Raw genomic sequence first — 110,960 nt, forward strand, 5'->3', positions numbered from 1 at the left:
CGAAGGCGGCCGCACCGTCGGCGCCGGCGTTGTGTCGAAAATCATCGAGTAAGGCGCTTAAGCCAATACTCAAAGAAAGGGCGTCCCTTGGGGCGCCCTTTTTATGTTTGGACATCGGTTCCAAGGCACGCAAAATTGTGCTGCTTGTGTAAGATAGCTCCACAAGCAATATTTGAACCTATATGGAAAACTATCTTTTTCTATCTTTCATTCTTCTCGGGACGGGCATTGCTATTGTTCCGGTCGCCGTATGGCTTGGCCTTGGGTCGGTTCTGGGTTTCCTGATTGCCGGAATGCTGCTTGGCCCTGTCTTGTCGGCGCTGAGTGTTGATGTCGGCAGTCTTGAGCGGTTTGCCGAATTTGGCGTTGTCATGATGCTGTTTCTGATCGGTCTGGAACTGGCGCCAAAGAAACTTTGGGATTTGCGTAAAAGGCTTTTGGGGTTGGGTGGTTTGCAACTGGTTTGTACCTCTCTTGCCGTAATGGGGTTGGCGATGGCGCTTGGGCAGCCGTGGCAGTCGGCCTTGACCATCGGGTTGATTTTTTCACTGTCGTCCACGGCTATTGTGTTGCAAACACTGCATGAAAAAGGGCTACTGATGGGAGCCGGAGGGCAATCCAGCTTTTCGGTTCTGTTGATGCAGGACATTGTGGTGATCCCAATTCTGGCGCTTCTGCCGCTACTGGCTCTGCCGGAGCTTGCCGCGATAGGGGGCGGGGCCGTCAGTCACGGGCCCACGACAAGCACCGGACTTTCACTGAATCTTGTGCAAGGCATGCCAGGATGGTTGAGGGCGCTTGTCACGCTTGGCTCGATCATTCTGGTGATTGTTGGCGGTGCTTATCTGACCGGGCCAGTGTTCCGATATGTTGAGTCTGCTAATCTGCCTGAACTGTTTACGGCCATGGCTCTGACCCTTGTGGTCGGTGTGGCCGTGTTGATGATGGCCGTTGGTCTGACACCGGCTCTGGGGGCGTTCATTGCCGGGGTGGTGTTGGCCAACAGCGAATATCGCAATGCGCTGGAAAAAGAGATCACTCCGTTCAAGGGGCTGTTTCTGGGGTTGTTTTTTGTCAGCGTCGGAGCCTCGGTGAATTTCCGATTGATGGTCGATAATGTAGGCCTGGTCGTCTCGCTGACCTTTGGGGTGATGGCTATAAAGGCGGTGATCCTCTTTGCTCTGGGCCGATTGTTCGGCGTGTCCGGTGCTAATAATTGGCTGTTTGCGCTGGGGATGGCACAGGCCGGAGAGTTCGGGTTTGTGCTGCTGTCCTTCTCGGTCGCAACGCATGTGCTGAGTGCCGATCTGGCGAACACATTGATCATCGTCGTGGCGCTGTCGATGGTGCTGACGCCGTTGCTGTTTTTGATTTACGAACGGGTTGTTGCGCCCCGGTACGCACAGGCTCAACCGTCGGAGAGTTAGGGACCAATAGCAGGGACGAAGTTTTGGAACTTTATGGCTGTTGAAATTCTCTCAAAGATTGTGGATGGTTCGCGCGCACAATCTTGAGGGTGCATAGACTATGTTTTTGAAGCTTCTCACATTTCTCGGCTTTGGATTGGCAAGTGTTTCAGCGCTGCATGCAGAAGAAGAAATTGTCGTTCAGTTGAATACACGCACATTCTATGCAGGTGAGGACTTTTCGGGGCGGGACTCTGACGCGAAATTTCTTCCGATCAATAGGCTTGATTGGATGAACGAAATGTTGAAGGAAATCCCACTTCTGGACAATACTGTCATCCACATTAAGCAATTAAACCCGGGGTCCGATTCCCTTTGGTCGCCAACAGGCCCCGGTGGAGGGTACCCATACCCTGAGCCAGTACCTAATCACCTGAGGTTGCCGGGCTACACTGTGCATTCTAGTGGGCAAGATGGTTTCAGGTTGTTGTATCTGACCCCCAAATCTTCGCAGAAACAGTACGCAATTGGCTGCACCGCAGAAAGGGATTCCAATACTTACGAGTGGTGTGGGCTACGCGCTCGATATTCACTCGACCCGCTGGTAATGGTACTGACTCGTATCTATAATCCGCCGCCGATGGATCAAATGGACGAGTTTTTTCAAGAGGTCGCCGAGATTACCGTTGGTATTGCGCTGTGTTTGGATGTTACGGGTCATCTGGAAAACGACGCAAAACAATCGGTGGATGAGTACCTAGCCAAAGGTTCAGAAAGCTTCTGTGCCGATGGGTTATCATCCTAGACTTAAGCGCTTTGCCAATCTTCGCATCAAAGTACTAAGGTTTGGCCAAAGGCGCCGATATTGTTCTGACTCATTTCCCCTTGCCAAACCCCATCAACCCCTGTAGATCGCGCGAGTTCTCAATAAGAACATCGAGGCGGGGTGATTCCCGCCTTTTGGGTTCGATGAGGGTTGGCGATGCGCGTCTGTCCTCCTCTCAACCTCAACGCCTGATAAAAGGCTGTTATTATGCAAAGCCAAAATATCCGTATTCGGCTGAAGGCATTTGACTATCGCGTTCTGGATGCCAGCACGCAAGAGATCGTCAACACTGCCAAGCGGACCGGCGCGAACGTGCGTGGCCCGATCCCGCTGCCGAACAAGATTGAGAAGTTCACGGTTCTCCGTGGCCCTCACGTCGACAAGAAATCCCGCGACCAGTTCGAGATCCGTACGCACAAGCGTCTGCTCGACATCGTTGATCCGACCCCCCAGACCGTTGACGCGCTGATGAAGCTCGACCTCGCTGCTGGTGTGGACGTCGAGATCAAGCTGCAGTCGTAAGATCGGAGGGTATAGATTATGCGCTCTGGTATTATCGCAAAAAAAGTTGGCATGACCCGCCTGTTCATGGAAGACGGCAAGCAGATCCCTGTGACCGTTCTTCACCTGGACAACCTGCAGGTCGTTGCACAGCGTACCGCTGACAAAGACGGCTACACCGCCGTTCAGCTGGGTGCCGGTGCTGCCAAGGCAAAACGCACCTCGAAGGCCATGCGCGGTCACTACGCCGCTGCCAAGGTCGAGCCCAAGCGTAAGCTGGCCGAGTTCCGCGTCTCCGAAGATGGCCTGATCGAAGTGGGCGCCGAGATTTCGGCAGAACACTTCCTGGAAGGTCAGAAAGTTGACGTTTCGGGTACCTCGATCGGTAAAGGCTTTGCCGGTGCAATGAAGCGCCACAACTTCGGTGGTCTGCGCGCCTCGCACGGTGTTTCGATCAGCCACCGTTCGCACGGTTCGACCGGTCAGTGTCAGGACCCGGGCAAGGTGTTCAAAGGCAAGAAGATGGCCGGTCACATGGGTGCTGCCCGTGTTACCACCCAGAACCTGGAAGTCGTCAAAACCGACGCCGACCGTGGTCTGGTCTTCATCAAAGGCGCCGTTCCCGGACCGAAATCGGGCTGGGTCACCGTCAAGGACGCCGTCAAGAAGAAAGCACCGGAAGGCCTGCCTTTCCCGGCTGCTGTTAAATCGGCTGCAACCGAAGCACCTGCGGAAGAAGCACCCGCGGAAGGTGGTGAAGCATGAAACTTGATGTAATCAATCTGGACGGCGGCAAAGCCGGCAACATCGAGCTGGATGCAGACCTGTTCGGCCTGGAGCCGCGCGCGGACATCCTGCACCGTGTGGTCCGTTGGCAGCGCAACAACGCGCAGGCCGGCACCCACAAGGTGAAGACCCGCTCGGAAACCAGCTACTCGACCAAGAAGATCTATCGCCAGAAGGGCACCGGTGGCGCTCGTCACGGTGACCGCAACGCGCCGATCTTCCGCAAGGGTGGTATCTACAAAGGCCCGACCCCTCGTTCGCACGGCCACGACCTGCCGAAGAAGTTCCGCAAGCTTGGCCTGCGCCACGCTCTGTCGGCCAAAGCCAAAGCAGGTGAACTGGTTGTGATCGAGAACGCCGAAGCCGAAGGCAAGACCGCCGCTCTGGCCAAACAGGTTGCAAACCTGGGCTGGAAACGCGCTCTGGTCATCGACGGCGCGACCGTGAACGAAGGTTTCCTGAAGGCGTCGCGCAACATCGAAGGTCTGGATATCCTGCCGTCGATGGGTGCAAACGTTTATGACATCCTCAAGCGTGACACCCTGGTGCTCACCAAAGCGGCTGTCGAAGCACTGGAGGCTCGTCTGAAATGAGCGCGAAGGCAGAACACTACGACGTGATCCGCAAGCCGATCATCACCGAAAAGTCGACCATGGCGTCCGAGAACGGCGCGATTGTCTTTGAAGTGGCGATCGACAGCAACAAACCGCAGATCAAAGAAGCGGTTGAATCGCTGTTTGGTGTCAAGGTGAAGGCGGTGAACACCACCATCACCAAAGGCAAGGTCAAGCGGTTCCGTGGCCAGTTGGGCAAGCGGAAAGACGTCAAAAAAGCATATGTAACCCTGGAAGAGGGTAACACCATCGACGTGTCGACCGGTCTCTGATCCGGTTACACCAAACGGTGAGAACATGATCAGGCTTCGCCCCCGAATGGTGGGCGGAGCCTTTTTACGTTTGGGTCAGGAAGCTGCCATGTCCAGGGCAGGAACGGGTGTCTCACGGCAAGCCGTTAGCGTTTTGTTACCGGCGTTCTTTCGCCGCTAACCCGTGACAGGGGAGCGGACAGCGTTATCTTCAGTAGTGAACGGGGCAAAAGGTTGAAGATCATTCTGTTGATTGGGCGGTGACTATGGGGTGGTACGCCCAAGCGTTCTGACTGATGGCCGAATACTTCGGAAATTATAGGTACGGTCAAATGAACAAACGTGGAGGAAACAAATCAATCTCTGTAAATTCGGACCGTTTTGCGCGCAGGCAGGGGTCCGTTACCCAGCGCTTGCTGGGGCTTTTTATGGGGTCAGTGGACCCTGCCGATGACGCGGTTTCAGGGTCCCAAACCGAAGCCAAACGCAATCAGTTACTGGGGCAGATGCGGGCTTTCAGCGCCGAGCCATACTTTCAGATCGCTGATGAAAATCTCGGGCTTTTGTCCGTATTCGATGATCTGAAATATGACAGGGCGGATGTCGACATGGTTTCTCCGGCGATGCGGAGACATGTTTTCGGCAAGCTTGGGCCGCTGGGGTTTCGTCAGATCTCGGGCACGGTACTAGAACATCCGCAGGCTGATATGCGCGTGTACATCCCCAAGTTCCACGCCCTTGGGGCGTCGCCCTTCGATATCATCCGCTATACCGACAAACGGCCGCAGGATTTTTGCCTGCTAACGCCGACCCAGGTGGCCTGTCAGTTCATCGACCATTACGAGTTGGATGACGCAGTGCAGAGGGTCGAAGCGCTGATTGTGAAGCATCCGATCAACCTGCTCAAGCTGGCGGATTATCTTGAGGGGAAACCCAGGCACCGCGCTTTTCGCGAGGTGTTGGGCCATATCAAACTAAAGCAGCGCATTGCGGTTGAATCTGAACCGCTGTGTCGCAGGCGGTCATTGGGGTGATCGTCGATCTGGGTCTTTGATGTTTCGTTTAATCCGCCTGACGTCCTGCGGACGCAAGGAACGCCTGCCAACCCTCGGCACCGCCAAGTGCGCGCATCTTTTCATGCAGCAGCGGTCCGTAGATTTTCCACATACGTTTACGCAGCTCTTTGCCCTTGTCTGTAATCTGCAGCATTTTACCGCGCCTGTCTCCGGCATAAGATACGAATTCGATTAGCCCCTCAGAAACCATCCGTCTGCTGAGATGAGACAGGTTCGACTGCTCAAAAATGGTGTCTTGAGCAAGTTCAAAAGGGCGCAGCTTTCCTCCGTGCCGCTCAAGCGACCATAGCAAGTCATACCATTTCAGAGGCGGCAGGCCCGCATCTTTCAAGGCTGCACTGATTTCTGATTGGATAAGCCGGGTTGTCCGGTTCATGGCCACCCAGATGTCTGTTTCCAATGGGGTTGGCAGATCGTTCTTCACAACTTTGTGTTAGCTCCAAATCTTATTGCTGTTGGCTGCAAATTCAACTAGATGAAAATTCATCTAAAAACCAGCCCCATTGCAGATGAAAGGAACATCACGATGACTTTCAAATCTATGATCGCAGCCGTTACCGTAGCTGTCGCCGTCACCCCGGCCTTTGCGCAGACTTACAAAACCGACCAGGGGCATACCGAGGTGCGCTTTGGCTGGAGCCATGCAGGCGTGTCCAACCAGCATGCCGAGTTCACCAAGGCCGAAGGCGTGCTGGACCTGAACGCGGATGATGTCGAGGCATCGACCCTGAACGTGACAATTGACACAAACAGCCTGTCGTCGGGCTTTGGCCCGCTGGACGACCACCTGAAGTCGGCGGATTTCTTTGAGGTCGAAACCTACCCCGAGATCACCTTTGTCAGCACCGGGATCACGCGGACCGGAGACACCACGGCGGATGTGACCGGTGACCTGACCATCCACGGCGTGACCAAACCCCTGACCTTGAAGGCGACGCTGACCCATCAGGGCGAGCACCCGCTGGGCAGCGCCATCGAATATTACGCGGGCGATTGGGTGGCCTTTACGGCAGAGGGCGAGATTGACCACATGGAGTTCGGTGTGGGGCCCTTCTCGACCGGGCCGATCAGCATCATAATTGCTACCGAGATGAAGGCGGACGGCTAATATTACGGTCGACCGAGCTGTCGGGCTGGCGTCTAAAAACACATATGTACGTGGAACGGATGACGCCATCGGCGATTTCACCTGTCTAGATCTGACCCGACATCGGACAATCGAACAAGGCCTCCGTGACTTCGGAGGCCTTTTTTGAGCGGCAGCACCATAAATTGAACGCCAAACGTCGCGATTGGTCCAGAATCAGGTTGCTATGTCGGTGTGGTCGTCTATCCGGTGTGCTGAAAGAAAATGATTTGGCAGGCACATGACGGAAACCAATCTATCGACGACGGCAAAGCGGGATGTGACCGCCGCGCGTGACTGGGTGACGACGCTTGCCAAATATCGCGAACCGAACCAGTTGCGCAGTTGGTTCGAGCTTGGCGTCAGCATCATCCCATTCATCGCATTGTGGGCAGTGTCGTGGATGTTCCTGTCCGTCAGCTATTGGCTTGCTTTTGCAGTTTCGGTCCTCAACGCGGCTTTCCTGTTGCGCCTGTTTGCCATTCAGCACGATTGCGGGCACGGGGCTTTCTTCACGAACCGAACGGTCAGTGACTGGGTCGGGCGGGTGATCGGAGTGCTGACTCTGACGCCCTATGATGTCTGGCGCCGTACGCATTCCACGCACCACAACTCTTCGGGCAATCTGGACAAGCGGGGGATGGGTGACATCCACACGCTGACGGTGGCCGAATACCGTTCGATGACGTCGATGAACCGCTTTTGGTATCGGGTGTATCGGCACCCGATTACCCTGTTTGGCTTTGGTCCCGGGTATCTGTTCCTGTTTCAGAACCGACTGCCGCTTGGCCTAACGGGTATTCCGAAATTCTGGGTCAGCGCAATGGTCACAAATCTTGCCATTATGATCGTGCTAGGAGGCATCTACTATTTTGGTGGCGTGATGCCGATGTTGCTGATTTTCCTGCCCTCGACCCTGATTGCCGCGGCGGCCGGCGTCTGGTTGTTCTACGTCCAGCACCAATTCGAAGAGACGCAATGGGATCCCGATAAGGATTGGCAACTGCACGAGGCCGCCCTGCATGGAAGCTCGCATTACATCCTGCCATCCGTATTGCAGTGGTTCAGCGCCAATATCGGCATCCACCACGTGCACCACTTGTACAGCCGCATTCCGTTCTACCGCCTGACCGAAGTGCTGCGCGATCATGATGAGCTTGCCAACAGCAACCAGATGACCATCCGAGAGAGCCTCGCCAATGCGCGGCTGCATCTGTGGGACGAGAAAAGCCGCCGTCTGCTGTCCTTCGCCGAAGCACGCGCGCTATATGGGTGAAGGCACTGCCCATTACTGATCGGACCCACCCGTGCGGAGCGATGAGCAGCGCCAGCGACTGCCCGTGGGATGGCGCTGCTACGTCTGATCAATGTGCTTTATGGTGCCAGATACATCCGAATTCCTAGCGAGGCGTAAACGTCCCCAAAGCGCCAGCCCGCCGGGACGGGCAGTCGCTGGTGCGGCGGCCTTCGGCCTTGTCCCGCGCCGCTGGTAGTCTTTACGTACAGTCGCCCGCAGACCCCAAAAGCCTCATCTGGCTAATGAGCTAAGACGGTTGGATGTTCGCTGCATGCCGCTAATTGAGTGTTTCCGTTTTGCCTGGCTTAGAAAAACCGATGCTATGGTCATAAGATGGAGTACCTAAAGTGACCGGGAGCAGGCGTTGGCATCGGCTGCCTGTTGCTCTGTAATTCCATTCGTGACTACATAGAAATAGGTCGTGCGACCACCTGACTTCGATTGAAACAATTGAAACGGCTGCTTAATGCCAGCGTCCAAACCGCATTGAATCGCAAGGTCCTTATTAGAAGGTTTCCTAGGTTCTGGAGTGCCTGAGGTGCTGCAGGCTGATACGAGTGTAAGAATGCAAATTGTTGTGGTAAACCAAGCTAGATTTCTTCTCATTTCTTTTTTCTCGTTGTTTGGTTCTGAGGGCTCAATCAACCGACTTGCTTGGGCCAGCAACCATTAAGAAACGATAACAAGTTTTAAGTTGCGAAAATGTAACTTGGAGCGGTTCTTTTGTTGGCCGTTTAGCTGATGTGATGAATGCTTGTTGAGAAGTGTGCGCTGTGGATGGAGGCGGCATCAATAAGAATGAAGCTGGTATCTTTTTTTGTACTCAAGCGGCCAACTTCTAGTGCATAACCCTAAACAGAATTTAAACAGACTACCTATAGACACCCACCCCCAACACTGCTACACGCACCCAATCTTACGGCCTCGGATTCGTTCCGGGGCCTCTGATATTTGTAACCGGGGACCTTCGGGGCCCTATACCCTTGGCACCTACGGGGGCCTATCACATAGCGGGGAAACCCCCTGCACTTGCTAAACGGAAGACAGAAAGCATGGCACTTAAGTCGTACAAGCCGACGACGCCGGGCCAGCGCGGGCTGGTGCTGATCGACCGTTCGGAGCTTTGGAAAGGACGTCCGGTCAAGTCTCTCACTGAGGGTTTGACCAAATCGGGCGGCCGGAACAACACCGGACGGATCACTTCACGCCGCCGCGGCGGTGGCGCAAAGCGTCTCTACCGGATCGTTGACTTCAAACGGAATAAATTTGATGTCGCGGCAACCGTCGAACGGATCGAATATGACCCGAACCGGACCGCATTCATCGCACTGGTAAAATACGAAGACGGTGAGCAGGCATATATCCTGGCTCCGCAGCGTCTGGCTGTTGGTGATAAAGTCGTGGCATCCGCCAAGGCCGACATCAAGCCGGGCAACGCAATGCCGTTCTCGGGCATGCCCATCGGTACCATCGTCCACAACATCGAGATGAAGCCTGGCAAAGGCGGTCAGATCGCACGCGCGGCCGGTACTTACGCTCAGTTCGTTGGCCGCGATGGTGGCTACGCTCAGATCCGTCTGAGCTCGGGCGAGCTGCGCATGGTCCGTCAGGAATGCATGGCCACCGTTGGTGCCGTGTCCAACCCTGACAACTCGAACCAAAACCTCGGTAAAGCCGGTCGTATGCGCCACAAGGGCGTTCGTCCGTCGGTTCGTGGTGTTGCAATGAACCCGATCGATCACCCGCACGGTGGTGGTGAAGGTCGTACCTCGGGTGGCCGTACACCGGTTACACCGTGGGGTAAGGACACCAAGGGTAAGCGTACCCGCAACAAGAACAAAGCGTCCCAGAAGCTGATCATCCGCTCGCGGCACGCCAAGAAGAAGGGACGTTAATCTATGTCTCGCTCTGTTTGGAAGGGTCCTTTCGTCGATGCTTACGTGCTGAAAAAAGCCGAAGCAGCACGCGAGTCGGGCCGCAACGAAGTCATCAAAATCTGGTCGCGTCGTTCCACCATTCTGCCCCAGTTCGTGGGTCTGACCTTTGGTGTGTACAACGGCCAGAAGCATATCCCGGTAAACGTCTCGGAAGACATGATCGGTCAGAAGTTCGGTGAATACTCGCCGACTCGTACCTATTACGGTCACGCCGCAGACAAAAAAGCGAAGCGGAAGTAAGTCATGGGCAAGGAAAAGAACCCCCGCCGCGTGGCTGAAAACGAAGCAATGGCGAAAACGCGCATGCTTCGCACCAGCCCGCAGAAACTGAACTTGGTTGCGCAAATGATCCGCGGCAAGAAAGTTGAGAAGGCTCTGACCGACCTGACTTTCTCGAACAAGCGTGTCGCGCAGGACGTCAAGAAGTGCCTGCAGTCCGCAATCGCGAATGCCGAAAACAACCACAACCTGGACGTTGACGAGCTGATCGTCGCCGAAGCATGGGTTGGCAAGAACCTGGTCATGAAGCGTGGTCGCCCGCGTGCCCGTGGCCGTTTCGGCAAGATCATGAAGCCGTTCTCGGAGATCACCATCAAGGTGCGTCAAGTTGAGGAGCAAGCCTAATGGGTCATAAAGTAAATCCGATCGGCATGCGCCTGCAGGTCAACCGCACCTGGGACAGCCGCTGGTACGCCGACACCAAGGACTACGGTGATCTTCTGCTGGAAGACCTCAAGATCCGTGAGTTCATCAACAAAGAGTGCAAGCAGGCCGGTGTTGCCCGTGTGATCATCGAACGTCCGCACAAGAAGTGCCGCGTGACGATCCACACTGCACGTCCCGGTGTCATCATCGGCAAGAAAGGTGCAGACATCGAAGTTCTGCGCAAAAAGCTTGCTCGTATGACCGACAGCGAACTGCACCTGAACATCGTCGAAGTGCGCAAGCCCGAGCTTGACGCGCAGCTGGTTGCCGAGTCCATCGCTCAGCAGCTGGAGCGCCGCGTCTCGTTCCGCCGCGCGATGAAGCGGTCGGTTCAGAACGCCATGCGCATGGGCGCTCTGGGTATCCGGGTGAACGTCGCGGGTCGTCTGGGCGGCGCCGAAATCGCACGGACCGAGTGGTACCGCGAAGGCCGAGTGCCTCTGCACACCCTGCGTGCCGACATCGATTACGCACATGCCGAAGCGATGACCCCCTACGGGATCATCGGGATCAAGGTCTGGATCTTCAAAGGTGAGATCATGGAGCACGATCCGCAGGCACGTGACCGTAAAGCACAGGAACTCCAGGACGGCCCTGCACCTCGTGGTGCTGGTGGCGGTCGTCGCTAAGGAGGGAAAGATATGCTTCAACCAAAGCGTACTAAATTCCGCAAGATGCACAAAGGCCGGATCAAGGGTCTCGCCAAGGGCGGCTCTGATCTGAACTTTGGCACCTACGGCCTGAAAGCTCTTGAGCCTGAGCGTGTAACTGCACGCCAGATCGAAGCTGCACGTCGTGCCATGACGCGTCACATGAAGCGTCAGGGTCGTGTCTGGATCCGCATCTTCCCCGACACTCCGGTCACTGCAAAGCCGATCGAAGTTCGTATGGGTAAAGGTAAAGGTTCGGTCGACCGCTGGGCATGCAAAGTCAAGCCTGGCCGTGTGATGTTCGAGATCGACGGCGTCAATGACGACATCGCCCGCGAGGCCCTGCGCCTGGCCGCGATGAAGCTGCCGATCAAGACTCGCGTCGTGGTTCGCGAAGACTGGTAAGCGATTGGGGGGCTACCCCGTTCGCTAAAAGATTGACCCCCGTCGGGATACCGGCGGGGGTTTTGCGTTCTCGGTGTCAGACGCAGGTTATGGGGCTTAAACCGTCAATGGCCACATGCCGGTTTACAGACTCGTGACTGGCAATCGGCAGACAGGCGTGGCTAAATTCGGGCGAACCCTCTCTGCCATCGAGTATGATACTGATGCCAAGTTTTAGTCTCCGCCATTTAGTACTGTTGTTTCTGATGACCGTTGGTACCGTGGTCGCCCCAGCAAAAACCTGGGCCGCGTCGCCCGAGGTGAACCTAGGGTATTTCAACAAGCTTGCGATGAACGGATATGACGTCATGACTTATTGGCAAGGCGGTGATCCGCAAAAGGGCGATCCTGAGATCACGGCTCAGCACAATGGCGCTACCTGGGTGTTTCTGAGTGAAGAAAACCGTCAGGCTTTTCTGTCTGACCCGACGAAGTATGCTCCTCAATATGGCGGATATTGCGCCTATGCGGCCAGCCAGAATGCGGTGGCCGATGTCGACCCGTTCGCATGGCGCATCTGGGATGAAAAACTGTATCTAAATTACAGCCCGCAGGTGCGGCGCATCTGGGCCAGCGAGATTGATGCCAATATTGAAAAAGCAAACGAGTTCTGGCCCGATTTGCTGAAGAAATAGGGCGTGTCTGGATCCGCATCTTCCAAGATACTCCGGTCACTGCAAAGCCGGTCAAAGTACGTCTGGGTAGAGTTTCAGTTGATCGCTGGGCATGCGAGCTCAAGTCGGATCACTATAAAGCTGCCGATCAAGACCTGTGTTTAGGTTCCCTAAGACTGGTAAGCGACTGGGGACCACTCGTTCGTGACAAGATTGACCCCTGTCAGGACGCCGGCAGGGGGTATTGTGTTAGTCTTTTGCGATCCATCCCACTGATGAGTGAAAAAAGTCGACCTTTGCCCATAGCCCCCATAATCTGCCCAGAGTGAATGGGAGGGTTGTATGTTTCAGCTACGCAAGAAGGTTTTTGTCAAAGAGGTCATAACCACCGACCAGTTTGGGCAACCATGCGCTCCGGTCTGCCGAGTTGCAGCTTTGGCTGTCATACAAAACCCGCTGGCCGGTAAATTCTCGGAAGACTTGTCCGAGCTTTTTGAAATTGGAGGAATGCTTGGGGCAGACCTAGCGTCCGAGGCTGTTTCTCAACTCGACCGAGCGCCGATTTCCTACGGTAAAGCAGCGATTGTGGGTGCGAATGGCGATCTCGAACAAGGTGGCGCATTGATCCATCCGAAACTCGGCGCTCCAATGCGCGCATCAGCAAGTGGAGGTGAAGCCGTCATCCCGTCGAATGCCAAACTTGGGGCACCGGGATGTGCGATTGATCTGCCCCTCGGACACAAGGACAATCCGTGGTCCTTTGACCATTTCGATACCATGACGCTGAGCATTCCCGACGCGCCGAAACCGGATGAGATTGTCATGTGTCTGGCCTACGCGGATGGCGGGCGTCCGATCCCGCGCTGCGGCTCGGGGCCAATCAAAAACTAAGGGTTGACTGGGGCTGGCCTTGGATCAGAGCTTGGGCTATGCCCAGCCTATGGCCCAGATTGAATCACTCTTCGTTACCCGTCTTTATTGCGCAGCTTTGTCCGAGTTTGGTCCCAAGATCGACCCAGAAGAGCTGGAAAACTCTTGCCTTGTCATTGCCGAGGATGATGAGGCCGGGCAGGAATGGTGTGAGGAGAACGGCTATCCTGGTTACACCAGCTATGCCTCGCTGACCGATTTGCCGTGGCGGTTCCCGATTTTCGCCGATCTGGTTGCAGCTTTGGATCAACACGTCGCGGCCTTTGCCAAGGATTTGGAGTTTGATCTGGGCGAAGGTGAGTTGAAGCTCGAGGACCTGTGGATCAACATCCTCCCCGAGGGTGGAATGCATTCCAGCCACCTGCACCCGCACAGTGTGATCTCGGGTACGACCTATGTGGCGATGCCCGAGGGGGCCAGCGCGTTGAAGCTGGAAGATCCCCGATCGGGCCGCATGATGGCCGCGCCGACACGGCTGAAGGGCGGGCGGCGGGACTTACAACCGTTCATCTATATGAAGCCGCAAGTGGGCGATGTCCTGCTGTGGGAAAGCTGGCTGCGGCATGAAGTGCCTATGAACATGGCCGAAGAAGAACGCATTAGCGTCAGCTTTAACTATAAGTGGGAGTGAGCCCCGGTTCCCTGCACGTAAGGTGTTCAGGCAGAGGGGGCGCAGGGTGAATGGGTGGCGCGCCTGCCAATCACGTTTCACCTCGAGTTGCCGAAAAACCTTGCAATATGCTCCGCCATGACCCATGTGAGGCACGCTTACGTTTTTCTTTTTCGACCACTGTCTCCTGAATTTTGGCGTTCAGTCTCTCGATCCAGACCGACCACGCCGCGCTGTCGCAATCCCGCGGACAGCAATTTAATAGGAGAATACGGATATGGCCAATGGCACCGTAAAATGGTTCAACGCAACTAAAGGTTTTGGCTTCATCGCACCGGAGACCGGTGGCAAAGACGTGTTTGTGCACATCTCGGCTGTTGAGCGCTCGGGTCTGACTGGCCTGGCCGACGACCAGAAAGTAACATTCGACATCGAGCCCGGCCGTGACGGTCGTGAGGCAGCTGTGAACATCGCTCTGGCGTAAGTCACTCAGACTTAGACAGTTGAAGACGCGGTCTCGTGCAAACGAGGCCGCGTTTTGCGTTTGTGGAACAATTTGAAAGACTAATGTAGTCGCTGGCTGCGCCACGAGGTGCTGATGAGCATGGCGGAGGAAAATCGGATCGGGATCAGCTATAATTTTAAGTGGGAGTAGCCGGACGGTTTTGAGCGGAATTCGAACCGAGTTCTAGAGTGTCCTTTTCTATTTGGAATTTGTTTTCAGCTCTCATTGTGATATTTTGAATTGCACTTTTTTAGTCCTGATTAGGAGAAGTGCAATGAGCTATTTTAAGCCTCTAGTTTCAATTAAAATAAACGCGGACCTGAAGACATACGACGTCGAAGCTATCGTTGTTGTCCCAACCGGTTGTTATGCAAGTTTGGGGGGAGAACTCGGAGTGCCGGATGGCTATGTTACGTCTCCAGAAGCTGAACCGATCACACTGAATATCAAGTCAACGGACGGGCCATGCGTTCAAGGGCCACAGGTGCTGAAATTCAAATTGCGCTGGCTGCCAATTACCATTGGCAAGACCTCAGTCGTGGCATTTGTCACCGTGGACGGCAAAGTCAGGGGGGTTGGATCAGCGACGATACCTAGCATTTCTGTCGAAGCAACAACAGTACCAACGCCCAGTTCGGGCGTCGATGTCACGTCAGTTTCTGCTTGGATAAACGCGCAACCGCCTGGAAAGCCGACACTCGTTGCGAATGTTGGTGTTTGGGCACCTTGCGCTAACTACAGGTACGATTTCTTCGACAAGGGGCCTTTTGGCATTACAGGCCGAACACGTCTTGTGGAACTTAAGGCATCGCTTCGGGATGTATGCCTGCGTGCAGTGTTCGTAGGTCCGCTACGGTATGAACTAGAACTCGAGTCGGCGGATGATTTCGACTCGTTGGCAATAGAGTTTGAAGGGGAACTTTTTCTCGATAAGCTAGAGGTCGTAGTCTGATTTGCGCAGGAGCCACTGGTCCTAACTGCCAGTGGCTTCCGTTTTACCAAACTTTCCCTTGCCACCCACCCCTGAACCCCCTATAGAGCGGCATCTTGCGTTCCCCCGGCTGAGTCGGGGGATTCGTATGTCTATCATTCATCCACCAGGTCAAAGGTGACCCTGATAAGGGGCCTTCTGGTGTTTTGAGCAAAGGAAAAAGGCGATGAACGCCCAAGAACTGCGTGACAAGACCCCGGACCAGCTCCGCGAGGAACTGGCCAACCTGAAGAAAGAGAGCTTTAACCTGCGCTTTCAACAGGCAACCGGTCAGCTGGAAAACACTGCCGGCATCAAAGCGGCCCGCCGCAATGCTGCCCGCGTCAAAACCATTCTGAACGAAAAGGCCGCTGCCGCGGCATCGGAGGAGTAATCCTATGCCCAAGCGTATCCTGTCCGGCACCGTAACCAGCGACGCCAACGAACAGACCGTAACCGTTTCCGTCGAGCGCCGCTTTACGCATCCGGTTCTGAAGAAAACCATCCGTAAGTCCAAGAAATACCGGGCTCACGATGAAAAGAACGCCTTCAAGGTCGGCGACTCTGTACGCATCATCGAATGCGCGCCGAAATCGAAGACGAAACGTTGGGAAGTTCTGGAGGCGTAAGCTTCCGGGATTTTTCCATTTGTCGAAACCCTGGGGGATCTAACGAGACCAGCCCCCACAGGTCGGGAGAAACCACATGATCCAGATGCAGACCAATCTGGATGTCGCTGACAACTCCGGCGCACGCCGAGTTCAGTGCATCAAGGTCCTGGGTGGTTCCAAGCGTAAATACGCCTCCGTCGGCGACATCATTGTCGTCTCGGTGAAGGAAGCCATCCCACGCGGCCGCGTAAAGAAAGGTGACGTCCGTAAGGCCGTCGTCGTACGCACCGCTAAAGAAGTCCGTCGCGAAGACGGCACCGCGATCCGTTTCGATCGCAACGCCGCTGTCATCCTGAACAACAACAACGAGCCCGTAGGTACCCGTATCTTTGGCCCCGTTGTTCGCGAACTGCGTGGCAAAAACTTCATGAAAATCATCTCGCTGGCTCCGGAGGTGCTGTAATCATGGCTGCTAAACTCCGCAAAGGCGACAAGGTCGTCGTGCTGGCCGGCAAGGACAAGGGCAAAGAGGGAACGATTACCTCGGTTGACCCGAAAGCCGGTAAAGCTGTTGTCGACGGCATCAACATCGCCATCCGCCACACCCGCCAGACCCAGAACAGCCAAGGCGGCCGTTTGCCCCAGGCAAACCCGATCGAGCTGTCTAACCTGGCACTGCTGGACGCAAACGGCAAAGCCACCCGCGTTGGCTTCCGTATGGAAGGTGACAAGAAGGTTCGCTTCGCCAAGACCACAGGGGACGTGATCGATGCTTGATAACGCAACCTATACTCCGCGCCTGAAGGCTCAGTACGCTGAAACCATCCGCCCCGCTCTGAAAGAAGAGTTCGGTTACAAGAACGACATGCAGCTGCCCAAGCTGGAAAAAATCGTTCTGAACATCGGCTGTGGTGCAGAAGCTGTCAAAGATTCCAAGAAGGCCAAAGCGGCTGTCGAGGATCTGACTGCGATTGCCGGTCAGCAGGCCGTTGCAACCAAGGCGAAAAAGTCGATCGCGGGTTTCCGCGTCCGTGAAGACATGCCGCTGGGTGCGAAAGTGACCCTGCGCGGTGACCGGATGTACGAATTCCTGGATCGTCTGATCACCATCGCGATGCCGCGCGTTCGTGACTTCCGCGGTGTTAAGCCGTCTTTCGATGGTCAGGGCAACTTTGCCATGGGCATGAAAGAGCACATCGTGTTCCCCGAAATCGACTTCGACAAAGTCGACGAAGTCTGGGGCATGGACATCGTAATTGCCACCACAGCGAAAACCGACGCTGAAGCAAAGGCACTGTTGAAAGCATTCAACATGCCCTTCAACGCATAAGCGCCGGGAGGATTAAGACATGGCTAAAAAAGCAATGATCGAACGCGAGAAGAAGCGCGAACGCCTGGTGGCCAAATATGCCGCAAAGCGTGCCGAGCTGAAAGAAATCGCGAATGACGAGAGCAAGCCGATGGAAGAGCGTTTCAAAGCGCGTCTGAAACTGGCGAAACTGCCGCGCAACAGCTCGGCTACTCGTTTGCACAACCGCTGTCAGCTGACCGGTCGTCCTCATGCTTACTACCGTAAGCTGAAGGTCAGCCGTATTGCGCTGCGCGAGCTGGGTTCTGCTGGTCAGATCCCCGGCATGGTGAAATCGAGCTGGTAAGGGAGACATAGATATGAATGATCCTATCGGCGATATGCTCACCCGCATCCGCAACGCGCAAATGCGCGGCAAGTCCACCGTTTCCACCCCGGCTTCCAAGCTGCGCGGTTGGGTTCTGGACGTGCTGGCGGACGAAGGTTATATCCGTGGCTACGAAGCGACGACCGGTGAAAACGGTCATCCGGCCATCGAAATCAGCCTGAAATACTACGAAGGCACCCCTGTTATTCGCGAGCTGAAGCGGGTCTCGAAGCCCGGTCGCCGTGTATACATGGGCGTTAATGACATCCCACAGGTCCGTCAGGGTCTGGGCGTGTCGATTGTCAGCACTCCGAAAGGTGTGATGTCGGACGCAAACGCTCGCTCCAACAATGTTGGCGGCGAAGTGCTCTGCACCGTCTTCTAAGGAGGTCTGTCAATGTCTCGTATTGGTAAAAAACCGGTCGAGCTGCCCAGCGGCGTTACCGCCACTGTGTCCGGCCAGACCATCGAAGTGAAAGGTCCGAAAGGCACCCGCAGCTTCACCGCAACCGATGACGTAACGCTGTCGGTCGAAGACAATGTTGTGCAAATCAACCCCCGTGGCATGTCCAAGCGTGCCCGCCAGCAGTGGGGCATGAGCCGCACCATGGTTGCCAACCTGGTAACCGGTGTGACCCAGGGCTTCAAAAAAGAGCTGGAGATCCAGGGTGTTGGTTACCGGGCTCAGATGCAGGGCAACACCCTGAAGCTGAACCTGGGCTACAGCCACGACGTTGATTTCACCGCTCCGGAAGGTGTCACCATCACCGCGCCGAAGCAGACCGAGATCGTTGTGGAAGGTATCGACCAGCAGCAGGTGGGCGAAGTCGCGGCCAAAATCCGCGAATGGCGCCGTCCCGAGCCGTACAAAGGCAAGGGCATCCGCTATAAGGGCGAGTTCATCTTCCGCAAAGAAGGCAAGAAGAAGTAAGGACGCAAACCATGGCAAACAGCAAAAGAACCCTGTTTCTGAAGCGCCGCCTGCGCGTTCGGAACAAACTTCGCAAGGTCAACGCGGGTCGTCCGCGTCTGTCCGTACACCGTTCGAACAAGAACATCTCTGTTCAGCTGATCGACGACGTGCGTGGCGTGACCCTGGCCTCGGCCTCGACCCTGGAAAAAGATCTGGGTGTCGTTGGCAAGAACAACGTCGAAGCGGCCACCAAAGTGGGCGCGGCCATCGCCGAGCGTGCCAAGAAGGCAGGCGTCGAAGAGGCCTATTTCGATCGTGGCGGCTTCCTGTTCCACGGCAAAGTGAAGGCTCTAGCCGACGCTGCGCGTGAAGGCGGCCTGAAGATCTAAGACTTGCGGGCAGCTTTGCGGCTGCCCCGATGATCCGGGGGCCTCGGCAACAGTCGGGGCTCACTTGGATTGAACAAACGGCGCCGATTGCGCCATGTGAGAGAAGGGATGCCAAAATGGCAGAACGTGAAAACCGCCGGGGCCGTGGTCGTGACCGCGACGAAGCACCGGAATTCGCCGATCGTCTGGTTGCGATCAACCGTGTGTCGAAAACCGTAAAAGGTGGTAAGCGCTTTGGCTTCGCCGCTCTGGTGGTTGTCGGCGATCAGAAAGGCCGCGTCGGCTTTGGCAAAGGTAAAGCGAAAGAAGTACCTGAAGCCATCCGTAAGGCGACCGAGCAAGCCAAGCGTCAGATGATCCGCGTGCAACTGCGCGAAGGTCGGACCCTGCACCACGACATCGAAGGCCGTCACGGCGCCGGTAAAGTGGTAATGCGCACCGCACCTGAAGGTACTGGTATCATCGCCGGTGGTCCGATGCGTGCCGTGTTCGAAATGCTGGGCGTCAAGGACGTTGTGTCCAAGTCGCTGGGCTCGCAGAACCCGTACAACATGATCCGCGCCACCATCAACGGCCTGCAGAAAGAGCAGAGCCCGCGTTCGGTTGCGCAGCGTCGTGGCAAAAAAGTTGCTGACATCCTGCCCAAGCGGGACGAAGCACCGGCAGCTGCTGAAGCAGAAGCATAAGGAGAGCGACCCATGGCAAAAACCATCGTCGTAAAGCAGATCGGTTCCCCGATCCGCCGCCCCGCTGAACAGCGCGCGACCCTGATCGGTCTGGGCCTGAACAAGATGCACAAAACCCGTGAGCTGGAGGATACTCCTTCGGTCCGCGGCATGGTCAACAAGATCCCGCATCTGGTTGAGATCATCGAAGAACGCGGCTAAGCGCGACATCTTCGAAAAAGTTAGAAACGCCTCCGATATTTCGGGGGCGTTTTATCATTTAAGGGTTATGACGGTCTCTTAGTTTAATCGATATGGTGTCAGTTCAATCTGAACGCATTTTTTCTATTATACGGCGCATATAGTCCATGAAGCGTGCCTGTTCAGTTTCACTTAACACCTGTAGGGCTTCGGCATTTACGCTTTGAGCAGACTCATAGGCGCTGTTTCGAATTGCTGTGGCCTTCTCAGTTAACCAAATCAGTTGGGCTCTGGCGTCAGCGGGGTTCTTTGTTCTTTTGATCAAGCCGTCGCGTTCCATTCGGTTGAGCGTGTTCGCCAGGGTCGCTTGTTCGACATCTATTTTGCCCAGCAATTCTTTTTGCGTCACGCCGTCTTTGAGCCAAAGCTGCAGTAAAATTGGAAATTGCCCAACAACGATCCCCAAGGGCGCAATGCGCTGCTGCAATTCCTTCGCAAACAACCGCGCCATGTGATTGACCAGGTATCCGGCCGAGTTTTCTTTTTCAAAGTTCATGTTCAAGATTTACACTTGCATAGCAAGCTATGCAATATTATATAGCTTGCTATGGAAAAGAATTGAGAGGAATCGAAATGGCTCGTATTAAAGAGTTGGACAATATCGTCACGCTGGCAGATCAGATGCAGACCGAAGAAGGTCCGGTAGTGCTGATCAACCTGTTCACAGTGGACGCCAAAGACAAAGAGGCGCTGCTGAAGGCCTGGGCGCATGATGCAGATTTCATGAAATCTCAGCCAGGATATATTTCTACACAACTCCATCAGGGCATCGCTGGCAGTTCGACCTTTGTGAACTACGCGATCTGGCAGGACGTCCAAAGTTTCCGCGACGCATTTACCAATCCCGAATTTCAGCGACGGATCGCGGACTATCCAGATAGTGCTGTGGCGCGGCCACATCTTGTTCGAAAGCTCGCAGTTGAAAACCACTGCGTCGCCTGATGCGATAACCGGAGTAGCAACATGTTAAGAACCATCCACCCCATCGCCGGAGTATTAGGTTTTCTTACAATCCTCGTTTTCTGGACATCCACCTTGTACAGCGAGTTATTTGCAACCCTTGCGACCGTCGCCGCGGTAAAATCCATGATCGTCAGCGGACTGTTTATTCTGGTGCCAGCAATGGTGATTGTCGGTGCATCCGGCATGTCTCTTGGGCGTCGCCGCAAAGATGTCCAGGCGCTTGCCAAGAAGAAACGGATGCCGGTCATAGCGATGAACGGACTTCTTATCCTTGTTCCCGCCGCCATCTACCTTAGCGCAAAAGCAAACGCAGGATCATTCGACACCAGCTTTTATATTGTGCAAGTCGTTGAACTGATCGCTGGCGCCACCAATCTGACGTTGATGGGGCTTAGTATTCGGGATGGCCGGGCGATGACCGCCCGCAGAAGAAGTGCGCGAAAGCAGAGAAGCCAGTAAAGGTCCCAATTAAGCACGGCGCCCCGCATAGCTATTCAATGCACGCATAGCGGCTAGACCGAAATCTTCGTTGTTAGCGATACCGAACACTCCTATCTGAACCCTGTCCAAACAAGGAACACACAAGAAAACATCGGGGAATACGCCCCGATCAGGAAAGGAATTCAGATATGGCTTATACAGCAACAACCACTCACGGCATCACTCTGTTCGCTCGCATCGCCGACTTTGCAGCAAAGGTGAAAGAGGCCTACGTCCTGCGCGCCGAGTACAACCGGACCTATTCGGAACTGCAGGGTCTGACCGATCGCGAACTAAATGATATCGGCGTGCGCCGCTGCGATATCAAAGACATCGCGCATGATCACGTTTACTGCTCGTAAACTCACAGTTTGAACCACTCACCCAGAGGCGCTTTTTGGCGCCTCTTTTGGTTTGGGATGTGCAACGACGGCACATTTCGCGGGAATTCCCCGTGTCCTGGTTGAAAGAGTTGGCGTTATCGGTCAAGGGATGAGTGGCTTGCCACTGATGTTTCAAGAAAGGGCGTGTTAGGTGCGGGAATACCAAATCGGGATGCTTTGGATCGACGGCGCGCTGAGCTTTCTCGAACAACTGTGTATCAAATCCTTTCTGGATGTGGGGCAGCACGTACGTTTGTATACATATGGCCCGGTTGCAAATATCCCCGACGGCGTAGAAAGGCGTGATGCGCGTGAAATTCTGCCGGACAATGAAATTATCCTGCATCAGCGAACGGGCAGCCCGGCCTTACATTCGGATAAATTTCGTGTGCGGATGCTGGCGCAGGAGGATGACATTATCTGGGCGGATACCGATGCGTATTGTGTCAAACCGTTCACAACCGATCAGGGGCATCTTCACGGCTGGCTGGCGCCGCATGAAATCAACGGTGGGGTATTGGCATTGCCAAAAGACAGCCCTACCCTCTATGACCTGATCGAGTATACCAACGACCCGTACCGCCTTCCGCATTGGTTGCCGCCGAAACATCGTGCGGTGCTGGTCCAAAGCGCGCTGGCCGGTGACCGAAAGCACGCCAGCGAGATGCCTTGGGGAATCTGGGGGCCGCGTGCTTTGACGTGGCTGTTACAGCAGAACAAGGAAGCCCGGTTTTCCAAGCCGCAAGAGGTTTTATATCCCGTTGGGTATAAAGATCGCCGAACCATGATGCGGGCATCAGGCGGCGCAGAACGTTTCATCACGGATAACACCATGTCGATCCATTTCTATGGGCGGCGTATGCGTGCGTTCATCCGCACCAGATTTGGTGGTATTCCACATCCCAATAGCCTGGTAGGTATACTGGCAGAGAAGCACGGTATCGACCCTCATGCGGCGCCGCTCGTCCCTAGGGTCGTTTCCGAAGAAAATATGCCCCAGGACGACGCATGATCCAAGACCCAGGCGTGGGCTTGCCAAGAGAGGTCAACGGGCCTATACGCCTGCGGTGGCCTTGCGCCATACGAATCAAAACCAAGAAATGCCGTGGTTGGCCCATCACGCTTCGGGGGTCACATCCGGCTAAGGAGAAGCGATATGAAACTGCACGAATTGCGCGACAATCCTGGCGCTACACCGAAACGCACCCGCGTTGGCCGTGGTCCCGGTTCCGGCAAAGGTAAAATGGGTGGCCGTGGTATCAAAGGCCAGAAATCCCGTTCGGGTGTGGCCATCAATGGCTATGAAGGCGGCCAGATGCCGTTGTACCAGCGCCTGCCCAAGCGTGGCTTCAACAAGCCGAACCGCAAGGAATTCGCCGTTATCAACCTGGGTTTGATCCAGAAATTCGTCGACGCCGGCAAGCTGGACGCCAAAGCTGCGATTACCGAAGACGCTCTGGTTGCGTCGGGTCTGGTGCGTCGCAAGCTGGATGGGATCCGCGTTCTGGCCAAGGGCGAAATCAGCGCCAAGCTGAACTTGGAAGTCACCGGTGCTTCGAAAGCTGCCGTTGAGGCAGTCGAAAAAGCGGGCGGTTCACTGACGGTCACAAAAGCTGCTGCGGCAGAGTAAGCGCTTGTGAGCGGGCAAAGACCCGCTTACATAGTCCTCAGAGTTTTCCCAGACGCCGCCCGAGCCGGAAAACGGTTCCGGGCGGTGTTTTCATAAGAGAGACCGATTTATGGTATCAGCAGCAGAACAAATGGCAGCCAACACAAGCTGGTCTGCCCTTGGCAAAGCCACCGATCTGCGCAACCGCATCCTGTTTACGCTGGGTTTGTTGATCGTTTATCGCCTGGGCACCTTTATTCCGGTGCCGGGGATCGACGGGCAGGCCCTGCGCGAATTCATGGAGCAGGCGGGGCAGGGCATCGGCGGCATGGTTTCGATGTTTACTGGCGGGGCGCTGGGGCGGATGGGTATCTTTGCCCTCGGCATCATGCCCTACATTTCAGCCTCGATCATTGTGCAACTGCTGACATCTATGGTTCCCGCGCTCGAACAACTCAAGAAAGAGGGCGAGCAGGGACGCAAGAAAATCAACCAGTATACCCGTTTCGGAACCGTGGCTCTGGCCACCGTTCAGGCCTATGGTCTGGCCGTATCGCTGGAATCGGGTGATCTGGCGACCGACCCGGGCATGTTCTTCCGTATGTCGACCATGATTACGCTGGTTGGCGGCACCATGTTCCTGATGTGGCTGGGTGAGCAGATTACCGCACGTGGCATCGGTAACGGTATATCTCTGATCATCTTCGTCGGCATCATTGCCGAGGTTCCGGCCGCATTGGCGCAGTTCTTTGCCAGCGGACGCAGCGGTGCGATTAGCCCTGCAGTGATCGTGGGTGTGATCGTGATGGTTATCGCCGTGATCACCTTTGTGGTGTTCATGGAGCGGGCCTTGCGCAAGATCCACATCCAATATCCGCGCCGTCAGGCCGGTATGAAGATCTATGAAGGTGGTTCCAGCCACCTGCCGGTCAAAGTGAACCCGGCGGGCGTTATCCCGGCGATCTTTGCAAGCTCGCTGCTTCTGTTGCCGGTGACGATCTCGACCTTCTCGTCGGGTGCGACCAACGGGCCGGTGATGTCGTGGCTGCTGGCCAACTTTGGCCCCGGACAGCCGTTGTACCTGCTGTTCTTCGCCTCGATGATCGTGTTCTTTGCCTATTTCTATACGTTCAACGTGTCGTTCAAACCGGACGATGTGGCGGACAACCTGAAAAAGCAGAACGGTTTTGTGCCGGGTATCCGTCCGGGCAAGAAAACCGCCGAGTATCTGGAATACGTGGTCAACCGCGTGCTCGTTCTGGGTTCGGCCTATCTGGCGGCGGTCTGTCTGCTACCTGAAATCCTTCGGGGCCAGTTTGCCATCCCGTTCTATTTCGGAGGCACCTCGGTTCTGATTATCGTCTCTGTGACCATGGACACGATCCAACAGGTTCAGAGCCACCTGCTTGCGCACCAATACGAAGGGCTGATTGAAAAGTCCCAACTGCGCGGCAAAGGTAAGAAACGCGGCAGGAAGGGACCCTCTCGTCGATGAACATCATTCTTCTTGGGCCCCCGGGGGCCGGTAAAGGGACGCAGGCGCGCCACCTGGTTGAAACACGCGGCATGGTTCAGTTAAGCACTGGCGATATGCTGCGCGAGGCCAAGACCTCGGGCACCGAGATGGGGCAGAAGGTTGCGGCGATCATGGATGCGGGCAAGCTGGTCACCGATGAGATCGTGATCGGTCTGATCGAAGAGAAGCTGACCACCGAAACAGGCGCCGGTTTCATCTTTGACGGCTTCCCCCGTACGCTGGCGCAGGCCGATGCACTGGCGGCGTTGCTGACCAAGCTGGGTCAGTCGTTGCACACAGTGATCGAAATGCGCGTCGATGATGATGCGTTGGTGGGCCGTATTACGGCGCGTTCGACCTGTGGCGGGTGTGGTGAGGTTTATAACGACATCACCAAACCGATTCCGGCAGACGGCAAGTGCACCAATTGCGGTAAGGAAAATGACTTCCAGCGTCGTGCAGATGACAACGAAGACAGCCTGCGTACGCGTCTGATGGAATATTACAAGAAGACCTCGCCGCTGATCGGCTATTACTACGCCAAGGGCGATCTGCGCCCCGTGAACGGACTGGCGGATATCAAGGAAGTCACCGCGTCGATTGAGGCGATCCTTGGCTGATATCAATATGGGCTTGACGGCGTTGCCAAAAGCCCATATCGACCCCCATCCCTAAAGGGAATCAAGACCGCATGCGGGATTCGTCCCAATTGCCCCGACCACCTCGAATAATGCTGAACCCTCTGGCCTCACTGCCACGGTAAAGCGTTGTGAAAAAAGGTTCTGGAGTTACGGAACCGCAACGAAAAGGAAAGTGACACGTGGCACGTATTGCCGGCGTAAACATCCCGACTGCAAAGCGGGTACCTATCGCCCTCACATATATCACCGGTATCGGAAACACCTCGGCCAAAGCGATCTGCGAAGCCGTAGGTATCGACGCGACCCGTCGCGTTAACGAACTGTCCGACGCCGAAGTTCTGGCCATCCGCGAGCACATCGACGCCAACTTCACCGTCGAAGGTGACCTGCGTCGTGAAGTTCAGATGAACGTCAAACGATTGATGGACCTGGGCTGCTATCGCGGTCTGCGTCACCGCCGCAACCTGCCGGTTCGCGGTCAGCGTACCCACACCAATGCTCGTACCCGCAAAGGCCCCGCAAAGGCCATCGCTGGTAAGAAGAAATAAGGGAGGGTCTGACTGATGGCACGTGATAAGACTCGCGTTAAGCGCAAAGAGCGTAAGAACATCGCATCGGGCGTCGCCCATGTGAATTCGACCTTCAACAACACCAAGATCCTGATCTCGGACGTACAGGGCAACGCCATCTCGTGGTCGTCTGCCGGTACAATGGGCTTCAAGGGATCGCGGAAATCGACACCCTACGCCGCTCAGATGGCTGCAGAAGATGCAGGCAAAAAGGCGCAGGAACATGGCGTCAAGACGCTGGAAGTCGAAGTTCAGGGCCCCGGTTCGGGTCGTGAATCGGCTCTGCGCGCGCTGGCTGCTGTGGGCTTCAACATCACGTCGATCCGTGACGTGACTCCGATCGCTCACAACGGCTGCCGTCCGCCGAAGCGTCGTCGCGTCTAAGCGATTTTGAATTGAGCTGGGGCTGTGTTTTTTGCACGGCCCCAGCACGTCATTTTGAACCTCGGGCGTCTGCACCTTGTTGGTCATGGGGCGCGGACAGGAATGGAGGGATTACATGATCCATAAGAATTGGGCTGAATTGATCAAGCCGACCCAGCTGGAAGGCAAGCCGGGCAACGATCCTGCACGTCAGGCGACCTTGGTTGCCGAACCGCTGGAGCGTGGCTTTGGTCTGACTTTGGGCAACGCGCTACGCCGCGTTCTGATGAGCTCGCTGCAAGGCGCGGCCATCACCAGCGTCCAGATCGACAACGTCCTGCACGAGTTCTCCTCGGTCGCAGGCGTTCGTGAAGACGTCACCGACATCATCCTGAACCTCAAGCAGGTTGCCCTGCGCATGGAAGTCGAAGGCCCCAAGCGTCTGTCGATTAATGCGAAAGGCCCCGCCGTTGTCACCGCTGGCGACATCAGCGAGAGCGCCGGCATTGAGGTTCTGAACCGCGATCACGTCATCTGCCACCTGGACGATGGCGCTGACCTGTTCATGGAACTGACCGTCAACACCGGCAAAGGCTACGTCTCGGCTGAAAAGAACAAGCCAGAAGACGCACCTATCGGCCTGATCCCGATCGATGCGATCTATTCGCCGGTCAAAAAGGTCGCTTATGACGTTCAGCCGACCCGTGAAGGTCAGGTTCTGGACTATGACAAGCTGACCCTGAAGATCGAAACAGATGGCTCGATCACACCGGAAGACGCGCTGGCCTTTGCCGCTCGTATCCTGCAGGACCAGCTGTCGATCTTCGTCAACTTCGACGAGCCGGAATCGGCTGGCCGCCAGGACGAGGACGATGGTCTGGAGTTCAACCCGCTGCTGCTGAAGAAAGTGGACGAGCTGGAACTGTCTGTCCGTTCGGCAAACTGCCTGAAGAACGACAACATCGTTTACATCGGCGACCTGATCCAGAAGACCGAAGCCGAGATGCTGCGCACCCCGAACTTCGGCCGCAAGTCGCTGAACGAGATCAAAGAAGTGCTGTCCGGCATGGGTCTGCACCTCGGCATGGATGTCGAGGACTGGCCGCCCGACAACATCGAAGATCTGGCGAAGAAATTCGAAGACGCGTTCTAAGCGCGTCTTCTCCAATGCCCGGCCCGAAAATGTGTTGCCGGGGACAACAAGGGCACTTCCGCCCCAAGGAGAGCCGGTGACACGCATCGCCGGCCAGACAAAGCAAAACGCGAAAGAAGGAACTAGAAAATGCGTCACGCACGTGGTTACCGCCGCCTGAACCGTACACATGAGCACCGTAAGGCGCTGTTTGCGAACATGGCTGGCTCGCTCATCGAGCATGAGCAAATCAAAACGACTCTGCCGAAGGCAAAAGAACTGCGCCCGATCGTTGAAAAACTGATCACCCTGGGCAAGCGCGGAGACCTGCACGCCCGCCGCCAGGCCGCATCGCAGCTGAAAGAAGACCAATACGTCGCAAAGCTGTTCGAAGTTCTGGGCCCCCGCTATGCCGAGCGTCAGGGCGGTTACGTCCGCATCCTGAAAGCTGGCTTCCGCTATGGCGACATGGCCCCGATGGCGATCATCGAATTCGTAGATCGCGACGTTGACGCCAAAGGCGCGGCCGACAAAGCCCGCGTTGCCGCCGAAGAGGCTGCAGACGAAGAATAAGAAAGCCCGGCTTTCTGAATTCTGACCCCCGTGTTTCCGGACGCGGGGGTTTTTTGGTTCCGCGGACCAAGCGGCCAACTGGTCCTCCTGTTGCCAGAATCGCAATCTTGGGTGATCCTTTAAGAAATTAAAGGATCGCAATATGTTTAGGTATCTGATTTTTGTGCTCGGTATTGGCGCATCAACCGCGCTTTATGCTCAGGAAACACCCAATGATCCCGCGGCCGAAGAAACGTCAACTGATCAATCCGATCTGTTGACAGATGCCGAACTGCAAACATTGGTTGCACCGGTCGCTCTTTATCCAGACACGTTGCTTATCCAGATATTTGTCGCCGCTACCCAGCCGTTGGAAATTGTAAAGGCCGAGCGTTTCTTGCTGGACAACGCCGACCGTGACCCCGCTGAGTTGGAGCCGGAAATCGATGCCATGGGCTGGGATCCTTCGGTCAGTGTTCTTGCAACGGCGTTTCCCGAAGTTGTCGGGCAGATGGCCACTCATATTGACTGGACCGAAACCATGGGCACCGCGATGCTGGCCCAGTCCGACGATGTGATGGACGCTGTTCAGGTGATGCGGGACCAGGCGATCGACAGTGGCGCATTAGTTTCAGGCCCTGAACAAACAGTTGAAGTGGCCGAAGACGAAACAGTAGTCATCACGCCCACAAACACCGAGACGGTATATGTGCCGCAATACAACCCCGAAACAGTTTATACCGGTCCATCGACAGGGGATGTGGTTGGTGCGGCGTTACTGACCTTTGGCACGGTCGCACTAATTGACGAAATTTTTGACGACGATGATGATTGGTACGACTATTGGGGCTGTCGGAATTGTGGCGGATGGAATGGTCAACCCATCATCAGGAACCCCGATATCGACATTGATGTCGACCGTAACGTCAATATCGACAGGGACATTGATCTTGGGGACCGGACGGACATCGGATGGCAACCCGATCCTGACCGCAAAAAAAAGGCACAGGATAAAATCTCGAACCACAAAAGGCCCGAAAGTGGCCGTGGCGATCTGCCAGTGAACCGTCCCGAAGGACGCACAGATGAGTTGCGCGCGAAACTGAGCCGCGAATCTGGTGCTGCCGATATCAGTCGGGATGGCGCTTCGCGCGAGCGGGCAGCAGCGGTTGCCGCCGGGGCGGGCGCAGGAGCCGTCGCTGGCGGTGCGCTTGCCAACCGGGACGGTGGAAAGAAAGACCTGCCACAGGTGAACCGAGGCAATGTCGACCGAGATAAGGCCGCAGCCAAGCAGCAAGCCGTCGAGCGTACCAAGCAAAGACCGGAGACTGCGAAAAAGCCTGTCCAACAAAGACCCCAAGCTGCCAAGAAGCCTCAGGCCAAGAAAGCGGCTCAGCGCAAGCCACAGGCCTCCAAGGGGCAGGCGATGAAGAAAAAGGCGTCAGGGAAAAGAACCCACAGCGCGTCCAATCGCGGCCATGCCGCCAAAGGCAAGCGGAGACGGTAAGATGCGTAATTCGGTGTTTTCCATTTTTTTTCTTGCCGCAACTGCGGGTGCGGCACTTTCAGATGGGGCTCGGTTCGACACGCCGCAAACTGCCCTTGATGCCTTTGTTGATGCCCTGAGGGCGGATGACCAAGGCAAGTTGCTGGAGATTTTTGGGCCCGAGGCGGAAGACCTGATCGGGACAGGTGATCCTGTCGAGGATCAGGAAAGGCGGCAGGAAGTACTTGCCATGTACGCCGAGGGTTACCGATTTCAACCCGACGAGGACGGCGTCGTTCTTTTGTTGGGCGAAGACAGCTGGCCATTCCCGATCCCCATTTCACGAGGCGAAGACGGCTGGCAATTCGATCTCGAAGCCGGCATCGAGGAACTTTCGGCGCGCGAGATTGGCTTGAACGAACTGGACGTGATCGAACTGCTTGAGGCTTACGTCGATCTTCAGGCTGCGTTCAGGCTGGTCGATCACAATGGTGATGGCGTTATGGAATTTGCTCAGACGATTATTGCGGATCCAGGTGTCAGAAACGGGTTGTTCTGGCCCGAAGAAGACAGCTTTGTCGGTGCAGCACTGGCCCGCGCTGCCGCTTCGGGTTGGAGTGATGGCGAGGTTGATTACGAGGCCGAGCCCTTCCTAGGGTATTACTATACTATCCTACAAGAGCAGGGTCCAAATGCACCGGGTGGCGCTTATTCCTATTTTGTCGGTGATAGGTTTGTCGCCGGGCACGCCCTGTTGGCAGTTCCAGCCGAATATGGTGAAACCGGTATCCATTCATTCCTTGTGGGCGAGAACGGAATTGTTTTCGAGGCGGATTTTGGCCCGGAAACACTGGAAATAACTGCGGATTTTACGTCCTACGATCCCGGTCAGGATTGGTCGCCGATTGAATGATGCGTGCGCCACCTGTTTGCAGGCGGACAGTACAGGTCTATCGTCTAACTAACGTCATTTCCGCCGATTTACGGCAATGTAATACCATCTTTCCCGCGTTATCCTGAAAAATATGTGTGGAGTACAGATGATGACGGAAATATCCGAGATCCCCAGTGAATTCACAGGACCTTCCGCTTGGACCGGACAACAGATGAGCGCTCGCGAGCATGAATGGATTGTCGACCTGTCGCCCGAGGACATCGCCGATCTTGAACAAGCCGCCCGTCACTATCTGAGCTTGGGGCGCGACATCGGGGAAATTTCAAAAGCGGATTTTCCGTTACAACGGTTTGACGGCCATCTGCAACATCTGCGCGACAAATTGACCAACGGGATCGGATTTGAGGTAATCCGGGGCCTTCCGGTACAATCGTACACGCAAGAGATGGCAGCGGCGATTTTCTGCGGGGTGGGGGCCCATCTGGGGTCTGCCCGCTCACAGAACGCTCAGGGCCACATTCTAGGGCATGTCCGTGACATCGGCGCGGATGCCAATGACCCGAACACGCGGATTTACCAGACCCACGAGCGGCAGACCTTTCACACGGACAGCGCCGATATCGTCGGGCTGCTATGTTTGCGTGACGCCAAAGAGGGCGGGGATTCACTGTTGGTCAGTGCCGAAGCCATCTATAATCGAATGCGTGCCGAGTGCCCCGACCTGCTGCAACGTTTGTTCGACCCCATCGCGACCGATCGCCGTGGCGAAGTGCCGGAAGGCATGCAACCATTCATGACGATCCCTCCATTTTGCTGGCACGACGGCAAGCTCACCGTGTTCTACCAGCGCCAGTATATCGATAGCGCGCAAAGGTTTCCTGATGCCATGCGCCTGACACCCGACCACGTCGCGGCATTGGACAGGTTTGATGCGTTAGCAAATGATCCAGAAATGTACCTGACCATGCGGCTGCAACCCGGAGACATGCAGTTCGTCTATAATCATTCCCAGCTGCACGACCGGACAGGGTTCACCGACTGGCCGAACCCGGACGAGCGGCGTCATCTGTTCCGGCTTTGGTTATCCCCCGAGGGAGACCGCGAATTGCCTGAGGTGTTCAAGCAGCGCTACGGAACCATTGATGTTGGCAATCGCGGCGGGATCATTACCAAGGGTACGCGGTTGAACGCTCCTCTTAACTGACTGTCACCGGAAGCTTGCATTACGTTTCGCGCGGGCGCATATCCAACGCAACTCTGCAAGTTGAGGTCTATATGTTCCGCGCGACACTTATCGCTCTTTCCTTCGCATGCGCCTCGGTTGCCACTGCGGACACCCGTGTGCCGCAATCACAAGCCGAGATATCGTTGGGTTTCGCCCCGGTGGTCAAAGAGGCCTCACCGGCGGTCGTCAACATCTATGCTAAGATCGTGCGGCAGGGGCGGGCCAACCCGTTTTTCTCGGACCCGTTCTTTCGGGATTTCTTTGGCGGCGGCTCGGCCGAGCCGCGCCCGCGAGTGCAGAACTCGCTGGGGTCCGGCGTAATCCTTTCGCAGGATGGTTACGTCGTTTCGAACTACCATGTGGTTGGTACTGCCACGGAAATTCGCGTGGTGACGACGGATCGGCGAGAGTATTCGGCCCAGGTGGTACTGGGTGACAAGGAAAGCGATATCGCCATTTTGCGCCTGCAAGAGGCTGACGATCTGCCGTTCCTGGAACTGCGCGATTCCGATCAAGTCGCGGTGGGGGAACTGGCGCTGGCCATCGGCAACCCGTTCGGGGTGGGACAGACCGTGTCGTCGGGCATCATCTCAGGGCTGGCCCGGACCGGGGCTGCGACCGGCAACGCGCGCGGTTATTTCATCCAGACGGATGCGGCGATCAATCCTGGAAACTCGGGTGGGGCGCTGATTGACGTAAACGGGGATCTGATCGGGATAAATACGGCCATTCTGACCCGCTCGGGCGGATCAAACGGCATTGGATTTGCGATCCCGGCCAATTTGGTGGCCGAGTTCCTGCGGCAAGCGCAGGAGGGTAATGACCATTTCGTCAGCCCTTGGGCGGGAATGGCAGGTCAGCATATGAGCGCTGATATCGCCGAGTCGCTGGGTCTGGTGATCCCGTTGGGCGTGGTAATCTCAGACCTGCACCCCCTTAGCCCGCTTGCCGATGCAGGTCTGCGTGTCGGTGACGTGGTAACCCACGTAGACGGGGATGAAGTGAACTCTCCGGCCGAGATGAAGTTCCGCATGTCGGTGGCGGGCGTCGGCGGCACCTCGATCTTGACCCGGCTGCGCGGCGAAGAAAGCTCGGATCTGGAAGTAGCTCTTGTCCGAGCGCCCGAGACCCCGCCAGCCGACGAGACCACGCTGGATGACCAGACGGTCATGCCTGGGTTGACGGTCTCACGCGTTAATCCGGCGGTCATCACGCGGCTGGGGCTGGTGCTGTCGCAAACCGGCGTTGTTGTGGTGGACGCAGACCGATACGGAGGGCGGTCTGGGCTGCGTGTGGGTGATGTGGTTAATGGCATCAACGGCGCGCAGATCGACCACCCGCAAGACATAGTCGATGCGCTGACCGATCCGGGGCGCAGGTTGAATTTTGACATCCTGCGCGGTGGCCGTTCGGTTTCCCTGCGGTTCCGGTTGTAACGCGTGAGCGATCTTTTCGACACCGGGGCCGCCGCGCCCGCACCGCCTGCGCATCGGCCGCTGGCGGATCGGTTGCGCCCGCAAACACTTGCTGAGGTGATTGGGCAGGAACAGGTTCTGGGCCCAGATGCGCCGCTGGGGGTCATGCTAGCCTCGGGCAGCTTATCCAGTCTGGTGTTCTGGGGGCCGCCGGGGGTGGGAAAAACAACCATCGCGCGGCTGCTGGCGCAGGAAACCGATCTGCATTTCGTTCAGATCAGCGCAATTTTCACTGGCGTGCCGGACCTCAAGAAAGTGTTCGAAGCCGCCAAGATCCGCCGCCAGAACGGGCAGGGCACGCTGCTGTTCGTGGATGAGATTCACCGTTTCAACAAAGCCCAGCAGGACGGGTTCCTGCCCCATATGGAGGATGGGACGATCCTGCTGGTTGGGGCCACGACCGAAAACCCGTCCTTTGAGCTGAACGCTGCTGTGCTCAGCCGGGCGCAGGTGCTGGTTCTAGAACGGCTCAGCCTGACTGACCTCGAACGGTTGACCCAAAGGGCCGAGAAGGAACTGGATCGCGCATTGCCTCTGACCGGACCCGCCCGTGAGGCGTTGCAGGAAATGGCCGATGGTGACGGGCGAGCGCTGTTGAATCTGATCGAACAGATCGCGGCGTGGAAGGTCGATGCGCCGCTGGACCCGGATGCGCTGTCGACCCGGTTGATGCGGCGTGCAGCAAAATACGACAAATCGGGGGATGAGCATTACAACCTGATCTCAGCCTTGCACAAATCGGTCCGCGGGTCAGATCCGGACGCTGCCCTTTATTGGTTTGCGCGGATGCTGACGGGGGGCGAAGACCCGCGATACTTGGCGCGGCGGATCACCCGGATGGCGGTTGAGGATATCGGTCTGGCCGACCCGCAGGCACAGGCGATCTGCGTGCAGTCATGGCAGACCTATGAACGGCTGGGCAGCCCCGAGGGGGAACTGGCCTTGGCACAGGCGCTGGTCTACCTGGCCCTGGCCCCCAAATCGAACGGCGCTTACGTCGGTTACAAGGCGGCGATGCGGCTGGCCAAGCAATCGGGCAGCGAACCACCTCCCAAGCATATCCTGAATGCGCCGACCTCGTTGATGAAGGACCAGGGATATGGCGCGGGCTATGCCTATGACCACGATGCCGAGGATGGGTTTTCGGGTCAGAACTATTTCCCTGACGGTATGGACCGGCCTGAACTGTATCAACCGGTCGAACGTGGGTTCGAACGCGAGTTGAAAAAGCGGCTGGATTATTTTGCCAAGCTGCGGGCCCAGCGCAACGGGTAAGGTCGGCTTGACTCTTGCGGTGCAGCAGGCCACAGACGCGCATGTTTTCTAGGACACGTACAGACAGGCTTAGCGCGCGAACACGTCGCGCGACGCAGGGGATATCGGCATGAGCGGCGTACAGATGATCACCGTGGCAGAAGGTGATGGCGACCAGCGGTTGGACCGGTGGCTGCGCCGCCTGTTTCCCCATGTCAGCCAGGGGCGCATCGAAAAGATGTGCCGCAAGGGCGAGCTGCGGGTTGAAGGCGGGCGGGTGAAAGCCTCGACCCGGCTTGAGGCCGGTCAGGTCGTTCGTGTACCGCCTTTGCCCGATGCCGATCACAAACCTGCCGAGGTCAAACATCGTATTTCGGACGCCGACGCCAAGATGATCCAGTCCTGCGTCATCTATCGCGATGATGACGTTCTGGCGCTGAACAAACCCCAAGGCCTGCCGGTGCAGGGCGGCAGTGGCCAGACGCGCCACGTTGACAGCCTGTCCGAGGCGCTGCGGTTTGGATATGACGAGAGCCCCCGCCTTGTGCATCGGCTGGACAAAGACACCTCGGGCGTATTGCTGATGGCGCGCACGCGCGAGGCGGCCAAAGGGCTGACTACCGCCTTCCGTCACCGCGATACGCGCAAGATTTATTGGGCGCTGGTCGCCGGGGTGCCGACGCCCTATCTGGGTGAGATCAAGACCGGGTTGGTCAAAGCCGCAGGCCACGGCAAGCACGGTGAGGGTGAAAAGATGATCCCCGTGCATCTGAACGAAATCAATGACACGCCGGGCGCGAAAAGGGCGCACACGCTCTATGCCACGCTTTACCGGGTGGCTGGGCGCGCTGCATGGGTGGCGATGGAGCCGATCACGGGCCGCACGCATCAGCTGCGCGCGCATATGGCCGCAATTGGGCATCCCATCATCGGCGATGGCAAATACGGCGGCTCAGGTCAGGAAAACCTTGGTGACGGGTGGGGCGCGCAACTGGGCGGTATCATCAGCAAGAAATTGCATCTGCACGCACGGCAGGCTTCGTTCCAGCATCCCACCACGCGCAAGACCATCACCATTACTGCGCCGTTGCCGGATCACATGAAACACAGCTGGGACACCTTTGGTTGGACCGAGGATCTGGCCGCCGATGATCCCTTCGAGGAACTGCAATGAGCGCACCGCTGCGTTTGGTGCTGTTCGATGTGGATGGCACCCTTGTCGATAGCCAGGGCAGCATCGTCGCGGCGATGACCGCCAGTTTTCGGGCGCTGTCCCTGCCGGTGCCTGACCGCAACGCAATTCTGTCCATTGTTGGTCTGTCCCTGCCCAACGCGATGGCACAACTGGCGCCAGAACATTCGGACAGTGATCAGCAGTGCCTGGTCGAGGGGTATAAACAAGCCTATCACGCGCACCGTCTTGAAAAGGGCGCTGCAAGCTCTCCTCTCTATCCTGGCGCGCGGGATGCCATTGAGACGCTGCACGCAGTGCCTGAAGTATTGTTGGGCGTGGCCACCGGTAAATCCCAGCGCGGGCTGGACGCACTGATCGAGGCGCATGGGCTGGAGCGGTATTTCGTGACCCGTCAGGTTGCGGATCACCACCCGTCGAAACCGCACCCTTCGATGATCGACACCGCGCGCAGTGAAACCGGGGTGGACGCGGCCAACACGGTCATGATTGGCGACACAAGATTCGACATGGACATGGCCCGCGCCGCCGGGGTGACGGGCATCGGTGTCAGTTGGGGCTATCACGACCGGTCCGCTCTGGACGGTGCGACCCGTGTAATTGAAACCTTTAACCAGCTGCCGCAAGCGCTGGACGATATCTGGACCTGACAACATGAGCGATTGGAAACCCAAGCGATTTTGGACCGAAAGTGCCGTGGTCGATGCCGAGGGGGGATTCACCGTCGAATTGGACGGCCGCCGCGTGAAAACTCCAGCCAAGGCGGCCTTGGTCCTGCCCACACAGGCCATGGCCGAACAGGTGGCTGCGGAATGGGATGCGCAGGAAAAAGAGATCGACCCGCGAGTCATGCCATTCACACGGTCGGCCAACGCTGCCATCGACAAGGTCCACCACCAACACGCCGAGGTTGCGGACATGTTGGCCGACTATGGGGATTCGGATTTGCTGTGCTACCGCGCGGCACACCCGCAAGAGTTGCAAAAACGTCAGGCCGAGCATTGGGATCCGGCCCTGGACTGGGCGGCCGAGGTGCTATCTGCGCGGCTGTTGCCCGTGGCTGGTGTGCTACATCAGCCGCAATCGGAAAAGGCTTTGAACACACTAAAGCGGCGTGTTCATCAGCTTAACGATTTTCAATTGGCCGCATTCCATGATCTTGTCAGCTTGTCAGGCTCGCTTGTCCTTGGTTTTGCGACTGCTCTGAACTGGCGCAATGTTGAAGAAATCTGGCAAATGTCCAGGCTGGATGAAATTTGGCAAATTGAGCAATGGGGTCACGACGATGAGGCATTTGACGTAGCGGAAACCAAAAAGGCGGCCTTTTTGCACGCAAAAAGATTTTTTGACCTCTCGATTTGATCCCTTACAGCCTGATTTTCCAACGTCGAACGAGTCATCTTTGAATTGACTCATCGTTTTCCCTGATCCGGGCCTTGACGTTTGTTTATGAATACGCCCAAACTCGTGCCCACTAAAGGGGAGACACCTTTGGGGAAACCTTTCTGGTGCCAAAGGTGCCGGACAGAGCCGTCTCTGGATAGGGACGGGAAATCAGGAAGAGGTAAAAATGAAAAAATCCGTAATCTTGGGCGTGGCAACCATCGCCGGCCTGGCTGCTGGTGCGGCTGCGGCGGGGACTGCTGATGATGTCAAGGCGCGCGGCAAACTGAACTGTGGCGTGGCGACCGGTGTTCCCGGCTTTGCCAGCCCGGACGCCAATGGCGAATGGCAGGGCTTTGACGTGGCCGTGTGCCGCGCCGTTGCAGCCGCCGTTCTGGACGATCCGACCGCTGTAGAGTTCATTCCGACCACCGGTAAGACACGCTTTACCGCGCTGGCTTCGGGCGAGATCGACATGCTGGCCCGCAACACCACTTGGACCTTCAGCCGCGACGTCGACCTGAAGTTCGAATTCGTCGGCATCAACTATTATGATGGTCAGGGTTTCATGGTTCCCAAGGCTCTGGGCGTCAGCTCGGCCAAGGAACTGGACGGCGCGACGGTCTGCATCCAGACCGGCACTACGACCGAGCTCAACCTGGCGGATTTCTTCCGCATAAACAACATGAGCTATGAGCCGGTTCCGATCGAAACCAACGCCGAAGCGCAGCAGCAGTATCTGGCTGGTGCCTGTGACGTCTATACCACCGACGCATCTGGCCTGGCGGCAACTCGTGCCACCTTTGAAAACGCTGGTGATCACGTGATCCTGCCCGAAATCATCTCGAAAGAGCCGCTGGGCCCGCTGGTCCGTCATGGCGATCACGAATGGGGCGATGTGGTCCGCTGGACCCTCAACGCACTGATCGCGGCGGAAGAGCTGGGTGTAACCTCGGCGAACATCGACGAGATGTCCAGCGGTGCCACCGACAACCCAGAGGTAAACCGCCTGTTGGGTACCGAAGGTACGCTGGGTGAGATGCTGGGTCTGGACGCGAACTGGGCACAGCGCGCGATCAAAGTCGGCGGCAACTATGGCGAAGTGTTTGCCAAGAACATCGGTGAAGAAACTCCGATCGGTCTGGCACGCGGCCTGAACGCACAGTGGACCGATGGCGGCCTGCTGTACGCACCGCCGTTCCGCTAAAAGCCACGGAAAAGGGCGCAGGGCAACCTGCGCCCTTTTTCCTTCCATAAGAAACACGCCCGGAAAGTTAGGAGCAGAGAAAAACTCTGCCGGCTAAACCGGGATTGACGGGGAAATACATAGGTCATGACGACACTCACTGACCCGCCGAAGGAGCACTTCCGGCTGTCCATGCTCCTTTATGATACGCGGTACCGATCTGCGACCATTCAGGTCATAGCGATGATCGGTTTCATGCTTCTGGCAGCCTGGATTATTAACAACACTATTCAGAACCTCGAAACGCTTGGCAGAACGGTCGGGTTCGACTTTTTTGCCGAACCGGCCAGCTATGACATCAACCAACGCCTGCTGGAATACGACTCGCGCGATACCCATCTACGTGCGGCGTTTATAGGCCTGCTAAACACGCTGGTTGTTGCAGTTCTGGGCTGTATCACGGCAACGATCATCGGCGTTATGGTCGGTGTTTTGCGTCTGTCGAATAACTGGCTGATCGCGCGGATCATGACGGTTTATGTCGAAATGTTCCGCAACGTGCCAGTGCTGCTTTGGATCGTGTTCGCCATGGCGATCCTGATCGAAAGCCTGCCGGCACCGCGCGCCTTCCGGGGTGAAAACCCAGAAGCCACTATGGATCTGTTCGGCACAGTCGCTGTGACCAATCGCGGGGTCTATATCCCCGAATTCCTGTTTTCGCGTGGTTTGGGTGACATCCACCTGTTCGGCACGTCGAGCCTGCGGTTCGATGTTTCGCTGGACCTCATCGCCTTCCTGATCGTGCTTGGCGGCAGCATCTTCGCAATGCGCAAAGTGTCGGCCTGGGCCAATGCGACGCAGGAAAAGACGGGTGACCGTCCGACCATCTGGCACATCCAGCTGGGTTTGCTGTTCGTTCCGTCGATCATTCTGCTGACAGTGCTAGGCTTTCATCTAGGCTACCCTGAGTTGAAAGGTTTTAACTTCACCGGTGGCACCCATATGCGGAACTCGTTGATCGCGTTGTGGCTTGCCCTGTCGCTGTACACTGCGGCTTTCATCGCCGAGATCGTTCGCGCCGGTATTCTGGCAATCTCGAAGGGTCAGACCGAGGCCGCATCCGCACTGGGTCTGCGTCCTGGCCGGACCATGCGTCTTGTGATCCTGCCGCAGGCGTTGCGGGTGATCATCCCGCCGATGATCTCGAACTATCTGAACCTGACCAAGAACTCGTCGTTGGCGATCGCGGTCGGATATATGGACATCACGGGTACTTTGGGTGGCATCACCATGAACCAGACCGGCCGCGAGCTGGAATGCGTTCTGCTGCTGATGCTGGTCTATCTGTCCATCTCGCTGAGCATTTCGGCGGTGATGAACTGGTACAACAACCGTGTCAAACTGGTGGAGCGGTAATATGAGTGATGTTTCATTTGTCCGCACGGAAATGTTGCCGGAACAGGCACCACCCGCATCCGAGGTCGGTGTGCTGGGATGGATCAGGCATAACCTGTTCTCAAGCTGGCTCAACGCCATCCTGACCTTAATCTCGCTGTATTTCATCTACTATGTGCTCTCCAACATTCTGTCCTGGACGTTCGAATCCGTTTGGAACGCTAATTCGCTGTCGGAATGTCGCGAGATCATGATGGCGACATGGGGTGATACTCATGGCCATGCCTGCTGGGGTGTTATCAAGGACCGGTGGCTGCAATTGCTGTACGGGTTCTATCCGCCTTATCCGGCGCATCCGGACGCGACGTGGTCCAACCCACCTGAATCGGGCGGCTGGCCGGCCTATTTCCGGCCGAACCTGACCTTCATCCTGTTGCTGGTTGCTATTGCGCCGGTGTTGTTCACCAAAGTGCCGCGTAAGCTGTTGTTCGTAACGGCGGCCTATCCGTTCCTGCTGCCTTGGCTAATGTGGGGCGGCAGCATCTGGGGACCGCTGATGGTCGCTGCCGGGTTTGCCATCGGATATATCGCCTACAAAGTCGTGCTTCCTATGGCAGGGTCCCTGACGGCATTGATCCTTGCAATTGCGCTGCCCATTCTGTGGTGGTTGTTTGCAGCGGGCTCAGTTGCTGACGCAATCAACTCTGTCATTCCGATTGGCATCGCGACAGTCGAAAGCCGCGACTTCGGTGGCTTTATGCTGGCGATCTTGTTGGGTGTTGTGGCCATTGGTGTCTCGCTGCCAATTGGCATCGTTCTGGCGCTGGGTCGGCAGTCCGATCTGATGATCGTCAAATACCTGTGCGTAGGCTTTATCGAGTTCATTCGCGGCGTGCCGCTGATCACCTTGCTGTTCGTGGCCTCGCTGCTGTTGAACCTGTTCCTGCCGCCGGGAACCAATTTTGACATCATCCTGCGAGTGATGATCATGATGACCCTATTCTCGGCCGCCTATATGGCCGAGGTGATCCGGGGTGGTCTGGCAGCCTTGCCGCGCGGTCAGTACGAAGGGGCCGACAGTCTGGGCCTTAACTACTGGCAGGCCCAACGGCTGATCATCATGCCGCAAGCGCTGAAAATCTCGATCCCGGGCATCGTGAGCACCTTTATCGGCATTTTCAAGGATACCACGCTGGTCTCGATCATCGGTCTTTTCGACGTGATTGGCCTGACCAACGGCATCCGCGCCGATACCGCCTGGAACGGCGTCTACTGGGAGCTGTTCGCCTTTATCGGCGTGCTGTTCTTCGTCGTCTGCTTCTCCATGTCCCGTTATTCCATGTATCTGGAGCGCAAGCTTCAGACTGGCCACCGCTAAGGAGTTCAACACATGTCTGAACTTGCAATTGAACGCGAAATCGACCGCTCGAAGATGCAGGTGAGCGACGAGGTCGCCATCGAAATCACCAACATGAACAAGTGGTACGGGGCCTTCCACGTGCTGCGCGACATCAATCTGACCGTCAACCAGGGCGAGCGGATCGTGATCGCGGGGCCATCGGGGTCGGGCAAGTCCACTCTGATCCGCTGCCTGAACGCGCTGGAGGAACACCAGCAGGGCAGGATCGTTGTGGACGGGACCGAGCTGTCGAATGACCTCAAGAACATCGACAAGATCCGGTCCGAGGTTGGCATGGTGTTTCAGCACTTCAACCTGTTCCCGCACCTGACTATCCTGGAAAACTGCACGCTGGCTCCGATCTGGGTGCGCAAGACGCCCAAGAAAGAGGCCGAAGAGCGTGCGATGCATTTCCTGGAAAAGGTGAAAATCCCTGAACAGGCCGACAAATACCCCGGTCAGCTTTCGGGCGGTCAGCAGCAGCGTGTGGCGATTGCCCGCTCGCTCTGCATGATGCCGCGGATCATGTTGTTCGATGAACCGACATCGGCGCTGGACCCTGAGATGATCAAAGAGGTGCTCGACACCATGATCGAGCTGGCCGAGGAAGGCATGACCATGCTGTGCGTGACGCACGAGATGGGCTTTGCCCGTCAGGTCGCCAACCGTGTGATCTTTATGGATGCCGGTCAGATTGTGGAACAGAACGAACCGGAAGAGTTCTTCAACAACCCACAAAGCGAACGGACCAAGCTGTTCCTCAGCCAGATTCTGGGCCACTGATCCCAGAGAACCGGACGAAAAGGCGGGGTTTTGCTCCGCCTTTTTTCATTCCAGCAGCTCCCGTGGAATGACAAACCCCTGCACGGTGCCGCTGTGCCATCGGACATGCGCCCAGTCGTCGATATCAAACCGGATCACGGTGGTGGCGCAGGTCGGGTAGTCGTGGAACCGGGCGTGGTCTGGTGCCTCCCGGACAATGCGGCTGGCAAAGACGCCGATCCCGGGGTTGTGGCCCAGCATCAGCACTGTGGGTTCTGTCGCCCCTGACAATTCGGTCAGAATGTCTTCGGACTCCGCGTGAAAAAGCGCACGGTGAAACGTGATCTTGTCCGCCTGCAGCCCCATACGGTCCCAGGTTTCACGGGTGCGGGTCGATGTTGAACTTAGCACCTCATCTGGCAGCCAGCCGTTTGCGCGCAGCCAACCGGCTATCGCCGGGGCGGATTTGCGTCCGCGTTTGTTCAAAGGGCGATCATGATCCGAAAGATTCAAGTCATTCCAACTGGATTTCGCGTGGCGAGTCAGGATCAGGGTGCGGCTCATGACGGGTGAAAGGCCTTCATGTGATGGGCAGATTGCTCAGCTTCGCGCCCTGCACCCTCGCTGAGGGGGCAGGACAGCCGCGCCAGACACCCACCTGTCATGCAGGTCTGCCCTGCCGCGGTGGACAGATGAGCGTGACAGGCCCCGACATCGTAGAAATTCTGACTGTTCAGCGCGCCGACGGGGCAGGTTTGGGTACAGGGGGCCGGGCAGTTGATGCAGGGAGAGGTGCCGGGAACCTCGGGGATAATGAACTCTTCGGTAAAATGCAGCGCCCCACGGTATGAGATCATCATGCCGACCGTATCATGCACCAGGGCGCCCACCGGACTGCTGAAGGTACGCCCGGATTTCAGGGCCCAGTCGATGAAGGGTGCGTAGGGCGGGCCGCCGAAGGGAAAATGTGCCTCGGCCCCCAGATCGCGGGCCAACTGCCCAACCACGCGCGTTGACCACCGATCAACCGGGTGGTCACCTGGCCATTCGGGCGCGGACTTCAGCGTGGGCCAGAATGATTTTCCCGCGCCCAACAGGATCAGCGTGCCGCGATCCAATTGTTTGGCGTCGACCCGGTGTGGGTGCAGGGCGCCCATCACGATCAGACCCGCTTGCAGCACCGCATGTTCCACGCGGTCGTAGAAGGTTGTCGAGGAGGTCGGGGGACGTCCGGTCATGTCTCCTCCGTTGGGTAATTAGTCCGGCCGGATAAGCGAGCCTGCGCCGTGTTCGGTGAACAGCTCCAACAACACCGCATTGGGCGCACGCCCATCCAGAATGACCACGGCCCGTACGCCGCTGTGCAAGGCATCCAGAGCCGTTTCGGTCTTGGGGATCATCCCGCCCGCAATGGTGCCGTCCATGGTCATTTCGCGGATCTGACCGGCTTTCAGCTCGGTCACAACCTCGCCGCCCGCGTTCTTAACGCCCGAAACATCCGTCAGCAGCAACAGCCGGTCCGCCTTGAGCGCCGAAGCAATGGCCCCGGCAGCAGTGTCGCCATTGATGTTGAAGGTCTCGCCGTTCTTACCTGCGCCCAGAGGCGCGATCACGGGGATCACATCATGCGCGAACAGGTTATGCAAAATCGCCGGATCCATCTGCGACGGAGAGCCGACAAACCCAAGTGACGGATCGGCCTGATCGCAGATCATCAGGTTGGCATCCTTGCCCGACAGGCCCACCGCCTTGCCGCCCTGACCATTGATTGCCTGCACGATGCGTTTGTTTACCAGGCCGGACAGCACCATCTCGACCACTTCGACGGTGGCTTTGTCGGTCACACGTTTGCCGTTCATGAACTCCGACTGGATGTTCAGCTGATCCAGCATCGCGTTGATCATCGGCCCGCCGCCATGCACGACCACCGGGTTGACCCCGACCTGACGCATCAGAACGACGTCGCGGGCAAAGCTTTCCATCGCTTCGTCGCTGCCCATGGCGTGGCCGCCCAGCTTGATGACGACGATTGCACCGTCATAGCGTTGCAGATACGGCAATGCGCTGTTCAAAGTGGCGGCGGTGGCGATCCAGTCCCGGTTCATGTCTCGTGTCTTCATATCTTGGTCCTCTTCCTCACGTGTTAGGCGTTTTGGCGGCATAAGCCAAGATCGCTGTTGTGAGTGCAGTCGCCACTGTTAGTGTGCCTGCATGCCCTGAAACAGGAGACACATCCAATGGAGCAAAAAACTCTTATTCTGACGGGTGCTAGCCGGGGCATTGGGTTCGCAACGGTTCGTCGGTTCCATGCCGAAGGTTGGCGGGTTATCACGTGCTCGCGCTCTGCTGTGCCGGATGATTGTCCGTGGGAAGGAAAAGAAAATCATTTGCAGCTGGATCTGAGCGATCCTGCCGAAACGATCAATTCAGTTGGTGTCCTGCAAGAAATGGTCGGAGGCAAGCTACACGCCCTCGTCAACAACGCGGGGGTGTCGCCGAAGGGCCCAGAAGGAGAGCGTTTGAATACGCTGGACACCGACCTCATGACTTGGGGGCAGGTGTTCCACGTCAATTTCTTTGCTTCCGTAGTTCTGGCGCGCGGGTTGAAAGAGGAATTGGCCGCAGCCCGTGGATCAGTCGTTAACGTGACATCCATTGCAGGGTCGCGCGTACATCCGTTTGCAGGCGCGGCCTACGCTACATCCAAGGCGGCGCTGGCAGCGCTGACGCGGGAAATGGCACATGACTTCGGCCCAATGGGCGTGCGGGTGAACGCAATCGCACCTGGTGAGGTTGAAACCGGAATCCTCAGCCCCGGTACCAATAAAATAGTGGAAAAGCTGCCACTTGGACGGTTAGGGCAGCCCGAAGAAGTCGCAGCAGCGATCTATTACTTGTGTTCTCAGGAAAGCTCATACATCTCGGGGGCGGAAATCGAGGTGAATGGGGCACAGCACGTTTAGGACATTGGCGGACGCTGCCAAACCCAGACAGCGGAAACATCAGGATCGATCGGGCCGCATCGATGCGATGCGGCCCGGATTAGTCAGCTCAGGGCTTTTTTCATCACCGGGATATTGCTGACCAGCAGAAGGTCAAAGACCAGCACCGCCAGCAATGTCAGCCCCACCAGCGGGAAGGCCATCGCGGTGAACAGACCGATCACAACAGCCCCTTTCCACAGCGGCAATTCCGCAGGCATTGGCGGCGCGGCCAGTCGCCCCGTACCTTGTGGCCGCCGTTTCAGCCACATCACCACGCCCGAGACGCAGACAAAGATAATCGACAGGCAGAACACGACGTTCAGGATAAAATTCCACGTCCCCATCAGCCCCATGTGAAACGGAATGCCAACAGCCATGGACTTCCCCATCAGCGAATAATCCTGATACCGCACATCGGCCAAGATCTTGCCGGTATACTGATCCACATGAACGGTGCGGTCGTTTGCCGGATCGGTCGAGTCGCTGCTCATGCTGTCGCGGTTCAGGGTCCAGACGCCCTCCTCGCCGTTGGGATACGCGACGCGGAAGCGTCCTGACATGTCCAGCGCCACCCCCAACGCCACCAAGGCATCGATATCCACCGGCGTGCCTTGCGGTACGCCATCAATCCCGGCCTCAGAACCCGAGGCGGGCATCGGCGTTTGCTCTAGCGCCCAGGGAACGTCGTTTTGGTGCCCGTGGTTCATGCTGGCGTGGATATCGTCCGAGAGGGGCACGTTGTCCCATTTCTCGGCGGGGAAGCTGCTCCAGGGTTGTACGATCATTCCACCCCAGACACCGGCCCAGGAGAGGCCCGAGATCAGAAAGACAACCAGCAGCCCGGACATCCAGAACCCGATCACGGCATGTAGGGATTTCCACAAAGCACGGCCTCGCGTGCGCAGGTTGGGGACAAATGCAGCCATGGCGTTGCCGCGTGGCCACCACATGTAAAGACCGGTGAAGACCATCAGCAGGCTCAGACCGGCAGCGATTTCAATGATGCGATCCCCGGTTGTCCCGATCAGCAGGGTCGAGTGAATATTGTCCGCCAGATCGTACCAGCCCGCGCGACGATCCCAGATTTGCAGGACCTCTCCGGCATAGGGGTCGACGGCAACAAGGCGTTGGCTTGCCTCGGTTTTGATACGAAACACGGTGGCCAGATCGGCGGCTTTCGGGCCAATCCATTCGACGACTGTGCCGGGGAGTTCGGTTAGCGCGACCTCGGCCTGTTGCGATATTGGCAGGGCGGTTCCCTGAACTTCGACCGCAATTTTTTCGCCATCGCGACCGTCATATTGGGTGATGAGCATCATCATCAACCCGGTGACGGCCAGAATGATCAGGAAGGGGATAACGAAAATCCCCGCATAGAAATGCCACCGCCAGGCGGCGAAGTAGAACTTTTGCGCAGCAATGTTTTGCGCCGGGGTGTCCCCCAGGGTTTGGCTATCAAATGCCATAGTGTTCTCCGGATTCGAAAATTGCCCCGCGCAGCGTATGCGCGGGCTCTCAGATGTTGAGGTGAATCAGGAGAAGACGGGAGGCGCCCGCGCGTCATAACGGGCATAGAACCCGGCGCTGCGATGGGTAAAGTCGTGATGGACCCAGCGCGGCTGGATCGTTGCCTCGAAAGGCATGGTGTCCCCGACGGTGGTCAGGGTGACATCAGCGGTCAGCCCCGCGAAGGGGCACATCGCGCGCTCGTCAGTGTCGTCGTGTATGGGATCGTTCGGGTTCAGATCGACCCATTGCTCGACCGTGCCTTCGCCGGTGCAGAGAACCAGCAACACCTTGCCGTCATTGCCCATTGTGGGCATCCAGCCCTGCGGAATCACACCGGTCAGCAACAGCGCCAGTGTGGTCAACACGGCAAAGAGACGAAGCGGCAGAGTCATTCCAGCTGCGCGATGATCGAGCGCAAGGTCGGAATGCCATCGGCTTTTTCGGACGAGGTCAGCACGATTTCAGGAAAGGCCGCAGGATGTTTCGACAATGCGCCGCGCACTTGTTCCAGCACCTTTTCGCGTTCTTTGGCTTTGACTTTGTCTGCCTTGGTCAGAACGCATTGAAAAGTCACAGCGCTGGTGTCCAGCAGCTTCATGATCTCGGCATCCACCGGCTTTACCCCATGGCGCGCGTCGATCAGGACAAAGGCCCGGCGCAAGGTCTGACGTCCGCTCAGGTACTGTTTCAGCAACCGCTGCCACTTTTCCACCACCTTCACCGGCGCATTGGCGTAGCCATAACCGGGCAGGTCGACCAGATATAGTTCGGGGCCTTGAGTGAAGAAGTTGATCTCTTGCGTGCGGCCCGGAGTGTTCGAAGCGCGCGCCAGTCCCTTGGTGCCCGTTAGCGCGTTGATCAGGCTGGATTTGCCCACATTGGAACGGCCGGCAAAGCAAACCTCAAGCCGATCCGGCGCAGGTAGGCCATCCATGGCGACCACGCCCTTGACGAATTCAGACTCGCCCGCAAACAATTTGCGTCCGCGCTCCAACGCGAATTCATCGGGGTTTTCGGCTAAAGGAAAGGGGAGGGGGCTCATAACAATTCTACCTTATCGCCAACCGAGATTGCGCCGCCTTCAAGAACTTCGGCATAGACGCCGAAATCCTGGTGACCCCAGGTTCCAAGTGCGCCCAATGTATCGGTATCGCGTACACCTGTGTCAGGGTTGGCTGTGGTTGCCAAACAGCGGGTGATGCGCTCGCGTACGCGAAGCACGGCGTCGCCGATCTGAACCTCACGACCCAGCCAGTCGAATTCTTCCCACAAGGGCAGGCCGTCGAACCAGATGTTGCCTCGCCAGCGGCGCACCGACAAATCTTGGCCCAGCTTTTGTCCGACCGCACGATGCGATGCCAGGTTGCACAGGCTGATTGAAGGGAAATCACTGTCGGTCATCCCGCGCCCTGGAACCCGAATGATCCGTGCCGAGGCCGCGCGGTTTGCGGGCATTAGGGGCCGGACCCAATCCAGAAACGCCTGTTGCTCACTATCTGGGGCAAAGGTCAGGTCCGGGCGATCCGGGTGGGACAACGTCAGTGTGTCGCCGTTTGATTGCGTTGAAATCGCCATCAACTGTGGTGCTTTTGCGCCGCGACTGAAGTTGGCGCAAGGGACCCATTTTGAACCATCCGCTTTGGATGACTCATGCGCAACCGCCCAAACGCGATCCCCGGGCATGGTCTGCCCGGGGGTCACATTTACGGTTTCGACGGCTTCGCGACCATGGCTTTTGATCGGATGCCGCCAAAGCTGGGTCACTTCAGCTGTCATTTATCATCCGTTTTCGGCGTACGCTTGAAGCTGGACTTAATGTTGCCGAACACGTCCGGCTTAAAGCCTTGGCTGCGCATGATCAGGTACTGCTGGGTGAACGTGATCGTGTTGTTCGCGATCCAGTAGACAACCAGACCACTCGCAAAGCTGCCCAGCATGAACATGAAGACCCACGGCATCCAGGCAAAGATCATCGCCTGCGTCGGATCGGTTGGCGCCGGGTTCAGCTTTTGCTGCAGCCACATCGAGATACCCAGCAACAGCGGCAGGATACCAATAAAGATCAGCGCCATGATCGTGTCGGGCTGCGGACCGGCAAACGGCAGCAGTCCAAACAGGTTCATGATCGAGGTCGGGTCCGGCGCGCTGAGATCCCGGAACGGGCCAAACCACGGCGCTTGACGCAGTTCAATGGTGACGAAGATCACTTTGTACAGCGAGAAGAAGATCGGGATTTGCATCAGGATCGGCAGACAGCCTGCGGCGGGGTTCACCTTTTCCTTCTTGTACAGCTCCATCATGCCTTGCTGCATCTTCTGACGATCATCGCCTGCTGCCTCTTTCAGGGCTTCCATCTGCGGCTGAAGCTCTTTCATCTTTGCCATCGAGACGTAGGATTTATACGCCAACGGGAACAGGATCGCCTTGATGATCAGGGTCAGGCCGATGATCGACCACCCCATATTGCCGATCAACGCGTTGATATTGTGCAGCAGCCAAAAGATCGGCTTAGTCAGGAAAAAGAACCAGCCCCAGTCGATGCTGTCGATGAATTTCTGTACGCCTTCCGACTGATATTCGCGGATGGTTTCCCATTCCTTAGCACCTGCGAACAGCTGTGTGGTGACCTCTTCGGTAGCGCCGGGGGCGACCGTCAGGGTCGGCAGCACTGTTTCGGTTTGGTATATCTTGCGGCGTTCGTCGTATTTTGCTGCGGCCTTGAACGGTGTTCCCGGTTCCGGGATCAGTGTGGTCATCCAATAGTGATCGGTAAATCCGATCCAACCATCTTCTTTGACCTGATAGACCTCGGCTTGCGCGCGCTCGTTCGGGTCGATATCAAAATCGCGGACATCGCCATAGTCAATCTCGGCCAACGTGCCGTCGGCCATGCCGATCACGCCTTCATGCAGGATGAAAAAGTTCTTCAGACCGGGCAGATCGCCATCCTCGCCAATGCCGTGGCGGGCCAGGATGCCATAGGGGGCCATGCCAACCTCGGCCTGGGTATTGTTTTCGACCGACTGGGTGACCGTAAACATATAGTTTTCGTCCACCGAGATCATGCGGCGGAAAGTCAGACCTTTGTCGTTTTCCCATTTCAGTGTGACCGGAGCGTCGACGTCCAGCGTTTCGCCGCTTTCGACCGTCCACAACGTGTTCGGGCCGGGCACATCCGCGCCCGCCACACCGGTTCCCGGCGCCCAGCCATAGAGGGCATAATAGGCCGAGTCCGAGCCAACCGGAGACAGCAATTCGACAATTGGCGCCCCTTCTTCAATCGAGACCTTGTAGTCCTTCAGGAACAGCTCATCGATCCGTCCGCCCGACAGCGACAGACTGCCCTTCAGCCGGGGGGTGTCGATTTCAACCCGTGGGGCTTGTTCCTCGGGCAGGGTTTCTTCTGCGGCCGCCGTCGCCTCACCCACAGTACCTGCGGCGCTGGGCGTCTGAACCTCATTACCCTCGGCGGTTGCAATCTCAACCTCGTCTGGTGTGAGTGTCTGCTCCGGCGGGGGAAACAGCACGAACCAAACAAGGATCACGATAAAGCTGAGCACGGTTGCAAGGATGAGATTCTTGTTCTGATCGTCCATCGGGGACAGCCACCTTAAGCAGTGAAACACACCCGGTGGGTTCAACAGAGTGCAAGCCCAAAGGTCAAGCGGATTCGCCCGTCATTTCCTTTTGGATCGCGTTTCTGTGGCGTAAATCAGCGATTACGGTCCTGTCTTGCGCCCGATCTTCGGCATTCCGTTGACCTTGTTCTGATGTGCCGCGATCCAATTCAGCGTCTTTTCAAAGGGCATTGGCTTGCCAATTCCGAACCCTTGAACATGATCGCACCCCAATTGCGCCATCAAGGCATGTTCGCCTTGGGTCTCAACCCCTTCGGCCAGCGTTTCGACATTCAGCCGCTCGGCCATCGTCAGTATTGCGCTGACCAGTTGTTGCAGGCTGGCGTCACGATCTGCCTTGGCGACGAAAGAGCGGTCAATTTTGATCCGCGAAACATCAAAGCGCTTGATCGAAGCAATAGATGCGTGGCCGGTGCCGAAATCGTCTAGATCGATGCAGCACCCCAACTTGGCCATGCTGGTCACGTTGCGGGTAATCACATCGTCGGGGCGGCGCGAGAACACGGTTTCCAGAACTTCCACCGCCAACCTGTCCGGTGTCAAATCATTCTGGTCCAACTCCCATTTCAGGCGGTCGATCAACGCTGGATCGCGCAGTTCATCAGATGAGAAATTCACGCCGATCCGGGGAACCACGACCGAGGCGCGATCCCAATCGCGCATCGCGGCGAAAGCATGGTGCCGCATCGCCTGACCGAATTTCTCCATCAACTCGGCCTGCTCAGCGAACGGCAAGAATACCTGTGGGCTTAACACACCCTTTTGCGGGTGTTCCCAGCGGGCCAGAGCCTCGAAACCCGTAACGCGACCTGTGTCGGTTGAGATTTGTGGCTGGAACCAAGGGCGTATCTCACCATTGTCGAGCGCGTCTTCAAACTCTTTGCGAAGATTGGCGCGAATGCGTGAGCGACGCTGTGTTTCGCTGGAAAACGCGCGAATGGTCGACGGTCCGTTCCGCTGCGCCTCGTCCAAGGCGGCTTTTGCGGCGTCGACCCAATCCTCGTACTGATCCTTAGGGACGCTGCTCAGCGGGCTGAATCCGATTGAACAGGAAACGTAGACACCAGCACCATTGAGTGTAAAGGGTTCTTCAACGACGGCCTGAATGCGCCCCGCCATCTGAATGCAGGCCTCCAGATCCAATTGGTGGGATGGATGCAGGCCGATTGCGATTTTGTTAGGTTCCAGGCGGGTCGCGATATCCTGTGTTCGGATAACAGAAAGAATACGGCTGCCGAATTGGTCGGTCAGGTGATTTGCCGCCGAATTGCCGTGAAGATCGAGAAAGTCGGAATAATCATCCAGGGCGATTAGAAGGCAAGCCGAATCCGCACCATCGGTTACTGCCTTTTTGAACATGCCTCCAAGCTCGTTGTAAAAGCTGTCTATTGCCATCATGCCACCAGGCGGGTTGCGCCGCTGAAGCTGCCTGTTGGCGCGGGCGTCAAAGGTGGCCGCGCCTGCGAATATCAAGGGTAAAACGAGGGCGGCAACCACCAACGCCCGTTCCCCGCCGATCCAGAACGCCGCCAAACTGATGGCGGGCACAAAGGCCAGCGCAGCAGGACCGCTCAGAACAGAAGCGAGAGCATCAAGAACGCGTTCGAATTTGATATGTTTCCACATCGGTTTTCTGGGCCTCTACGTTTGGCAAAGCACGTATTGGGCAACCGTAGAAAACCAATCTGAGTCAGACGTTAACGCAGCTGAGGAATTTCGTCCGAATTTTCGTCTTTTTTGCCGGGGTTTAGCGCAAGGTTGGCGAAATCGAACAGTTTTGGGTCCAGCAGATGCGACGGTCGCGCGTTGGTCAGTGCCCGAAACATCACTTGGCGTCGACCGGGGCTGTTTCTTTCCCACTGATCCAGAATCTGTTTCACCTGCTGACGCTGCAAGCCGTCCTGGCTGCCACATAAATCGCAGGGGATGATCGGATAGTTCATCGAGGTGGCGAATTTCTCGCAATCGGTCTCGGCCACGTGGGCCAGCGGGCGGAACACGAACAGATCGCCTTCTTCGTTCACAAGTTTCGGTGGCATCGTGGCCAGACGCCCGCCGTGGAAGAGGTTCATGAAGAACGTTTCCAGAATGTCGTCCCGATGATGGCCCAGAACCACGGCTGAGCAACCTTCTTCGCGGGCGATCCGGTACAGGTTGCCTCGGCGCAGGCGTGAGCACAGGGCGCAAAATGTGCGGCCCTGAGGAACCTTGTCCACAACGATGGAATAGGTGTCTTGGTATTCAATGCGGTGAGGCACGCCCATGCGTTCCAGAAACTCGGGCAGGACCGTGGCGGGAAAACCAGGCTGACCCTGATCCAGATTACAGGCCAACAGATCGACCGGCAGCAACCCGCGCCACTTTAGTTCATAGAGAACCGCAAGCAGGGTATAGCTGTCCTTGCCGCCCGACAGGCAGACCAGCCAACGGGGCGGTTTGCCGTCTTTGTCATGGGCGGACGGGTCCACCATTCCGTAATGCTCAATGGCTTCACGGGTCTGGCGTACGATGCGTTTGCGGAGCTTCTTGAACTCGGTGGTCGAGGGTGCGCCAGCAAAGAGCGGGTGGATATCGTCAGTTTCGTCAAACATGCGCCGTGGTTACAGTCGATATGGCAAGCGGGCAAGCGCGATAAGCCGGATTGTAGATTTTGGGGCATTGTTGACCTGTGATAAAAGGGCGGCATTTATCGAGGAGATTATTATGGACTATGCCTTTGTTGCCCGCGGCAAAAGCGGAAACGGCTTTTCTAACGAGCCTGCAGCCAGCCATTTTCTGGAAATTCCGGAAAGCGCGGATGATATGATGCTGTCGCACAAGATCACAAAGCGAGAATGGCGCGACAAGGTCATATTGGCCGCTCAGGGCGGTACGACGAACCCTTATACCGAGGGTGACATCGTGTTCTACGTGCATGGGTTCAATAACTCTCAGGCGGAAGTTCTTGTGCGGCACCGCAAAATCAAAGAAGGGCTAAAAGAACACGGCTTCAAAGGCGTTGTTGTGAGCTTTGACTGGCCCAGTGCGGATTCGGCCTTGAATTACTTGGAGGACCGGATGGATGCCAAGCAATCGGCCTTCCGGCTGGTGAGGGACGGCGTCGCGATGTTTTCTGAGATGCAACGACCAGAGTGTCGGATCGACTTGCACGTACTGGCACATTCGATGGGCAGCTATGTGGTGCGCGAGGCATTTGATGATGCCGATGACCGAGCCCGAATTGCCAGCAAAAGCTGGTCAGTCAGCCAGGTTATGTTGGTGGCTGGAGATCTGTCTGTCAAATCGCTTGATCCGGAGAGCTCCAAGTCTTCATCGCTTTATCGTCACTGCGTACGACTGACGAATTACTACAATACAATGGATGACGTACTGTCGATATCTGCGGTCAAACGGATCGGGGTTGCACCAAGGGTTGGGCGGAATGGTATGAACAGGCCGCTGCATAGCAAGGCCGCCAATGTGTATTGCGCGGCGCGCTTTAAACAAGGCGGTTTTGACGGCGGTATCAATTCCGGACACACGTTTTATTTTGATGACCCGGTATTTCTTGAAGACGTGTTCCACACCATTTCTGGCAAGTTGGACCGCGAGGAAATCCCGACCCGTACACACACGACGCAGGGCAACCTTGCTTTAAGGCCGAGTTGAGACCGCTATTCTTTGATACACGTCTGCTCTAGTCTTTTGGTTTCTGCTCTGGAACCGGGTCATACCCGTCACCACCCCAAGGATGGCAGCGCCCGATCCGCCGGGCGGTCAGCCACGCGCCTTTGATGGCGCCGTGCTTTTCCAATGCTTCCAGCGCATAGGCCGAGCAAGTGGGTTGATAGCGACAATTGAAGCCAACCCAGGGGCTGAACACCAGCCGATAGGCCCGAACGGGTAGGGCAAAGATATGAGACAGCAGAGTCATTTCCGCGCGCTGTGAATTTTGCGCAGGGCATAGCGCAGATCATCCAACAAAGCTTCATACGGGCGCGCGGCAGTGACCTCGGCGCGGCCGATCAGCACGTAGTCCCAACCATTCTGACCCTGTGCGGGCAGAACCGCGCGGGCAGCTTCGCGCAGGCGCCGCTTGGCGCGGTTGCGCGCCACCGCATTCCCAACCTTCTTGGAACAGGTGAACCCGACGCGAATCCCCGTAGCTTCATCCGCAGCACGTTTGCGCGCCTGCACCATCATGGACGAGGTGCCCTGCCTGCGCGCGCGGGCGGCTTTCAGGAAATCGGATCGTTTCTTGAGAACAGTCAATGTCTCAGGCACGCAAACGGACGCCGCCGGGGGCTTGACCCTCGGCTGGTTCTTACCATCCTCAGGGGCCTCCGGCGGCGTCATGTTCATAACCTGATCGGTGAGCGGTTTATGCGCTCAGCGATTTGCGGCCGCGTGCGCGACGTGCGTTCAGGATCTTGCGGCCGGCCTTGGTGGCCATGCGCGCGCGGAAACCGTGGCGGCGTTTGCGAACCAGGTTCGAAGGCTGATAGGTGCGTTTCATCGCTCCGTCTCCAATCTATGCGGTGGGGTGCGGCGCGGATTCGCCTGGCCCTAGTGTTCGAAGCCCGTCCTCTACTGGGTAGCGGTGGGTAAGTCAAACCCCTAGGTGGGGGTTTTGACGCCTTTTGCAACAATTCTGGTACGGCGTCACGCAAAAGGTTTCAAAATAGCGGTTTTATGGCCTCAAACCCTCACATTACCCGTCATTTGCATCAACGCCGCGTGAGGTCCCTGTTGCATGGGTCCCGCGCGGCGCATGTTGGGGGCAGAATGAAACGCACCAAACCGGACAGCTTGATGAGCGAAACCACCCAGACCCCGCGCAGAGGGCTTGCGCGACACGTACCTTTGCTGGTGATTCTCGCCGTGGCTGCGGTGGGGTTCTTTACGTTGGGCGATTATCTGACGTTCGAGACGTTGCGTGACAACCGCGAAGCCCTTTTGGCGTGGCGGGATGCGAATTATTGGTCCATGGCGGGTGCATTTGTGGCGATCTACATCGTCATCGTCGCCTTTTCGCTGCCCGGCGCGGCTGTGGCGTCCATGACCGGAGGGTTTCTGTTCGGCCTTTTTGCCGGAACCGTTCTTAACGTCTTTGCAGCTACCATCGGTGCATCGGCGATCTTTCTGGCCGCGCGTTGGGGGCTGGGTGAATCCCTGACCGCACGGCTGGAGGCTTCGGAAGGCACCGTGAAAAAGCTCAAGGACGGCCTGCGCGAGAACGAAATCTCGGTGCTGTTCCTGCTGCGTCTTGTGCCGGTTGTGCCGTTTTTCGTCGCCAATCTGGTGCCGGCACTGGTGGGGGTGAAATTCCGCAACTTCTTGATCACCACAGCGCTGGGCATCATTCCGGGCGGCATCGTGTACACCTGGATCGGTGTTGGTTTGGGTGGCGTGTTTGACCGCGGTGAGACGCCGGATGCCTCGTTGCTGTGGGAACCCTTCGTAATCGGCCCCATCCTGGGCTTGTGTGTGCTGGCCGCGTTGCCGATAGTTATCAAAGCCCTGCGCGGCAAAAAGGACACCTGAACTCATGCAAGAACTGAAGACGGATATCCTGGTGATCGGGGCCGGGTCGGGTGGCTTGTCCGTTGCTGCCGGGGCAAGTCAGATGGGGGCCGACGTCATCTTGCTGGAAGGTCACAAGATGGGTGGTGACTGCCTGAATTTTGGCTGTGTACCTTCCAAGGCGCTGATCGCCAGCGGCAAGACAGCTTATGGGCAGGCCCATGCCGCAGCCATGGGTGTGGCAGACGTGATGCCGCAAGTGGATTATGCGGCTGCCAAGGATCACGTCCGTGACGTGATATCCCAGATCGAACCGATGGACAGCCAGAAACGCTTTGAAGGCTTCGGAGTCAAAGTGATACGCGAATTCGGCAGCTTTGTTTCCCCCACGCAGGTGCAGGCGGGCTATCACTTGATCACTGCGCGACGGGTGGTGATTGCCACCGGCTCGTCCCCTTTGGTGCCGCCGATCCCGGGTTTGGATCAGGTGCCATATTACACCAACGAAACCATATTCGAGCTGCGCGAAAAACCCGAGCATCTGCTGATCATTGGTGGTGGCCCTATCGGGCTTGAGATGGCACAGGCCCATATCCGTCTTGGTTGCGAGGTGACCGTAATCGAAGGCATGCAGGCGCTGGGCAAGGATGACCCTGACGCGGCGGCTGTTGTGTTGGACACTTTGCGCGCCGAAGGTGTAGCCCTGCATGAACAGGCGATGGTTGCCCAAATCAGGGACAATAACGGGCTGGTCGATGTCGTGACCGAGAATGGCGATATCTACACCGGCTCGCATCTGCTGATCGCCGCCGGGCGCAAGGCCAATACCGACCGCCTTAATCTGGAAGCCGCCGGGATCGAACCAACCCGTACCGGGATTAAGGTGGACGCCTCGCTGCGCACCACGAACCGCAAGGTCTATGCCATCGGCGACGTGGCGGGCGGGCTGCAATTCACCCATGTGGCCGGGTATCATGCCGGGATCATCATCCGCTCGGCTTTGTTTGGCCTGCCATCCAAGGCAAAAACGACACATATCCCCTGGGCCACCTATACGGACCCGGAGCTGGCGCAGGTCGGCCTGACCGAGGCGCAAGCCCGCGACCAGCATGGCGACAGGGTCGAGATCGCGCGCTTTGACTATCACCATAACGATCGCGCCATAACCGAACGCAAGACGAAAGGCTTCATTAAGGTCATGGTCGTAAAAGGCCGTCCCGTGGGCGCCACAATCGTGGGTCATCAGGCGGGCGAATTGATCAACTTGTGGTCGCTGGCGCTCGCCAATAATCTGAAGATGGGGCAGATCGCTGCGATGATTTCGCCCTATCCGACGATCGGAGAGCTTAACAAACGCGTGGCAGGTGCCTATTTCACGCCAAGGCTGTTTGAGAATCAAATGGTTAAACGAGTGGTCGGGTTCGTCCAACGCTGGATACCCTAACCGGAAAAGGAGCGTATAGTGAACTCGCTGTCGGGCCGATTTCTGATCCTGACGACGGTCTTCGTAATGTTGGCCGAGATTTTGATTTTTGTCCCCTCGATTGCCCGGTTTCGCGAAGACTTCCTGTTGAACCGGTTAGAGCGCGCGCAGATCGCTTCGCTGGCCTTGTTGGCCGATGACATGCTGGCCGAGGATCTTGAGGCCGAATTGTTGGTAAACGCGGGCGTGTATAATGTGGTGCTGCGGCGCGATGAAATTCGACAGCTGATGCTGTCCTCGCCCATTCCCGAACAGATCGCCAATACCTATGATCTGCGCGATGCCGGTCCGTGGATATTAATCCGGGACGCCATGTCGCGCCTGTTCACACCTGAAAACGAAGTCATTCGCGTGATTGGTGAGCCGGTCAAAGATGCAGGTCTTCTGATCGAGGTCACGACAGACAGCAAGCCTCTGCGGATGGCGATGACCGATTATGGCCTGCGTATTCTGGGCCTGTCCTTTGTCATTTCAATTATCACCGCGTTTTTCCTGTTCCTTGCCGTGCGCGTTGTTCTGGTGAAGCCGATCAAGGGCGTCGTGGGGTATATGCAGCGCTATGCAAGCGCCCCCGAAGATGCCCGTGGGATCATCTCGCCCAATTCCAAAGTGACTGAGTTGCGCGAAGCTGAAGAGGCGCTGCAGCAGTTACAGACCGAACTGACGCAAGCTTTGAAACAGCGCGAACGACTGGCGCAGCTGGGTGGTGCTGTGGCTAAGGTCAGCCATGACCTGCGTAACATCCTGACGTCGGCGCAGCTGTTCACTGATCGGATCGAGGCCAGCGATGATCCGCTGGTGCGGCGCATGGCGCCGAAGCTGGTCAACTCGATCACGCGGGCTGTGTCATTGTGTGAAAACACGCTGGCGTTTGGTCGGGCGGAAGAGCCGGCACCGACATTGACAATGGTGCCTTTGCGCGACGTGGCCGAGGATGTTGTGGCAAGTGAAAAGCTCGCCATTGCTGATGCCTGTGTCGAGATTGTGAACGAGGTTCCGAAAGACCTCGTGGCGCGCGCAGATCCCGAACAGATTTTCCGCGTGATGATGAACCTGGTGCGCAACGCGCGTCAGGCGTTGGTGGCGTCCGGAAAGCCGGGCCGAATCACGATTGCCGGCTGCGTACACGACAATGACTGGTGCGTAGAGATCAGGGATAACGGCCCTGGTTTACCCCCGCGAGCGCGCGAAAACCTGTTCACTCCGTTTCAAGGTGGGGTGCGTAAAGGAGGCTCGGGCCTTGGGCTTGCCATCTCGCAAGAATTGGTGCGTGGACATGGTGGCGACTTGGTTCTGACCCAGACCGGACCGGAGGGAACCACCTTTGAAATCAGGCTGCCGCAGGGCGACGTGACTTTTTAAAAGTTTTTTGAAGAATCGGCTTGCACGTCCTCTGACGTGGGTCTACATACCGCCTCACCAACGCGGACCGATAGCTCAGCTGGATAGAGTACTTGACTACGAATCAAGGGGTCGGGGGTTCGAATCCTCCTCGGTCCGCCACTGGTTTCCTGTTGTACGTCAGACGAATTTGACCTTTGCGTCATAAACTGACCCAACACCCCCCTTTTTGTGATCCCATAGATTGTTTCGTTTGATCTGACTTCCCCTCCGGAAAATCAGGGCTGATTTGCAGATCAGACGGCGAAGCCGCCTGTTCCTGCTGATCTGCCACGTGGCGAACGCGGGAGGGGGCGAGGCAATGCTTTTCGACAGGGGTGGTGCGGCCCGCAGGCGCAGCCGAGGACACGGCCCTGTCTAATAGGTTTGCCCGAGGGGGAGGGTAGCGCCCTCACCCTGACGGCCAGGGGCGTTTGGCTTGCCCAAATCCCACTGGCCCACAAAAAGTCGATGGCCGATAGCGTCACCACAACTAGTAAGTACGGCCTATAAGAGACATTGGACGTGCATTTGTATTGCTGTAGTCGTAGCCCGCTTACCGGACATTCGCCGCGAGTGCGAAATTTGACACAGGTCGAACTCACAGATCGCGGGACAAACTTGCCGTTCGCTTCCTGAGCCACGAGGTCCGCTTTAGAATGAATACGGTCCCTCGGTAGCGTCTAGCGAAACAGCGCTCCATATACCGCTCTTTCCGGTCTCGAGAACTGCGCAACCCGTAGGTCCAGAAAAAAACCCAACCGGAGCCACCGGGCGTCGGTCCAGTGCAAAACCGCTGCAAAGGCCCGGCGCTGTCATGGCAACGTGACCGCCAACGCGACCAATGTGAACGCCGTGGACATGCCCTGCCAACACCGTGATATCTCCGGAGTGCACTGCAAGGATTTCTGCCAGATCGGAATGGTTCTCCAATCCGATAACATCCATGAAGTCAATTCCGGTGCCAAATGGCGGATGATGCAACATAACGACAACCGGCCCGTCAGACCCAAAAAGCTCCCGCTCCAAAAAATTAAGACTTTCCACGCGCAGCCTGCCACCGCCCTGTCCTTCAACCAGCGTGTCAAGCCCGATGACACGGGTATCGCCCACCGTGTCCGCCCAATCAATAAGCCCGTCCACCGGCATGATGTCCAAACCTGAAAAGGCCTTTTGCATTGGCTTGCGCGCATCATGATTTCCAGGAACAACATAAATCGGCAATTCAAACCGCTCCAGTTGTGCGCGTGCGAAATCGTAACTGTCCGGGCTGCCATCTTCGCTGACGTCACCAGTGACTAGAACCGCGTCGAGCGGGCCAAGAGCTTCGCCTCTTTCGATCAATCGGTCGATGACCCCAATCAGGATCGCGCGGGTATCAAGCACGCCTGAACACAAATCGCCGCGCGATACCGCGTGCAAGTCACTTAGATGAAGAAATGTCGCCACGACTATTTGATCCCCGCGCGCAGGAAGGCTTGAACGAATTGACGCTGGAACACGAGGAACGCGATCAACAAGGGTGCAACGGACATCATCGTTGCCGCCGAAATGACGCTTATATCCACACCATTTTCCGGTGCGCCAAAGATCGACAGGCCGACCGTCAGCGGTCGTGTGTCGGGCGAGTTGGTCACGATGAGCGGCCAGAGGAAGTTGTTCCAGTGGGTCGATACCGACACCAACGCATAAGCAAGATATGTCGGGCGCGCCAAGGGCACATAGACTCGCCAAAGAATTCCGAACCAGCCGCAGCCTTCGACGCGCGCTGCCTCATGCAGTTCTATAGGAACGCCCTTAAACGCCTGCCGCATTAGGAAAATGCCAAAGGCAGAGGCCATATAGGGCATTCCGACGCCAAGAATGGTGTCAAACAATCCGAGGCGCGACACCATTGCATAGTTTTCCACAATTAACACTTCGGGCAGGATGAAAAGTTGCATCAGCACGAGGATGAACACGAAATCCCGACCCGGAAACTGGACCTGGGCAAAGGCAAATCCTGCAAGCGTCGTGACAAAGAACTGACCAATCAGGATCACCGTTACTAATAGGAAGGTGTTTAGGAAATAGCGCAGCCATGGCGCGCCTTCCCAAGCGGTGCGGAAATTGTCGAGTGTCCATGGCGAAGTGATGTTAAAGTTGACCGCGTCAGAGGTGCTGTGGAAAGCCGCCCAAAAGGCAAAGACCAGCGGGGAAATCCAGATCACGGCCAACAACAGTGCACCAAAGGATTCGATATGCCTGGAAAATCCGCTCATTGGTAATGGGTCCGTTTGTCGAGAATGGTGAATTTGACGCCTGCAACCACGCCGAGCACGACAAGCACCAGGATGGTCATTGCCGCTGCGTGGGGCGCATCAAAGAAGGCAAAGGCCATTTCCCAGATGTAATAAAGGATAAGCTTGGAGGCGTCGTTGGGTCCGCCTTTGGTCAGGATGAACAAATGATCGATCAATTTCACAGAGTTGATCAGCGCATTGACCATGATAAATAGCGTCGTCGGCATCAACAACGGCAGCACGATCCTGCGTGTATAGGTCCAGCGGCTGGCGCCTTCAATGTCGGCAGCTTCCTTGAGGTCCTCAGGGATCGTCTGTAAGGCCGCCAGATAGAAGATCATGAAAAACCCTGCCTCTTTCCAGATCGTCACGATAATTACAGCCCACAGCGCAGTTTCAGGCTGTCCCAGCCAGTTGATTGAGGGAAGGCCAAACAGACCGCCGATCTGGTCGAGCACACCCAATCCGGGAGTATAAAAAAACAGCCAAAGGTTAGCCGCTGCGATCATTGGCAGGACCGTAGGCGTGAAATAGGCGGTGCGTACAAACCCGCGCGCCGGGATCTTGGAGTTCGCCCAAAGCGCCATCGAAAGCGCAATTGCAATAGAAATAGGGATGGTCGCGCCCGCATAGATCAAGTTGTTCACGACAACTTTCCAAAAGGTTGGATCGGCAAACAGGTCGGCATAGTTCTCGCCGCCGACAAATTCGCTGGGGCGTCTTCTGGTTTCTCGGCTGAACAAGCTCGACCACAAGGTCGCAAGCGAAGGATAAAACGCAAAGGTCGTCAGCAGAATTGCCGCTGGAGACAACAGTATCCAACCGTAGATGGCCTGTCGACGACGCTCGATGTTCACATGCTCTGCCATATAGCGACCCTCAAGGTTGGGTGCGTCGGGCATCCCTGCCCGACGCCAGGGAGTTGAGGTTACTGATAATCACGCAGCAGGCGCACAGCCGATGTCTGGGCTTCCCCTAGCGCATCTTCAGCCGATTTTGTGCCGGTCAAAGCCGCCTGAATTGCGTTGTTCAGACCCTCACGCACGCGTGCGGTTTCAAAGGTCGAGAACTCGGCAACAGCGTTTTCCAGCTGATTTCGGGCAACGAGAGCGGGTGGGAACTCTTCTGTATAGGATTTAAGCGCCTCGGTTTCATACGCTGCCGGAGACACGCCCATATAGCCAGTCGCGATAGACCACGCTGCCGCTTGCTCGGGCGAGGTCATGAATTCGATCAGCTTCATGGCCGCCGCGCGCTCTTCCTCCGATGTCTCCTTGAAAACATAGAAGTTGCCGCCGCCGGTAGGCGAACCCAGTCGCACATTGGCCGGAAGCTCGGCGACGCCAAAGTCAAAACTGGCGTTGTTCTTCACAGCCGTAAGGTTACCGGTCGAATGCCACATCATCGAGGTCTGACCTTCGAGGAACGCCTGCCGCAGGGTACCCCATTCAACGGTGCCAGTGGGCATGATGCCATGCTCCTGCGACAGCGACTGCCAGAATTCCAACGTATCGACAACGGTTTCGTCATCGAAATAGGTGGTCAGGCCGTCATCGGACATCACCTCCTTGCCGTTCTGGATCGCCAACGCCTGGAACATCCAATAGGGATAGCCTGTCGATGGGATCATCAGGCCATAGGTGTCGTCGTTGGTCAGTGCCTTGCCCATGCTGATCAGCTCGTCCCAGGTCTTGGGCGGTGCCTCAGGGTCAAGACCCGCCTCACGAAACTGGTCCTTGTTGTAATAGGCAACGATAGTTGAACGCTGGAACGGAATGCCCCAAGTTTTGCCCTCGATCAGGCCATTGGCCATCAACGCCGGATAAAAGCTGTCTAGCCAGTCCGGGTTAACCCCGTCGATATCTTCGTAGGCCACGATCAGATCCTGCTCGATCAGATCATAGGCATCGATTGAGAACATCACAGCCAACTGAGCCGGTTCACCCGATGCAAGTGCGGACAAGGCACGCACACGCGTGTCGTCATAGTTGCCTGAATAGATCGCGTTGACCTTGATGTCAGGGTTGGCAGCTTCAAAATCGGCAACGATGCCATCTACTACCTCGGTCAGCGCGCCGCCAACCGCGATAGGATAATACATGGTTAGTTCCGTCTCTGCCGCCGCGGCTGAAGCCAGCGCGGTGGCCGAGACGGCAGCCAAACTTATCTTTCTAATAACGTTCATTTTTTCCTCCCAGTGATGACAGTTATTCTTGTCTTTCCAAAGTTCAGTTGCTTGACCTACCCGGCCAGTCGCTTGCCCATGTCGTCAAAGAAATGCAGGTCTTCATCGGAAAAGCTGATCTCCAGATATTCTCCTGCCGGAATATGTTTCAGTCCGGGCATGGACACGGTCAGACCATTGGCAGCAGGATGTGACAGGCCAATGAATGTCTCGGACCCCAGGAATTCGCACTCCGATACTTTACAAGTCAGCCTGCCCTTGCCCGATTCCACCACCTTCACCGCTTCGGCGCGAAGGCCAATTGTCGTGGCGCGCTCAAATCCCGGCACGCCTTCAGACTTGATCAGCGCCATTGGCGGGGCACCGACAAACTCGGCGACAAAGGTGTTAGCAGGCTTGTAGTAAAGCTCTTCCGGTGAACCTGTCTGCTGGATATGGCCGTCTTTCATCAGCACGACCATGTCGGCCATGCTCATCGCTTCAGTTTGGTCATGCGTGACGTAAACCACGGTGATGCCCAAATCGACCTGAAGTTTTTTGATGTCCTTGCGCACCGAGGCGCGCAGCTTGGCATCAAGGTTCGAAAGCGGCTCATCCATCAGGCACAGCGGCTGGTTTGCCACGATCGCACGGGCAAGCGCCACACGCTGGCGCTGACCCCCCGACAATTCCCCCGGCTTACGCTGCTCATAGCCCAGCAAGCCAGTGATCTCGAGTGCCCGGGTCAGTTTCTCGCGCCGATCCGCCGCGCCGACTTTTCGCACCTTGAGGCCAAAGACGACATTTTCTGCAACACTCAGATGCGGGAACAAAGCATAAGACTGGAACACCATCGACAGATTGCGTTCTGCAGGGGCAGAAGTTGTGATGTCACGCCCGTCAATGACGATCCGTCCCTCATCCGGCAATTCTAGCCCCGACAGCAATCTCAGCGTCGTTGACTTGCCGCAGCCCGAAGGGCCGAGCAGCGCTACGAACGAACCACGCGGGATCGAAAGATTGATATTCTCGACGCCAAGCTGCCCATTCCAGCGCTTGGCAATATTGTCGACGTGAACAAACGGTTCGGCCATATTCAGCGCTCTCCTTGTGAGTAAGTAATGGCCTCGCCCAAACTGTCTGCGAGATCGGAAAATTCAGGGGCCGGAGGGCGGTCGCACACGACAACGTCGACATCTGAGATGTTGCCGCCCAATGCCGGCGCAATGCGACCAAATTTACTGCTGTCTATTACGAGAATCGATTTGGCCGCGTGCTGCTGCATTTTCATTCTCACCCGAACCTCCGCTGGATGAAATTCCAACAACCCCCCATCATGCGTCACACCGGCGACGCCAAATATTGCGAACTCGGCACGAAACCTGTCAAAGAAATCGGTTGCTTCTTCGCCGATAAAATCACGATCAGGCAGGCGCAGCTCGCCTCCCGGCAAAAGGATACGGTTTGAGATTTCATTACTCAGTGCCATCGCGGCACTCAGGTTGTTCGTGATGACCGTTAACTCCTGGTGGCCGGACAGCGCCTTGGCCACTTCGAGCGGAGTCGATCCGATTGAAAGGAACACGTTTGCCCCGTTGGGGATCATGCTCGCAACAAGTTCGGAAACCGACCGTTTGCCACGTAAGTTCGTTCCGGCTCTCTGATCAAACGGGGTATTCAAACGGCTTTCAGCCAGCTCGATCCGCCCGTGCGCGCGCCGCAGGTTTTCACCGTCGCACAAAATGTCCAGATCACGGCGGATGGTTTGCGTCGAGACCCCTAGCATTTCCGCTAAGGCCCCCACACTGATACCGCCACGCTCTTGCACGACCTGCTGGATTAAATCCCTCCGCCTGATCTTCTTTGACGCCATTTATCCCCCTCAAGTTGCCAAAACCATATCACCAAAAAACAACAAAACAACATTTTTCAACCAAAGCCACACAAGTCTCTGAAGGGTGTTTTGGCTGTCAGCGCCGAAAAGATAAAATTTATCAATGCTCTGATCGCGAAAATTCGAGGCTCCCCAACAACGATTTACTAAAAATGTTGTTTTTTCTTCCAATTTATTTTGTTGATGTTACATTCTGGATTGCGTCAAACCTGTCGGCGGCGCGCCATCGAAAAGGACATTTGGACACATGCTTGACGCCAACTCGATATTTTCGCGTTATCAGTCCATTCGTCCCAGACTCCCAAAAGCAACATTCAACGCGGCCACTCTGGATATTGAGTCACTTCTGGATGTTGGCAACGAAGTAGACGCCTTTGTTTTTGATGCTTTTGGCGTTCTAAATGTTGGGGAAACTCCGATTCCCGGCGCAGCAGCTCGTTTGACAGAGCTCAGGGAGGGCGGACACCAGATTCGCATTCTTTCCAATGCTGCCAGCTATAATCACCAGGGCGCGACTGCCAAATTTCAAAAGCTCGGAATGCAGGTTGATGCAGATGAGATTGTAACCAGCCGCGACGCAGCCTTGACTAACTTGAGCGACGGTCTTTGGGGCTGCATCGCCTCGCCGTCTGACGACCTGACGGACATCTTATCCGAGACGATCAGGCTTGAGGCAAATCAGGCAGATTTTGACCGGGCTGACGGTTTCTTGTTTCTCTCGACCGAAATCTGGCAACAATCTCAACAATCCATGCTTTGCGACAGCTTGTTAGCCAACCCGCGCCCAGTGGTGATCGCAAATGCTGATCTGGCAGCGCCACGAGACTTCGGGTTCTCATTGGAGCCTGGTCACTACGGGCATTTGCTGGCAGATGAGGGCCTTCAAGACATCAGATTCTTTGGCAAGCCATTTCCGGAAGTATTTGAAATGGTCGAAGCCACGCTTCCAGGAATTCCGCCCGAACGCATCGCGATGTGCGGTGACACTCTTCACACAGATATCCTCGGTGCAGCAGCACGTGGCTGGCGTACAGTCCTTGTCGCGCAAGATGGAGTGTTTTCGGGGCTGGATACTCGCACTTTTTGCGAGCAATCCAGCTTGACACCGAGCTGGCGCCTACTTCGCATATAGAATCCATCGTGATGCTCCCACTTTTGGCGAATTGTCAGACCGAAAACTAGCCTTGGTTCGAACGGTGACTAAGAGCCTATTCTCACGATTTCGCAAAGTTCGTTTCCTACGCTTCGCTGGCATCTATGCCTGGCGCAGCATCGTTCACTTCGGGCTCGAAACAGACGTTCTCCGCGCGCAGGATCAATGACTGCTGTCCGACAGATTGAAGTGATGGTTCGTTTTGTCCGCAGAGGAGCTCACCACTCACCCGGAGATCGCTTCACATAACACCCGTTTAGCGACGTTTGCGGTTTGTTATCGAAGTATCACACATCAATGGTTGCCAAATCTGGCGCTCGTTATGTCGCTCTCCGTCTACCGCGAAGCGGACAAAGATGACCTTTTCAGCGCTTACTTCGGTGCGAGGTTTCGGAAACTGAATACGAGACGCAACAATGTCCGGGCCTTATACTCTACCAATCTGGAAAACGTGTCGTGAAATAACTAGAGAGCCGGACTGTAAACAGCCGCTGCAGCATGGATCTCAAGGAAATGCCCAATGTTATTTTCGCGGGGTTTCCATCCTTTGGAGAATAGCCAATCGCTTGTCGTGTTTCGGTGATATCCCAGCGCATCCCCGGGTTATCTGACATTAGGTTTAGGGCTGCGAAGGAAATATCCTTGGCATCTATTGCGGCGCGCATTCCGCTTAGAAAATCCCGATCACTCAACCACATTTCCTGACCCCACCGGCCCATCGCCATGTGTGTGCCGGGTTGGTTGCCGTGAGTCCATTGCGTCCAGCCGATGCGCAAGCAGATGACCGACAGTCCGTGATGCTCGGCGAAATAGGCCCCTGTCCGTTCACAGAATAGCTTTGACATTCCGTAGGCGTTTACTGGCCCTGGTGGTGTCGTGCTGTTGAGCACCTCTTGCGTGAACCTTTTGTCGCCGTGAACCCAGTTGGAGCTGGCAAGAACCACGCGGCTGACGCCTATGGCTGCCGCATGGTGATAGAGAGAAAGCGTTGCATCCATATTGTGTTTGATCGCGGAGGCCCAGGTGGCGGAGGGCTCTCGGTCTCCGGCAAGATGCACGATAACGTCCACTCCCTTTAGCAAACTGACCCAACTGCTGTCGTCGGACAGGTCTGCTGTGTGAATGTCGGGATGATCAACGGGACGGATGTCGATGCCAGAGACGGTGTAATCGGGGTCGCTTTCTAGCGCGTTGAAGAGTTTGCGGCCGAGATGCCCACCAGCGCCTGTAATCAAGACATGCATGACAGGAACTCCTTGTTGTTTGTGAGTCCCAACGGCATTTGGGCTGCATCTTCATCCGTCAAGACGCGGAACGTTTGCCGAAAACTCAGCGTTTCATTCGGCGCGAGGTTGCGTGCCGGGGAGTGCCACTCCGTTTCGCAATAGGCGTAATCGCCCGAGTTAAAGACCTCAAACGGATAGTCGTGTGCAAATTGATCGCCCTTTTGAGGTTCTGGTACCGAGCACATTAGCAACGGGGCATAAGCGCCGCACCGCATCAGTGTACGACCGTTGGGGTTCGGTAACCCGACTTTGAATTCCTGCTGTCTGTTGCAATCCACGACAATGCCATTGCCGTGCGTAGCAATCATCCCTTCGGCAGAGCCAAAAACAGGATAAAATGCAGGGTCTTCCAATTCGACACCGACCTTGGTGGGGGTGTTAAGCATCATGACTGACCAAATGCCGGTCAGGCGCGACGAGGTCCCATGGTTAACCACGATGTGTTCTATTTCCCAGCTTTCCGCCGAGGTCAGCGTGATGCGGCGCGACACTGACAAGTGCGAGGTCGGGCACATTGCGCTGGTCATGTCGATCCGAGTGCTGCTTCTTGAAGTGATCTGGTAAGCGCCGCTATCCAACACGGGAAACGGAGCGCCGTTTACCCAGGATGCATCCGGGGCGATCCAAGTCTTCTCGCCGCCCCAGAGCGGAAAACCAAATTGTGGCGAGCGTGTGGGCAGATCAGTAAGCCGTGTGTCATCGACCTCCAACCCGTCGAGATCTGCGTTTTGAAACAGGAGGGAGCGCCCTTGGAAGTTCACATCCCATAAACGGCCCCCGATGCCGGGCAGGAGTGTCAGTTGCAGATCGTTTTGCTGCAGGTGAAGAACGCTCCATCTGTCCGACATGTACCCCCTCCTATCGGGTTCCCGGCGCGATCGAATGCGCCGGGACAATCGCTTAGGTGTGTTTGAACTGGACGACGTTTTCGGCCGTAATCGGCATAACCCCGGTCTCAACGCGCTCCGGCAAAGGGTTGATGCCAGCCGCCTTCCAATCGGGCAAGACCTTCAGCGCGTCTGTGTTCTGCCAATGCATCATGTGGAAGGCTAGAAAGATCTCAAGATAGGATTTCTGAGCCACAGCGCCGTGAATTGTGCCGTCTTCGATATAGGGAAGCATATCATCATTTCGGTCCATCGCGACGATCTTGATGTCCTTGCGTCCCGCCTCATTGACGGCAATTGCAGCGCCTTTGCCGCTGTCGCCGTCCGTGCCGCCAATTCCAACAATATCCGGGTTCGCCTGAATTGCCTGAAGGTAGGCTGTCGGCGCATAGGACGGGTCGGCCTTATCGTTGACGACGTCGACCACTTCGATATCCGGGTATTTCTCAGCAAAGATTTGTTTGTACCCCTCGACCCGCTCCAATGTGGAGGGGGCAGGGAAAGTGCCGAGGATAACCTTGCCTTTCCCGCCAATCGCTTGCGCGAGCATTTCGCCGCCAACACGTCCTGCCTGAACGCCGTTGATACCAAGGAAGGTGGATCGGGGACTGTCGGGAATATCGCCAATACAACATGTGACTGGAATGCCAGCCTCGACCGCACGTTCGACGCCAGGGGCCAGAGTGGCTGGATCACCGGGGAAGATAAGGATGCCCGCGGGACGTCTTGCGATCAGTTCATCCAGTTGGCGTGCTTGTGCGGCCGTGTCGAAATCCAACGGGCCCGTGAATGTGGCCTTGATGCCCATCAGTTCCTCAAGGTCTTCCATCGCATTTCGATAGTCCACCCAGAACGGCACCTGCGTGACGATGGACAGGAAAACATACTCCTTGTCGGCCGCTTGTGCCATGGCTTCTTTGGACAGCATGGGCAGTCCGAACGCTGCGGCCAGTCCAGCGGTGGTGCCCGCTGTCAGCAGCCTGCGCCGATTCACATTCAATTCAGTCATCGTAGTCTCCCTGTTTTGGATCTTTGGTTGTTGTTGAGTTTTGGAAAGCTTGCGGATTAGCCCCGTTTGCTTCGGATCAGCATGTCCAAGGCGACCGCTGTAACGAGCACACCGCCGATGACGATCATCTGCCAGTAGATCGATACAGCCAGCATCGTCATAGTGTTGTTGATCAACGCAACGAAAACGACGCCGAGGAAAGCACCAAGAATAGTACCTTCGCCGCCGCGTAGAGATGCGCCACCGATAACAGCCGCTGCCAGAACCTGAAGTTCGATGCCGTTTCCTGCCGTGGGCGTGCCGCTCATCAGGCGGGAGGCCAGCAATACACCCGCCAATGCAGCCAGAATACCGGTCAGTGCATACAGAATGATACGCACGCGTGTGACATGGATGCCTGACAACATCGCGGCCTTTTCATTGGCGCCGATGAAATAGACCTGACGGAAAAAGCGTGTATGGCGGACGGCCAGGTCAAACAGGACGACGAGCAGAACGGTGAACAAGACGATTACCGGAAAGCCGCCTATGTCAGCTTTGCCGATCCAGGCAAATGATGCCGGCAGGCTTGAGACAGAAAAACCTTCGGTCAGAACAAGAGCGATGCCTCGCGCGATCGACATCGTGCCGAGGGTCGCGATAAGCGGATTGATCCCGAGGCCGGTCACCAGCAAACCGTTTACTACCCCGACAATTCCACCCAACACTAATCCGCATACCACAGCGAGCGGAATTGGCATGCCAGTCAAAAGCAGCATGGCTACGACGGTAGAAGACAAAGCCATAACCGATCCAACGGAAAGATCGAACCCGCCGGATGCAAGTAGGATCGCCATACCGATCACGATAATCGCGGTGGGGGCCATGCCCACGGCCACGGCTCGAAAGTTCGAGAAGCTGAGGAAATAGGGATTAACGTTGGACATCACGATGATGATGGCGGCGATCAGAACGATCAGAGTCAGTTCACGAATATCGACAAAAGCTTGCAAAACACGGCGCAGCAGCGGACGCTTCATGGGCAAGTTGGCTTGAGCGGTCATGGTCACGTCGCGACTCCTGATTGATTGGTTTGGGGTGCGTCCACAATTGGAACGGAATTTCCGGCGGCCATTTGAAGAAGCGTGGTTTCGGTTGCCTCAGCGGCTGCGATGTCTCCCATGAGGCGACCGTCGTGGACGACAAGGATGCGGGTTGAAAGAGAAACAAGTTCGGGAAAATCGGATGACACGACGAGGATGGCCATTCCCTCGGCTGCTCGACGCAAAAGTTCCGTGTGGATTTGGAATTTGGCTCCGACATCGACTCCTTTTGTGGGCTCCTCGATGATCAGAAGAGCTGGCGCGCGTTTGAGCCACTTGGCCAACATGATCTTTTGTTGATTGCCCCCTGAGAGATCACCAACAAGTTCGTTAATCCCGCTGGTTTTGACACTGAAGGCGTCAATGGCTGCTTGGCTGGCTGCTTTGATCGAGCCCGAACGCATGAGCCCAGCAGACGTATGATCGGAAAGACTAGCCGCGATCAGGTTGTCGCTGAGTGATTGCTCCAGAAAGAGGCCTTCAGTCTTGCGTTCCTCGGGAACAAACCCAACTCCAGCACGCATCGCCTGCCGCAAGGACGCAAAGTTAACAGGCTTGCCGTGAAGTCTGATCTCCCCGGTCGCGCCATACATCAGCCCGACAATCGATCGAACAATCTCGCTGCGGCGAGCGCCCATCAACCCTGCCATCCCTACAATCTCTCCGGCTTTAATGGAGAAAGAAACGTCTTCGAATTCACCTAGATGGGTTAGGTCTTGGACATGCAAAACCTCTTCGCCGTTAACCTTACCTGACCGCGTGACATCACCGGGGTGAGCGCCGCCGATCATCTCGGCAATGACTTGTTCCTGAGAAGTTTCCGAAACCGGTAAAGTGCTGATGTGGCGCCCATCTCGCAAAACGGTAATGCGATCCGAGATCTGGAAAATCTCGGCCATATGGTGGCTGACATAGACGATGCCAATCCCTTTCTTTGTCAGGGACTTTAGGACTTCGAATAGTGCGTCTACTTCGTCGGGTGCCAATGCCGATGTCGGTTCATCCAGCAAAAGGACGCGGGAATTCAACGACAGCGCCTTGGCGATTTCAACAATCTGGCGGGAGCTGATCGGTAAGTTTTCTACGGGTATTGAGACGTCGATATCCAGACCGAATTCCGCCAGTAACGCCTCCGCACGGCGGCGCAGTTCAGGCCAGTCAACTACGCCAAACCGGCTGGGCACGCGGCCCGCGTAGATGTTTTCCGCAACAGAGAGCGCGCCAGCGAGGCTGAGCTCTTGGAAAACACAGCCGATGCCCAGGGATTGCGCATGCGACGGGCTTTCGACCCGCTGTTCCTTGCCGTCGCACAGGATACGCCCAGCAGAAGGTTGGTGAAGTCCATAAAACAGGCCGAGACAGGTGGATTTTCCGGCGCCGTTTTCCCCGCATAGCGCGTGAACTTCGCCAGGTCTCAATTCAAAGTCGACGCCATCCAAAACAATGTTCGTGCCGAAGCTTTTGCCAACCCGATCCAGTTGGATCAGTGGCTGTAGCCCCGGTGAGTCAGGTTTCATTGCTGGCGTCATATAAGCTTCCTCCCGCTTTCTGATTGGCATCTGATATCTCAGATGTCAACGGAAAAAGAAAAGACAGTGAGGTGCCCAAAAGAAAGGGGCGGCGCCGTTCTGGCCCGCCCCCGTCACAACGAAGCTACGTTTTTGCTAGGATGCGGTCGCTCCTTCGAGGACGATGGCGGCGCTTTTGTAGGCTTGTCTGGTGCGGTCAATATGCGCTGTGAGAAGAGATTTGATTTTGGCCATGTCACCTTCGCGAACGGCAATAGCGATTTTAGAATGCTCGTCGAAGGAGAGCTCAGTATGCTGTGGCAGCTTCGCCAAATGGGTTCGCAATGCGGCAATCTTACCGATGTAGCGTGTATAGCTGGCCGTCAGATAATCGTTACCGGCATGTTCAAAAATCAACTGATGAAATGTGGTATCCAGTGAAAGGTAGCCCTTTTCATTACCTCGCCTGCGTTCCTTCTCCATGTCCTTCACGACACGCTGCATGTCGTCGGCAAGACCTTCCGGGTTCCGCAACAACGCAAGTTCAAAGGCGGCAGTTTCGATAGCCTGTCTGAAATCGCAGATCTGAGTCACTTCCGGCTCAGACAGCGAAAAAACGCGTGCACCTTTTTGAGGCTCGATACTGACCAACCCTTCGTCACGTAGTTGAGCGAGTGCTTCGCGGACTGGCGATTTCGATACGCCCAGCTCTTCGGAGATTTTTCGCTCCGACAAAACCTGACCCATTTTCAGGGAGCCATCGATAATACTATTCCGCAAATGTTCCAGTGCGAGTTCACGCAAAGACTTGGGTCTCTCAAGCGCCATCTGAGGATATCTCCAAAAAAAGGTGTTGCCAGATGCAAGATATCTGATACACCAGATTAGGCAAGCTGGTATATCAGATATCAGAATGTACTTAGGAGAAAAAAAGTGCGCGCAGAGTTGGTCGTCGATTGTAAGAACCAGCACGGGGAAGGGATTTTCTGGAATCCCGCCGATGGCCTTATCTGGTGGACCGACATTGAGGGCTGCGCGCTTTGGTCATTTGATCCTGCAACGTCAGAATCCGCTTCTCATGAGATGCCGGAGCGCGTGTGTTGCTTCGCGCCGCGCGCGTCTGGCGGTCTGATAGTTGCTTATGCTGATCGAGTTGTCTTGTTCGATTCGCCCAATAGCGAGGAAACCCTCGTGACGCGATTCGAGCCGAACAATCCGGAGACACGGCTTAACGACGGGCGAACCGATCGCCAGGGGCGATTGATTGTTGGAGGCATGAATGAAGTTTCTGGTAAGGCCGATTCGTCAGTCATCTGCGTCGATAAGGATTTGAGTGTACGGGCGATTATCGAAGGAGTGTCTTGCGCCAATTCGACTTGCTTTACGTCCGACGGTGAGACGATGTACTTCGCGGATACCCCGGATCGGGAAATCGTCGCATTTGATTACGACACCCGCAGTGGAACCGTTTCGAACCGTCGGCGGCACGCTTCTTTCAATGATGAGCCTGGCTTGCCTGATGGGTCCTGTGTCGATGCCGAAGGGGGCGTCTGGAACGCCGAATGGGAAGGCCATCGCGTTGTTCGCGTCGCACCTGACGGCACGATAGATCACGTGATCGAGGTGCCGGTCTGGAAGCCCACCTGTTGCGCTTTCGGTGGCCCTGATCTCGACACGCTGTTCATCACGACCTCAAGGCTGATGAGTGACGACGCAGCTTTAACAAAAGAACCGGAATCCGGCGGCCTCTTTGCTGCGAAACCCGGCGTTCGTGGCGTGATCGACGCGCCATTCAAAGGATAACCGACGAATTTCTGGAGGAGAAAACTATGTTGAAAACGCTTATGACCACTACGCTTGTCGCGGGGTTCGCCACGCTGGCAACGGTCGCTCTGGCGGAAAATTATCCAACACCGGTTCCACTTGAGGACGGGGCACAAGCGCCAATCGATGCGATAGAACCTAAGAACGATACGTTCCGGATCGCGTATATGCCGCCGGCGACCGAGTTCAACTATTACATCGCCATCGGTGAAGGCATCAAAGCGGTTGCTGCTGAGGCCGGGGTCGAAGTCTTCATGCTTGCGCCCCAGTCCGGTGCGGACATCAACGGCCAAATGGGAATGATCCAGGATGTGCTGACGCAGGATGTGGATGCAATCATCTTTGGTACCCACGATGAATTTGCTGCCGCACCACTGCTGAAGCAGGCCGTCGACAAGGGCATGGCAGTTTTGATGATCAACTCAGACATCCCGAACTTCCCGACACCAATTCATGGCGTTGTCGGGTACTCTCAGCGTAACGGCACGCATGCTATCGCTGATTGGGCCATTGAAACTTATGGTGATCAACCGCTGAAGGTCGGCATTATCGAAGGGCAGCCTGGCTATCACTCGACCGAACGTGTGGGCGGCTTCCTCGACGGTATCGAGGGCAATGATAACTTCGACGTTGTGGTATCCATTGATGGTAAATGGAACGTTGAAGGCGGCAACACTGCTGGTATGGATATCCTGCAGTCGAACCCCGATCTCGACATGATCTTTGCGGCGAACGATTACATGATCATTGGGGCATCATTTGCTGCAAAAGCACTTGGCCGCAATGATATCGTCCTTTTGGGCAATGATGGTGACACTTCTGGCCTTGAAGAAATCGCGGCTGGCAACATCACGGCAACCGTCAACACCTCGCCATTCTTAATGGGTAAAGCGGCCATGCACGCAACCATTGATGCGCTCAACGGGTCCTATCCCGGCGGCTGGATCGAAACGCCCACATCAATTGAAGACAAAGATGGTGCGATCAGCGTGCTGCAAGAGCCAGAAAAGCTCTTCCCGCAGCCGTCCAAAGAGTACTGAGCTTTCTCCCCGCTTCCCGGTGGCGCGTGCGCGTGCTGCCGGGTCGCAACTCAACCGAGTTTCACTTTTGTCGAGGCAATCGCAATGACACCCGCAACGCCACTTTGGGAGTTTGTCGATATCACCAAGGCCTATCCTGGGGTTTTGGCGAATGACAAGGTTTGCATCCGGCTTATGCCCGGTTCCATTCATGGGCTGCTGGGTGAAAATGGCTGTGGCAAGTCGACTATGATCAAGACTCTGTCCGGCGTGCAGCAACCCGATAGCGGTCAAATCCTGCACAATGGCAAGCCGGTCACGATCAGCGACCCGCAGGCGGCACGTGAATTGGGCGTCGCAACAGTTTTTCAGGAATTCTCGATCGTGCCCACCTTGTCGGTTGGCGAAAACATCTTCCTTGGCAATATGCCTCGGTCCCGCTTTGGCGTGATCGATTGGGCCAAGGTCCACAACGAAGCTGTTCGCGTTTTGGCGGAAATGGATGTCGATGTTTCACCCGAGACCATAACCGGCTCGCTATCGGTAGGCGAGCAACAACTGGTCGAGATCGCGAAGGCAGTCGCGATGGACGCTCGCATGATCATCCTGGATGAGCCGACGGCGGCATTGGGTGAAGATGAAATTGAGCGCCTGCACCAGCTACTGCGCAATATGCGTGAGCGCGGTACCGCTATTCTCTATGTGTCGCACAGGCTGGATGAGGTTGAACGGATCGTTGATGAAGTGACGATCTTGCGCAACGGCTGTGTTGTGCGAGCAAGTGGCGAAACCAAAATCAACGTCTCTGAGATTGTCAGCGCAATGGTCGGTGAGGACATTGGTGAGCATTATCCAAAGGAGCAGAACGCGACCAAGGATATTGTGCTAGAGGCGGCGGGTCTGGCCACCAATTCGGGCGTGAAAGATGTATCGTTTTCGTTGCATCGGGGCGAAGTTCTGGGCTTGGGTGGCGTATTGGGCAGTGGCCGCACAGAGATCGCTCGCGCCCTGTTCGGGACAGACGAGCTGACGGGCGGACAGATAACACTGCATGGCAAACCAGTACGCTTCCGCCGGGAAATCGATGCGATCCGTGCTGGATTGGCCCTTGTTCCGGAGAACCGTAAGTTTGACGGGTTGTTCTTCAATTTCCGCGCAAGCGGGAACGTCACCGCAGCGTCCCTTGGCGGGTTAAGCCGGTTCGGTGTCTTGAATCTCAAGGCGGAAGAGCAAGCCACCCATGACCTGATCCGCGATCTGGAAATCTCGACCCAGGCCGAGGAAAAGACGGTCAACTTCTTGTCTGGTGGTAATCAGCAGAAGATCGTGATTGCACGCTGGCTGTTCTCAGCCTCTGACATCCTGATCCTTGATGAGCCGACGCAGGGGATCGATATCGGCGCGAAGATTGCTGTTTACAAGCTGATTAACAGGCTCACTCGGGCGGGAAAATCGATCATTCTGATCAGTTCAGACCATGATGAGTTGCTTGCGATGAGCGATCGGATTGCCGTCGTGCAGCACGGAACGATAGTGCGCACGGTCGATGCATCCGACCTTACTCATGACGATCTTGTGCGCGCGTCCGCCGACACCCCCCAATCCAAGCCTAAGGAGGCTTTCGCATGAAGCGGATCTTTGACACCCAGTTGATCGGGCCATTTGCAGCAATGGTGATCGTCGCACTGATCGTGGCCCTTACGACCGAACGCTTCCTGAACCCGGGCAACCTTTCAAACCTGTCGCTACAGGTAAGCATCGTGGCCTTGATCGCAATCGGGTCTACTATCGTGATCTTCGCTGCGGGCATCGATCTGAGTTCCGGGTCTATGGTGGCATTGCTGACCATGATCCTTGCGCAAATGTTGAAATTTGTCGGCATTCCACTGGTTCTGGCGTTGCCACTCATTCTCCTCATGGGCGGATTGCTTGGTCTATTCATTGGGCTGATAACAGCCTATGGGCGTATCCCATCTTTCATCACAACATTGGCGGCATTGATTGCCTTCAGGGGCCTTGCGCTGACCTTCAACAATGGATCGCCGATTTTTTCGCTGGATCCGGCGCTGGAGCCAATCTTTTACGGCAAGCTGTTCGGCGTTCCGATGCCTTTCTTCTACCTCGTGTTCTTCTACGTCCTTGCCGCGTTCACCATGAACTTCACGAAACTCGGCCGTGAGATCTATGCCGTGGGTGGTAACCCAGCCGCTGCCGTTCTGACAGGTATCAACGTACGAAAAGTTCAGACGACGACATTTGTCATCGCGGGTTTCATGACTGCGGTTGGTGCGATCCTGATGTCAGCGCGCCTCAACTCTGGTTCGCCCAACTATGGCCAGACGCTGGAACTTCAGGCCATTGCCGCCGCTGTTGTCGGCGGAGCCAGCCTTGCAGGTGGCCGCGGCAACATCCTCGCCACGCTGATGGGGGCGATGACAATCGTTATCGTCCAGAATGGTTTGAACCTAAACGCTGCGCCATCTTCGGTTCAGAATATCGTGCTGGGCCTGATCATTCTGTTGGCCGTCGGCATAGACATGTGGCGCGCGGAGATTTCGGCCTTGATGGGTCGAATGTTCGGCCGCCCTTCATCGCAGCAGTCATCTAACGTTAAGAAGGAGGCCTGAGATGGATCTGGGGCTCAAAAATAAACTGGTCCTGGTGACTGGTTCAGGTTCCGGCATCGGCAAAGCCACTGCCCGGATCTACCTGGAAGAGGGCGCGCGGGTTATCGTGCATGGTCTGACCGCAGCGGAAGTGTCCGACTGCGTCGACGACCTGTCATCTCTGGGCGACGTCGAAGGCATTGCGGCCGACCTAACCAAGACGTCTGATGCGGAAACTCTGGCGGAGTTTGCCCGCGCACGCGGTGCGGTGGATGTTCTTGTGAATAATGTCGGCATCTTTTCGGTTAAGCCGTTCGAGGATCTCACGGATGACGACTGGATGCACTATTTCAACATCAATGTCCTGTCTGCCGTTCGGATGAGCCGAATTTTCCTGCCAGACATGCTTGGCCGGGATAAGGGATCTATCATCAACATGGCCAGCGAAGCGGCAGTGAAACCACTACCTCAGATGGTGCATTATTCTGTCACTAAAACTGCCATGTTAGGTCTGACACGTGGCATGGCAGAATTGACAAAGGGTACAAAAGTCCGGGTTAACTCGATCCTGCCTGGTCCGACCTGGACAGAAGGTGTCGAGGCCTATTTTGACGGCCTCGCCGATCAGAAGGGTGAGCCGCTCGACACCATCGTCGACAATTATTTTAAATCAGATGAGCCCACATCGCTCATACAGCGCTTTGTCCAACCAGACGAAGTCGCCCGCATGATCGTCACGATCTCAGCAAGCACAGCCTCCAATGGTTCTGCGCACCGGATCGAAGGCGGCATCGTTCGCAACATTCTTTAACTTCTAACTGGAGGAGCCCTACATGGCCGCTCTCACTTTCTCTCACATCGGCATCACAGTTCCCGACCTGGAAAAAGCCGTGGAGTTCTATTCCAAGGCATTCGGCCTTTACGTGCTGATGGAACCAACTGAAATCCTGCATGACGAAAGCGCCATCGGTCAGATGTGCGACGATGTGTTTGGGGAAGGTTGGGGAAGCTTCCGTATCGCGCACTTGTCAATGGGCGACGGTGTTGGCATCGAATTGTTTGAGTTCCCAAAGACCGTCGAAGAAGAACGCCCGTTTGAATATTGGCGGCGTGGCTTGTTTCATTTCTGCGTACAGGACGAGGATCTGGAAGGCCGCATCAAGATTATCGAAGACCTGGGCGGGCGCCAGCGCATGAGCCAAGTGCGCAAGTATTACCCAGGTGAAAAGCCTTATCGCATGGTTTATATGGAAGACCCGTTTGGCAATATCTTCGAGCTCTACAGCCACTCGTACGAATTGACCTATTCGGCGGGTGCTTATGACTGATCGCGCCGACTTTTCCCCCAGAACGGACAAACCCAAGGTCGTGATAACCGATTACGACTTTGGTGATGTTGCCGTTGAGACGGAAATCCTGGAAGCCGCAGGAGCCGAGGTGATTGCGCTTCAGGCCAAGCGCCAGGAAGACCTGTTCGATGTCGCGCCGCATTGCGCAGCGATGATGAACCAATATGCCAGGATCGGGAAAGAAACGATTACGCGGATGCGGAACTGTGAGGTCATCGCGCGTTATGGCGTAGGCGTAGATATCGTGGATGTTGGCACGGCGACGGAAAAAGGTATCCTCGTCACCAATGTGCAAAACTATTGCACCGAGGAGGTCGCCGATCATGCGATTGCCCTTTGGCTGACCCTGGCGCGCAAGTTGCCTGACTATGATCGGGCCACTCATGCAGGGATCTGGAAATGGCAAAGCGGGCAGCCGGTCTACCGTTTGCGCGGGCGGACGATGGGTGTCGTCTCGCTGGGTAAAATCGGGCAAGCCATCGTGGCGCGGGCGCAATCTTTCGGGGTTACGGTCATCGCCTACGACCCGTATTTGCCAAGAGAAGTCGCGGCAAAGATTGGGGTCGAGCTGGTGAGCAAGCCCGAATTGCTGGCAAGGTCCGACTATATCCTGATGCAGGCACCGATGACGCCAAACACGCATCACTTTTTGTCGGATGCCGAATTCTCGGTCATGAAACCCGGTGCGATACTCGTGAACACCGGACGCGGACCAACGGTCGACAACAAAGCCCTGTTCCGGGCGCTGACCGAAGGCCATCTGGCCGCTGCAGGGCTCGACGACCCCGAAGAAGAGCCGGCCAAGCGCGCCAACTGGACGCCTGATGACAACCCGTTGTTCACACTGCCCAACGTCCTCGTAACACCACATGCCGCCTACTATTCCGAGGAATCGATACACGCAGCGCGGGTTACCGCGGCTACGCAAGTGGCCAAGGTCCTGACAGGACAAAACCCCGACTACACAGTCAATGCCGACGCATTGGCCGTATCTACCGCATAACAGGAGACAAGAATGCCAGACGTCAGCACGGACCTCAGGGTTTTCAATGAATTTGAAAGAAACCCGGAACTTCTCAAAAAATTCGACAAGGTGTTGGAGGCGTACTCTGCTGCTGCCATTTTTGCGGATGTGCAGTACCGAACAGGCGTGATGGACAGCGCCATCAAGCCCGCTTTCCGCGCCAAGGTGACAGGCCAGGCCGTGACGGTCCAGCTTTCAAAAGGTGATCTGGTCGACCCATTGCGAGCGCTTGAAATGGGACAACCCGGGGACGTGATCGTTGTGGACGCGGGTGGTGATCGTCAAACGTCAGTCTGCGGCGGTTTAATGGGTGGCCTGGCCAAGAACCGTGGCATTCGGGGTATGATTGTAGATGGCACTGGGCGTGACACGGATGAGTTGGAAGACATCAACTGGCCAATCTGGACGCGCGCGATCACGCCGCGCGGAACGCACACGATGTTCTCGGAACGTAAAGAAGAACTTTCGATCAATGTGCCAATCGCCTGTGGGGGCGTCGTGGTAAACCCCGGAGATTTCATTGTAGCTGATCTTATGGGCGTCGTCGTGGTTCCACAGGAAATTGCCGAAGAAACCGTGCGCCTTGCTCAAGAGCAAGCTGACCGTGAGGAGGAAACCCGTAAATGGGTGGCCCAAGGCAAAACCGTCGAGGATCTGCTAAATGAATTCGGTCGCATCTGAACCAGCGCTGATCGGCGTAGATTGGGGCACTTCATCGTTTCGTGCATTTCTAATTGGTGCGGAGGGCGACGTGATCGATGGGGTCTCGTCGCCTGAAGGTATCATGCAGGTTGCGGGACAAACCTTTGAGGCGGTCCTTGATCGTCTCATCGGCCCTTGGGTCGCCAAGGCTAACCTGCCGATCCTGGCATCTGGCATGATCACCAGCCGCAATGGTTGGGTAGAAACGCAATATGCTGAAATGCCGCTGGGTGCTGGCGGTCTTGCGCGAGCGTTGGTCCCCCACGAAGCGGCCAACGGAGCGCGTATTCATTTTGTGACTGGTGCTTCGACAGAACATGCCGGAGGACCCGACGTAATGCGCGGCGAGGAGACCCAGATCATCGGGGCATCTTCGCTAGGTTTGAGCGAAGGTATGTTCGTGATGCCGGGAACGCACAGCAAATGGGTTCAGGTTGCCGACGGGAAGATCGTGGATTTCTCGACCTACATGACAGGTGAGATATTTTCGGCGCTGAAAGAACACACGATCCTTGGCACCTTGATGAAGGAGGACGCCTTCAGCGAAGACGCATTCGTGATGGGCGTCAAAGCGGGCCTCAGTGGTGAGTCGAACCTGCTGCACAGCCTGTTTCATGTTCGGACGCTTCCTCTCATGGGCAAAATCCCAAAGGTTGCCACGGCCGACTACTTGTCGGGCTTGTTGATCGGGACCGAGGTTGCTGCCGCGACCGGCGAAGTAAAAGACGTCGGCACGATCACTGTTGTTGGACGCAGCGACTTGTCCGACCGATACGAAATAGCGCTTCGAACTGCTGGTTTCGACAGCCGTCGCGCGCCAGATGATATCGTTGCGAAAGGGCATTTTCTGATTGCTCGCGCTGCGGGGTTGGTTGGATGATTGACCTCACCGCAGCTCTTGCGGAGAACCCGCTGATTGCGATTTTGCGGGGGCTAGCACCAGAAAATGCGCGCCCGGTGTCTGATGTACTCTTCGATGCCGGGTTTCGGATAATCGAAGTGCCGCTCAACTCACCGGACCCGCTGGAATCGATAGGGCAGATCGCCGTGAAACATGGCGCACAAGCCATAGTCGGCGCTGGCACTGTGTTGACTACGGATCAGGTTGCGGCGGTCGCAGATGCAGGCGGGCGGATCATCGTGTCGCCCAATATGAATCCGGACGTCGGGCGCGCGGCTGTCGCGCGGGGTCTGTATTGGTGTCCAGGTGTCATGACCCCATCCGAGGCCTTTACGGCGTTGGATATCGGAGCATCGGTCCTCAAATTCTTTCCGGCGGAAATGGTGCCACCCGCTGCCATCGCTGCAATGCGCGCCGTATTGCCTGCAGACGCAGTCGTCGCTGCGGTGGGCGGCATAACGCCTGATACGATGGCGTCGTATCACGCCGCGGGTGCAGATGGATATGGGCTGGGGTCCGCGCTGTTCAAACCGAGCTATACATTGGATGATATCGGCAGGCGCGCGCGCGCCTTCACCAATGTATTGGAGGAACTTGGATGAAACAGGCCCTTGTTACGGGCGGTACGCGAGGGATTGGTGCGGGTGTCGCACGGTCGTTGGCAGACGCAGGTTGGTCCGTAATCGCCGCATCCGCCTCCCAATCTGAATTGGATGCATTCGAGCCTCAGGACGGGATAAAGTTGCTGATCTTGGATGTCACCGACCAGACATCCATCGATGATGTATTCGGCGAGCTCACGGGTCTCAATGCCTTGGTGAACTGCGCAGGTATTCTTCTGCGTGGCGAAGAATACGACATTGACGTTTTCGCTAAGGTGCTTGATGTGAACCTGACTGGTACTATGCGCTGCTGTCTCGCCGCGCATCCTTTCTTAGCGGAAACAGGTGGGGCTATCGTCAATACAGCTTCTATGCTCAGCACTTTTGGTGGACCTTTGGTGCCGGCCTATTCTGCTTCCAAGGGCGGTGTGGCACAGTTGACGAAGGCGCTGGCAGGTCGCTGGGCCGAAGACGGCATCCGGGTCAATGCCATCGCGCCGGGTTGGATCGAGACAGAGATGACCCAGGGCCTTCGGGAAGACCCTGAACGAACAGCGGGGATCATGGCGCGTACGCCAATGAAACGCTGGGGGAAACCCGAAGAAGTCGGTGCGCTTGTGCAATGGCTTTTGAGTGAAAACGCCAGTTTTGTGACTGGATCGATCTATCCGGTCGATGGCGGCTATCTCGCTATGTGAGGAAAATCTATGAATGACGATGACACCGCCCGAATGCCATATCAATTGCCATTCCCCAAGGATGCGCAAGACGAGATCGTGATCCCGAATGCCATGAGTGAGGACGATAGACTGTGGGTTCCGCAGGCAGAGAACGTCTGGTTTCGACCGCTCTGCCTGAACCGCTCGCAAGGTTATTGGATGAACCTTCTCAAAGTGCGCAAAGCTGGTGTTCTTTCGCGGCACCGCCATCCACAGCCCGTCCACGGCTTCGTCCTGAAAGGGCGCTGGCATTATCTGGAACATGACTGGGTTGCAGAAGAAGGGGGATATGTCTTTGAGCCGCCGGGTGAGACTCATACCTTGGTCGTTCCCGACGATGTCGAAGAGATGGTTACCTATTTCCAGGTCAATGGCGTGATGTGCTATGTTGATCCGTGGGGCAAGGTCACTGGCTACGAAGATGTCTTTACCAAGATTGATCTGTGCCGGAAACATTTCGCGGAAGTCGGTCTTGGAGAAGATTACGTTGAACAATTCATCCGGTGATGCGCCGCGTTTCGCGCTTGTAGCGCATGATGCGCGAAAGGACGAAATCGTTGAATGGGTGGGTTTGCAATTGGCCCGCCTGTCCAGAGTACAAATCTTTTCGACTGGGACTACCGGTAGTCGCATTAAGCAAGCCTATCCAGAACTGGATGTGACCTGCCTAAAAAGCGGACCACTCGGAGGCGACCAACAGATCGGCGCCATGATCTGCGAAGAGAAACTGGATGCATTGATTTTCTTTGTCGACCCTCTCTCACCCATGCCACATGACGTCGACGTTAAGGCTCTGACCCGTCTCGCAACGGTATATAATCTGCCAATGGCATGTTCGCGCTCAACCGCGGATCTGATCGTCAAGGGGCTGATTGACGAGGATGACAACGCGCCTGGGTGATACGCCACGCGCCGCAAGCGCCGATCAGCCTGTTCTCAGAAGGTGCTCTGCCAAACTGCCGAGGTTTTCGCTACCAAGCTGGCTCATGTTGGCCTCAATGTCAGCTTTTAGGATGTGAACGAGATGGTCGATCCCTCGTGCTCCGAACGCTGCAACAGCATATTGAAAGGCGCGCCCGACCATGACGAAATCTGCACCTTTCGCCAGGGCACGCATGATGTCCAATCCCCAGGCAACGCCAGAGTCGTAGATCAGTGGCACATCTATTCCGACCGCCTCGCGGATGTTCGGGAGTTGGTCAATCACGGCGGGCCCGGCTTCGAATTGACGCCCGGAGTGGTTTGAGACCCAGATGCAATCCACGCCTTCGGCCACCATTTTTTGCGCGTCCTCCGGCCGCAGGACACCCTTGACGATCAGGTGACCCTCCCATTCCCGCCGCAGTTCGCGCAGGTAGTCCCAATCTGGAATCCCACGGATCAGAGCGCCTGCATGGGTAAAGCTTTCTCGCCCGCGGGTCGGGACGTAATCGTCAAAGAACCGCATACGTGGCATGATGCCCTCGCGCAGATGTGCAAGGCACCAGGCGGGTCGTGATGCCATTTCAGTCAGCGTGCGCAGGTCAGCTTTTGGAGGCACCGTCAGATTGGCACGGCGCTGTCGTTCGCGCCGGCTCTCTTCTGGAACGTCCACCGTGATAATCAGCGTATGAAATCCCGCTGCCTTAATCCTCGGCAGCATAGCGCGGCGCAGATCGCCGGAGTTCACCGGGTAATGCTGAAACCATCCGTTTTTGCCAATGTAAGGTGCCACATCTTCCGGTGAAGCAACAGCCACACTGGACAACGAGAACGGAATGTTGTGAGCAACCGCTGCCTTGGCAAGCATCCGCTCTGCTCCTGCCCACATCAGGCCGGACATGCCTACCGGTGCTATCCCGAAAGGCAGGTCGTATTTTTGACCCATCAATGTAGTCTGCAGTTCGGCCTTTGTTCGGCCACATAGCACACGCGGCATGAATCCTATGGCATCGAGTGCGTCACGGTTGACCTTCAGTCCCAGCTCCCGGCCGGTCGCGCTGTCGAGGTATTCGAAAGCAAACTTCGGAATGCGCTTCTGTGCGGTTCGCCGAAGGTCTTCTATCGACGGGTGAGAAAGGTCCAGATCCATCCGGGTCCTCTGGTGTTGTTGTCTAACGTTAGAAGGGCTTCAGCCGGTCACCAAAGGGATGGCAAGGCTAAGGAAATTGCGGGCACATAAGTGATGAACATCAACAAGATCAGCATGCCGGCAAAGAATGGTAGGATTGCCCGGCTGAGGCTTTCGATGGAAACCTTGGAAATGCTGCTGGCCACGAACAGGTTTACACCCAATGGCGGTGTGCAGAACCCTATGGCCAGGTTGACCGTCAAGATGACACCAAAAACAATCGGATCGACACCCAGCGCGGTTGCAACTGGCAGCAGGATCGGCGTCATGATGATGATCGACGAAATCGTCTCCATGAACATTCCGATCACCAGCAAAAGCAAATTGATCAACAACAAAATGATGATCGGATTGTCGGATAGGCTGGTGATTGTTGTTGCGAGCTCTGTCGGGATTCTTGCGAGCGTTATCAACCTGCCAAAGGCGGTCGCCATGATTACCAATATCAAAATGGTCCCGCTGGTCTTCGCACTGCCCGCCAAAACCTCTGGCAGGTCCTTGAGGGTGATGTCGCCATAGACGAAGATGCCGATGAAGGCGGCATAGACTACGGCCACGGCACCGGCTTCGGTTGGGGTAAAGATGCCGCTATAGATGCCCCCAAGAATAATCACGGGTACTAGAAGCGCCCAGATGGAAGACCGGAAGCTCTGCCAGACGCCCGGACCTGAGAACGTAGTCGTCGATTGCTGAACAACCTCGTCCTTTCTCAGCAGAACGCGAGCCACCAACATGAACATCAGGGCAAAGAGGATGCCAGGAACAACACCTGCAAGAAACAGTTTGCCGATCGAAACCTCGGCAGTTACCCCATATATGATGAATGGAATACTTGGCGGTATCATAACGCCGATCATTCCTGAGGATGCCGTCAATGCGCCGCTGAATTTGCGCGTATAGCCGACCTTTTCCATCTCTGGGATCATGTTCGACCCGATGGCGGCTACAGTTGCAGGAGACGAACCGGATATGGCGGCAAAGAACACGCAGGCGAGTACGTTCACATAAGCCAACCCACCCCTGATATGACCGATCAGTGCATTGGCAAACCCAACCAGTCGGCGAGACATTCCGCCGTGCTGCATCAGGTCGCCTGCCAGTATGAACAAGGGAACAGCAATCAGGGGAAATGAGTCCGCGCCTGTTACCACCGACCGTGCCAGAAGAACCATGGGTGGCGTGCCATCCACAAAGACCATCACGATCATAGTGGCCAAGCCCAGACAGATGCCAATAGGCACGCTGAAGAGCAACAGGGCAAAGAGCGTCAAGAAAAGCGTTGTTGCAAGCATGCCAGGTTCCTCACGCTTTGGTTCCTGCGATCAGACGCAGGGTTCGGATCAGATGTTGAGTGACGCGGATCGCGGACAGGCCCGCGCCAATCGGCGCCGAAGCATAAAGGATCGGAATCGGTAGTCCCAAAACGACCGAAGTCTGGCTGGCGACAAAAGGCTGTCGGATAAGCTTGATGCATTCAATTGTCAGAACGATCAGAAATCCAAGGACAAGAAGCGCGATCACAACATCCGCAAAAAGCCTTGCGCGCTCGCTTAGGACATCACGCAGGACCGTGATACGCACATGATCGCCTGTGTGGAACGCATAGCTGACGCCAAGCCAGACAAACCATACAAACAGCCAAAGCGTTAGCTCTTCGCCCCATGAAAGAGAGGCATTCAGAATGTAGCGCATGAACACATTGCCAAAGATCAACAAGACAATCGCGGCCAAAAGTGCACTGGCTAAGACCTTTTCGGCATTCAGATCGATCCATTTGATAACCGACACCGTTCACCTCCCCTGAACGAAAGGGGCACCCGAACCTTCATGGCACGGGTGCCCGTATTGGCTGAGTAGTCCGAGGGTCAGCTTCCGCTCGCTGCGGAAACCGCTGCTACCCAGTCGTCATAGGCTTCAGCGCCAACCTCGTCGCGATACTGCAGACGGACGCTTTCGGTTTTGTCGGCAAAGGCCTGTCGCTGCTCGGCAGTCAGTTCCAGAACCTCGACACCAGCAGCACGGATCTGTTCCAGCTGTTCCGCATCTTCGCTTGCGACCAGTTCCGCCTGATAGTCACGTGCGGCGGCCATCGAGTCCCGCACCAGTTGCTGATGCTCTGCGGACAGCGAGTCAAAGAACGGTTTGGAGATGACGGGCATATAGACCGCAAAGACATGGCCCGTGGTCGAAAGGTATTTCTGCACCTCGTAGAAACGCTGTGAGGTAATGATCGCCAGTGGGTTTTCCTGGCCGTCGATCACGCCTTGCTGGAGAGCAGAATAGACCTCACCAAAGTTCATTGGCGTCGGGTTGGCCCCGAGCGTTTCGAATGTCGCCACATGTGCCGGAACCTTCATGGTACGCAGCTTGACACCCTCGAGATCCGCGGGGGTTGCAACCGGACGGACATTGTTGGTCACGTTGCGTACACCCAACTCCAACCAGCCAAGACCGACCAGTCCCTGGTTTTCGACCCGTGCAAGCATGTCATCACCGGCATCGCCATCAAGAACATCAAAGGCGATGTCTTTGGAGGAATACATGTACGGCAGTTCAATTACTGCAAAAGCCGGATCCCAGCCCGCGAAGAAAGAAGAAGGAGGAATGGCCATTTCGAGAACGCCGGTTTGAACACCTTCGATCATCTCGCGATCAGGGCCCATCTGCGACGAAGGGAATATCTGTACGTCGATCTCACCATTCGAGCCAGTTTCGACCAGTTCTTCAAATTTCAGTAGCGCGCGATGCATATGAAACGCTTCTGCTGCGCCATGCCCAACCTTAATGACTGTTTCAGCGGATGCTGCAAAAGCAAGTCCGGCTGACATGACGACGCCAAACGCCAATGTTGATTTCTTGAACAAGGTATCCTCCCACGGATTTAGTTGTTTTCGAACTACCATCTGAGATATCAGATATAATATAGAAATCAAGCTTACATGTGCTATTGTGTTAGAGAGACGAAATAGGACGAAGTGAAAATGACCGAGATTTTGCAGATTAAGCGACCGGATTCGTTGAGTAAAACTGCTGAAGAGCACATACGAAAAGGCATTATCAATGGCACGTTTCAATTGGGTGAATCGTTACCGGAAGTGAAGCTGTCAAATGCCATGGGCATCAGTAAAACTCCGATTCGCGAAGCGCTATCGGCTTTGAATCTTCAGGGGCTCGTTCAGATCTTTCCTCATCGAGGAGCCTTTGTATTCTCTCTTTCTCAAGAGGACGTGGTGCAGCTTTGCCAGTATCGGCTCATCCTAGAATCTGCAGCTTTGGAGCAGGCGCTTGAAAAGAACCCGTCGGTTCTGATCAATGAGCTGGCTACAATTGTTTCGCAGATGTCAGAAGCGCAGGAAGCGGATGAATTCGAGCAGTACTTGGAACTTGACGCCGAGTTTCACGACGCGTTTTTCAGGTCCTGCGGAAACAGTTACTTGCGGGATGGATATCAAAAAGTCAGTGATATCGTCCAAACTATGCGGACGCATCTGTCCAAGCGCTCCAATCGAACGAAGAAATCTTTCAAGGAACATCAAGCGATCACATCGCTTTTGGACGAGGGTAAAGTAAAAGCAGCAACGAACACCCTAAAACGTCAAATCACTCGCGGTGAGCGTTCTTATTCTGATTTGGTTGGTGTCAATCAAACATAGGAGGCTCAGTTACAGAAGTAGCACTGAAGACTAGTGGCAGCATTTTGACCATTCTGATTTGATGGAAAGCCTTTGAGTCGCAAATGGCAAAGTTTGCGCGCTTCAGAAAACCAAGTTTTCATAAAATCAATTACTTAGATGTCGCCAAATGGCAAAACTATGTGTCGCCCGACATTCCTGTTGAACGTCACACGAACCTGACCCAACCGTCATAGCTGGACCAGAAAAGCGGTGAACGTTCGACATCAGAAGGCGCCCCCAACGTTGGCATCAGTTGAATTTGATCTGACTTCCCTTTCGGAAAATCAGAGCCGATTTGCAGGTCAGACAGCGAAGCTGCCTGTTCCTGCTAATCTGCCACATGGCGAACGCGGGAGGGGGCGAGGCAACGCTATTCGACAGAGGTGGTGCGGCCCGCAGGCACAGCCGAGGACACGGTGTTGTCTAATAGGGTTGCCCGAGGGGGAAGGCAGTGTCTTACCCCTGATGGCCAGGGGCGTTTTGGCTTGTCCAAATCCCGTTGTCTCACAAAACAAAAGCAAGAGCGCAGTACGCTATGCAACCGTTGGGAACGTTTACCTCAACACTCAATGGTCGGCAAAAGGTTTGATGTAACTGTTCTTAGTTCAGAGCGTCGTTAGAGGCTTTGAGCCCTTACCAGGCATTGTCCCATTCCAATAACTTTGCTCATGCAGCAAGCCACGAACCGCAATATGCGGACATTCTGCGTGGCTTAGTTAGAGGCAGAGAAGCGGACTTCGCCGCCATTGGCCCGCTTTCACCGGAGAACCGCAGACAGCGCAAACCGGACATTTAATAGGAAGGTCCCAAAATCCTTGCTGCGCAAAAATGCACACGGTCTAAAGCGATGGCCTGCTCTGGGTGCGCCCAACCCAATTCGCGATAACGGCCGCTTCTAGCGCGTGGTCGAACTGAGCTGCCCCATTTAAGTGGTCCAAATTGAAAGTTAGTGCTTGGTTGGCCTTTGGTCTATCAGGACGAAGACATCCTGGGCTGGATTTGCAAACGACGAAGTTTTTGACAAATAAATGAATCGCAATAACATAATGTGAGTTGTTGGTTCTCTGCCGTTTTCCACTGACAACCTTCGATGAAAATGAGGCGGCCATACTTTTTGCAGGGAAAGCAAATCTTGTTCGTGGGTTAGGTCGATCAAAAAGATGGAGCGTTGGTCTGGACTTTCAAACGCCGCAAAAGGTTCCCGAAAACGATCTCCAGGATTACTTAAAAGCTGTCGACGCATCATTGTGATTTTCAGGGTGATGAAACGGTGCCTCTAAAGTCTGAGCTACCCATAAGAATAGGAAGCTATTCGGAATAGCCCAAGGCGCGTTGTGTCCTGCACGGTATATAGACCGTTAAAAGGGCGCAATTTCTTAACGTTGATGCTTTTCCCGAGAAGGAGACAAACATGATTAAACCTCACCAAGTTGCCACGCCTTTGGCTGCTTTCTTTTGTACTTTTGCGATCTCCGCGACGGCTCAGGATTTCGATCCGACATCGCTATCGACCTACGGGAGCAAACCCAACATCATTCTGATCGTTTCTGACGATACTGGTTATTGGGACCTTGGTGCCTATCATGGTGGCGCAGCGCGTGGCATGGACACCCCCAACCTTGATCAAATGGCCAAGCAGGGGATGATGTTCACGGACTTCTACGCTCAATCCTCTTGCACGCCGGGGCGTGCAGCAATGCAGACTGGGCGTTACCCGAACCGCTCGGGCATGACGACGGTCGCCTTTCAGGGTCAAGGTGGTGGACTGCCGGCGGCAGAATGGACGATTGCATCTGTTTTGAAACAGGCTGACTACAACACTTACTTCATGGGTAAGTGGCATCTCGGTGAAGCGGATTACGCCATGCCAATTGCCCATGGCTATGACAAGATGGAGAATACATTCCTCTATCACCTGAACGCGTATACTTATGCTCTGGACGACTGGAATGTGCAGATGTCCGACGATCAGAGGGCATTTTATAAAGAGAACACCACTGGCGTATTTGAAGGTGTAGGTGGTGAACCTGCCAAAGAAGTGCTGACCATTGAAGACATGACAACCGCAGATCTAGCTGCGTTGGACAAGGTTGGTGCAGAAAAGGCAGTGGCGGAACTGGAGCGTCTTGCCGGTCTGGACAAGCCGTTTTTCATGTCAATCAACTGGGCTGCAAACCACCAGCCTAACCTGCCGTCGCCTGATTTCGTGGGTAAGTCGGCGGTAAAGAACAAGTACGGCGACAAGGTGGTCGAGCTTGATTTCCACACTGGTCAAATCCTCGACAAGGTGGAAGATCTTGGAATTGGGGAAAGTACCCTGATCATTTACACTGTTGATAATGGCGCGTGGCAGGATGTTCATCCTGATGCCGGCATGACACCGTTTCGCGGAACTAAGGGAACCGACCGGGAAGGAGCGTACCGCGTACCGTTCTTCGCCAAATGGACAGGTAAAATTGCGCCGGATTCGAAGTCGAGCGACATTACCGGTGGTACTGACTTGATGGCCACCTTTGCGAGCCTTGCAGGAGTGCCGTTGCCGACCGAAGACCGGGAAGGTCAACCGACGATCTTTGACAGCATCGACATGGCTCCAGTCCTGTTTGGAGAGGCTGATCCGCAGCGCAACTCCTGGGCATACTTTACAGAAAATGAACTTTCGCCGGGCGCGGTGCGCGTTAACGAATGGAAAGCTGTCTTCAACATGCGTGGCGACAACGGTGCACGGGCCGGTTCTGAAGCCCCGGCAGCCGAATTGGGTTGGCGCGGTGCTGAAAAGTACGTTGCCACCGTTCCGCAGGTGTTCAACCTGTGGGAAGATCCCATGGAGCGGTATGACATCTTCATGACAACCGGGCGTGAGAACACTTGGACAGTTCCGACGCTGATGGGCGAACTTGAACGTGTAGTAAAAACCTACATTGAGTATCCGCCGCGTCCAGTTCAGAGCGAGTCATATTCTGGTCCGATTACTCTAACCGAGTATCACCGGTTCAAGACTGTGCGAGACCAGCTGGAAAAAGACGGGTTCTCGCTAAGCCTTCCAACCGGGAATTGATGCAAATGGTTGAGGCGTCGTTATGCGGCGCCTCGACACTTCGATGACACAGTCGAGTGGGGCAAGGAGTAGCAAGGTGCAGACCAATCTGAAGGCTTCAGGTACAAATGTAACTTCGACCCGGAATTTCCTTACCAGGTTCTTCTTTAGCCTTTTCGTCTTTCTGGGAGTTTCTACGGCAACAGGCAATCCTGTGGTTGCACAGGAGAACGACGCGGCCTCAGCAGCAGCTCAGGCGAATAATCCGCTGGCAAATTTCAAAGCGGTCAACGTTCAGAACTATTATATTGGCGATATTTCCGGAACGGACCAAACTGGCAATCAGTTTTGGCTCAGGTATGCGCAACCTTTGAGCTTGGGGAACACAAATTGGGTTCTAAGGGCCTCTTTGCCTTTAAATTCATTCCCGGCACAAAGTGGGAAAACGACGGGCGTTGGTGACCTCAACGTTTTTGCCGCTTACCTTATAGATATTGGAAATCCGGCTGTTAGCTTTGGTGTTGGTCCTCAATTAACCGCGCCAACAGGTTCGACGGATGGGTCTGGATCTAAAAAATGGTCAGCCGGTATCGCGAACGTATTGTTCAATGCGTCGTCACCGATATTCCAATACGGTTACCTTCTGACTTGGCAAGCCAGTTTTGCCGGAGACAGTGATGCAAAGGATGTAAATATCGGAGCTTTTCAACCTTTTCTGTTCTACCAACTCGGTGGAGGGACATACCTAAGGTCAGCGCCAATAATGACCTACGATTTTGAATCGGACAGCTATAATGTGCCAATCGGCTTGGGTATCGGGCAAGTGTTCAAAAAGAAGGACATCACCTACAACGTCTTTGTCGAACCGCAGTACTCAGTTGCGAGCAAAGGGCCCGGGCAGGCAAAATGGCAGATCTTTGCTGGCTTCAATACTCAATTTTGACGCTGAACTTTGATTGCAAACAACCGTGTAGGTGCGTGAAATGCAATCGCATTGAGACTGATGTTTCAAGTGTCGACTTAACGACAAGAAGTATGACAATAGCGGTTTTCCTTATTTTAGCTCCAGCCTGTTTCTTGGTTCTTTTGGCAGCACCTTTCACGAAAACGGCGCTTTGGCGAGCCACCGTCACACCATTAACAGTATTAGGAGCGCTATGGCGATTGAGGCGGCTCTCCCAAATTCTCTTGCCTACAACGATGCTGAAACTAGAAAACCGCTCCCCATGATCGACGCCAACTCGGCTAAGTCGAGTGCTTTGCAGCGATGGTGTCAAAAATACAAAGCCTGGCTGAGGCGGTTTGACGAACTTTGCATAGCCCGCTTTTTGCGCAATGCGGCCGTTTTTGATCGACGCAGCATTCGCCACTAAGGGCTCTATTGAGACCTTAGCCGCAGCGTTGATGAAGGACCGCTATTCAGATTGGGTCAGAAATGCTTGACGTTTGGGTCAGAATTGAATGACGCGATTTGCAGTTTTATTGAGGTTTTGGCTGTCGATTGAGTCAAATATCAGTGACGTTCCACATTTCCTGTTGAACGTCACACGAACCTGACCCAACCGTCACAGTTGGACCAGAAACTAGGTGAACGTTCGACATCAGAAGGCACCCCCCAACGTTGGACATCAGTTGAATTTGACCTATGCGCCATCAACTAACACGCCGCTGCTATTTCAGAATCCAGCAGACGGTTTCGTTTGATCTGACTTCCCGTTTGGAAAATCAGGCCTGATTTGCAGGTCGACAGCGAAGCTACCTGTTCGTGCTAATTTGCCACGTGGCGAACGCAGGAGGGGCGAGGCAACGCTATTCGATAGGGGTGGTGCGGCCCGCAGGCAAAGCCGAGGACACGGCCCTGTCTAAAAGGGTTGCCTGAGGGGGAGGGCGGTGCCCTCATCCTGACGGCCAGGGGCGTTTGACTTGTCTAAGTCCCGCTGGTCCACGAAGGGAAAGTGAGGGGAAGAAGGCCCGCCGCCATTAGCGATTGTATAATTCTGCCAAACTGCAAAAAACAATAGGGCCACATAGCTGCCGTTCAGAGACGTTCGCGGTTTGTTGTTCCGGAGTGTTCATCTAGAGGTTGGGTGCGCTTCGGTTTTTTGGCAGATAGCCGTGCTGCCTTCCAAGATTTCTGCCTTATGCCCACAATCAGATTTTAAGTTAAGCTGACCCAAGCCGCATTCCTTGAAGAGCTTTGCACGCATGCGGCCACAAATTTAACACCATTGAGTCCGTCATGAACCGTTGGATAAACAACCGACCCGTCAGGTGAAATCCCATTTCGGAAGGCTTGGATTGCCTCTGCTGCCTCTCCATAGATATTCGCGAACCCCTCAAGATATCCCTCTGGATGTCCCGGAGGAACTCTACTCAACCGATTGGCTGCGTCACCAGCACCAGCACCATTTCGGGTGATCAAACGCTTGGGTTCGTTGTATGGCGTAAACCAAAGATAATTGGGATCTTCCTGAGACCACTCAAACCCACCTTTTTCGCCATAGACGCGTAAACGAAGTGCGTTTTCATTGCCGGGGGCCACCTGAGACGACCACAGCATACCGCGCGCTCCACCTTCGAAACGAAGCAACACGTGCGCGTTGTCATCAACTTTGCGCCCCGGCACAAAGGCCTGCAAGTCCGCCGCCAAGCTTTCCGCCTTCAGCCCGGTTACAAAGCAAGCGAGGTTGTAAGCATGAGTCCCGATGTCACCGGTTGATCCACCCGCGCCCGAGCGTTCGGGATCGGTTCGCCACTCAGCCTGTTTGAAATCCTGCTGCTCGGTCAGCCAGTCCTGGGGGTATTCAACCTGAACCACGCGGATCTTGCCAATTTCTCCGTTAGCAACCATTTCACGTGCCTGCCGGACCATTGGATAGCCCGTATAGTTATGTGTCAGTATGAATAGGGCATTCGCGCTTTCCGCTGCTTTGACCAGCTTTTTTGCATCGGCAAGGGTCGAGGTGAGTGGCTTGTCACAAATTACGTGAATACCGCGTTTCAGGAACTCGCGCGCGGATGCATAGTGGACGTGATTTGGCGTGACAATTGAGACCGCCTCAATCCCGGATTTCAGTCGGGCTTCCCTTATCGCCATTTGTTTGAAGTCTTCATAGACCCGTTCGAGCCCCAACGCCCGACCACTTTCAAGAGATTTCTCTGGCGTCGAAGACAAAGCACCGGCAACCAATTCAAACTTGTCGTCCAGTCGCGCCGCTATTCGATGAACGCCACCTATGAAGGCGTCGTTCCCGCCGCCAACCATGCCAAGTCGAATGCGGCCTGAGGTTTCTTCATTGCGTCCTGTGACCATCATTCAATCCCCAGCATTTTACGATTGGCTGCTTCGTCTGCGCCACCATCAGCGAAATCATCAAAGGCTTTCTCGGTCACACGGATAATGTGATCTGACACAAACTTAGCGCCTTCACGCGCTCCATCCTCGGGGTGTTTGAGGCAGCATTCCCATTCGACAACTGCCCAACCATCAAAGTCATTCGCCGCCATTTTTGAAAAGACCGCCCCGAAATCCACCTGACCATCACCAAGCGACCGGAAGCGCCCGGCACGATCGACCCAGCTTTGATACCCGGAATAAACACCCTGCCGGCCGGTCGGGTTAAACTCGGCATCTTTGACATGGAACATCCGGATCCGATCTTTGTAGATGTCGATATTGTCCAGATAGTCGAGGCATTGCAGCACGTAGTGCGACGGGTCGTACAACATGCAAGCGCGTGGGTGATTACCTGTCCGTTCAAGAAACATCTCGTACGTCACGCCGTCGTGGAGGTCCTCACCTGGGTGAATTTCGTAACAGACGTCAACGCCGCATTCCTCGGCGTGATCCAGTATTGGCACCCAACGACGAGCAAGCTCCTCGAATGCCGTTTCGATCAAGCCAGCAGGGCGCTGCGGCCAAGGATAGACATAGGGCCATGCCAATGCGCCTGAGAATGTCGCATGCGCTGTAATACCCAAGTTTTTCGAAGCAGATAGCGCTTTTTTAACTTGGTCTACCGCCCATTCTTGCCGGGCTTTCGGGTTTCCTCTGACGCTTTCGGCTGCAAAACCATCAAACGCGCTGTCATAGGCCGGGTGAACGGCCACAAGTTGGCCCTGAAGGTGGGTTGAAAGTTCAGTGACTTCGACGCCATTTTCCTTGGCTTTGCCTTTGAAGTCATCGCAATAACTGGCGCTGGATGCGGCTTGTTCCAGGTCGAACAACCGGCCATCCCAACTAGGAACCTGAACGCCCTTGTATCCACAGTCAGCCGCCCATTTAGTGATCGCGTCCCACGAATTGAACGGCGCTTCGTCCCCCGCGAATTGCGCAAGAAACAAAGCTGGACCTTTGATTGTTTTCATAAAATTTCCTCCCCAAAACCTGAGCCTCTATGGCGGTAAATTTTCCTTCAGATAGATATCGATACGGATACGTTCCTGTGCTTTGTTGAACGGAACCTTGTCCGAAGTTGCGCGCAATAAACGGACGGCAGAACGAACAATGTGCCCGGTATCTTGCGAGATTAAGGCGTCAAATGTGCCAAGCCTAAGCGCCTCACGACTGAGCGGAGTAAGCTCATGAGCTATGATCACCAGATCTTTGCTGAGTTTGTTCTCTGAAAGAAATTGAATCAGGCCCGCATTGCCCGCTGCTGACGAGTATATTCCGACCAGATCCGGATAGATTTCAAAGACTTCGGGCATCATCCTGTAAATCAGATCCGGGTCATCCCGGCCCTCGACAGACGCTACGACTTCCAGGTTCGGAAATTCCTCAGCCACAACAAGGTCAAAGCCTTGACGACGCTCCAGGTGGTCACGCGCCAAACGGGACCCTGTAAGAACCAAGACCTTGCCTTCGCGATGGACAAATCTTCCCATCAGCTGAGCGGCGGTTCGTCCTGCTGAAACGTTATCAATTCCGACAAAGTGGTCTCGCTCAGAACTTGGCAAGTCAGACACCAAGGCAACAACCGGAACGCCTTTGTCCCTGAGCCTTTTTACAGCGTCGCGGACTGAAGGTGTTTCGGGCCCGAAAACGGCGACTCCGTCAACGTCCAAACTGTCGACAGCATCTAAAATGTTGACGATATCTTGCGGCTCGAACGGAGCGACGTTCTTTACTGCAACGCGCGTCCGTTGGATAAATTGGTCACGTGTTTGTTCAGCGATCTGACTGCTTATTGCCTCCACAAACTCGTTGTCCGTGTCTGGTAAAACAAAGAGGAAATTGTAGACGCGGTTTCGCGCCAGGTTGGCTGCGGCGGTGTCGCGCACATACCCCAGCTGATCAATCGCCTTCTGTACTTTCTGTACAGTCACTGCTCGCACGCCGGGGCGCCTGTTCAAGACCCGATCAACGGTCGCCAGGCTGACACCCGCCACGCGAGCGATGTCATTAACGGTTGGCTTTTTCACCAATTCTAGTTTTTGTTTTTGATCTTCCACGTGTTCTTCAGCCCTCAATCTCCCGTGCCAAGCCTTCAAACAACAAAGCAACAGCTTCAGCGCCGGGATCGTTATGTCCAACTAGGTTCTCTTCGGGAACATAGGCCGCGCGGCCCGCCTTCGCACGACGAATATTTGCGGTGTTGTTCGCGCCTTCGCGGGCAGCTTCGGCTGCATGCGTCAGACCAGATGGCAGCGCGGCAAGTGCTGGTGCCAGGGCGTCAATCATTGTCCTGTCACCGACCTTGGCACCCCCAACCTGGCTGACGCGATTCAGGCCTTCGACCAGAGACTTCGATACCGAAGCCCCGCTCGCACAAGCATCACCAGCTGCGTTGAAGAAAATTGCGAGTATCACGCCGGAAGAACCACCCATTGTCTGGCTTAACTCATTTCCTAATGCCGGAAACAGTTGCGTCAGATCAGCAAGCGGCATGCGGTCAAGGCTATCTTGCAATGCTCTTGCGGCCGTCGCCAATGTGCTTCCTGTATCGCCATCTCCGGATTTCGCGTCCAGCTCGTTCAGGTTCTTCTCTGCGTTGATGAGCAGTTCAGACATCCGGATGATCGTTTCCCTAGTGGCGGGATTGTTCGAAGGAATTGGATCGATAGGAGTCAGCCCATCAGGCAGAGGTGCGACTTTTATCGGGTCGATAGAATTGACGCCGGGCCAAGCCGCCAGGTCAACAGGCGCTTTAAGCGCCGATAAGTCGTCCTGACCTACCGGCAGAATGGAAACAGAAAACCCATGCATATCCAGCGATGTCATCATTGGGGCCGGGCCTATGATGTGATGGGCAATACCAGTTTCGGACAAGGCATGCGTGAGGACAGCCATTTCCAGCGGCGTTGTAGAACCCAGGTTGTTGACCAACGCCACACAATCCCCGGACCCCACCCGTTGTTTCAGCTTCTCCACAACTGTGGACATAGCCGATACAGCATTTGAGAATTCGACTTGCTGTACACCGGGCTCGCCATGGATACCCAAGCCAAGCTCTGCTTTTCCGGGGGCGATCCTGTCTTCTTTCGGAGATCCCGGAACGGTACAGGTGTCCAGGCTCATACCGATGCTGACGACCTTGGCTATGGTGCGTCTTGCTGCGGCGGTGACGGTGTCCAGATCAGCACCACTTTCTGCAAGCGCTCCGGCTATTTTGTGCACGAACAACGTACCTGCCACGCCACGTGGTTGCGGAAGGTCGGGCAGGGCGATGTCATCATCAACGACGACCATCTCAACCTTGCGACCCAATGCACGGGCGCGTTCAGCCGCTAGTCCAAAGTTCAGCCGGTCACCGGTGTAATTCTTGACGATCAGCAGGCACCCAGCTTCACCCGTGACCGCAAGAATGCCCGCCAAAACCGCTTCGACTGATGGGGATGCAAAGACTTCCCCGCAGACCGCGGCCGTAAGCATACCAGCACCAACAAAGCCCGCATGGGCGGGTTCGTGGCCAGACCCTCCACCAGAAACCAAGGCGACTTTCGACTTGTCCCAATCCGACCGGTAGACAACCTTGATATGCGGGTATCCGTCCAATCGGGTAAGTTGCCCTCCGGAGGAGGCTAGAAGACCATCAATGGCCTCTGTCACCAGGGTTTCTTTTGTGTTGAGGAACTGGGCCATGCTTTTGCTCCTTAATTCACTCGCGCGCCGGACGCGTCAAAATACAATGGGTTGTGTGGGCGAATTTTTATATATTTTCCAGATGGATAGTCCTGATGGACATCAATCAAGGTAACAACCAGGTGACCGTTTAAGTCCAGGTGCAACCGCGTTTGATCCCCAAGATGTTCAGCGCGTATCACACGCGCTTCACTGCCTTCGCCTTCAATGATGTTTTCCGGGCGCAGGCCAATCTGCGGGCCTTTGTGATCGCCTCCGAACAATTCGGACGGCAAGATGTTGATCCGAGGCAGACCCAACCGGCTGGCCACGTAAACACTGCCCGGGTTTTCATAAATGTCCCGGGGTGTTCCGTACTGCACCAATCGGCCGTTTTCCAAAACCCCGATATGCGTCGCCATTGTCATGGCTTCGACCTGATCATGGGTCACGTACAACAAAGTCGATCCCAGATCTGCCTGAATTCTCTTCAGTTCTACCCGCAAATCCGCCCGTAGCTTGGCGTCCAGAGAGCTGAGCGGTTCGTCCATCAGAAATATCTGGGGGTCGCGCACAAGCGCCCGTCCAATTGAAACGCGCTGCATTTCACCGCCAGACAATTCAGTGGCTTTGTTGTCCATTTTGTGCGGGATCTGGAGGATCTCAGCGACTTCGTTTACCTTCCTCGTGATCTCATCCTCTGGTGTTTTCAGGATCGGCGACCGCAGAGGGAAAGACAGGTTTTCCCGCACTGTCATATGCGGGTACAGCGAGTATTGCTGGAAGACCATTGCTACATCGCGCTGAGCGGGAGTGTCTATTCCAACGTCACGCCCGGCGATGCGCACTGTTCCTGAGTCCAGTTTCTCAAGCCCTGAAATCAATCTCAGTGTCGTTGTTTTTCCCGCGCCAGTCGGACCCAACAACACCACAAAGGCACCGTTGGGGATCGTCATTGAGATATCATCCACCGCTGTGACGTTGCCGAATGACTTCGAGATGTTCTCCAAAACGACTTCAGCCATTGCTAAGTACCTCGTCGTTCAGAGCGGACTTCAACGCGCGCCCGGTAGATTTTTCAAACAAAGTTACTGCGGGGGAGCGGAACTCCAATCCCACTGTCTCACCGGGACTGACGACCTCGCGTGCATCAATGCGGGCTTTCAGTTCTCCGTTCGGACTTTGCAATGTTACGATCTGGGTGGTTCCAAGGTATTCTGCGGCCAGAACCTTGGCCCTGTATTCGCTCGCATCCGACAGAAAAACATGTTCGGGGCGAACGCCAAAAACCAATTCACCTTCCGCCCCTTCCATCAATCTCGGTACGGCTTCGTCATGGCCGTTCAGTCGAACCGTTTCCGAGCCGGGTTCGACCTTTCCCTGAAACGGCAGGAAGTTCATCGAAGGAGACCCGATAAAATCTGCAACGAACATGGTAGCTGGTTTGTCGTAGATTTCCTGCGGCGTGCCGAATTGCTCGATCACAGCGTTGTTCATCACTACGATCTTGTCGCCCATTTGCATGGCTTCCAACTGGTCGTGCGTGACGTACACAGTGGTTGCGCCCATGCGATCATGAAGCGCGCGTAACTCTTCGGCCATATGCTCACGAAACTCGGCATCCAAGGCACCAAGGGGTTCGTCCATCATGAACGCTTTGGGTTCGCGAACAATCGCGCGCCCCAGCGCCACGCGTTGCCTGTCGCCACCTGAAAGTCCACCAACCGGGCTATCGAGGATGTCGTTGATCCCCAGAATTCCCGCGACTTCCTCTACTTTGGCTTTGACAGCAGCACGCGGCATGCCCTGCGATATCAGGGGGTAGCTGATATTCTTGCGCACGTTCATGTGGGGATACAGCGCGAACATCTGGAACACGAAGGCAATGTCCCGTTCTGATGGCGGCCGCTGGCTGATCTCTTCACCGTCCAGATAGATTTCACCCGACGTTGGAAGCTCCAACCCTGCGATCATCCGCAGTGTCGTCGTCTTTCCGCAGCCAGATGGCCCGAGCAGCATGAAAAACTCACCATCCTCAATCGTGAACGAGCTTTCGCGGACAGCCGTGAAGTCGCCGAACATCTTCTTTACGTTTTTGACTACGATCTGGGCCATTTCTACTCCGGGAAATGGCTGACGATGATGAACATGACGGTTCCGATCAGCGTGACGATGAAAGAGTAGGTGAAGGCCCAAAGGACAAAGGGCTGCATCAGCATAAAGACACCCAGTGCGATAAGGATGGTTGCGACCATCTCCCATGGGCCGCGGCGGAGCCGCATCAATCCGGTTAGAAAGTCGCTCATTTGCGCACGGCTCCGAATGTGATCCCACGCAGCAAATGTTTGCGCATCAGGATGGTGAAAATCATGACGGGGATGAGGAAGATCGTTGCACCGGCCGCCACGGCAGGCCAGTCCAGACCGCCGATACCGATAATGGTCGGGATGAACGGTGGTGCAGTCTGTGCGTTCGCGGATGTCAGCAGCACGGCAAACGCGTACTCATTCCAGGCGAAGATCAGGCAAAAGATAGCTGTTGAGGCTATGCCGGTCGCGGCTTGCGGCAGCACCACTTTGTAGAATGCCTGAAACCTCGTGTAGCCATCTATGAGGGCGGCTTCTTCGTACTCTCTAGGGATTTCGTCGATGAAACCCTTCAGCAACCAGACCGCCAGGGAAATATTCACACCCGTATACAGCAGGATCATTCCCAGATGCGTGTCGCTCAGCCCAAGGTTTCTGAACATCAGGAAGATTGGGATGGCAACAGCGACCGGGGGCATCATCCTTGTACTGAGGATGAAGAACAGCAGGTCGTCCTTTAGTGGGACTTTGAACCTGCTGAACGCGTAGGCGGCCAGCGTACCAAGAAAGATACTCAAGAACGTCGAGCCGAATCCGATGATAACTGAATTCATAAAGCGCTCACCGAATTTGGATGGCCCGACAATCACCATGTCGTATTGGCGCACGATCTCATCGGCCCAGTTCTGCGGTGGGTTCGCTTCCAGAAATTCCTGCGTCTGTCGCGTGCGTGTGGTGAAGAGATTGACGTAACCTTCAAGCGTTGGGTCAAAGACAACCTTGGGCGGGTAGCTGATCGCATCGGCTGGAGACTTGAAGCCAGTTAGCAAAATCCAAACCAGCGGGATCATCGTGATCAGCGCGTAAGTAATGACCAAGAAGCCTGCGATCCACTTGGACCGGTTCGAAGGTTCAGTGACGGAAAAACTACTCATCTCTGTTTCACCTTGTTCAGGGCTTTGACGTAGATCGACGCAAGGCCGAACACGGTGACGAAAAGAATGATCGCATAGGCCGAGGCATAGCCCGTACGCCACTTTTCAAATGCCTCCCGCTTGAGATTGATTGAAGTGAGTTCCGTAACAGAACCGGGCCCTCCACCGGTTAGCTGAACCACTAGGTCGAACATCTTGAAGTTCTCGATCCCTCTAAACAGCACGGCCAGCATCAGGAACGGCAACACCATCGGGATGGTGATCGTAAAGAACTGCCGCAGCTTGCTGGCTCGGTCGATCTCAGCTGCCTCGTAGATGTAGTCGGGAATGCTGCGCAGACCGGCCAGACAGATCAGCATCACGAAGGGGGTCCACATCCAGGTGTCGACAATCACGATTGCCCACGGGGCCAACGTGACCGATCCCAGCATTTCAAAGCTCGATGGGTCCTTGCCGGTAAACCAGGACACGATGTAGTTAAACAGGCCGATTTGAGGTTGATACAGGAACTTCCAGAAGTTTCCGACGACTGCAGGAGACAGCATCATCGGCAGCACGATAATCGTGGTCCAAAGATCGTTGCCCTTAAATTTCTTGTTGATCAACCATGCCAGAGTAAACCCGATCAGGACCTGGAAAAAAATTGTCCAGAACAGGAAATGCGCCGTCGCCTGCATATTCAGCCATGTGTCTGAGTCTGTCAGGATACGCTCGTAATTCCTGAGCCCGACATCTTTGACTTCACGCCCGATCCGGTTGGCCTTGTAGTTGGTAAAGCTTAGTTGGATGGTCCAGATCAACGGAAAGATGTTGATCGCCAGCAATAAGAAAATCGTTGGTGAGATGAATATCCAGGCGATCGCGCGGTCGGATAACCCTCGGATTTTTCGCGCAACTCGCTCGGGCGTTGCCTGCGCAACGCGATCTACGGTCCTGTCAGACATCTCTTTGCCAGTTCTTTTTGGTTTCGGACTCACGGGTGAAGGTGGAGCGGGATTGCACCCGCTCCTAGCTGCCTCCAGACTACAGCTTGCCTTCGTCTTCGAAGACTTCCGTCCAATCTTCGATCAGAAGATCTAGCGCTTCTTGAGCTGTGCCTTGGTCGGCAACCACGTAGTCGTGGATGCGCTTCTGCATTGCCAGCAGCAGTTCCGCATAGGCGGGCTCTTGCCAGAAATCCTGAACTCCAGCCATTGCTTCCAGAAAGTCACCGGCAAACGGTTGGCTGTCTACGAAACCAGGATCTTCAAGAACCGAGTTATGTGCCGAATAGCCTCCAAGTTCCCACCATTTGGCCTGAACTTCCGGCTGTGCAAACCACTTAATGTACTCAAGTGCGGCGTCCTGTTTGTCAGAGTAGCTGACGACAGAAATACCTTGTCCGCCGAGTGTCGAGCCTGGCTGATTTTGTGGTGGGTTCACGAAGAAGTCGATCTTGTCACCACCTGTATTGGGATCGGCATATAGACCAGGGAAGAACGCAAACCAGTTCATCGCCATAGCGACCTGACCGGACTTAAATGCATCCAAGCTCTCACCCATGTAGGAGTTGGTATATCCAGGAGGCGTCGCCGTTTTGTAGAATTCTTTATAGAACTCCAGCGCCTCAACCGCTTCCGGTGAGTTTACTGCGCCTTCCATATCATATGAGCCCGGGGTGTTTTCGTATTTGAAGCCCCAAGGATACAGTGCTCCGGTCACACCCATGGTGATCCCTTCCGAGCCGCGCTCGGTAAAGATTGCTGCCCCATAGACGGTCTTGCCGTCGATCTCACGACCTTGGAAGAACTGCGCGATCTGCAATAGTTCTTTTTGAGACTCGGGCTCGCGTAAATCCTGACCAGTTGCTTCTTTGTATGCGGCTTGAATTTCGGGGTTTTCGAACCAGTCCTTGCGATAGAACCAGCCATTCGCATCGCCCATCGCAGGCAGTGCGTAGTAATTTGGTGTGCCCTTAGGCCAAGTCGAATAAGCATAGACCGTGGCCGGCGCGAAATCGTCCATGCTGATGCCTTCTGCATTGAAGAAGTCGTTCAGCTGGACATAGTGGCCGTTTTCGGCGCCGCCGCCGATCCATTGGCTGTCACCAATCAGCAGGTCGCAGAGCTTACCCCCAGAGTTCAGTTCATTCAGCATCCGGTCCGCAAAATTTGGCCAGGGAACAAATTCGAAGTTCATCGAGTGGCCGGATTCTGCTTCGAATTCTTTTGATAGCTCAACAAGCGCGTTGGCCGGGTCCCATGCAGCCCAACAGAGTGTCAAATCTTCAGCATTTGCCTTGGTAGAAAGAGTAGTAGCGGCAAAGACTATTGCGCTGGCCGAGGCCAGTTTTGTGTAAGTCATCCATTCCTCCCTTTTTTGCGCCGTCAATCGAGGATGTGCGAATCGCGGCATACATCCAAGGCTATTTGAGGTACGCACCTCAAGTCCAGATAATTTTGAGGTTCGTACCTCAAGAGCCCAGCGGAGATCGCAAATTTTGTCTCTTAGCTATTGATTCCTAGAGAAATTGTTCTTTGAACTTGATGCGCATGTATTTTTGGCAGCGAGGTATTGAATGGTCATATCGACTTAAATGGGCGCAGCCGTCATGCGGCCAACAGGTTTAGCGAACCCGCTTCTGAAGCGTTCAAAGATTATTTGGTCGATACCTTTGAGAATTCGAGATAGCGTCAAACAGCGCGGACAACTCGGGACCGTGCATAACTCTTTTTGGTTAGGTGTTGACGTATGAGCAATCTCTCCATCGTCCGATTGAACCGCTACCCTATAAAAGGCTTGAGTTCCGAGCCTATGCGAACTGTGACGCTGCGAGCAGGAGAGGGCATTCCGGGCGATCGCCTGTTCGGATTTGCTCGCTACAACTCCGGTTTCGACATGCAGAACCCAATGCCTCTGCCGAAAGATCGTTTTGTCGTATTGTTGAACGAGGCTGCACTGGCAGGCATTCAGACCGGTTTTGAAATTGAATCTCAGGCACTTGAGATCAATGCGAACGGAAAGACACGACGCTTTGATATGCGAGAGTCTGAAGATCGGGAGAAGGCGGCAGAGTTCCTTTCTTCAGAGATCGACTTAAAAGATCCAGAGCTGCCAAAGTTTGTTTCTTCTACTCCTCATAGGTTTACGGATGTATCTGTCGTATCGCCGCAAATGATGAACGCGATATCCGTTTTGAATCTGGCCTCTGTGAAAAAGTTGGGCGAACAACTGAACGCAGAAATTCACCCGGCGCGCTTCCGAGCGAATATTGAGATAGACGGATTACCTTCGTTTGCTGAGCTGGATGCAGTTGGATCAGTTTTAAGATTTGGCGATGTCGAGTTGAAGATACTCTCACGTACGAAAAGGTGTGCAGCAACTGAAGTGAACCCGAAAACGGCCGAGCGCAACTTGAAAGTACCGTACCTTATTCGGAAATTGATGGGGCATATGGATATGGGCGTCTATGTCGAAGTGGTTAATGGTGGAACGCTAACGGTCGGTCAAACTGGGGAAATATTCGCCTAAACCTTGCCCCCGTCAAAGTGGCTTTTCTAAGAGGTTTGAGCCATGTTCGGGCAGACGATTAAACTCAACTCTTGCTCTGTCTTTCTTTTGGCTATCGGGGGTATCGAAGAACGTTGCGTTCGTGCTTTCTGATCAAGATACGATTGGAGGGCACTCCTTTGACGGAGCCTTGACAAGATTCCTGTTTCAAATAATTTTAATCATTAAAATATTTATGCAGGTGGTCCTCAATGTATCTGGGCTTAGATTTGGGAACGTCAGGTCTCCGCGGGATTCTGGTAGATGACTCAGGACACGTTGTCGGTGATGCCGAAGTCAGCATTTCCACCTCGACGCCCAAGCCTGGCTGGTCTGAGCAGGATCCTTTGGATTGGACCAACGCTTGCGACGAGGTTGTTGGGAAGCTTCGCGTCGGCAACCAGCAAGCATTCTCAAAATTGCGAGGTATTGGCCTAAGCGGACACATGCACGGCGCTACACTACTGGATTCTGATGGCAAAATATTGAGGCCCTGTATTCTTTGGAACGATACACGGTCAGCTGATGAGGCGAGGATACTGGATCAATCGCCAGAGATGCGCGCAATATCGGGGAACATCGTATTCCCCGGGTTTACGGCGCCGAAACTCGAGTGGTTGCGCAGCCACGAGCCGGATGTGTTTTCAAAGGTAGACAAGGTACTGTTGCCGAAAGATTATTTGCGGTTTTGGCTTACTGGCGAATATGTCTCAGACATGTCTGACAGCGCAGGAACATCCTGGCTGGACGTTGACACTCGGCAGTGGTCAGAAAGGGCGCTGGCCATAGGTCACATGCGTGTCGAGCAGATGCCAAGCTTGGTCGAAGGCAGTGATCCGGGTGGAGAGTTGAAGGTCCGTTTGAGGCAGGAGTGGGGGCTTTCGAATCCGGTTGTCGTGGCTGGAGGTGCTGGCGACAATGCTGCCGCTGCCTGCGGGATTGGGAGCATCAACGACGGCATAGGTTTTGTCTCACTCGGAACATCTGGCGTGTTGCTTGTTGCGCGGGAAGCCTATGCTCCTGATCCGGAAACAGCCGTACACTGTTTTTGTCATGCGGTTCCTGATCGGTGGATACAAATGGGTGTCATGCTTTCAGCAACGAACAGCATGAACTGGCTTGCTCGCAATCTGGGTGAACCCGTGGAAAGACTTGCTGCAGTTATGCCTGAAAAACTGAACGGACCTACAGCGATCACCTTCCTGCCATATCTGTCAGGAGAACGGACACCGCATAACAATAGCCATATTCGAGGCGCGTTTTTGGGCGTGGACATCTCGTCGGAACCCGCTGAGTTGACCCAGTCCGTAATGGAGGGTGTTTCTTTCGGGATGAGAGATTGCCTAGAAGCACTGAAGAGCACCGGAACCCAGCCAAATAGCCTTATGGCAGTTGGAGGAGGTGCGCGATCTCGGTTCTGGCTGGAAACCTTGGCTACTGTTTTGCAAGTTCCGCTGGAATTGCCAAAAGGCAGCGAATTCGGTGCCGCAATGGGCGCTGCACGACTCGCGATATGTGCTGCCAACGGCGCTGAACCGGCGCAAGTCATGACGCCGCCGGAAATTCAGGAACGCATTGAACCACGCGGCGATCTGATTGACGCCTACGAAAACGAATACCGGAGATACAAGCAATTCTATCAGGCGCTTGCGCCGCTGGCAGTAAGATGAAACCAGAAACGGGTAAAGCCTCTGGGATTGAAGCTGCTATTATCACGGACGGGGATATGCGTGTTTCGGTCCTGAACTATGGGGCTATTACGCAGGGTTGGTGGTACAAGGACGTCCCGCTCATCCTTGGGTTCGAGGACCCAAATGAGTATCTCGCCGACACGCGTTACCTGGGCGCAATTGTTGGGCGCGTTGCCAACCGGATCAGAGGCGCGACGTTTGAATTGGATGGTGCCAGTTTTGAACTGAACGCCAATGAGGGCAAAAACACCCTGCATGGCGGCGACGATGGGCTGTCTAAACAGTTCTGGGAATTCGAACAGATTGCACAGAATGAGGCCCTGTTGAGTTACGTTTCTCGCGATGGGGAGGGCGGCTTTCCGGGGGAAATCAGGTTCGAGGTCAGGATCTGCCTACAGGGTTCACGCTTGGTCTATTCAGTAGCTGCACAACCTGACCGGCCGACGCCGATAAGCATTGCGCAACACAACTACTACACTTTGGGTGCCGCAGAAGGCGTAGACCAGCATACGCTTAAACTAACTTCAAATCGGTATCTGGAAATCGACGATCAGGGTATTCCGTCGGGCAGAGTGCTTGCGACCAACGAAAACGGGTTGGATTTTTCAACGCCCAATATGATTGGAAGTGTGCCCGATGGGATTGATAACTATTTCTGCTTTGATCATGATCGCGGCCCAAAGGCTCCGGTGGCGGAACTCACTTCACCCTTTGGCCTTGCGTTGACAGTCTACTCTGACCAGCCCGGAGCACAGGTTTATTCGGGCTATGAGCTGACGAAACCGCGTCGCGCTTCGCGTGGTGTGTGTATCGAACCATCGGGTTATCCCAACGCACCGAATATCTCTTCGTTTCCCTCAATAATCTATACTCCGGAGAACCCGTATCGGCAGGAACTTATTCTAGAAGTTTCTAAGGAATGACATGAGAGCAGTTTCGCTATTCTTGATTATAGGCTCAACAATCTCAATGGTGGACGGTGCGCGTGCCCAATCGCTTGGTCCTTTGCCAGAGTTCCTCGATCCTGACTTTGGAAGTGCTGAGCTGGGGCGTTTGCTGTTCTATGACCCGATTTTGTCTGGCAACAAGAATATCAGCTGCGCGACCTGTCATCATCCCAGGCTTGGCACGTCCGACGGTGTTTCCCTTGGTATAGGGGAAGGGGGAATTGGGTTGGGTCCAGAGCGGACATTGGACCCAGAGAATACCCCGGAACAACGTATTCCTCGAAACTCACCGGGGCTTTGGAACCTTGGAGCCGCTGAGTTCACGACGTTTTTTCATGATGGGCGACTAGAGGTAGACACAACGCAACCTGATGGTATCAGAACCCCGTTGGGTACTCATATGCGGTCTGGTTTCAAGTCCGCGCTGGCCGCACAGGCGATGTTCCCGGTTTTGTCGCCAGACGAAATGGCGGGTCACTATTCTGAGAATGACGTGAGCAAAGCGGTTCGCCTCGGGTTTCTGACACAGCAAGGCGGTGCGTGGGATCTGATTGCAGAACGTGTTGCGGCCATTCCAGAGTACGAGCAGAGGTTTGAGGACTTAGCGCCGGATGATGAAATTACGTTCACGGCAATTGCCAACGTAATCGCGGACTTTATCGCGTTCGAGTGGCGCGCGGATAACAGCCTCTTCGATCGCGCGATGCGAGGTGAGGCTGAATTGCCAGAAGAGGCCGAAGTTGGCATGGGCCTGTTCTACGGAAAAGCTGGCTGCAGCAACTGCCATTCGGGCTGGTTTCAGACGGATCACAAGTTTCATTCGATGGCACTGCCGCAGATCGGCCCGGGAAAGGCGGCGCGATTTGAAAACCATGTCAGGGACGACGGGCGTCTTCGCGTGACCGGTGATCCCGGCGACGCGTTTGCTTTCCGCACGCCATCTTTGCGCAACGTGACTCTGACAGCTCCGTACGGACACAACGGAGCCTACGCTGAACTTGAGGATATAGTACGCCATCATCTGGACCCGGTGGCGTCCTTGCGAAACTACTCGATCGAGATGGCCACCTTGCCGGACTTCCCCGGCTCTGACGACCAAAGGGCAATGTCGGATAATCAGCACTTGGGTGCGATTGCCCAAAGCAACAGCTTGTCGAAAGTAAGCCTGAGGGATCAGGAAATCGACGCTCTTCTCAGATTTCTGGCAAGCCTTGAAGACCCGGCAGAGCGGCTAGGTGTGCCCGACCAAGTTCCAAGTGGTTTACCGGTTGAAAAGTAATCAGCGGTGAAGACGTATGATTTGGTTGGGCTGATAGTCCAACCACTTGCCTTTCGAACCATCCGGCCAGATCATACGAACCTGCACCTGGTCCTCACTCCCGAGCCCAAAATGCTGAAACCCAGCGATGCCACCAGCGTGACCGCCTCCGATTGTTAGCTCGCGGGTCTGAACACCCAGCGAGGTTTTGACTTCAACAAATCCACCAATCGCTGCGTGATTGGATTGATCCTGAGTGACATCCAGCAATAGCCAGTTGCCACCTTGAGAAGTGTTCTGGCTGACTTCTAGCTCAGAACCTCGGTTGACGACCACCAGATCCAGCTTCCCATCGTTGTTCAGGTCAGCAATCGCCGCACCACGAGACTTAGCCATCGAGGCAGCACCGGCATCTGCTGCAGCTTCAATAAACTGTCCGTCGGAGTTCTGTAGTAGTAGGTTATTGGGGTCGTTCAGAGCTGCATCGGGCATCTGTTCTACGTTTCCCTTGGCCACGAAAATATCGTCCCGGCCGTCGTTGTTGAGGTCGCCAAACTGTGCGTGCCACCCGGTGGATGGCCTTCCGTCTCCACCTATATGCGGTCTGTGAGCCGTCGTACCCTTTTCGTAAGTCGCATCGCGCCAGGTCGGGCCGTTTGTCACTGGGTCAAAAATCTGGAGTTTCTGGTCACCCATCGAGGTCAGATAAACTTCGGGAAATCCATCTCCTGTAAGGTCGCGAGAGGCGATCCCCATTCCCCAGATCGAAAATGGAAGCCAGCCTTCGTCTTCCGAGTATTGCCGAGGCTCGGGTTCCATCGCCCATAACTGCTCGTGACCGCCGCGAACATAGTAGTGACGGTCGTTGCTGACGCGAAGATCAGCGCGGCCAGTTCGGGCCCAGTCCGAAAACAAAATAGAAAGTGAGCAGTAGCCGGGCTCAAGATGCAATGGTTCGTGATACAAGTCGCCTTCTGGGCGGTACAAAAGGGTTGGCCCGCAGGATTCAAAAGGACCTTCGGGATCAAATCGATCAACATAAGTGCCAAACGCCAAGGTCGGTAAAGTTTGCCCGCTTTCCCATGTTGCCGAGAAACCTGTGGTCCAGTGATCCTCGGACTGAAACCCGAGTTCCGTGAAAGGGCTGAATTGGCAGTCGGTATCGCCCCGAAGAAGCAGGTCTGGGCCAACACGCAAAATCGCCAAATCCACTATGCCGTCGCTATCAACGTCGAGAGGGTAGGCGCCGGTCACGCCGGCCAGCGAAAGATCTTCAGGCGTCTTTGCCTGAAATGCTATCTGTTCCTTCGAGGTATTGATGAACAGTTGAGACCGGTTGGAACCGCCAGCCAAAAAGAGTTCTGGCAGCGAGTCCCCATTGCAATCGAAAACGGCCACACCACCGCCGACAAAATGCTCCCATCCGCCATCATAGACATGTTTTGGTACATCCACATTTGTAAACTGGGGAATAACAGTGTCCGCATTCGCAACTGTGGCCAAAGTTGCAAATATCGCAAACTCAAGACGCATTCGCCGTCAGCTCCTTGACCTTGAGAATTGAGATTTGTTCAATTCCATAGGCTGCCGCCCCCTTGGCCCACATCATGTCACCCCAGTGATGAACTTTGATCTGGGGCAAAGGTGCATCGACATTCACAACGCCGTTTTGAATGCGGGTCATAACTTCGTTGGAACACAAATGCTCAAAGCTCATTTGTGCCCCCGAGACGATAATGCACTCTGGGTCATACAAGTTGATCAGGTTGGAAATCCCGAGGCCAAACATCTGACCTGCGCGGGCAAGCACTGATGAAGCTCTGTCGTCACCTGAGTTGGCGCGGTCATGTATGTCGGAAACGGTTTCCATGTCGTTGGTATGACCGGTGACTGTCATCTCGCGGATCAAAGCATAGTCGCCCACATAGGCTTCTAGACATCCGCGTTGACCGCATTGGCAAAGGGCTCCGTCAAGTTGAACTTTGGTGTGCCCAAACTCAGCGCCGCAGCCTCGTTCTCCACGGTATAGTTTGCCATCCAATACGATGCCAAGGCCAACACCGTGTTCGATCGTAACAACGAGGAAGTTCTTTAAACCCTTACCCAAGCCAAAAAGCTGTTCGGCCTTGGCGACAAGATTGGCGTCGTTGTCGACGAATACGGGGCAGGGCAGCTCATTTGAAAGCAAGTGGCTGAAATCAATATTTCTCTCAGCAATCGAGGATGACCAGTGGACAAAATTCTTGTTTGCATCGACCAGTCCAGCCACCCCGATAGAAAC

At 55.5% G+C, this 110,960-nt stretch carries 123 protein-coding genes and 1 tRNA gene (1 of these 124 running past the window's edge); 80 read left to right on the forward strand and 44 right to left on the reverse strand.

Translation table 11 applies throughout. The features are described 5' to 3' along the window. Positions 1-182 precede the first annotated feature (182 nt). The 7 genes from ACR0DL_RS16205 (at position 183) to ACR0DL_RS16235 (ending at position 5,418) form a co-directional block, all read left to right on the forward strand. Positions 183-1,427, forward strand: coding sequence for a cation:proton antiporter domain-containing protein (locus ACR0DL_RS16205; RefSeq protein WP_480690195.1), 1,245 nt, complete (start codon positions 183-185; stop codon positions 1,425-1,427). 100 nt (positions 1,428-1,527) lie between these two features. Continuing rightward, positions 1,528-2,211: a hypothetical protein gene (locus tag ACR0DL_RS16210; protein WP_480690197.1), complete on the forward strand. Its 684-nt coding sequence runs from the start codon at positions 1,528-1,530 to the stop codon at positions 2,209-2,211. A gap of 228 nt (positions 2,212-2,439) precedes the next feature. Further along, complete coding sequence (gene rpsJ, locus ACR0DL_RS16215; protein ID WP_008756422.1) at positions 2,440-2,754, forward strand: 30S ribosomal protein S10; 315 nt, start codon at positions 2,440-2,442, stop codon at positions 2,752-2,754. An 18-nt stretch (positions 2,755-2,772) separates the two neighbouring features. Next, on the forward strand, positions 2,773-3,498 hold the full coding sequence (gene rplC, locus ACR0DL_RS16220; RefSeq protein WP_170351686.1) for a 50S ribosomal protein L3: 726 nt from the start codon (positions 2,773-2,775) through the stop codon (positions 3,496-3,498). Continuing rightward, a complete protein-coding gene (rplD, locus tag ACR0DL_RS16225; RefSeq protein ID WP_170362268.1) occupies positions 3,495-4,112 on the forward strand; it encodes a 50S ribosomal protein L4 in 618 nt (205 codons plus the stop codon). Before rplC ends, rplD begins: the two co-directional genes overlap by 4 nt. Continuing rightward, positions 4,109-4,405, forward strand: coding sequence for a 50S ribosomal protein L23 (locus ACR0DL_RS16230; RefSeq protein WP_058272362.1), 297 nt, complete (start codon positions 4,109-4,111; stop codon positions 4,403-4,405). The genes rplD and ACR0DL_RS16230 overlap by 4 nt, the downstream gene beginning before the upstream one ends. Before the next feature lie 311 nt (positions 4,406-4,716). After that, positions 4,717-5,418 (forward strand): hypothetical protein, encoded by a 702-nt coding sequence (locus ACR0DL_RS16235; RefSeq protein WP_170362267.1) that lies wholly within the window; start codon positions 4,717-4,719, stop codon positions 5,416-5,418. Positions 5,419-5,446: 28 nt separating this feature from the next. On the opposite strand, the gene ACR0DL_RS16240 is transcribed toward ACR0DL_RS16235, so the two are convergent. After that, on the reverse strand, positions 5,447-5,884 hold the full coding sequence (locus ACR0DL_RS16240) for a MarR family winged helix-turn-helix transcriptional regulator (protein ID WP_480690200.1): 438 nt from the start codon (positions 5,882-5,884) through the stop codon (positions 5,447-5,449). A gap of 102 nt (positions 5,885-5,986) precedes the next feature. Here ACR0DL_RS16240 and ACR0DL_RS16245 point away from each other — a divergent pair, with 102 nt between their 5' ends. From ACR0DL_RS16245 to rpmD, 23 genes are all read left to right on the forward strand, one after another. Then, positions 5,987-6,568, forward strand: coding sequence for a YceI family protein (locus tag ACR0DL_RS16245; RefSeq protein ID WP_480690202.1), 582 nt, complete (start codon positions 5,987-5,989; stop codon positions 6,566-6,568). 259 nt (positions 6,569-6,827) lie between these two features. Further along, complete coding sequence (locus ACR0DL_RS16250; protein WP_480690204.1) at positions 6,828-7,862, forward strand: fatty acid desaturase; 1,035 nt, start codon at positions 6,828-6,830, stop codon at positions 7,860-7,862. 1,073 nt (positions 7,863-8,935) lie between these two features. Continuing rightward, a complete protein-coding gene (rplB, locus tag ACR0DL_RS16255) occupies positions 8,936-9,778 on the forward strand; it encodes a 50S ribosomal protein L2 (protein ID WP_008757664.1) in 843 nt (280 codons plus the stop codon). Positions 9,779-9,781: 3 nt separating this feature from the next. Continuing rightward, on the forward strand, positions 9,782-10,060 hold the full coding sequence (gene rpsS, locus ACR0DL_RS16260; RefSeq protein ID WP_005980699.1) for a 30S ribosomal protein S19: 279 nt from the start codon (positions 9,782-9,784) through the stop codon (positions 10,058-10,060). A gap of 3 nt (positions 10,061-10,063) precedes the next feature. Next, positions 10,064-10,444 (forward strand): 50S ribosomal protein L22, encoded by a 381-nt coding sequence (gene rplV / locus ACR0DL_RS16265; RefSeq protein WP_039538267.1) that lies wholly within the window; start codon positions 10,064-10,066, stop codon positions 10,442-10,444. Continuing rightward, positions 10,444-11,154, forward strand: a complete 711-nt coding sequence (rpsC, locus tag ACR0DL_RS16270) for a 30S ribosomal protein S3 (RefSeq protein ID WP_008758042.1) — start codon at positions 10,444-10,446, stop codon at positions 11,152-11,154. Before rplV ends, rpsC begins: the two co-directional genes overlap by 1 nt. Before the next feature lie 12 nt (positions 11,155-11,166). Next, complete coding sequence (gene rplP / locus ACR0DL_RS16275; protein ID WP_058283513.1) at positions 11,167-11,580, forward strand: 50S ribosomal protein L16; 414 nt, start codon at positions 11,167-11,169, stop codon at positions 11,578-11,580. Positions 11,581-11,825: 245 nt separating this feature from the next. After that, complete coding sequence (locus tag ACR0DL_RS16280; protein ID WP_480690206.1) at positions 11,826-12,254, forward strand: YHS domain-containing (seleno)protein; 429 nt, start codon at positions 11,826-11,828, stop codon at positions 12,252-12,254. 321 nt (positions 12,255-12,575) lie between these two features. Beyond that, a complete protein-coding gene (locus ACR0DL_RS16285; protein WP_480690208.1) occupies positions 12,576-13,124 on the forward strand; it encodes an amino acid synthesis family protein in 549 nt (182 codons plus the stop codon). Between the two features lie 49 nt (positions 13,125-13,173). Further along, positions 13,174-13,794, forward strand: a complete 621-nt coding sequence (locus tag ACR0DL_RS16290; protein WP_480690426.1) for a 2OG-Fe(II) oxygenase family protein — start codon at positions 13,174-13,176, stop codon at positions 13,792-13,794. A gap of 256 nt (positions 13,795-14,050) precedes the next feature. Then, the gene (locus ACR0DL_RS16295) at positions 14,051-14,257 is read left to right on the forward strand and encodes a cold-shock protein (RefSeq protein ID WP_170351679.1); all 207 of its coding nucleotides are present in this window, start codon (positions 14,051-14,053) and stop codon (positions 14,255-14,257) included. A gap of 295 nt (positions 14,258-14,552) precedes the next feature. Beyond that, positions 14,553-15,230: a hypothetical protein gene (locus ACR0DL_RS16300; protein ID WP_480690210.1), complete on the forward strand. Its 678-nt coding sequence runs from the start codon at positions 14,553-14,555 to the stop codon at positions 15,228-15,230. Between the two features lie 205 nt (positions 15,231-15,435). Then, entirely contained in the window at positions 15,436-15,642 is a 207-nt protein-coding gene (gene rpmC / locus ACR0DL_RS16305) for a 50S ribosomal protein L29 (RefSeq protein ID WP_010437082.1), read from the forward strand. 4 nt (positions 15,643-15,646) lie between these two features. Further along, positions 15,647-15,877 (forward strand): 30S ribosomal protein S17, encoded by a 231-nt coding sequence (rpsQ, locus tag ACR0DL_RS16310; protein ID WP_170351678.1) that lies wholly within the window; start codon positions 15,647-15,649, stop codon positions 15,875-15,877. A gap of 76 nt (positions 15,878-15,953) precedes the next feature. Beyond that, positions 15,954-16,322: a 50S ribosomal protein L14 gene (gene rplN, locus ACR0DL_RS16315; protein ID WP_008757934.1), complete on the forward strand. Its 369-nt coding sequence runs from the start codon at positions 15,954-15,956 to the stop codon at positions 16,320-16,322. 2 nt (positions 16,323-16,324) lie between these two features. After that, positions 16,325-16,636 carry a 50S ribosomal protein L24 gene (rplX, locus tag ACR0DL_RS16320; protein WP_008755589.1) on the forward strand — a complete coding sequence of 104 codons (312 nt, stop codon included), beginning with the start codon at positions 16,325-16,327 and terminating at the stop codon, positions 16,634-16,636. Then, positions 16,629-17,189, forward strand: a complete 561-nt coding sequence (rplE, locus tag ACR0DL_RS16325) for a 50S ribosomal protein L5 (RefSeq protein ID WP_170351677.1) — start codon at positions 16,629-16,631, stop codon at positions 17,187-17,189. Before rplX ends, rplE begins: the two co-directional genes overlap by 8 nt. A gap of 19 nt (positions 17,190-17,208) precedes the next feature. Next, complete coding sequence (gene rpsN / locus ACR0DL_RS16330) at positions 17,209-17,514, forward strand: 30S ribosomal protein S14 (RefSeq protein ID WP_010437098.1); 306 nt, start codon at positions 17,209-17,211, stop codon at positions 17,512-17,514. Positions 17,515-17,527: 13 nt separating this feature from the next. Further along, positions 17,528-17,920, forward strand: coding sequence for a 30S ribosomal protein S8 (gene rpsH, locus ACR0DL_RS16335; protein ID WP_010437099.1), 393 nt, complete (start codon positions 17,528-17,530; stop codon positions 17,918-17,920). Between the two features lie 12 nt (positions 17,921-17,932). After that, entirely contained in the window at positions 17,933-18,466 is a 534-nt protein-coding gene (gene rplF, locus ACR0DL_RS16340; protein ID WP_170351676.1) for a 50S ribosomal protein L6, read from the forward strand. Between the two features lie 11 nt (positions 18,467-18,477). After that, positions 18,478-18,837 carry a 50S ribosomal protein L18 gene (gene rplR, locus ACR0DL_RS16345; RefSeq protein ID WP_058283506.1) on the forward strand — a complete coding sequence of 120 codons (360 nt, stop codon included), beginning with the start codon at positions 18,478-18,480 and terminating at the stop codon, positions 18,835-18,837. Positions 18,838-18,953: 116 nt separating this feature from the next. After that, the gene (gene rpsE, locus ACR0DL_RS16350; RefSeq protein WP_058283505.1) at positions 18,954-19,523 is read left to right on the forward strand and encodes a 30S ribosomal protein S5; all 570 of its coding nucleotides are present in this window, start codon (positions 18,954-18,956) and stop codon (positions 19,521-19,523) included. Positions 19,524-19,535: 12 nt separating this feature from the next. Further along, on the forward strand, positions 19,536-19,724 hold the full coding sequence (rpmD, locus tag ACR0DL_RS16355; RefSeq protein WP_008757946.1) for a 50S ribosomal protein L30: 189 nt from the start codon (positions 19,536-19,538) through the stop codon (positions 19,722-19,724). A gap of 103 nt (positions 19,725-19,827) precedes the next feature. On the opposite strand, the gene ACR0DL_RS16360 is transcribed toward rpmD, so the two are convergent. Further along, positions 19,828-20,259, reverse strand: coding sequence for a MarR family winged helix-turn-helix transcriptional regulator (locus ACR0DL_RS16360; protein WP_170414653.1), 432 nt, complete (start codon positions 20,257-20,259; stop codon positions 19,828-19,830). Positions 20,260-20,336: 77 nt separating this feature from the next. On the opposite strand from ACR0DL_RS16360, the gene ACR0DL_RS16365 reads away from it, so the two are divergent. The 23 genes from ACR0DL_RS16365 to ACR0DL_RS16475 all read left to right on the forward strand — a co-directional run bounded on the left by ACR0DL_RS16365 (position 20,337) and on the right by ACR0DL_RS16475 (position 41,644). Beyond that, entirely contained in the window at positions 20,337-20,705 is a 369-nt protein-coding gene (locus ACR0DL_RS16365; RefSeq protein WP_480690213.1) for an antibiotic biosynthesis monooxygenase family protein, read from the forward strand. Positions 20,706-20,726: 21 nt separating this feature from the next. Continuing rightward, positions 20,727-21,185, forward strand: a complete 459-nt coding sequence (locus ACR0DL_RS16370; protein WP_480690215.1) for a hypothetical protein — start codon at positions 20,727-20,729, stop codon at positions 21,183-21,185. A gap of 170 nt (positions 21,186-21,355) precedes the next feature. After that, complete coding sequence (locus ACR0DL_RS16375; protein ID WP_480690217.1) at positions 21,356-21,568, forward strand: DUF1127 domain-containing protein; 213 nt, start codon at positions 21,356-21,358, stop codon at positions 21,566-21,568. A 172-nt stretch (positions 21,569-21,740) separates the two neighbouring features. Then, positions 21,741-22,601, forward strand: a complete 861-nt coding sequence (locus ACR0DL_RS16380) for a hypothetical protein (RefSeq protein WP_480690219.1) — start codon at positions 21,741-21,743, stop codon at positions 22,599-22,601. Between the two features lie 144 nt (positions 22,602-22,745). Beyond that, a complete protein-coding gene (gene rplO / locus ACR0DL_RS16385; RefSeq protein WP_170351671.1) occupies positions 22,746-23,219 on the forward strand; it encodes a 50S ribosomal protein L15 in 474 nt (157 codons plus the stop codon). A 109-nt stretch (positions 23,220-23,328) separates the two neighbouring features. Further along, positions 23,329-24,693: a preprotein translocase subunit SecY gene (gene secY / locus ACR0DL_RS16390; RefSeq protein WP_058283501.1), complete on the forward strand. Its 1,365-nt coding sequence runs from the start codon at positions 23,329-23,331 to the stop codon at positions 24,691-24,693. Then, positions 24,690-25,334: an adenylate kinase gene (locus ACR0DL_RS16395; RefSeq protein WP_170351670.1), complete on the forward strand. Its 645-nt coding sequence runs from the start codon at positions 24,690-24,692 to the stop codon at positions 25,332-25,334. The genes secY and ACR0DL_RS16395 overlap by 4 nt, the downstream gene beginning before the upstream one ends. 200 nt (positions 25,335-25,534) lie before the next feature. Beyond that, on the forward strand, positions 25,535-25,903 hold the full coding sequence (gene rpsM / locus ACR0DL_RS16400) for a 30S ribosomal protein S13 (RefSeq protein ID WP_058272383.1): 369 nt from the start codon (positions 25,535-25,537) through the stop codon (positions 25,901-25,903). Between the two features lie 15 nt (positions 25,904-25,918). After that, positions 25,919-26,308, forward strand: a complete 390-nt coding sequence (gene rpsK, locus ACR0DL_RS16405) for a 30S ribosomal protein S11 (RefSeq protein ID WP_008757289.1) — start codon at positions 25,919-25,921, stop codon at positions 26,306-26,308. Between the two features lie 115 nt (positions 26,309-26,423). After that, the gene (locus tag ACR0DL_RS16410; RefSeq protein WP_058276312.1) at positions 26,424-27,440 is read left to right on the forward strand and encodes a DNA-directed RNA polymerase subunit alpha; all 1,017 of its coding nucleotides are present in this window, start codon (positions 26,424-26,426) and stop codon (positions 27,438-27,440) included. 129 nt (positions 27,441-27,569) lie between these two features. Further along, positions 27,570-27,992: a 50S ribosomal protein L17 gene (rplQ, locus tag ACR0DL_RS16415; protein WP_170351669.1), complete on the forward strand. Its 423-nt coding sequence runs from the start codon at positions 27,570-27,572 to the stop codon at positions 27,990-27,992. Positions 27,993-28,134: 142 nt separating this feature from the next. Further along, positions 28,135-29,478, forward strand: coding sequence for a DUF3300 domain-containing protein (locus tag ACR0DL_RS16420; RefSeq protein WP_480690221.1), 1,344 nt, complete (start codon positions 28,135-28,137; stop codon positions 29,476-29,478). 1 nt (position 29,479) lies between these two features. Beyond that, entirely contained in the window at positions 29,480-30,370 is an 891-nt protein-coding gene (locus ACR0DL_RS16425) for a DUF2950 family protein (RefSeq protein ID WP_480690223.1), read from the forward strand. Between the two features lie 193 nt (positions 30,371-30,563). Further along, entirely contained in the window at positions 30,564-31,556 is a 993-nt protein-coding gene (locus tag ACR0DL_RS16430) for a TauD/TfdA family dioxygenase (RefSeq protein ID WP_480690225.1), read from the forward strand. A gap of 71 nt (positions 31,557-31,627) precedes the next feature. Then, the gene (locus ACR0DL_RS16435; RefSeq protein ID WP_480690227.1) at positions 31,628-33,013 is read left to right on the forward strand and encodes a trypsin-like peptidase domain-containing protein; all 1,386 of its coding nucleotides are present in this window, start codon (positions 31,628-31,630) and stop codon (positions 33,011-33,013) included. 3 nt (positions 33,014-33,016) lie between these two features. Then, positions 33,017-34,327 carry a replication-associated recombination protein A gene (locus tag ACR0DL_RS16440; RefSeq protein ID WP_170351665.1) on the forward strand — a complete coding sequence of 437 codons (1,311 nt, stop codon included), beginning with the start codon at positions 33,017-33,019 and terminating at the stop codon, positions 34,325-34,327. 109 nt (positions 34,328-34,436) lie between these two features. Beyond that, positions 34,437-35,480 carry an RluA family pseudouridine synthase gene (locus ACR0DL_RS16445; RefSeq protein WP_170351664.1) on the forward strand — a complete coding sequence of 348 codons (1,044 nt, stop codon included), beginning with the start codon at positions 34,437-34,439 and terminating at the stop codon, positions 35,478-35,480. Further along, the gene (locus ACR0DL_RS16450; protein WP_480690229.1) at positions 35,477-36,148 is read left to right on the forward strand and encodes an HAD-IA family hydrolase; all 672 of its coding nucleotides are present in this window, start codon (positions 35,477-35,479) and stop codon (positions 36,146-36,148) included. The genes ACR0DL_RS16445 and ACR0DL_RS16450 overlap by 4 nt, the downstream gene beginning before the upstream one ends. A gap of 4 nt (positions 36,149-36,152) precedes the next feature. Next, on the forward strand, positions 36,153-36,860 hold the full coding sequence (locus tag ACR0DL_RS16455; RefSeq protein ID WP_480690231.1) for an ATP12 family chaperone protein: 708 nt from the start codon (positions 36,153-36,155) through the stop codon (positions 36,858-36,860). A 208-nt stretch (positions 36,861-37,068) separates the two neighbouring features. Continuing rightward, positions 37,069-38,088, forward strand: coding sequence for an amino acid ABC transporter substrate-binding protein (locus ACR0DL_RS16460; RefSeq protein ID WP_170351661.1), 1,020 nt, complete (start codon positions 37,069-37,071; stop codon positions 38,086-38,088). Between the two features lie 126 nt (positions 38,089-38,214). Beyond that, entirely contained in the window at positions 38,215-39,483 is a 1,269-nt protein-coding gene (locus ACR0DL_RS16465) for an amino acid ABC transporter permease (RefSeq protein WP_170351660.1), read from the forward strand. A 1-nt stretch (position 39,484) separates the two neighbouring features. Beyond that, positions 39,485-40,840 carry an amino acid ABC transporter permease gene (locus ACR0DL_RS16470; RefSeq protein WP_366549555.1) on the forward strand — a complete coding sequence of 452 codons (1,356 nt, stop codon included), beginning with the start codon at positions 39,485-39,487 and terminating at the stop codon, positions 40,838-40,840. A 12-nt stretch (positions 40,841-40,852) separates the two neighbouring features. Then, entirely contained in the window at positions 40,853-41,644 is a 792-nt protein-coding gene (locus ACR0DL_RS16475) for an amino acid ABC transporter ATP-binding protein (RefSeq protein ID WP_058283489.1), read from the forward strand. Between the two features lie 45 nt (positions 41,645-41,689). On the opposite strand, the gene ACR0DL_RS16480 is transcribed toward ACR0DL_RS16475, so the two are convergent. Genes ACR0DL_RS16480 through argB form a run of 3 tightly spaced genes read right to left on the reverse strand, consistent with a single transcriptional unit; the run spans position 41,690 to position 43,743 of the window. Continuing rightward, positions 41,690-42,187, reverse strand: coding sequence for a SixA phosphatase family protein (locus ACR0DL_RS16480; RefSeq protein ID WP_480690234.1), 498 nt, complete (start codon positions 42,185-42,187; stop codon positions 41,690-41,692). After that, entirely contained in the window at positions 42,184-42,861 is a 678-nt protein-coding gene (locus ACR0DL_RS16485) for a ferredoxin (RefSeq protein ID WP_480690236.1), read from the reverse strand. Before ACR0DL_RS16485 ends, ACR0DL_RS16480 begins: the two co-directional genes overlap by 4 nt. 18 nt (positions 42,862-42,879) lie before the next feature. Next, a complete protein-coding gene (gene argB / locus ACR0DL_RS16490) occupies positions 42,880-43,743 on the reverse strand; it encodes an acetylglutamate kinase (RefSeq protein WP_480690238.1) in 864 nt (287 codons plus the stop codon). A 117-nt stretch (positions 43,744-43,860) separates the two neighbouring features. Here argB and ACR0DL_RS16495 point away from each other — a divergent pair, with 117 nt between their 5' ends. Further along, positions 43,861-44,586: an SDR family NAD(P)-dependent oxidoreductase gene (locus ACR0DL_RS16495; RefSeq protein WP_480690240.1), complete on the forward strand. Its 726-nt coding sequence runs from the start codon at positions 43,861-43,863 to the stop codon at positions 44,584-44,586. A gap of 83 nt (positions 44,587-44,669) precedes the next feature. Here ACR0DL_RS16495 and ACR0DL_RS16500 read toward each other — a convergent pair whose 3' ends face one another. From ACR0DL_RS16500 to ttcA, 7 genes are all read right to left on the reverse strand, one after another. Further along, positions 44,670-46,073 carry a PepSY-associated TM helix domain-containing protein gene (locus ACR0DL_RS16500; protein ID WP_480690242.1) on the reverse strand — a complete coding sequence of 468 codons (1,404 nt, stop codon included), beginning with the start codon at positions 46,071-46,073 and terminating at the stop codon, positions 44,670-44,672. Between the two features lie 66 nt (positions 46,074-46,139). Continuing rightward, entirely contained in the window at positions 46,140-46,508 is a 369-nt protein-coding gene (locus ACR0DL_RS16505) for a DUF2946 domain-containing protein (RefSeq protein WP_480690244.1), read from the reverse strand. Then, entirely contained in the window at positions 46,505-47,158 is a 654-nt protein-coding gene (gene yihA / locus ACR0DL_RS16510; RefSeq protein WP_480690246.1) for a ribosome biogenesis GTP-binding protein YihA/YsxC, read from the reverse strand. The genes ACR0DL_RS16505 and yihA overlap by 4 nt, the downstream gene beginning before the upstream one ends. Further along, entirely contained in the window at positions 47,155-47,892 is a 738-nt protein-coding gene (locus ACR0DL_RS16515) for an MOSC domain-containing protein (RefSeq protein WP_480690248.1), read from the reverse strand. Before ACR0DL_RS16515 ends, yihA begins: the two co-directional genes overlap by 4 nt. Next, entirely contained in the window at positions 47,889-49,712 is a 1,824-nt protein-coding gene (yidC, locus tag ACR0DL_RS16520) for a membrane protein insertase YidC (protein WP_170351650.1), read from the reverse strand. Before yidC ends, ACR0DL_RS16515 begins: the two co-directional genes overlap by 4 nt. A 123-nt stretch (positions 49,713-49,835) precedes the next feature. Next, entirely contained in the window at positions 49,836-51,380 is a 1,545-nt protein-coding gene (locus ACR0DL_RS16525) for a putative bifunctional diguanylate cyclase/phosphodiesterase (RefSeq protein WP_480690250.1), read from the reverse strand. A 71-nt stretch (positions 51,381-51,451) separates the two neighbouring features. Beyond that, positions 51,452-52,345: a tRNA 2-thiocytidine(32) synthetase TtcA gene (gene ttcA, locus ACR0DL_RS16530; protein WP_170397646.1), complete on the reverse strand. Its 894-nt coding sequence runs from the start codon at positions 52,343-52,345 to the stop codon at positions 51,452-51,454. A gap of 112 nt (positions 52,346-52,457) precedes the next feature. Here ttcA and ACR0DL_RS16535 point away from each other — a divergent pair, with 112 nt between their 5' ends. Further along, positions 52,458-53,402: an alpha/beta hydrolase gene (locus ACR0DL_RS16535; RefSeq protein WP_480690252.1), complete on the forward strand. Its 945-nt coding sequence runs from the start codon at positions 52,458-52,460 to the stop codon at positions 53,400-53,402. A 28-nt stretch (positions 53,403-53,430) separates the two neighbouring features. On the opposite strand, the gene yidD is transcribed toward ACR0DL_RS16535, so the two are convergent. The 3 genes from yidD to rpmH are packed head-to-tail and all read right to left on the reverse strand — an operon-like array spanning position 53,431 to position 54,249. Beyond that, positions 53,431-53,667 (reverse strand): membrane protein insertion efficiency factor YidD, encoded by a 237-nt coding sequence (gene yidD / locus ACR0DL_RS16540; RefSeq protein WP_170351646.1) that lies wholly within the window; start codon positions 53,665-53,667, stop codon positions 53,431-53,433. Then, on the reverse strand, positions 53,664-54,089 hold the full coding sequence (gene rnpA / locus ACR0DL_RS16545; RefSeq protein ID WP_226689183.1) for a ribonuclease P protein component: 426 nt from the start codon (positions 54,087-54,089) through the stop codon (positions 53,664-53,666). The genes yidD and rnpA overlap by 4 nt, the downstream gene beginning before the upstream one ends. 25 nt (positions 54,090-54,114) lie before the next feature. Further along, the gene (rpmH, locus tag ACR0DL_RS16550; protein ID WP_005980833.1) at positions 54,115-54,249 is read right to left on the reverse strand and encodes a 50S ribosomal protein L34; all 135 of its coding nucleotides are present in this window, start codon (positions 54,247-54,249) and stop codon (positions 54,115-54,117) included. A gap of 296 nt (positions 54,250-54,545) precedes the next feature. Here rpmH and ACR0DL_RS16555 point away from each other — a divergent pair, with 296 nt between their 5' ends. From ACR0DL_RS16555 to ACR0DL_RS16570, 4 genes are all read left to right on the forward strand, one after another. Next, positions 54,546-55,277 carry a TVP38/TMEM64 family protein gene (locus ACR0DL_RS16555; protein WP_480690428.1) on the forward strand — a complete coding sequence of 244 codons (732 nt, stop codon included), beginning with the start codon at positions 54,546-54,548 and terminating at the stop codon, positions 55,275-55,277. A gap of 4 nt (positions 55,278-55,281) precedes the next feature. Next, on the forward strand, positions 55,282-56,700 hold the full coding sequence (locus ACR0DL_RS16560; protein ID WP_480690254.1) for a dihydrolipoyl dehydrogenase family protein: 1,419 nt from the start codon (positions 55,282-55,284) through the stop codon (positions 56,698-56,700). A gap of 15 nt (positions 56,701-56,715) precedes the next feature. Then, on the forward strand, positions 56,716-58,101 hold the full coding sequence (locus ACR0DL_RS16565; RefSeq protein WP_170378612.1) for a sensor histidine kinase: 1,386 nt from the start codon (positions 56,716-56,718) through the stop codon (positions 58,099-58,101). 64 nt (positions 58,102-58,165) lie between these two features. Next, positions 58,166-58,242, forward strand: a tRNA-Arg gene (locus ACR0DL_RS16570). Between the two features lie 531 nt (positions 58,243-58,773). Here the strand turns inward: ACR0DL_RS16570 and ACR0DL_RS16575 are convergent. Genes ACR0DL_RS16575 through ACR0DL_RS16600 form a run of 6 tightly spaced genes read right to left on the reverse strand, consistent with a single transcriptional unit; the run spans position 58,774 to position 64,438 of the window. After that, entirely contained in the window at positions 58,774-59,568 is a 795-nt protein-coding gene (locus ACR0DL_RS16575) for a metallophosphoesterase (protein ID WP_170359556.1), read from the reverse strand. 2 nt (positions 59,569-59,570) lie between these two features. Further along, positions 59,571-60,380 carry a carbohydrate ABC transporter permease gene (locus ACR0DL_RS16580; RefSeq protein WP_170352096.1) on the reverse strand — a complete coding sequence of 270 codons (810 nt, stop codon included), beginning with the start codon at positions 60,378-60,380 and terminating at the stop codon, positions 59,571-59,573. Further along, on the reverse strand, positions 60,377-61,270 hold the full coding sequence (locus ACR0DL_RS16585; protein ID WP_117872581.1) for a carbohydrate ABC transporter permease: 894 nt from the start codon (positions 61,268-61,270) through the stop codon (positions 60,377-60,379). The genes ACR0DL_RS16580 and ACR0DL_RS16585 overlap by 4 nt, the downstream gene beginning before the upstream one ends. 59 nt (positions 61,271-61,329) lie before the next feature. Further along, positions 61,330-62,586: an ABC transporter substrate-binding protein gene (locus tag ACR0DL_RS16590; protein ID WP_480690257.1), complete on the reverse strand. Its 1,257-nt coding sequence runs from the start codon at positions 62,584-62,586 to the stop codon at positions 61,330-61,332. A 56-nt stretch (positions 62,587-62,642) separates the two neighbouring features. Then, positions 62,643-63,659 carry an ABC transporter ATP-binding protein gene (locus ACR0DL_RS16595; protein WP_480690259.1) on the reverse strand — a complete coding sequence of 339 codons (1,017 nt, stop codon included), beginning with the start codon at positions 63,657-63,659 and terminating at the stop codon, positions 62,643-62,645. Positions 63,660-63,661: 2 nt separating this feature from the next. Continuing rightward, complete coding sequence (locus tag ACR0DL_RS16600) at positions 63,662-64,438, reverse strand: DeoR/GlpR family DNA-binding transcription regulator (RefSeq protein ID WP_170359564.1); 777 nt, start codon at positions 64,436-64,438, stop codon at positions 63,662-63,664. 268 nt (positions 64,439-64,706) lie between these two features. Between ACR0DL_RS16600 and ACR0DL_RS16605 the strand changes: the two genes are divergently transcribed. Then, positions 64,707-65,591: an HAD-IIA family hydrolase gene (locus ACR0DL_RS16605; RefSeq protein WP_170359566.1), complete on the forward strand. Its 885-nt coding sequence runs from the start codon at positions 64,707-64,709 to the stop codon at positions 65,589-65,591. A gap of 455 nt (positions 65,592-66,046) precedes the next feature. On the opposite strand, the gene ACR0DL_RS16610 is transcribed toward ACR0DL_RS16605, so the two are convergent. The 6 genes from ACR0DL_RS16610 to ACR0DL_RS16635 form a co-directional block, all read right to left on the reverse strand. Beyond that, positions 66,047-66,856: an NAD-dependent epimerase/dehydratase family protein gene (locus ACR0DL_RS16610; protein WP_480690262.1), complete on the reverse strand. Its 810-nt coding sequence runs from the start codon at positions 66,854-66,856 to the stop codon at positions 66,047-66,049. Beyond that, complete coding sequence (locus ACR0DL_RS16615) at positions 66,844-67,746, reverse strand: hypothetical protein (RefSeq protein WP_480690264.1); 903 nt, start codon at positions 67,744-67,746, stop codon at positions 66,844-66,846. Before ACR0DL_RS16615 ends, ACR0DL_RS16610 begins: the two co-directional genes overlap by 13 nt. A 52-nt stretch (positions 67,747-67,798) precedes the next feature. After that, entirely contained in the window at positions 67,799-68,794 is a 996-nt protein-coding gene (locus ACR0DL_RS16620) for a substrate-binding domain-containing protein (RefSeq protein ID WP_480690266.1), read from the reverse strand. A gap of 56 nt (positions 68,795-68,850) precedes the next feature. Beyond that, entirely contained in the window at positions 68,851-69,837 is a 987-nt protein-coding gene (locus tag ACR0DL_RS16625) for an ABC transporter permease (protein WP_217353212.1), read from the reverse strand. A gap of 2 nt (positions 69,838-69,839) precedes the next feature. After that, entirely contained in the window at positions 69,840-71,393 is a 1,554-nt protein-coding gene (locus ACR0DL_RS16630; RefSeq protein ID WP_480690268.1) for a sugar ABC transporter ATP-binding protein, read from the reverse strand. Between the two features lie 147 nt (positions 71,394-71,540). Further along, positions 71,541-72,212: a GntR family transcriptional regulator gene (locus tag ACR0DL_RS16635; protein ID WP_010437239.1), complete on the reverse strand. Its 672-nt coding sequence runs from the start codon at positions 72,210-72,212 to the stop codon at positions 71,541-71,543. Positions 72,213-72,317: 105 nt separating this feature from the next. On the opposite strand from ACR0DL_RS16635, the gene ACR0DL_RS16640 reads away from it, so the two are divergent. The 13 genes from ACR0DL_RS16640 (at position 72,318) to ACR0DL_RS16700 (ending at position 83,031) form a co-directional block, all read left to right on the forward strand. After that, entirely contained in the window at positions 72,318-73,187 is an 870-nt protein-coding gene (locus tag ACR0DL_RS16640; protein WP_480690269.1) for an SMP-30/gluconolactonase/LRE family protein, read from the forward strand. Positions 73,188-73,213: 26 nt separating this feature from the next. Beyond that, positions 73,214-74,248 carry a sugar ABC transporter substrate-binding protein gene (locus ACR0DL_RS16645; protein WP_170351639.1) on the forward strand — a complete coding sequence of 345 codons (1,035 nt, stop codon included), beginning with the start codon at positions 73,214-73,216 and terminating at the stop codon, positions 74,246-74,248. Positions 74,249-74,332: 84 nt separating this feature from the next. Then, the gene (locus ACR0DL_RS16650; RefSeq protein WP_480690271.1) at positions 74,333-75,856 is read left to right on the forward strand and encodes a sugar ABC transporter ATP-binding protein; all 1,524 of its coding nucleotides are present in this window, start codon (positions 74,333-74,335) and stop codon (positions 75,854-75,856) included. Further along, positions 75,853-76,854 carry an ABC transporter permease gene (locus ACR0DL_RS16655; RefSeq protein WP_170765386.1) on the forward strand — a complete coding sequence of 334 codons (1,002 nt, stop codon included), beginning with the start codon at positions 75,853-75,855 and terminating at the stop codon, positions 76,852-76,854. Before ACR0DL_RS16650 ends, ACR0DL_RS16655 begins: the two co-directional genes overlap by 4 nt. A gap of 1 nt (position 76,855) precedes the next feature. Next, the gene (locus ACR0DL_RS16660) at positions 76,856-77,644 is read left to right on the forward strand and encodes an SDR family NAD(P)-dependent oxidoreductase (protein WP_170378463.1); all 789 of its coding nucleotides are present in this window, start codon (positions 76,856-76,858) and stop codon (positions 77,642-77,644) included. 22 nt (positions 77,645-77,666) lie between these two features. Beyond that, positions 77,667-78,161 (forward strand): lactoylglutathione lyase family protein, encoded by a 495-nt coding sequence (locus ACR0DL_RS16665; RefSeq protein WP_170378465.1) that lies wholly within the window; start codon positions 77,667-77,669, stop codon positions 78,159-78,161. Further along, on the forward strand, positions 78,154-79,185 hold the full coding sequence (locus ACR0DL_RS16670; protein ID WP_480648850.1) for a C-terminal binding protein: 1,032 nt from the start codon (positions 78,154-78,156) through the stop codon (positions 79,183-79,185). Before ACR0DL_RS16665 ends, ACR0DL_RS16670 begins: the two co-directional genes overlap by 8 nt. A gap of 12 nt (positions 79,186-79,197) precedes the next feature. After that, positions 79,198-79,887, forward strand: a complete 690-nt coding sequence (locus ACR0DL_RS16675; RefSeq protein WP_480690273.1) for an RraA family protein — start codon at positions 79,198-79,200, stop codon at positions 79,885-79,887. After that, on the forward strand, positions 79,868-80,788 hold the full coding sequence (locus ACR0DL_RS16680; protein WP_010437257.1) for a 2-dehydro-3-deoxygalactonokinase: 921 nt from the start codon (positions 79,868-79,870) through the stop codon (positions 80,786-80,788). Before ACR0DL_RS16675 ends, ACR0DL_RS16680 begins: the two co-directional genes overlap by 20 nt. Continuing rightward, positions 80,785-81,411 (forward strand): 2-dehydro-3-deoxy-6-phosphogalactonate aldolase, encoded by a 627-nt coding sequence (locus ACR0DL_RS16685; protein ID WP_480690275.1) that lies wholly within the window; start codon positions 80,785-80,787, stop codon positions 81,409-81,411. The genes ACR0DL_RS16680 and ACR0DL_RS16685 overlap by 4 nt, the downstream gene beginning before the upstream one ends. Next, positions 81,408-82,109, forward strand: coding sequence for an SDR family NAD(P)-dependent oxidoreductase (locus ACR0DL_RS16690; RefSeq protein ID WP_170351628.1), 702 nt, complete (start codon positions 81,408-81,410; stop codon positions 82,107-82,109). Before ACR0DL_RS16685 ends, ACR0DL_RS16690 begins: the two co-directional genes overlap by 4 nt. Positions 82,110-82,118: 9 nt before the next feature. Next, positions 82,119-82,637, forward strand: a complete 519-nt coding sequence (locus ACR0DL_RS16695) for a 2,4'-dihydroxyacetophenone dioxygenase family protein (RefSeq protein WP_170347546.1) — start codon at positions 82,119-82,121, stop codon at positions 82,635-82,637. Next, positions 82,618-83,031 carry a methylglyoxal synthase gene (locus ACR0DL_RS16700; protein ID WP_480690277.1) on the forward strand — a complete coding sequence of 138 codons (414 nt, stop codon included), beginning with the start codon at positions 82,618-82,620 and terminating at the stop codon, positions 83,029-83,031. Before ACR0DL_RS16695 ends, ACR0DL_RS16700 begins: the two co-directional genes overlap by 20 nt. A gap of 24 nt (positions 83,032-83,055) precedes the next feature. On the opposite strand, the gene ACR0DL_RS16705 is transcribed toward ACR0DL_RS16700, so the two are convergent. From ACR0DL_RS16705 to ACR0DL_RS16720, 4 genes are all read right to left on the reverse strand, one after another. Further along, positions 83,056-84,201, reverse strand: a complete 1,146-nt coding sequence (locus tag ACR0DL_RS16705) for an alpha-hydroxy acid oxidase (RefSeq protein ID WP_480690279.1) — start codon at positions 84,199-84,201, stop codon at positions 83,056-83,058. 47 nt (positions 84,202-84,248) lie between these two features. Next, a complete protein-coding gene (locus ACR0DL_RS16710; RefSeq protein WP_170357711.1) occupies positions 84,249-85,532 on the reverse strand; it encodes a TRAP transporter large permease in 1,284 nt (427 codons plus the stop codon). A 10-nt stretch (positions 85,533-85,542) separates the two neighbouring features. Beyond that, positions 85,543-86,028: a TRAP transporter small permease gene (locus ACR0DL_RS16715; protein WP_480690281.1), complete on the reverse strand. Its 486-nt coding sequence runs from the start codon at positions 86,026-86,028 to the stop codon at positions 85,543-85,545. Between the two features lie 77 nt (positions 86,029-86,105). Beyond that, positions 86,106-87,104, reverse strand: a complete 999-nt coding sequence (locus tag ACR0DL_RS16720) for a TRAP transporter substrate-binding protein (RefSeq protein ID WP_480690283.1) — start codon at positions 87,102-87,104, stop codon at positions 86,106-86,108. A gap of 117 nt (positions 87,105-87,221) precedes the next feature. Between ACR0DL_RS16720 and ACR0DL_RS16725 the strand changes: the two genes are divergently transcribed. From ACR0DL_RS16725 to ACR0DL_RS16735, 3 genes are all read left to right on the forward strand, one after another. Beyond that, positions 87,222-87,893 carry a GntR family transcriptional regulator gene (locus tag ACR0DL_RS16725; RefSeq protein ID WP_480690285.1) on the forward strand — a complete coding sequence of 224 codons (672 nt, stop codon included), beginning with the start codon at positions 87,222-87,224 and terminating at the stop codon, positions 87,891-87,893. 1,432 nt (positions 87,894-89,325) lie between these two features. Then, positions 89,326-90,972 carry an arylsulfatase gene (locus ACR0DL_RS16730; protein WP_480690287.1) on the forward strand — a complete coding sequence of 549 codons (1,647 nt, stop codon included), beginning with the start codon at positions 89,326-89,328 and terminating at the stop codon, positions 90,970-90,972. A 76-nt stretch (positions 90,973-91,048) separates the two neighbouring features. Continuing rightward, the gene (locus ACR0DL_RS16735; RefSeq protein WP_480690289.1) at positions 91,049-91,894 is read left to right on the forward strand and encodes a hypothetical protein; all 846 of its coding nucleotides are present in this window, start codon (positions 91,049-91,051) and stop codon (positions 91,892-91,894) included. Here ACR0DL_RS16735 and ACR0DL_RS16740 read toward each other — a convergent pair. The 11 genes from ACR0DL_RS16740 to ACR0DL_RS16790 all read right to left on the reverse strand — a co-directional run bounded on the left by ACR0DL_RS16740 (position 91,878) and on the right by ACR0DL_RS16790 (position 103,598). Further along, the gene (locus tag ACR0DL_RS16740) at positions 91,878-92,321 is read right to left on the reverse strand and encodes a hypothetical protein (RefSeq protein WP_480690291.1); all 444 of its coding nucleotides are present in this window, start codon (positions 92,319-92,321) and stop codon (positions 91,878-91,880) included. The genes ACR0DL_RS16735 and ACR0DL_RS16740 overlap by 17 nt on opposite strands. Positions 92,322-93,109: 788 nt before the next feature. Next, the gene (locus tag ACR0DL_RS16745; RefSeq protein WP_217353337.1) at positions 93,110-94,264 is read right to left on the reverse strand and encodes a Gfo/Idh/MocA family protein; all 1,155 of its coding nucleotides are present in this window, start codon (positions 94,262-94,264) and stop codon (positions 93,110-93,112) included. Beyond that, on the reverse strand, positions 94,264-95,319 hold the full coding sequence (locus tag ACR0DL_RS16750; RefSeq protein WP_480637891.1) for a sugar phosphate isomerase/epimerase family protein: 1,056 nt from the start codon (positions 95,317-95,319) through the stop codon (positions 94,264-94,266). Before ACR0DL_RS16750 ends, ACR0DL_RS16745 begins: the two co-directional genes overlap by 1 nt. 27 nt (positions 95,320-95,346) lie before the next feature. Continuing rightward, positions 95,347-96,486 carry a LacI family DNA-binding transcriptional regulator gene (locus ACR0DL_RS16755; protein WP_480690293.1) on the reverse strand — a complete coding sequence of 380 codons (1,140 nt, stop codon included), beginning with the start codon at positions 96,484-96,486 and terminating at the stop codon, positions 95,347-95,349. Beyond that, positions 96,413-98,035: a dihydroxyacetone kinase subunit DhaK gene (locus ACR0DL_RS16760; RefSeq protein WP_480690295.1), complete on the reverse strand. Its 1,623-nt coding sequence runs from the start codon at positions 98,033-98,035 to the stop codon at positions 96,413-96,415. The genes ACR0DL_RS16755 and ACR0DL_RS16760 overlap by 74 nt, the downstream gene beginning before the upstream one ends. 11 nt (positions 98,036-98,046) lie before the next feature. After that, entirely contained in the window at positions 98,047-99,039 is a 993-nt protein-coding gene (locus tag ACR0DL_RS16765; protein WP_480690297.1) for an ABC transporter ATP-binding protein, read from the reverse strand. Next, positions 99,032-100,129: an ABC transporter ATP-binding protein gene (locus tag ACR0DL_RS16770; RefSeq protein WP_480690299.1), complete on the reverse strand. Its 1,098-nt coding sequence runs from the start codon at positions 100,127-100,129 to the stop codon at positions 99,032-99,034. Before ACR0DL_RS16770 ends, ACR0DL_RS16765 begins: the two co-directional genes overlap by 8 nt. 2 nt (positions 100,130-100,131) lie before the next feature. Further along, positions 100,132-100,320, reverse strand: a complete 189-nt coding sequence (locus ACR0DL_RS16775; protein ID WP_010442360.1) for a hypothetical protein — start codon at positions 100,318-100,320, stop codon at positions 100,132-100,134. Further along, entirely contained in the window at positions 100,317-101,255 is a 939-nt protein-coding gene (locus ACR0DL_RS16780) for a carbohydrate ABC transporter permease (protein WP_010442361.1), read from the reverse strand. The genes ACR0DL_RS16775 and ACR0DL_RS16780 overlap by 4 nt, the downstream gene beginning before the upstream one ends. Beyond that, positions 101,252-102,199, reverse strand: a complete 948-nt coding sequence (locus ACR0DL_RS16785; protein WP_170332156.1) for a carbohydrate ABC transporter permease — start codon at positions 102,197-102,199, stop codon at positions 101,252-101,254. Before ACR0DL_RS16785 ends, ACR0DL_RS16780 begins: the two co-directional genes overlap by 4 nt. Positions 102,200-102,278: 79 nt before the next feature. Beyond that, entirely contained in the window at positions 102,279-103,598 is a 1,320-nt protein-coding gene (locus ACR0DL_RS16790) for an ABC transporter substrate-binding protein (protein ID WP_480637885.1), read from the reverse strand. Between the two features lie 387 nt (positions 103,599-103,985). On the opposite strand from ACR0DL_RS16790, the gene ACR0DL_RS16795 reads away from it, so the two are divergent. From ACR0DL_RS16795 to ACR0DL_RS16810, 4 genes are all read left to right on the forward strand, one after another. Beyond that, positions 103,986-104,765, forward strand: coding sequence for an MOSC domain-containing protein (locus ACR0DL_RS16795; RefSeq protein ID WP_480690301.1), 780 nt, complete (start codon positions 103,986-103,988; stop codon positions 104,763-104,765). A 230-nt stretch (positions 104,766-104,995) separates the two neighbouring features. Beyond that, positions 104,996-106,453 carry a xylulokinase gene (xylB, locus tag ACR0DL_RS16800; RefSeq protein WP_480690303.1) on the forward strand — a complete coding sequence of 486 codons (1,458 nt, stop codon included), beginning with the start codon at positions 104,996-104,998 and terminating at the stop codon, positions 106,451-106,453. Then, positions 106,450-107,397, forward strand: a complete 948-nt coding sequence (locus ACR0DL_RS16805) for an aldose epimerase family protein (protein ID WP_480690305.1) — start codon at positions 106,450-106,452, stop codon at positions 107,395-107,397. Before xylB ends, ACR0DL_RS16805 begins: the two co-directional genes overlap by 4 nt. A 1-nt stretch (position 107,398) precedes the next feature. Next, positions 107,399-108,700 (forward strand): cytochrome-c peroxidase, encoded by a 1,302-nt coding sequence (locus ACR0DL_RS16810; protein WP_480690307.1) that lies wholly within the window; start codon positions 107,399-107,401, stop codon positions 108,698-108,700. On the opposite strand, the gene ACR0DL_RS16815 is transcribed toward ACR0DL_RS16810, so the two are convergent. Together ACR0DL_RS16815 and ACR0DL_RS16820 are read right to left on the reverse strand one after the other, a co-directional pair. Further along, positions 108,701-110,212 carry a CRTAC1 family protein gene (locus ACR0DL_RS16815; RefSeq protein ID WP_480690309.1) on the reverse strand — a complete coding sequence of 504 codons (1,512 nt, stop codon included), beginning with the start codon at positions 110,210-110,212 and terminating at the stop codon, positions 108,701-108,703. After that, on the reverse strand, positions 110,202-110,960 hold the 3' portion of the coding sequence (locus tag ACR0DL_RS16820) for an ROK family transcriptional regulator (protein ID WP_170362201.1). It continues 459 nt past the right edge of the window; the window shows 759 of its 1,218 coding nt (coding positions 460-1,218); its start codon lies off the right edge, out of view; its stop codon occupies positions 110,202-110,204. The genes ACR0DL_RS16815 and ACR0DL_RS16820 overlap by 11 nt, the downstream gene beginning before the upstream one ends.

This window comes from Ruegeria sp. BB5, assembly GCF_056539405.1.

What these genes read in the sequence shown, in the direction of transcription:
- ACR0DL_RS16615 (WP_480690264.1), bottom strand. Translation starts at nt 67,746, where the DNA reads ATGTCGGACAGATGGAGCGTTCTTCACCTGCAGCAAAACGATCTGCAA.
- rplP (WP_058283513.1), top strand. Translation starts at nt 11,167, where the DNA reads ATGCTTCAACCAAAGCGTACTAAATTCCGCAAGATGCACAAAGGCCGG.
- ACR0DL_RS16205 (WP_480690195.1), top strand. Translation starts at nt 183, where the DNA reads ATGGAAAACTATCTTTTTCTATCTTTCATTCTTCTCGGGACGGGCATT.
- ttcA (WP_170397646.1), bottom strand. Translation starts at nt 52,345, where the DNA reads ATGTTTGACGAAACTGACGATATCCACCCGCTCTTTGCTGGCGCACCC.
- ACR0DL_RS16290 (WP_480690426.1), top strand. Translation starts at nt 13,174, where the DNA reads ATGGCCCAGATTGAATCACTCTTCGTTACCCGTCTTTATTGCGCAGCT.
- yihA (WP_480690246.1), bottom strand. Translation starts at nt 47,158, where the DNA reads ATGAGCCCCCTCCCCTTTCCTTTAGCCGAAAACCCCGATGAATTCGCG.
- ACR0DL_RS16480 (WP_480690234.1), bottom strand. Translation starts at nt 42,187, where the DNA reads ATGAGCCGCACCCTGATCCTGACTCGCCACGCGAAATCCAGTTGGAAT.
- ACR0DL_RS16660 (WP_170378463.1), top strand. Translation starts at nt 76,856, where the DNA reads ATGGATCTGGGGCTCAAAAATAAACTGGTCCTGGTGACTGGTTCAGGT.
- rpsS (WP_005980699.1), top strand. Translation starts at nt 9,782, where the DNA reads ATGTCTCGCTCTGTTTGGAAGGGTCCTTTCGTCGATGCTTACGTGCTG.
- ACR0DL_RS16500 (WP_480690242.1), bottom strand. Translation starts at nt 46,073, where the DNA reads ATGGCATTTGATAGCCAAACCCTGGGGGACACCCCGGCGCAAAACATT.
- ACR0DL_RS16430 (WP_480690225.1), top strand. Translation starts at nt 30,564, where the DNA reads ATGAGCGCTCGCGAGCATGAATGGATTGTCGACCTGTCGCCCGAGGAC.
- ACR0DL_RS16665 (WP_170378465.1), top strand. Translation starts at nt 77,667, where the DNA reads ATGGCCGCTCTCACTTTCTCTCACATCGGCATCACAGTTCCCGACCTG.
- ACR0DL_RS16365 (WP_480690213.1), top strand. Translation starts at nt 20,337, where the DNA reads ATGGCTCGTATTAAAGAGTTGGACAATATCGTCACGCTGGCAGATCAG.
- ACR0DL_RS16470 (WP_366549555.1), top strand. Translation starts at nt 39,485, where the DNA reads ATGAGTGATGTTTCATTTGTCCGCACGGAAATGTTGCCGGAACAGGCA.
- ACR0DL_RS16280 (WP_480690206.1), top strand. Translation starts at nt 11,826, where the DNA reads ATGACCGTTGGTACCGTGGTCGCCCCAGCAAAAACCTGGGCCGCGTCG.
- ACR0DL_RS16595 (WP_480690259.1), bottom strand. Translation starts at nt 63,659, where the DNA reads ATGGCCGAACCGTTTGTTCACGTCGACAATATTGCCAAGCGCTGGAAT.
- ACR0DL_RS16245 (WP_480690202.1), top strand. Translation starts at nt 5,987, where the DNA reads ATGACTTTCAAATCTATGATCGCAGCCGTTACCGTAGCTGTCGCCGTC.
- xylB (WP_480690303.1), top strand. Translation starts at nt 104,996, where the DNA reads ATGTATCTGGGCTTAGATTTGGGAACGTCAGGTCTCCGCGGGATTCTG.
- ACR0DL_RS16455 (WP_480690231.1), top strand. Translation starts at nt 36,153, where the DNA reads ATGAGCGATTGGAAACCCAAGCGATTTTGGACCGAAAGTGCCGTGGTC.
- ACR0DL_RS16745 (WP_217353337.1), bottom strand. Translation starts at nt 94,264, where the DNA reads ATGGTCACAGGACGCAATGAAGAAACCTCAGGCCGCATTCGACTTGGC.
- ACR0DL_RS16560 (WP_480690254.1), top strand. Translation starts at nt 55,282, where the DNA reads ATGCAAGAACTGAAGACGGATATCCTGGTGATCGGGGCCGGGTCGGGT.
- ACR0DL_RS16475 (WP_058283489.1), top strand. Translation starts at nt 40,853, where the DNA reads ATGTCTGAACTTGCAATTGAACGCGAAATCGACCGCTCGAAGATGCAG.
- ACR0DL_RS16515 (WP_480690248.1), bottom strand. Translation starts at nt 47,892, where the DNA reads ATGACAGCTGAAGTGACCCAGCTTTGGCGGCATCCGATCAAAAGCCAT.
- ACR0DL_RS16790 (WP_480637885.1), bottom strand. Translation starts at nt 103,598, where the DNA reads ATGACTTACACAAAACTGGCCTCGGCCAGCGCAATAGTCTTTGCCGCT.
- ACR0DL_RS16445 (WP_170351664.1), top strand. Translation starts at nt 34,437, where the DNA reads ATGAGCGGCGTACAGATGATCACCGTGGCAGAAGGTGATGGCGACCAG.
- ACR0DL_RS16435 (WP_480690227.1), top strand. Translation starts at nt 31,628, where the DNA reads ATGTTCCGCGCGACACTTATCGCTCTTTCCTTCGCATGCGCCTCGGTT.
- rpmC (WP_010437082.1), top strand. Translation starts at nt 15,436, where the DNA reads ATGAACGCCCAAGAACTGCGTGACAAGACCCCGGACCAGCTCCGCGAG.
- rplF (WP_170351676.1), top strand. Translation starts at nt 17,933, where the DNA reads ATGTCTCGTATTGGTAAAAAACCGGTCGAGCTGCCCAGCGGCGTTACC.
- rplC (WP_170351686.1), top strand. Translation starts at nt 2,773, where the DNA reads ATGCGCTCTGGTATTATCGCAAAAAAAGTTGGCATGACCCGCCTGTTC.
- ACR0DL_RS16780 (WP_010442361.1), bottom strand. Translation starts at nt 101,255, where the DNA reads ATGAGTAGTTTTTCCGTCACTGAACCTTCGAACCGGTCCAAGTGGATC.
- secY (WP_058283501.1), top strand. Translation starts at nt 23,329, where the DNA reads ATGGTATCAGCAGCAGAACAAATGGCAGCCAACACAAGCTGGTCTGCC.
- ACR0DL_RS16285 (WP_480690208.1), top strand. Translation starts at nt 12,576, where the DNA reads ATGTTTCAGCTACGCAAGAAGGTTTTTGTCAAAGAGGTCATAACCACC.
- ACR0DL_RS16370 (WP_480690215.1), top strand. Translation starts at nt 20,727, where the DNA reads ATGTTAAGAACCATCCACCCCATCGCCGGAGTATTAGGTTTTCTTACA.
- ACR0DL_RS16815 (WP_480690309.1), bottom strand. Translation starts at nt 110,212, where the DNA reads ATGCGTCTTGAGTTTGCGATATTTGCAACTTTGGCCACAGTTGCGAAT.
- ACR0DL_RS16585 (WP_117872581.1), bottom strand. Translation starts at nt 61,270, where the DNA reads ATGGCAGAGCATGTGAACATCGAGCGTCGTCGACAGGCCATCTACGGT.
- ACR0DL_RS16420 (WP_480690221.1), top strand. Translation starts at nt 28,135, where the DNA reads ATGTTTAGGTATCTGATTTTTGTGCTCGGTATTGGCGCATCAACCGCG.
- ACR0DL_RS16580 (WP_170352096.1), bottom strand. Translation starts at nt 60,380, where the DNA reads ATGAGCGGATTTTCCAGGCATATCGAATCCTTTGGTGCACTGTTGTTG.
- rpsQ (WP_170351678.1), top strand. Translation starts at nt 15,647, where the DNA reads ATGCCCAAGCGTATCCTGTCCGGCACCGTAACCAGCGACGCCAACGAA.
- ACR0DL_RS16505 (WP_480690244.1), bottom strand. Translation starts at nt 46,508, where the DNA reads ATGACTCTGCCGCTTCGTCTCTTTGCCGTGTTGACCACACTGGCGCTG.
- ACR0DL_RS16695 (WP_170347546.1), top strand. Translation starts at nt 82,119, where the DNA reads ATGAATGACGATGACACCGCCCGAATGCCATATCAATTGCCATTCCCC.
- yidC (WP_170351650.1), bottom strand. Translation starts at nt 49,712, where the DNA reads ATGGACGATCAGAACAAGAATCTCATCCTTGCAACCGTGCTCAGCTTT.
- ACR0DL_RS16650 (WP_480690271.1), top strand. Translation starts at nt 74,333, where the DNA reads ATGACACCCGCAACGCCACTTTGGGAGTTTGTCGATATCACCAAGGCC.
- ACR0DL_RS16645 (WP_170351639.1), top strand. Translation starts at nt 73,214, where the DNA reads ATGTTGAAAACGCTTATGACCACTACGCTTGTCGCGGGGTTCGCCACG.
- ACR0DL_RS16460 (WP_170351661.1), top strand. Translation starts at nt 37,069, where the DNA reads ATGAAAAAATCCGTAATCTTGGGCGTGGCAACCATCGCCGGCCTGGCT.
- rplR (WP_058283506.1), top strand. Translation starts at nt 18,478, where the DNA reads ATGGCAAACAGCAAAAGAACCCTGTTTCTGAAGCGCCGCCTGCGCGTT.
- ACR0DL_RS16610 (WP_480690262.1), bottom strand. Translation starts at nt 66,856, where the DNA reads ATGCATGTCTTGATTACAGGCGCTGGTGGGCATCTCGGCCGCAAACTC.
- rpmH (WP_005980833.1), bottom strand. Translation starts at nt 54,249, where the DNA reads ATGAAACGCACCTATCAGCCTTCGAACCTGGTTCGCAAACGCCGCCAC.
- ACR0DL_RS16635 (WP_010437239.1), bottom strand. Translation starts at nt 72,212, where the DNA reads ATGGCGCTTGAGAGACCCAAGTCTTTGCGTGAACTCGCACTGGAACAT.
- ACR0DL_RS16775 (WP_010442360.1), bottom strand. Translation starts at nt 100,320, where the DNA reads ATGAGCGACTTTCTAACCGGATTGATGCGGCTCCGCCGCGGCCCATGG.
- rnpA (WP_226689183.1), bottom strand. Translation starts at nt 54,089, where the DNA reads ATGACGCCGCCGGAGGCCCCTGAGGATGGTAAGAACCAGCCGAGGGTC.
- ACR0DL_RS16680 (WP_010437257.1), top strand. Translation starts at nt 79,868, where the DNA reads ATGAATTCGGTCGCATCTGAACCAGCGCTGATCGGCGTAGATTGGGGC.
- ACR0DL_RS16465 (WP_170351660.1), top strand. Translation starts at nt 38,215, where the DNA reads ATGACGACACTCACTGACCCGCCGAAGGAGCACTTCCGGCTGTCCATG.
- rpmD (WP_008757946.1), top strand. Translation starts at nt 19,536, where the DNA reads ATGGCAAAAACCATCGTCGTAAAGCAGATCGGTTCCCCGATCCGCCGC.
- rplN (WP_008757934.1), top strand. Translation starts at nt 15,954, where the DNA reads ATGATCCAGATGCAGACCAATCTGGATGTCGCTGACAACTCCGGCGCA.
- ACR0DL_RS16375 (WP_480690217.1), top strand. Translation starts at nt 21,356, where the DNA reads ATGGCTTATACAGCAACAACCACTCACGGCATCACTCTGTTCGCTCGC.
- ACR0DL_RS16620 (WP_480690266.1), bottom strand. Translation starts at nt 68,794, where the DNA reads ATGACTGAATTGAATGTGAATCGGCGCAGGCTGCTGACAGCGGGCACC.
- ACR0DL_RS16785 (WP_170332156.1), bottom strand. Translation starts at nt 102,199, where the DNA reads ATGTCTGACAGGACCGTAGATCGCGTTGCGCAGGCAACGCCCGAGCGA.
- ACR0DL_RS16730 (WP_480690287.1), top strand. Translation starts at nt 89,326, where the DNA reads ATGATTAAACCTCACCAAGTTGCCACGCCTTTGGCTGCTTTCTTTTGT.
- ACR0DL_RS16765 (WP_480690297.1), bottom strand. Translation starts at nt 99,039, where the DNA reads ATGGCTGAAGTCGTTTTGGAGAACATCTCGAAGTCATTCGGCAACGTC.
- ACR0DL_RS16235 (WP_170362267.1), top strand. Translation starts at nt 4,717, where the DNA reads ATGAACAAACGTGGAGGAAACAAATCAATCTCTGTAAATTCGGACCGT.
- ACR0DL_RS16750 (WP_480637891.1), bottom strand. Translation starts at nt 95,319, where the DNA reads ATGAAAACAATCAAAGGTCCAGCTTTGTTTCTTGCGCAATTCGCGGGG.
- ACR0DL_RS16450 (WP_480690229.1), top strand. Translation starts at nt 35,477, where the DNA reads ATGAGCGCACCGCTGCGTTTGGTGCTGTTCGATGTGGATGGCACCCTT.
- ACR0DL_RS16675 (WP_480690273.1), top strand. Translation starts at nt 79,198, where the DNA reads ATGCCAGACGTCAGCACGGACCTCAGGGTTTTCAATGAATTTGAAAGA.
- ACR0DL_RS16210 (WP_480690197.1), top strand. Translation starts at nt 1,528, where the DNA reads ATGTTTTTGAAGCTTCTCACATTTCTCGGCTTTGGATTGGCAAGTGTT.
- ACR0DL_RS16250 (WP_480690204.1), top strand. Translation starts at nt 6,828, where the DNA reads ATGACGGAAACCAATCTATCGACGACGGCAAAGCGGGATGTGACCGCC.
- ACR0DL_RS16525 (WP_480690250.1), bottom strand. Translation starts at nt 51,380, where the DNA reads ATGTGGAAACATATCAAATTCGAACGCGTTCTTGATGCTCTCGCTTCT.
- ACR0DL_RS16655 (WP_170765386.1), top strand. Translation starts at nt 75,853, where the DNA reads ATGAAGCGGATCTTTGACACCCAGTTGATCGGGCCATTTGCAGCAATG.
- ACR0DL_RS16795 (WP_480690301.1), top strand. Translation starts at nt 103,986, where the DNA reads ATGAGCAATCTCTCCATCGTCCGATTGAACCGCTACCCTATAAAAGGC.
- rpsK (WP_008757289.1), top strand. Translation starts at nt 25,919, where the DNA reads ATGGCACGTGATAAGACTCGCGTTAAGCGCAAAGAGCGTAAGAACATC.
- ACR0DL_RS16535 (WP_480690252.1), top strand. Translation starts at nt 52,458, where the DNA reads ATGGACTATGCCTTTGTTGCCCGCGGCAAAAGCGGAAACGGCTTTTCT.
- yidD (WP_170351646.1), bottom strand. Translation starts at nt 53,667, where the DNA reads ATGACTCTGCTGTCTCATATCTTTGCCCTACCCGTTCGGGCCTATCGG.
- ACR0DL_RS16600 (WP_170359564.1), bottom strand. Translation starts at nt 64,438, where the DNA reads ATGGCGTCAAAGAAGATCAGGCGGAGGGATTTAATCCAGCAGGTCGTG.
- rplE (WP_170351677.1), top strand. Translation starts at nt 16,629, where the DNA reads ATGCTTGATAACGCAACCTATACTCCGCGCCTGAAGGCTCAGTACGCT.
- ACR0DL_RS16625 (WP_217353212.1), bottom strand. Translation starts at nt 69,837, where the DNA reads ATGACCGCTCAAGCCAACTTGCCCATGAAGCGTCCGCTGCTGCGCCGT.
- ACR0DL_RS16805 (WP_480690305.1), top strand. Translation starts at nt 106,450, where the DNA reads ATGAAACCAGAAACGGGTAAAGCCTCTGGGATTGAAGCTGCTATTATC.
- rplQ (WP_170351669.1), top strand. Translation starts at nt 27,570, where the DNA reads ATGCGTCACGCACGTGGTTACCGCCGCCTGAACCGTACACATGAGCAC.
- ACR0DL_RS16705 (WP_480690279.1), bottom strand. Translation starts at nt 84,201, where the DNA reads ATGGATCTGGACCTTTCTCACCCGTCGATAGAAGACCTTCGGCGAACC.
- rpsJ (WP_008756422.1), top strand. Translation starts at nt 2,440, where the DNA reads ATGCAAAGCCAAAATATCCGTATTCGGCTGAAGGCATTTGACTATCGC.
- ACR0DL_RS16300 (WP_480690210.1), top strand. Translation starts at nt 14,553, where the DNA reads ATGAGCTATTTTAAGCCTCTAGTTTCAATTAAAATAAACGCGGACCTG.
- ACR0DL_RS16360 (WP_170414653.1), bottom strand. Translation starts at nt 20,259, where the DNA reads ATGAACTTTGAAAAAGAAAACTCGGCCGGATACCTGGTCAATCACATG.
- ACR0DL_RS16810 (WP_480690307.1), top strand. Translation starts at nt 107,399, where the DNA reads ATGAGAGCAGTTTCGCTATTCTTGATTATAGGCTCAACAATCTCAATG.
- ACR0DL_RS16630 (WP_480690268.1), bottom strand. Translation starts at nt 71,393, where the DNA reads ATGAAACCTGACTCACCGGGGCTACAGCCACTGATCCAACTGGATCGG.
- ACR0DL_RS16670 (WP_480648850.1), top strand. Translation starts at nt 78,154, where the DNA reads ATGACTGATCGCGCCGACTTTTCCCCCAGAACGGACAAACCCAAGGTC.
- ACR0DL_RS16760 (WP_480690295.1), bottom strand. Translation starts at nt 98,035, where the DNA reads ATGGCCCAGTTCCTCAACACAAAAGAAACCCTGGTGACAGAGGCCATT.
- ACR0DL_RS16590 (WP_480690257.1), bottom strand. Translation starts at nt 62,586, where the DNA reads ATGAACGTTATTAGAAAGATAAGTTTGGCTGCCGTCTCGGCCACCGCG.
- rplD (WP_170362268.1), top strand. Translation starts at nt 3,495, where the DNA reads ATGAAACTTGATGTAATCAATCTGGACGGCGGCAAAGCCGGCAACATC.
- ACR0DL_RS16410 (WP_058276312.1), top strand. Translation starts at nt 26,424, where the DNA reads ATGATCCATAAGAATTGGGCTGAATTGATCAAGCCGACCCAGCTGGAA.
- ACR0DL_RS16605 (WP_170359566.1), top strand. Translation starts at nt 64,707, where the DNA reads ATGCTTGACGCCAACTCGATATTTTCGCGTTATCAGTCCATTCGTCCC.
- ACR0DL_RS16230 (WP_058272362.1), top strand. Translation starts at nt 4,109, where the DNA reads ATGAGCGCGAAGGCAGAACACTACGACGTGATCCGCAAGCCGATCATC.
- ACR0DL_RS16770 (WP_480690299.1), bottom strand. Translation starts at nt 100,129, where the DNA reads ATGGCCCAGATCGTAGTCAAAAACGTAAAGAAGATGTTCGGCGACTTC.
- ACR0DL_RS16725 (WP_480690285.1), top strand. Translation starts at nt 87,222, where the DNA reads ATGACCGAGATTTTGCAGATTAAGCGACCGGATTCGTTGAGTAAAACT.
- rplX (WP_008755589.1), top strand. Translation starts at nt 16,325, where the DNA reads ATGGCTGCTAAACTCCGCAAAGGCGACAAGGTCGTCGTGCTGGCCGGC.
- ACR0DL_RS16395 (WP_170351670.1), top strand. Translation starts at nt 24,690, where the DNA reads ATGAACATCATTCTTCTTGGGCCCCCGGGGGCCGGTAAAGGGACGCAG.
- ACR0DL_RS16690 (WP_170351628.1), top strand. Translation starts at nt 81,408, where the DNA reads ATGAAACAGGCCCTTGTTACGGGCGGTACGCGAGGGATTGGTGCGGGT.
- rpsC (WP_008758042.1), top strand. Translation starts at nt 10,444, where the DNA reads ATGGGTCATAAAGTAAATCCGATCGGCATGCGCCTGCAGGTCAACCGC.
- argB (WP_480690238.1), bottom strand. Translation starts at nt 43,743, where the DNA reads ATGAAGACACGAGACATGAACCGGGACTGGATCGCCACCGCCGCCACT.
- ACR0DL_RS16485 (WP_480690236.1), bottom strand. Translation starts at nt 42,861, where the DNA reads ATGACCGGACGTCCCCCGACCTCCTCGACAACCTTCTACGACCGCGTG.
- ACR0DL_RS16555 (WP_480690428.1), top strand. Translation starts at nt 54,546, where the DNA reads ATGAGCGAAACCACCCAGACCCCGCGCAGAGGGCTTGCGCGACACGTA.
- rpsN (WP_010437098.1), top strand. Translation starts at nt 17,209, where the DNA reads ATGGCTAAAAAAGCAATGATCGAACGCGAGAAGAAGCGCGAACGCCTG.
- ACR0DL_RS16495 (WP_480690240.1), top strand. Translation starts at nt 43,861, where the DNA reads ATGGAGCAAAAAACTCTTATTCTGACGGGTGCTAGCCGGGGCATTGGG.
- ACR0DL_RS16685 (WP_480690275.1), top strand. Translation starts at nt 80,785, where the DNA reads ATGATTGACCTCACCGCAGCTCTTGCGGAGAACCCGCTGATTGCGATT.
- rplB (WP_008757664.1), top strand. Translation starts at nt 8,936, where the DNA reads ATGGCACTTAAGTCGTACAAGCCGACGACGCCGGGCCAGCGCGGGCTG.
- rpsE (WP_058283505.1), top strand. Translation starts at nt 18,954, where the DNA reads ATGGCAGAACGTGAAAACCGCCGGGGCCGTGGTCGTGACCGCGACGAA.
- rplO (WP_170351671.1), top strand. Translation starts at nt 22,746, where the DNA reads ATGAAACTGCACGAATTGCGCGACAATCCTGGCGCTACACCGAAACGC.
- ACR0DL_RS16710 (WP_170357711.1), bottom strand. Translation starts at nt 85,532, where the DNA reads ATGCTTGCAACAACGCTTTTCTTGACGCTCTTTGCCCTGTTGCTCTTC.
- rpsH (WP_010437099.1), top strand. Translation starts at nt 17,528, where the DNA reads ATGAATGATCCTATCGGCGATATGCTCACCCGCATCCGCAACGCGCAA.
- ACR0DL_RS16295 (WP_170351679.1), top strand. Translation starts at nt 14,051, where the DNA reads ATGGCCAATGGCACCGTAAAATGGTTCAACGCAACTAAAGGTTTTGGC.
- rplV (WP_039538267.1), top strand. Translation starts at nt 10,064, where the DNA reads ATGGGCAAGGAAAAGAACCCCCGCCGCGTGGCTGAAAACGAAGCAATG.
- ACR0DL_RS16425 (WP_480690223.1), top strand. Translation starts at nt 29,480, where the DNA reads ATGCGTAATTCGGTGTTTTCCATTTTTTTTCTTGCCGCAACTGCGGGT.